At 70.6% G+C, this 113,025-nt stretch carries 112 protein-coding genes and 1 tRNA gene (2 of these 113 only partly in view); 70 read left to right on the top strand and 43 right to left on the bottom strand.

Annotated elements, in window-relative coordinates; genetic code table 11:
• The 4 genes in view from eno to Q1A98_RS16935 are tightly spaced (at most 8 nt apart) and all read left to right on the top strand, a layout consistent with a single transcriptional unit that may run on beyond the window.
• Positions 1-577, top strand: the 3' end of a protein-coding gene (gene eno, locus Q1A98_RS16950; RefSeq protein WP_299575664.1) for a phosphopyruvate hydratase. 710 nt of this gene lie to the left of the window's left edge; only the last 577 of its 1,287 coding nucleotides appear in the window; its start codon lies off the left edge, out of view; the stop codon is at positions 575-577.
• An 8-nt stretch (positions 578-585) separates the two neighbouring features.
• Positions 586-1,251, top strand: coding sequence for a septum formation initiator family protein (locus tag Q1A98_RS16945; RefSeq protein ID WP_299575662.1), 666 nt, complete (start codon positions 586-588; stop codon positions 1,249-1,251).
• Positions 1,248-1,793 carry a DUF501 domain-containing protein gene (locus tag Q1A98_RS16940; RefSeq protein ID WP_299575661.1) on the top strand — a complete coding sequence of 182 codons (546 nt, stop codon included), beginning with the start codon at positions 1,248-1,250 and terminating at the stop codon, positions 1,791-1,793. The genes Q1A98_RS16945 and Q1A98_RS16940 overlap by 4 nt, the downstream gene beginning before the upstream one ends.
• Positions 1,790-2,728, top strand: coding sequence for a Ppx/GppA phosphatase family protein (locus Q1A98_RS16935; RefSeq protein WP_299575659.1), 939 nt, complete (start codon positions 1,790-1,792; stop codon positions 2,726-2,728). Before Q1A98_RS16940 ends, Q1A98_RS16935 begins: the two co-directional genes overlap by 4 nt.
• A 30-nt stretch (positions 2,729-2,758) precedes the next feature.
• Here the strand turns inward: Q1A98_RS16935 and Q1A98_RS16930 are convergent, their stop codons facing one another.
• From Q1A98_RS16930 to Q1A98_RS16910, 5 genes are all read right to left on the bottom strand, one after another.
• On the bottom strand, positions 2,759-3,244 hold the full coding sequence (locus tag Q1A98_RS16930) for a DUF4395 domain-containing protein (protein WP_299575657.1): 486 nt from the start codon (positions 3,242-3,244) through the stop codon (positions 2,759-2,761).
• Positions 3,245-3,298: 54 nt separating this feature from the next.
• Positions 3,299-4,768 (bottom strand): DHA2 family efflux MFS transporter permease subunit, encoded by a 1,470-nt coding sequence (locus tag Q1A98_RS16925; RefSeq protein ID WP_299575655.1) that lies wholly within the window; start codon positions 4,766-4,768, stop codon positions 3,299-3,301.
• Between the two features lie 87 nt (positions 4,769-4,855).
• Positions 4,856-5,149: a hypothetical protein gene (locus Q1A98_RS16920; protein WP_299575653.1), complete on the bottom strand. Its 294-nt coding sequence runs from the start codon at positions 5,147-5,149 to the stop codon at positions 4,856-4,858.
• Positions 5,150-5,175: 26 nt separating this feature from the next.
• Entirely contained in the window at positions 5,176-6,363 is a 1,188-nt protein-coding gene (locus tag Q1A98_RS16915) for an acyl-CoA desaturase (protein WP_299575979.1), read from the bottom strand.
• Between the two features lie 67 nt (positions 6,364-6,430).
• The gene (locus tag Q1A98_RS16910; RefSeq protein WP_299575651.1) at positions 6,431-7,522 is read right to left on the bottom strand and encodes an FAD-binding oxidoreductase; all 1,092 of its coding nucleotides are present in this window, start codon (positions 7,520-7,522) and stop codon (positions 6,431-6,433) included.
• 287 nt (positions 7,523-7,809) lie between these two features.
• Between Q1A98_RS16910 and Q1A98_RS16905 the strand changes: the two genes are divergently transcribed.
• Positions 7,810-8,385 carry a TetR family transcriptional regulator gene (locus Q1A98_RS16905; RefSeq protein WP_299575978.1) on the top strand — a complete coding sequence of 192 codons (576 nt, stop codon included), beginning with the start codon at positions 7,810-7,812 and terminating at the stop codon, positions 8,383-8,385.
• 55 nt (positions 8,386-8,440) lie between these two features.
• Complete coding sequence (locus Q1A98_RS16900) at positions 8,441-9,007, top strand: hypothetical protein (RefSeq protein ID WP_299575649.1); 567 nt, start codon at positions 8,441-8,443, stop codon at positions 9,005-9,007.
• A 12-nt stretch (positions 9,008-9,019) separates the two neighbouring features.
• On the opposite strand, the gene Q1A98_RS16895 is transcribed toward Q1A98_RS16900, so the two are convergent.
• The 3 genes from Q1A98_RS16895 to Q1A98_RS16885 are packed head-to-tail and all read right to left on the bottom strand — an operon-like array spanning position 9,020 to position 10,796.
• A complete protein-coding gene (locus tag Q1A98_RS16895; RefSeq protein ID WP_299575647.1) occupies positions 9,020-9,787 on the bottom strand; it encodes a trypsin-like peptidase domain-containing protein in 768 nt (255 codons plus the stop codon).
• Entirely contained in the window at positions 9,772-10,497 is a 726-nt protein-coding gene (locus Q1A98_RS16890) for an SIMPL domain-containing protein (protein WP_299575645.1), read from the bottom strand. Before Q1A98_RS16890 ends, Q1A98_RS16895 begins: the two co-directional genes overlap by 16 nt.
• Positions 10,494-10,796, bottom strand: a complete 303-nt coding sequence (locus tag Q1A98_RS16885; protein WP_299575643.1) for a hypothetical protein — start codon at positions 10,794-10,796, stop codon at positions 10,494-10,496. The genes Q1A98_RS16890 and Q1A98_RS16885 overlap by 4 nt, the downstream gene beginning before the upstream one ends.
• Positions 10,797-10,845: 49 nt before the next feature.
• Here Q1A98_RS16885 and Q1A98_RS16880 point away from each other — a divergent pair, with 49 nt between their 5' ends.
• The gene (locus Q1A98_RS16880) at positions 10,846-13,677 is read left to right on the top strand and encodes a BTAD domain-containing putative transcriptional regulator (protein ID WP_299575641.1); all 2,832 of its coding nucleotides are present in this window, start codon (positions 10,846-10,848) and stop codon (positions 13,675-13,677) included.
• A 151-nt stretch (positions 13,678-13,828) separates the two neighbouring features.
• Positions 13,829-14,452: a hypothetical protein gene (locus tag Q1A98_RS16875; protein WP_299575639.1), complete on the top strand. Its 624-nt coding sequence runs from the start codon at positions 13,829-13,831 to the stop codon at positions 14,450-14,452.
• Here Q1A98_RS16875 and galK read toward each other — a convergent pair.
• From galK to Q1A98_RS16860, 3 genes are read right to left on the bottom strand one after another with little or no spacing between them, the layout of a single operon-like run.
• Positions 14,439-15,542 (bottom strand): galactokinase, encoded by a 1,104-nt coding sequence (gene galK, locus Q1A98_RS16870; RefSeq protein WP_299575638.1) that lies wholly within the window; start codon positions 15,540-15,542, stop codon positions 14,439-14,441. The two genes, Q1A98_RS16875 and galK, sit on opposite strands and share 14 nt — an antisense overlap.
• Entirely contained in the window at positions 15,539-16,657 is a 1,119-nt protein-coding gene (gene galT / locus Q1A98_RS16865; protein WP_299575636.1) for a galactose-1-phosphate uridylyltransferase, read from the bottom strand. The genes galK and galT overlap by 4 nt, the downstream gene beginning before the upstream one ends.
• A complete protein-coding gene (locus Q1A98_RS16860) occupies positions 16,654-17,442 on the bottom strand; it encodes a DeoR/GlpR family DNA-binding transcription regulator (protein WP_299575635.1) in 789 nt (262 codons plus the stop codon). The genes galT and Q1A98_RS16860 overlap by 4 nt, the downstream gene beginning before the upstream one ends.
• Positions 17,443-17,581: 139 nt before the next feature.
• On the opposite strand from Q1A98_RS16860, the gene Q1A98_RS16855 reads away from it, so the two are divergent.
• From Q1A98_RS16855 to Q1A98_RS16840, 4 genes are all read left to right on the top strand, one after another.
• A complete protein-coding gene (locus tag Q1A98_RS16855; protein WP_299575633.1) occupies positions 17,582-19,285 on the top strand; it encodes a sodium:solute symporter family protein in 1,704 nt (567 codons plus the stop codon).
• Positions 19,286-19,302: 17 nt separating this feature from the next.
• Positions 19,303-19,641 (top strand): hypothetical protein, encoded by a 339-nt coding sequence (locus Q1A98_RS16850; RefSeq protein ID WP_299575632.1) that lies wholly within the window; start codon positions 19,303-19,305, stop codon positions 19,639-19,641.
• Positions 19,642-19,957: 316 nt separating this feature from the next.
• Entirely contained in the window at positions 19,958-20,818 is an 861-nt protein-coding gene (locus Q1A98_RS16845; protein WP_299575630.1) for an NAD(P)-dependent oxidoreductase, read from the top strand.
• Between the two features lie 109 nt (positions 20,819-20,927).
• Positions 20,928-21,281, top strand: a complete 354-nt coding sequence (locus tag Q1A98_RS16840; RefSeq protein ID WP_299575628.1) for a hypothetical protein — start codon at positions 20,928-20,930, stop codon at positions 21,279-21,281.
• Between the two features lie 37 nt (positions 21,282-21,318).
• Here Q1A98_RS16840 and Q1A98_RS16835 read toward each other — a convergent pair whose 3' ends face one another.
• Complete coding sequence (locus Q1A98_RS16835) at positions 21,319-22,323, bottom strand: helix-turn-helix domain-containing protein (RefSeq protein ID WP_299575626.1); 1,005 nt, start codon at positions 22,321-22,323, stop codon at positions 21,319-21,321.
• A 71-nt stretch (positions 22,324-22,394) separates the two neighbouring features.
• On the opposite strand from Q1A98_RS16835, the gene Q1A98_RS16830 reads away from it, so the two are divergent.
• From Q1A98_RS16830 to Q1A98_RS16820, 3 genes are read left to right on the top strand one after another with little or no spacing between them, the layout of a single operon-like run.
• On the top strand, positions 22,395-23,705 hold the full coding sequence (locus tag Q1A98_RS16830; RefSeq protein ID WP_299575624.1) for an MFS transporter: 1,311 nt from the start codon (positions 22,395-22,397) through the stop codon (positions 23,703-23,705).
• Positions 23,706-23,715: 10 nt separating this feature from the next.
• Positions 23,716-24,144, top strand: a complete 429-nt coding sequence (locus tag Q1A98_RS16825; RefSeq protein WP_299575622.1) for an SRPBCC family protein — start codon at positions 23,716-23,718, stop codon at positions 24,142-24,144.
• A 21-nt stretch (positions 24,145-24,165) separates the two neighbouring features.
• Positions 24,166-25,407 carry an MFS transporter gene (locus Q1A98_RS16820; protein WP_299575621.1) on the top strand — a complete coding sequence of 414 codons (1,242 nt, stop codon included), beginning with the start codon at positions 24,166-24,168 and terminating at the stop codon, positions 25,405-25,407.
• 133 nt (positions 25,408-25,540) lie between these two features.
• Here the strand turns inward: Q1A98_RS16820 and Q1A98_RS16815 are convergent.
• Positions 25,541-25,614, bottom strand: a tRNA-Leu gene (locus Q1A98_RS16815).
• A 298-nt stretch (positions 25,615-25,912) separates the two neighbouring features.
• Between Q1A98_RS16815 and Q1A98_RS16810 the strand changes: the two genes are divergently transcribed.
• The 3 genes from Q1A98_RS16810 (at position 25,913) to Q1A98_RS16800 (ending at position 29,790) form a co-directional block, all read left to right on the top strand.
• On the top strand, positions 25,913-27,061 hold the full coding sequence (locus Q1A98_RS16810) for a DUF5995 family protein (RefSeq protein ID WP_299575619.1): 1,149 nt from the start codon (positions 25,913-25,915) through the stop codon (positions 27,059-27,061).
• 145 nt (positions 27,062-27,206) lie between these two features.
• A complete protein-coding gene (locus tag Q1A98_RS16805; protein ID WP_299575618.1) occupies positions 27,207-28,073 on the top strand; it encodes a Bax inhibitor-1/YccA family protein in 867 nt (288 codons plus the stop codon).
• A 223-nt stretch (positions 28,074-28,296) separates the two neighbouring features.
• A complete protein-coding gene (locus Q1A98_RS16800; protein ID WP_299575608.1) occupies positions 28,297-29,790 on the top strand; it encodes an MDR family MFS transporter in 1,494 nt (497 codons plus the stop codon).
• 60 nt (positions 29,791-29,850) lie between these two features.
• On the opposite strand, the gene Q1A98_RS16795 is transcribed toward Q1A98_RS16800, so the two are convergent.
• Positions 29,851-31,071: an acetyl-CoA C-acetyltransferase gene (locus Q1A98_RS16795; RefSeq protein WP_299575607.1), complete on the bottom strand. Its 1,221-nt coding sequence runs from the start codon at positions 31,069-31,071 to the stop codon at positions 29,851-29,853.
• Positions 31,072-31,132: 61 nt separating this feature from the next.
• The gene (locus Q1A98_RS16790) at positions 31,133-32,092 is read right to left on the bottom strand and encodes an SGNH/GDSL hydrolase family protein (protein ID WP_299575977.1); all 960 of its coding nucleotides are present in this window, start codon (positions 32,090-32,092) and stop codon (positions 31,133-31,135) included.
• 150 nt (positions 32,093-32,242) lie between these two features.
• Between Q1A98_RS16790 and Q1A98_RS16785 the strand changes: the two genes are divergently transcribed.
• On the top strand, positions 32,243-33,634 hold the full coding sequence (locus tag Q1A98_RS16785; RefSeq protein ID WP_299575605.1) for a cystathionine beta-synthase: 1,392 nt from the start codon (positions 32,243-32,245) through the stop codon (positions 33,632-33,634).
• 53 nt (positions 33,635-33,687) lie between these two features.
• Positions 33,688-34,860, top strand: a complete 1,173-nt coding sequence (locus Q1A98_RS16780; RefSeq protein WP_299575603.1) for a cystathionine gamma-synthase — start codon at positions 33,688-33,690, stop codon at positions 34,858-34,860.
• A 4-nt stretch (positions 34,861-34,864) separates the two neighbouring features.
• Here the strand turns inward: Q1A98_RS16780 and Q1A98_RS16775 are convergent, their stop codons facing one another.
• Positions 34,865-35,065: a hypothetical protein gene (locus tag Q1A98_RS16775; RefSeq protein ID WP_299575601.1), complete on the bottom strand. Its 201-nt coding sequence runs from the start codon at positions 35,063-35,065 to the stop codon at positions 34,865-34,867.
• Positions 35,066-35,146: 81 nt separating this feature from the next.
• On the opposite strand from Q1A98_RS16775, the gene ilvA reads away from it, so the two are divergent.
• On the top strand, positions 35,147-36,346 hold the full coding sequence (ilvA, locus tag Q1A98_RS16770; RefSeq protein ID WP_299575599.1) for a threonine ammonia-lyase: 1,200 nt from the start codon (positions 35,147-35,149) through the stop codon (positions 36,344-36,346).
• On the opposite strand, the gene Q1A98_RS16765 is transcribed toward ilvA, so the two are convergent.
• From Q1A98_RS16765 to Q1A98_RS16735, 7 genes are all read right to left on the bottom strand, one after another.
• Positions 36,347-37,699, bottom strand: a complete 1,353-nt coding sequence (locus tag Q1A98_RS16765; RefSeq protein ID WP_299575598.1) for a serine hydrolase — start codon at positions 37,697-37,699, stop codon at positions 36,347-36,349.
• A 5-nt stretch (positions 37,700-37,704) separates the two neighbouring features.
• A complete protein-coding gene (locus Q1A98_RS16760) occupies positions 37,705-38,307 on the bottom strand; it encodes a hypothetical protein (RefSeq protein WP_299575596.1) in 603 nt (200 codons plus the stop codon).
• Between the two features lie 145 nt (positions 38,308-38,452).
• Positions 38,453-38,947: a transcription elongation factor GreA gene (gene greA, locus Q1A98_RS16755; protein ID WP_299575594.1), complete on the bottom strand. Its 495-nt coding sequence runs from the start codon at positions 38,945-38,947 to the stop codon at positions 38,453-38,455.
• A gap of 151 nt (positions 38,948-39,098) precedes the next feature.
• On the bottom strand, positions 39,099-39,887 hold the full coding sequence (locus tag Q1A98_RS16750) for a queuosine precursor transporter (RefSeq protein ID WP_299575592.1): 789 nt from the start codon (positions 39,885-39,887) through the stop codon (positions 39,099-39,101).
• Positions 39,888-39,913: 26 nt separating this feature from the next.
• Entirely contained in the window at positions 39,914-40,573 is a 660-nt protein-coding gene (locus Q1A98_RS16745; protein ID WP_299575590.1) for an LppP/LprE family lipoprotein, read from the bottom strand.
• A gap of 1 nt (position 40,574) precedes the next feature.
• The gene (locus tag Q1A98_RS16740) at positions 40,575-41,240 is read right to left on the bottom strand and encodes an LppP/LprE family lipoprotein (protein WP_299575588.1); all 666 of its coding nucleotides are present in this window, start codon (positions 41,238-41,240) and stop codon (positions 40,575-40,577) included.
• A 104-nt stretch (positions 41,241-41,344) separates the two neighbouring features.
• A complete protein-coding gene (locus tag Q1A98_RS16735; protein WP_299575586.1) occupies positions 41,345-41,803 on the bottom strand; it encodes a DUF4307 domain-containing protein in 459 nt (152 codons plus the stop codon).
• A 154-nt stretch (positions 41,804-41,957) separates the two neighbouring features.
• Here Q1A98_RS16735 and mca point away from each other — a divergent pair, with 154 nt between their 5' ends.
• On the top strand, positions 41,958-42,830 hold the full coding sequence (mca, locus tag Q1A98_RS16730) for a mycothiol conjugate amidase Mca (protein ID WP_299575976.1): 873 nt from the start codon (positions 41,958-41,960) through the stop codon (positions 42,828-42,830).
• The gene (locus Q1A98_RS16725) at positions 42,830-43,129 is read left to right on the top strand and encodes a hypothetical protein (RefSeq protein ID WP_299575975.1); all 300 of its coding nucleotides are present in this window, start codon (positions 42,830-42,832) and stop codon (positions 43,127-43,129) included. Before mca ends, Q1A98_RS16725 begins: the two co-directional genes overlap by 1 nt.
• 57 nt (positions 43,130-43,186) lie before the next feature.
• Here Q1A98_RS16725 and praA read toward each other — a convergent pair whose 3' ends face one another.
• Positions 43,187-43,705 (bottom strand): alkane oxidation protein activator PraA, encoded by a 519-nt coding sequence (gene praA / locus Q1A98_RS16720; protein ID WP_299575584.1) that lies wholly within the window; start codon positions 43,703-43,705, stop codon positions 43,187-43,189.
• Positions 43,706-44,077: 372 nt separating this feature from the next.
• Here praA and Q1A98_RS16715 point away from each other — a divergent pair, with 372 nt between their 5' ends.
• Complete coding sequence (locus Q1A98_RS16715; RefSeq protein WP_299575582.1) at positions 44,078-45,172, top strand: 3-deoxy-7-phosphoheptulonate synthase; 1,095 nt, start codon at positions 44,078-44,080, stop codon at positions 45,170-45,172.
• Between the two features lie 58 nt (positions 45,173-45,230).
• Here the strand turns inward: Q1A98_RS16715 and Q1A98_RS16710 are convergent, their stop codons facing one another.
• Positions 45,231-45,863, bottom strand: coding sequence for a hemolysin III family protein (locus Q1A98_RS16710; protein WP_299575974.1), 633 nt, complete (start codon positions 45,861-45,863; stop codon positions 45,231-45,233).
• 197 nt (positions 45,864-46,060) lie between these two features.
• Between Q1A98_RS16710 and Q1A98_RS16705 the strand changes: the two genes are divergently transcribed.
• Positions 46,061-46,843 carry an isoprenyl transferase gene (locus tag Q1A98_RS16705; RefSeq protein WP_299575580.1) on the top strand — a complete coding sequence of 261 codons (783 nt, stop codon included), beginning with the start codon at positions 46,061-46,063 and terminating at the stop codon, positions 46,841-46,843.
• Positions 46,844-46,846: 3 nt separating this feature from the next.
• Here Q1A98_RS16705 and coaA read toward each other — a convergent pair whose 3' ends face one another.
• Positions 46,847-47,779, bottom strand: coding sequence for a type I pantothenate kinase (gene coaA, locus Q1A98_RS16700; RefSeq protein ID WP_299575578.1), 933 nt, complete (start codon positions 47,777-47,779; stop codon positions 46,847-46,849).
• A 107-nt stretch (positions 47,780-47,886) separates the two neighbouring features.
• Between coaA and Q1A98_RS16695 the strand changes: the two genes are divergently transcribed.
• The 3 genes from Q1A98_RS16695 (at position 47,887) to Q1A98_RS16685 (ending at position 51,396) form a co-directional block, all read left to right on the top strand.
• Positions 47,887-49,089, top strand: coding sequence for a DUF885 domain-containing protein (locus tag Q1A98_RS16695; protein WP_299575576.1), 1,203 nt, complete (start codon positions 47,887-47,889; stop codon positions 49,087-49,089).
• A gap of 23 nt (positions 49,090-49,112) precedes the next feature.
• Positions 49,113-50,423, top strand: coding sequence for a serine hydroxymethyltransferase (glyA, locus tag Q1A98_RS16690; protein WP_299575574.1), 1,311 nt, complete (start codon positions 49,113-49,115; stop codon positions 50,421-50,423).
• Between the two features lie 106 nt (positions 50,424-50,529).
• Positions 50,530-51,396, top strand: a complete 867-nt coding sequence (locus Q1A98_RS16685) for an acyl-ACP desaturase (protein WP_299575572.1) — start codon at positions 50,530-50,532, stop codon at positions 51,394-51,396.
• 1 nt (position 51,397) lies between these two features.
• Here Q1A98_RS16685 and Q1A98_RS16680 read toward each other — a convergent pair whose 3' ends face one another.
• Positions 51,398-53,023, bottom strand: coding sequence for an alkaline phosphatase D family protein (locus Q1A98_RS16680; protein ID WP_299575571.1), 1,626 nt, complete (start codon positions 53,021-53,023; stop codon positions 51,398-51,400).
• Between the two features lie 327 nt (positions 53,024-53,350).
• On the opposite strand from Q1A98_RS16680, the gene Q1A98_RS16675 reads away from it, so the two are divergent.
• The 3 genes from Q1A98_RS16675 to Q1A98_RS16665 all read left to right on the top strand — a co-directional run bounded on the left by Q1A98_RS16675 (position 53,351) and on the right by Q1A98_RS16665 (position 56,600).
• Positions 53,351-54,649 (top strand): PhoH family protein, encoded by a 1,299-nt coding sequence (locus Q1A98_RS16675; protein ID WP_299575569.1) that lies wholly within the window; start codon positions 53,351-53,353, stop codon positions 54,647-54,649.
• Between the two features lie 171 nt (positions 54,650-54,820).
• Positions 54,821-55,486: a L,D-transpeptidase family protein gene (locus Q1A98_RS16670; RefSeq protein ID WP_366943473.1), complete on the top strand. Its 666-nt coding sequence runs from the start codon at positions 54,821-54,823 to the stop codon at positions 55,484-55,486.
• A 73-nt stretch (positions 55,487-55,559) separates the two neighbouring features.
• Complete coding sequence (locus Q1A98_RS16665; RefSeq protein ID WP_299575567.1) at positions 55,560-56,600, top strand: hypothetical protein; 1,041 nt, start codon at positions 55,560-55,562, stop codon at positions 56,598-56,600.
• Between the two features lie 94 nt (positions 56,601-56,694).
• Here the strand turns inward: Q1A98_RS16665 and Q1A98_RS16660 are convergent, their stop codons facing one another.
• Positions 56,695-58,107 (bottom strand): class II fumarate hydratase, encoded by a 1,413-nt coding sequence (locus tag Q1A98_RS16660; protein ID WP_299575565.1) that lies wholly within the window; start codon positions 58,105-58,107, stop codon positions 56,695-56,697.
• A 64-nt stretch (positions 58,108-58,171) separates the two neighbouring features.
• Positions 58,172-59,179: a class II fructose-bisphosphatase gene (glpX, locus tag Q1A98_RS16655; RefSeq protein WP_299575563.1), complete on the bottom strand. Its 1,008-nt coding sequence runs from the start codon at positions 59,177-59,179 to the stop codon at positions 58,172-58,174.
• A gap of 98 nt (positions 59,180-59,277) precedes the next feature.
• Between glpX and Q1A98_RS16650 the strand changes: the two genes are divergently transcribed.
• Positions 59,278-59,862, top strand: coding sequence for a DUF4245 domain-containing protein (locus tag Q1A98_RS16650; protein ID WP_299575561.1), 585 nt, complete (start codon positions 59,278-59,280; stop codon positions 59,860-59,862).
• A gap of 27 nt (positions 59,863-59,889) precedes the next feature.
• Here the strand turns inward: Q1A98_RS16650 and Q1A98_RS16645 are convergent, their stop codons facing one another.
• The 3 genes from Q1A98_RS16645 to Q1A98_RS16635 are packed head-to-tail and all read right to left on the bottom strand — an operon-like array spanning position 59,890 to position 62,280.
• Positions 59,890-60,171 carry an exodeoxyribonuclease VII small subunit gene (locus Q1A98_RS16645; protein ID WP_299575559.1) on the bottom strand — a complete coding sequence of 94 codons (282 nt, stop codon included), beginning with the start codon at positions 60,169-60,171 and terminating at the stop codon, positions 59,890-59,892.
• Positions 60,161-61,441 carry an exodeoxyribonuclease VII large subunit gene (xseA, locus tag Q1A98_RS16640; protein ID WP_299575557.1) on the bottom strand — a complete coding sequence of 427 codons (1,281 nt, stop codon included), beginning with the start codon at positions 61,439-61,441 and terminating at the stop codon, positions 60,161-60,163. Before xseA ends, Q1A98_RS16645 begins: the two co-directional genes overlap by 11 nt.
• Complete coding sequence (locus tag Q1A98_RS16635; RefSeq protein WP_299575555.1) at positions 61,438-62,280, bottom strand: lipid droplet-associated protein; 843 nt, start codon at positions 62,278-62,280, stop codon at positions 61,438-61,440. Before Q1A98_RS16635 ends, xseA begins: the two co-directional genes overlap by 4 nt.
• 90 nt (positions 62,281-62,370) lie before the next feature.
• Here Q1A98_RS16635 and Q1A98_RS16630 point away from each other — a divergent pair, with 90 nt between their 5' ends.
• The 9 genes from Q1A98_RS16630 to Q1A98_RS16590 all read left to right on the top strand — a co-directional run bounded on the left by Q1A98_RS16630 (position 62,371) and on the right by Q1A98_RS16590 (position 69,789).
• The gene (locus tag Q1A98_RS16630; RefSeq protein WP_299575553.1) at positions 62,371-63,327 is read left to right on the top strand and encodes a 4-hydroxy-3-methylbut-2-enyl diphosphate reductase; all 957 of its coding nucleotides are present in this window, start codon (positions 62,371-62,373) and stop codon (positions 63,325-63,327) included.
• A 6-nt stretch (positions 63,328-63,333) separates the two neighbouring features.
• The gene (locus tag Q1A98_RS16625; RefSeq protein ID WP_299575551.1) at positions 63,334-64,563 is read left to right on the top strand and encodes a type VII secretion-associated protein; all 1,230 of its coding nucleotides are present in this window, start codon (positions 63,334-63,336) and stop codon (positions 64,561-64,563) included.
• A 208-nt stretch (positions 64,564-64,771) separates the two neighbouring features.
• Positions 64,772-65,215 (top strand): 50S ribosomal protein L13, encoded by a 444-nt coding sequence (gene rplM / locus Q1A98_RS16620; protein ID WP_299575549.1) that lies wholly within the window; start codon positions 64,772-64,774, stop codon positions 65,213-65,215.
• A gap of 59 nt (positions 65,216-65,274) precedes the next feature.
• The gene (gene rpsI / locus Q1A98_RS16615; RefSeq protein WP_299575972.1) at positions 65,275-65,739 is read left to right on the top strand and encodes a 30S ribosomal protein S9; all 465 of its coding nucleotides are present in this window, start codon (positions 65,275-65,277) and stop codon (positions 65,737-65,739) included.
• 124 nt (positions 65,740-65,863) lie between these two features.
• Positions 65,864-67,222: a phosphoglucosamine mutase gene (gene glmM / locus Q1A98_RS16610; RefSeq protein ID WP_299575547.1), complete on the top strand. Its 1,359-nt coding sequence runs from the start codon at positions 65,864-65,866 to the stop codon at positions 67,220-67,222.
• Entirely contained in the window at positions 67,219-67,932 is a 714-nt protein-coding gene (locus tag Q1A98_RS16605) for an HAD-IA family hydrolase (protein WP_299575545.1), read from the top strand. The genes glmM and Q1A98_RS16605 overlap by 4 nt, the downstream gene beginning before the upstream one ends.
• A gap of 111 nt (positions 67,933-68,043) precedes the next feature.
• Complete coding sequence (locus Q1A98_RS16600; protein ID WP_299575543.1) at positions 68,044-68,358, top strand: hypothetical protein; 315 nt, start codon at positions 68,044-68,046, stop codon at positions 68,356-68,358.
• Positions 68,355-69,533: a hypothetical protein gene (locus Q1A98_RS16595; protein WP_299575541.1), complete on the top strand. Its 1,179-nt coding sequence runs from the start codon at positions 68,355-68,357 to the stop codon at positions 69,531-69,533. The genes Q1A98_RS16600 and Q1A98_RS16595 overlap by 4 nt, the downstream gene beginning before the upstream one ends.
• A gap of 19 nt (positions 69,534-69,552) precedes the next feature.
• Positions 69,553-69,789, top strand: coding sequence for a hypothetical protein (locus Q1A98_RS16590; protein WP_299575539.1), 237 nt, complete (start codon positions 69,553-69,555; stop codon positions 69,787-69,789).
• On the opposite strand, the gene Q1A98_RS16585 is transcribed toward Q1A98_RS16590, so the two are convergent.
• Positions 69,767-70,639 (bottom strand): hypothetical protein, encoded by an 873-nt coding sequence (locus tag Q1A98_RS16585; RefSeq protein WP_299575537.1) that lies wholly within the window; start codon positions 70,637-70,639, stop codon positions 69,767-69,769. The genes Q1A98_RS16590 and Q1A98_RS16585 overlap by 23 nt on opposite strands.
• 95 nt (positions 70,640-70,734) lie before the next feature.
• On the opposite strand from Q1A98_RS16585, the gene glmS reads away from it, so the two are divergent.
• The 8 genes from glmS (at position 70,735) to tsaD (ending at position 79,094) form a co-directional block, all read left to right on the top strand.
• Positions 70,735-72,597: a glutamine--fructose-6-phosphate transaminase (isomerizing) gene (gene glmS, locus Q1A98_RS16580; protein ID WP_299575535.1), complete on the top strand. Its 1,863-nt coding sequence runs from the start codon at positions 70,735-70,737 to the stop codon at positions 72,595-72,597.
• Positions 72,598-72,600: 3 nt separating this feature from the next.
• A complete protein-coding gene (locus Q1A98_RS16575) occupies positions 72,601-74,064 on the top strand; it encodes an NAD(P)H-hydrate dehydratase (protein WP_299575533.1) in 1,464 nt (487 codons plus the stop codon).
• Positions 74,061-75,197 (top strand): alanine racemase, encoded by a 1,137-nt coding sequence (gene alr, locus Q1A98_RS16570; protein WP_299575531.1) that lies wholly within the window; start codon positions 74,061-74,063, stop codon positions 75,195-75,197. The genes Q1A98_RS16575 and alr overlap by 4 nt, the downstream gene beginning before the upstream one ends.
• Positions 75,194-76,243 (top strand): alpha/beta hydrolase, encoded by a 1,050-nt coding sequence (locus Q1A98_RS16565; protein ID WP_299575529.1) that lies wholly within the window; start codon positions 75,194-75,196, stop codon positions 76,241-76,243. The genes alr and Q1A98_RS16565 overlap by 4 nt, the downstream gene beginning before the upstream one ends.
• Positions 76,240-76,707 carry a tRNA (adenosine(37)-N6)-threonylcarbamoyltransferase complex ATPase subunit type 1 TsaE gene (gene tsaE, locus Q1A98_RS16560; RefSeq protein ID WP_299575527.1) on the top strand — a complete coding sequence of 156 codons (468 nt, stop codon included), beginning with the start codon at positions 76,240-76,242 and terminating at the stop codon, positions 76,705-76,707. The genes Q1A98_RS16565 and tsaE overlap by 4 nt, the downstream gene beginning before the upstream one ends.
• Positions 76,708-76,924: 217 nt before the next feature.
• Positions 76,925-77,575: a tRNA (adenosine(37)-N6)-threonylcarbamoyltransferase complex dimerization subunit type 1 TsaB gene (gene tsaB, locus Q1A98_RS16555; RefSeq protein WP_299575525.1), complete on the top strand. Its 651-nt coding sequence runs from the start codon at positions 76,925-76,927 to the stop codon at positions 77,573-77,575.
• Positions 77,572-78,063, top strand: coding sequence for a ribosomal protein S18-alanine N-acetyltransferase (gene rimI, locus Q1A98_RS16550; protein ID WP_299575523.1), 492 nt, complete (start codon positions 77,572-77,574; stop codon positions 78,061-78,063). The genes tsaB and rimI overlap by 4 nt, the downstream gene beginning before the upstream one ends.
• Complete coding sequence (gene tsaD, locus Q1A98_RS16545; RefSeq protein WP_299575521.1) at positions 78,060-79,094, top strand: tRNA (adenosine(37)-N6)-threonylcarbamoyltransferase complex transferase subunit TsaD; 1,035 nt, start codon at positions 78,060-78,062, stop codon at positions 79,092-79,094. Before rimI ends, tsaD begins: the two co-directional genes overlap by 4 nt.
• A gap of 6 nt (positions 79,095-79,100) precedes the next feature.
• On the opposite strand, the gene Q1A98_RS16540 is transcribed toward tsaD, so the two are convergent.
• Entirely contained in the window at positions 79,101-79,556 is a 456-nt protein-coding gene (locus tag Q1A98_RS16540) for a MarR family transcriptional regulator (RefSeq protein WP_299575519.1), read from the bottom strand.
• Positions 79,557-79,793: 237 nt separating this feature from the next.
• Here Q1A98_RS16540 and Q1A98_RS16535 point away from each other — a divergent pair, with 237 nt between their 5' ends.
• From Q1A98_RS16535 to groL, 3 genes are all read left to right on the top strand, one after another.
• A complete protein-coding gene (locus tag Q1A98_RS16535) occupies positions 79,794-81,215 on the top strand; it encodes an MFS transporter (protein ID WP_299575971.1) in 1,422 nt (473 codons plus the stop codon).
• A gap of 439 nt (positions 81,216-81,654) precedes the next feature.
• Positions 81,655-81,954 (top strand): co-chaperone GroES, encoded by a 300-nt coding sequence (groES, locus tag Q1A98_RS16530; RefSeq protein WP_253645311.1) that lies wholly within the window; start codon positions 81,655-81,657, stop codon positions 81,952-81,954.
• Between the two features lie 77 nt (positions 81,955-82,031).
• Positions 82,032-83,648, top strand: a complete 1,617-nt coding sequence (gene groL, locus Q1A98_RS16525; RefSeq protein ID WP_299575517.1) for a chaperonin GroEL — start codon at positions 82,032-82,034, stop codon at positions 83,646-83,648.
• Between the two features lie 97 nt (positions 83,649-83,745).
• Here the strand turns inward: groL and Q1A98_RS16520 are convergent, their stop codons facing one another.
• Positions 83,746-84,042 carry a WhiB family transcriptional regulator gene (locus Q1A98_RS16520; RefSeq protein WP_299575515.1) on the bottom strand — a complete coding sequence of 99 codons (297 nt, stop codon included), beginning with the start codon at positions 84,040-84,042 and terminating at the stop codon, positions 83,746-83,748.
• Positions 84,043-84,545: 503 nt separating this feature from the next.
• On the opposite strand from Q1A98_RS16520, the gene Q1A98_RS16515 reads away from it, so the two are divergent.
• The 3 genes from Q1A98_RS16515 to Q1A98_RS16505 all read left to right on the top strand — a co-directional run bounded on the left by Q1A98_RS16515 (position 84,546) and on the right by Q1A98_RS16505 (position 86,975).
• Positions 84,546-85,358, top strand: coding sequence for a hypothetical protein (locus Q1A98_RS16515; protein WP_299575513.1), 813 nt, complete (start codon positions 84,546-84,548; stop codon positions 85,356-85,358).
• Positions 85,359-85,536: 178 nt separating this feature from the next.
• Positions 85,537-86,112 (top strand): sigma-70 family RNA polymerase sigma factor, encoded by a 576-nt coding sequence (locus Q1A98_RS16510; protein WP_299575511.1) that lies wholly within the window; start codon positions 85,537-85,539, stop codon positions 86,110-86,112.
• A complete protein-coding gene (locus Q1A98_RS16505; RefSeq protein WP_299575510.1) occupies positions 86,109-86,975 on the top strand; it encodes an anti-sigma-D factor RsdA in 867 nt (288 codons plus the stop codon). Before Q1A98_RS16510 ends, Q1A98_RS16505 begins: the two co-directional genes overlap by 4 nt.
• A 26-nt stretch (positions 86,976-87,001) precedes the next feature.
• Here the strand turns inward: Q1A98_RS16505 and Q1A98_RS16500 are convergent, their stop codons facing one another.
• Positions 87,002-87,388, bottom strand: a complete 387-nt coding sequence (locus Q1A98_RS16500; RefSeq protein ID WP_299575508.1) for a DUF5319 domain-containing protein — start codon at positions 87,386-87,388, stop codon at positions 87,002-87,004.
• A 205-nt stretch (positions 87,389-87,593) separates the two neighbouring features.
• Here Q1A98_RS16500 and guaB point away from each other — a divergent pair, with 205 nt between their 5' ends.
• On the top strand, positions 87,594-89,147 hold the full coding sequence (gene guaB / locus Q1A98_RS16495; RefSeq protein WP_299575506.1) for an IMP dehydrogenase: 1,554 nt from the start codon (positions 87,594-87,596) through the stop codon (positions 89,145-89,147).
• A 63-nt stretch (positions 89,148-89,210) separates the two neighbouring features.
• Positions 89,211-90,353: a GuaB3 family IMP dehydrogenase-related protein gene (locus tag Q1A98_RS16490; RefSeq protein WP_299575504.1), complete on the top strand. Its 1,143-nt coding sequence runs from the start codon at positions 89,211-89,213 to the stop codon at positions 90,351-90,353.
• 15 nt (positions 90,354-90,368) lie between these two features.
• Here the strand turns inward: Q1A98_RS16490 and Q1A98_RS16485 are convergent, their stop codons facing one another.
• A complete protein-coding gene (locus tag Q1A98_RS16485; protein WP_299575502.1) occupies positions 90,369-90,917 on the bottom strand; it encodes a TetR/AcrR family transcriptional regulator in 549 nt (182 codons plus the stop codon).
• A gap of 84 nt (positions 90,918-91,001) precedes the next feature.
• Between Q1A98_RS16485 and Q1A98_RS16480 the strand changes: the two genes are divergently transcribed.
• From Q1A98_RS16480 to guaA, 3 genes are all read left to right on the top strand, one after another.
• Complete coding sequence (locus tag Q1A98_RS16480) at positions 91,002-91,994, top strand: SDR family NAD(P)-dependent oxidoreductase (protein WP_299575500.1); 993 nt, start codon at positions 91,002-91,004, stop codon at positions 91,992-91,994.
• Positions 91,995-92,081: 87 nt separating this feature from the next.
• Positions 92,082-93,896, top strand: a complete 1,815-nt coding sequence (locus Q1A98_RS16475) for a GMC family oxidoreductase (RefSeq protein ID WP_299575498.1) — start codon at positions 92,082-92,084, stop codon at positions 93,894-93,896.
• 10 nt (positions 93,897-93,906) lie between these two features.
• Positions 93,907-95,487 (top strand): glutamine-hydrolyzing GMP synthase, encoded by a 1,581-nt coding sequence (guaA, locus tag Q1A98_RS16470; protein WP_299575496.1) that lies wholly within the window; start codon positions 93,907-93,909, stop codon positions 95,485-95,487.
• A gap of 207 nt (positions 95,488-95,694) precedes the next feature.
• Here the strand turns inward: guaA and Q1A98_RS16465 are convergent, their stop codons facing one another.
• Together Q1A98_RS16465 and Q1A98_RS16460 are read right to left on the bottom strand one after the other, a co-directional pair.
• Complete coding sequence (locus Q1A98_RS16465) at positions 95,695-95,898, bottom strand: hypothetical protein (protein ID WP_299575494.1); 204 nt, start codon at positions 95,896-95,898, stop codon at positions 95,695-95,697.
• Positions 95,891-97,099: a PspC domain-containing protein gene (locus Q1A98_RS16460; RefSeq protein WP_299575492.1), complete on the bottom strand. Its 1,209-nt coding sequence runs from the start codon at positions 97,097-97,099 to the stop codon at positions 95,891-95,893. Before Q1A98_RS16460 ends, Q1A98_RS16465 begins: the two co-directional genes overlap by 8 nt.
• A gap of 129 nt (positions 97,100-97,228) precedes the next feature.
• Between Q1A98_RS16460 and Q1A98_RS16455 the strand changes: the two genes are divergently transcribed.
• From Q1A98_RS16455 to Q1A98_RS16440, 4 genes are read left to right on the top strand one after another with little or no spacing between them, the layout of a single operon-like run.
• Positions 97,229-98,452 (top strand): ATP-binding protein, encoded by a 1,224-nt coding sequence (locus tag Q1A98_RS16455; protein ID WP_299575491.1) that lies wholly within the window; start codon positions 97,229-97,231, stop codon positions 98,450-98,452.
• Positions 98,449-99,138, top strand: coding sequence for a response regulator transcription factor (locus Q1A98_RS16450; protein WP_299575490.1), 690 nt, complete (start codon positions 98,449-98,451; stop codon positions 99,136-99,138). Before Q1A98_RS16455 ends, Q1A98_RS16450 begins: the two co-directional genes overlap by 4 nt.
• Before the next feature lie 55 nt (positions 99,139-99,193).
• Positions 99,194-99,850, top strand: coding sequence for a HEAT repeat domain-containing protein (locus Q1A98_RS16445; RefSeq protein ID WP_299575489.1), 657 nt, complete (start codon positions 99,194-99,196; stop codon positions 99,848-99,850).
• Positions 99,837-100,841 carry a MerR family transcriptional regulator gene (locus tag Q1A98_RS16440; RefSeq protein WP_299575488.1) on the top strand — a complete coding sequence of 335 codons (1,005 nt, stop codon included), beginning with the start codon at positions 99,837-99,839 and terminating at the stop codon, positions 100,839-100,841. The genes Q1A98_RS16445 and Q1A98_RS16440 overlap by 14 nt, the downstream gene beginning before the upstream one ends.
• Before the next feature lies 1 nt (position 100,842).
• Here Q1A98_RS16440 and Q1A98_RS16435 read toward each other — a convergent pair whose 3' ends face one another.
• Positions 100,843-102,108 carry a serine/threonine-protein kinase gene (locus tag Q1A98_RS16435; protein ID WP_299575487.1) on the bottom strand — a complete coding sequence of 422 codons (1,266 nt, stop codon included), beginning with the start codon at positions 102,106-102,108 and terminating at the stop codon, positions 100,843-100,845.
• A 217-nt stretch (positions 102,109-102,325) separates the two neighbouring features.
• Here Q1A98_RS16435 and Q1A98_RS16430 point away from each other — a divergent pair, with 217 nt between their 5' ends.
• Both Q1A98_RS16430 and Q1A98_RS16425 read left to right on the top strand, forming a co-directional pair.
• Positions 102,326-103,156: a hypothetical protein gene (locus Q1A98_RS16430; protein WP_299575485.1), complete on the top strand. Its 831-nt coding sequence runs from the start codon at positions 102,326-102,328 to the stop codon at positions 103,154-103,156.
• Positions 103,157-103,166: 10 nt separating this feature from the next.
• A complete protein-coding gene (locus Q1A98_RS16425; protein ID WP_299575483.1) occupies positions 103,167-104,741 on the top strand; it encodes a DNA polymerase Y family protein in 1,575 nt (524 codons plus the stop codon).
• 31 nt (positions 104,742-104,772) lie between these two features.
• Here Q1A98_RS16425 and Q1A98_RS16420 read toward each other — a convergent pair whose 3' ends face one another.
• Together Q1A98_RS16420 and Q1A98_RS16415 are read right to left on the bottom strand one after the other, a co-directional pair.
• Complete coding sequence (locus Q1A98_RS16420; protein WP_299575481.1) at positions 104,773-106,056, bottom strand: serpin family protein; 1,284 nt, start codon at positions 106,054-106,056, stop codon at positions 104,773-104,775.
• Positions 106,053-107,108 (bottom strand): alanine racemase, encoded by a 1,056-nt coding sequence (locus Q1A98_RS16415; protein WP_299575479.1) that lies wholly within the window; start codon positions 107,106-107,108, stop codon positions 106,053-106,055. Before Q1A98_RS16415 ends, Q1A98_RS16420 begins: the two co-directional genes overlap by 4 nt.
• 83 nt (positions 107,109-107,191) lie before the next feature.
• Between Q1A98_RS16415 and Q1A98_RS16410 the strand changes: the two genes are divergently transcribed.
• From Q1A98_RS16410 to Q1A98_RS16395, 4 genes are all read left to right on the top strand, one after another.
• Positions 107,192-107,548: a VOC family protein gene (locus tag Q1A98_RS16410; RefSeq protein WP_299575477.1), complete on the top strand. Its 357-nt coding sequence runs from the start codon at positions 107,192-107,194 to the stop codon at positions 107,546-107,548.
• A 37-nt stretch (positions 107,549-107,585) separates the two neighbouring features.
• Positions 107,586-108,014, top strand: a complete 429-nt coding sequence (locus Q1A98_RS16405) for a PPOX class F420-dependent oxidoreductase (protein WP_299575475.1) — start codon at positions 107,586-107,588, stop codon at positions 108,012-108,014.
• Positions 108,015-108,071: 57 nt separating this feature from the next.
• Positions 108,072-111,371 (top strand): error-prone DNA polymerase, encoded by a 3,300-nt coding sequence (locus Q1A98_RS16400; protein WP_299575474.1) that lies wholly within the window; start codon positions 108,072-108,074, stop codon positions 111,369-111,371.
• 193 nt (positions 111,372-111,564) lie between these two features.
• On the top strand, positions 111,565-112,878 hold the full coding sequence (locus tag Q1A98_RS16395; protein WP_299575472.1) for a reverse transcriptase family protein: 1,314 nt from the start codon (positions 111,565-111,567) through the stop codon (positions 112,876-112,878).
• A 121-nt stretch (positions 112,879-112,999) separates the two neighbouring features.
• On the opposite strand, the gene Q1A98_RS16390 is transcribed toward Q1A98_RS16395, so the two are convergent.
• Positions 113,000-113,025, bottom strand: the 3' end of a protein-coding gene (locus Q1A98_RS16390) for a tRNA (cytidine(34)-2'-O)-methyltransferase (protein WP_299575470.1). Its footprint extends 439 nt past the window's final position; only the last 26 of its 465 coding nucleotides appear in the window; its start codon lies off the right edge, out of view; it ends in the stop codon at positions 113,000-113,002.

Below are 113,025 nucleotides of genomic sequence, written 5' to 3'. Positions count from 1 at the left end.
GCTCGCCCTCGACGTCGCGGCCACCGAGTTCTACACCGCCGGAACGGGCTACGCCTTCGAGAAGGAGACCAAGACCGCGGAGGAGATGTCGGCGTTCTACGGCGAACTGGTCGGCGCCTACCCGCTGGTGTCCATCGAGGACCCACTCGACGAGAACGACTGGGACGGATGGGTCGCGCTCACCGACTCGATCGGCGACACGGTGCAGCTCGTCGGTGACGACCTCTTCGTCACCAACCCCGAGCGCCTCGAGCAGGGCATCAACCGCGGGGCGGCCAACGCCCTGCTGGTGAAGGTCAACCAGATCGGCACCCTCACCGAGACCCTCGACGCCGTCGCCCTGGCCCACAACAGCGGCTACAAGACGATGATGAGCCACCGTTCGGGCGAGACCGAGGACACCACCATCGCCGACCTCGCGGTCGCCTGCAGCTGCGGTCAGATCAAGACCGGGGCCCCCGCGCGCAGCGAGCGCGTCGCCAAGTACAACCAGCTCCTGAGGATCGAGGAGCAGCTCGGTGACGCCGCGCGCTACGCCGGCGACCTCGCCTTCCCGCGTTTCTCGTTCGAGGGCTGAGGCTCCCCATGGCGCAACGACGCTCCGCATCGCGGGGACGGGACGGCCGGTCGGCCGGGTCGTCCGCGCGTCGGCGCGTCGAGGACCGCCGCACGGGGCGCCGGCCCGACAGCCGGGCCCCGGAGCGGCGTCGCTCCCCGCGGGTGACCGACGACGCGCTCGGCCCCGATCTCACCGACATCCCCGAGGTCGTCGACGACGCGTCGGCCGATGCGCCCGAGGCGATCGAGACCCGCGAGCGGTCGCGGTCGGTCATCGGCCCGCGCCGTCGGATGCCCGCCTCCTGGGAGGGGCTGACCGTCGGCGGTCTCAGCCCCAAGAGGGCGGTGATCCTCGCGTTGGTCGTCAGCGCCGTCGCGCTGACACTCGCGGTGCCGTTGCGGACCTATTTCGCCCAGCGGTCGGAGGCGGAACAGCTGCGGTCGGCGAACGCGTCGATCAGTCGTGACGTCGCCTCGTTGCAGAAGAAGGTCGACGAGCAGAACGAGCCGTCGTACATCCAGGAACAGGCCCGCAGCCGGCTGCTGATGGTGAAGCCGGGTGAGACGCCGCTCGTCATGCAGTTCCCCGCCCCGCCGGAGAAGTCCGCGGACGAGAAGCGCGCCGAGCGACAGGCGTCGAACCCCTGGTACACCAACCTGCTCGACGCGGTGTCCACGCCGGCGGGGCAGTGACACCGGGTTTCGAGCCGCCCACCTCGGAGGACCTCGCGACCGTCGCGGCGCAGTTGGGTCGCGAACCGCGCGGTGTGCTGGAGATCAGCTATCGCACCCCCGACGGTGTCCCCGCTGTGGTGACGACCGCCCCTCGCCTGCGCGACGGGACGCCGTTCCCCACGCTCTACTACCTCACCGACCCGCGCCTCACCGCGGAGGCGAGTCGCCTCGAGTCGGCCGGGCTGATGCGGGAGATGACGGCGCGCCTGCAGTCCGATCCTGTTCTCGCGCAGGCCTACCGCGCCGCCCACGAGAGCTACCTCGCCGAGCGTGACGCGATTGAGTCGTTGGGCACCGAGTTCACCGGTGGCGGCATGCCCGACCGCGTGAAGTGCCTGCACGTCCTGATGGCGCACTCCCTGGCGAAGGGTCCCGGCGTCAACCCCCTCGGTGACGAGACCGTCGCGGCCGCGGCACGATCGCCGCACCTGCGGGGGACGGCGCTGCCCGCCGACTGGCCCGGTGTCGACGAACCCGACCCGGAAGGGGACACGCCATGACGGTGGTCGGAGCGGTCGACTGCGGCACGAACTCGATCCGGCTGCTCGTCGCGCGTCGCGCGGACGGTGTGCTCACCGACCTGCACCGCGAGATGCGCGTCGTGCGACTCGGGGAGGGCGTCGATGCGACGGGCCGGTTCGCCGAGGGTGCCCTCGCGCGAACCCGTGAGGCACTGGAGGACTACGCCGAGATCATGCGGCAGCACGACGTCGAGGCGCTGCGGATGGTCGCGACGTCGGCCACCCGTGACGCCGAGAACCGCCACGTGTTCTTCGACATGACGCGGGAGGTGCTCGCCGGTGTGGTCGCCGGGTCGGTCGCGGAGGTGATCACCGGCGACGAGGAGGCACGCCTGTCGTTCGCGGGTGCGGTCGGAGAGTTCGACCCCGCCGACGGGCCGTTCGTGGTCACCGACCTGGGTGGCGGCTCGACGGAGGTGGTGCTCGGTGTCGACGGTGAGGTCGTCGCGGCGCGGTCGGTGAACATCGGATGTGTGCGGCTCACCGAGCGCGTGCTGCACTCCGACCCCCCGACGGCCGACGAGGTCACCACCGCGCACGCGGTCGCCCGCGGGGAGCTGCAGGCGGCGTTCGACGCGGTCCCCGTTGAGCAGGGGCGGACCTGGGTCGGGGTGGCCGGGACGATGACGACGCTCGCCGCGCTCGCCGACGGTCTCGAGACCTACGACGCCGACCGCATCCATCGCGCGCGCGTGCCGCTGGAACGGCTGCGCGAGGTGTGCGAGGGGCTCGTCGCGATGACGCGGGATCAGCGCGCGGCGCTCGGCCCGATGCATCCGGGACGCGTGGACGTCATCGGCGGTGGATCGATCGTGACGCTCGAGTTGGCGCGCGAGTTCGCCGATCGCGCGGGGATCGACGCACTGGTGGTCAGCGAGAAGGACATCCTCGACGGGATCGCGCTGAGCGCCTGAGGTGGGTGGGGCCTGATTCCGCGACCGCGATCAGGCGGGCTGGCGCAGGCTGATGTTGTTGCAGGCCTCGCAGACGCTCTCGGGGATGACGCCTCGACGCTGCAGGAAGCCGAAGACGATGCAGCCCAGGCAGATCCCGAAGACGGACTCCAGGAGCGCGGCGACGACGACGAGTCCGACGGTGACCTGCGCGGCGGTGCCGAGGCCGGCGAGGCTGAACACGAACGCCACCGCGGTGATGGTGAGCCCGATGGCCTGCGCGAACCGCTTCGGCGGGCCGGGGACGAGCTTCGTCTTGCCGAGCGCGGGCACGATCACCTTCACCGACAGCTGGCCGAACGGCGACAGCGTCGGCCCCGAGATCACGCGGAGGGCGAAGCCGAGTGCGAGGAGACCGTAGACGATCGGGTTGTCCACGATGATCGCGACGACGGCGAACACGACGACGAGGCCTGCGGTGGAGCGGGCGGCGTACTCGTTGACGGGGTTGGGGAAGCGCAGCGATTCGGGAAGCACCGGACCAGGCTAGTCATCGCGGATCGGGGCGCCAGTGTTGCCCTCACGCTGGGTCTATGTCGCGGCGACGACACCCTCGGCGTCGGATCCCGTCTCGTCGCCATCGGATTGTTCGGCGAGGTGTGCTCGCACCGAGGAGATGGACGGCAGCAGTACGGACGCCACGGCCACCAGGGCGTAGCCGACGACCGGGACCGCGGCGGCCAGCACCAGTGCGTGCAACAGGTCGTCGGGGGTGTATCGCCCGACGTTGTCGAAGAAGACGACACCCACGACCGCGACGCCCACCGCGCCGCCGACCTGCTGGAAGGTGTTGATGACGCCCGAGGCCGCGCCCGAGTCGCGGCCGCCGATGGTGGCGAGAGCGATGTCGAGCAGGGGGACGAGCGTGAGGGCGAGGCCCACACCGGCGACGGCCATCGGGATCACGGTGTCCCACCCGGAGTAGTCACCGCCCTCGCGGTGGAACACCCAGATGGTCGCGGCGGTGCCGCCGGAGATGAAGACGCCCCCGATGAGCGGCAACAACCGGCCCACCCGCGACACCAGCGCCGCTGCCACCCCGGCGGCGACGACCGCGCCGACGCTGAAGGGGAGGGTGAGGAGTCCGGATCCGATGGCGGAGAACCCGAGGCCGGTCTGCACGTACAGCGCGAGGATCAGGAAGAACGAGTTGATGGACCCGGCGAAGAGGAACTGGATGGCGACGCCACCCACGAACCCGCGGTCGGTGAACAGCCGCATCGGCATCATCGCCGAGTCGGCGCCATGTCGTCGTTCGTAGAGGACGAACACCGCGAGGACCACCGGGGAGGCGACCATCAGCACGAACGACCATGCGGGCCAGCCGAGCTGGCGTCCCTCGATGAGGGGATAGACCAGCAGGAGGATGCCGCCGACGGCGAGGACGACACCGATCGGGTCGATGGGTGACGGCCGGTCGACCGTGGTGTTCGGCACGACGACCAGGGCGGCGATCACGATGACGATCCCGACGGGCACGTTGATGTAGAAGATCGACCGCCACTCGCCTCCCAAGGGGTCGGAGGTGACGAGCCAGCCGCCGAGCACCGGACCGATCACCGCGGCCATCGCGGTGACGACACCGATCGCACCGAAGACCGGAGCCCGCTCGGATGGTGCGAACAGCGACTGCACGCTGGCCAGCACCTGCGGGACCATCAACCCTGCGAAGAGCCCCTGGACGACGCGCGACGCGACCAGGACGTCGCCGTTCTGGGCGAGCGAGGCCAGCAGCGACGCGAGGGTGAAGCCGACGATCCCGGCGATGAAGACGCGCTGACGGCCGTAGCGGTCGCCGAGGCGACCCGCGGTGATGAGCACCGAGGCGAACGCCAGGATGTATCCGCCGACGACCCATTCGAGCTGTGAGGGCGAGGCACCCAGGTCGCCACGGATGGAGGGGAGGGCGACGTTGACGATCGTGACGTCCATGAGGTCCATGAACATCGCGAACGTCAGGACGATCATCGCCGGCACACGCAGCCGGTGGGCCGTTGTCATGCAGGGAGGATAGTCGGCGGATCCGACACCCGGCGAGACGACGACGGCGGCCCACACATCGTGTGGGCCGCCGTCGGTCTGTTCCGGTCAGACGCGGTGGTCGTCGACGTCGTCGTCGCGCCGCGCACTGATGTCGAGGTCGTCGAGAAGGGAGTCCCGCCCGGAGCGGGCCTTCGGGAGCCCGGGTGCGTCGTCGGAGTCGAGTTCGGCACGCTTCATGGCGTCCCGCATCTCGAACCCGTCGGTCACCAGATCCCCGATCTCCCGGGTGATGTCGGCGACCGCACCGGTGATGATCGTGGCGATCCGCCCGACGTGGGTGGCGGTGGACTCGACTGCTTCCTGCAGCAGGTCCTTGTTGCGCTCGAACCGCCCGACCATCTGACCTCCCGGGGTCCGCGCCGGCATCACGACGCCTTCGCCGCGTCCTTCTGGCGCTCGACCTTAACACTGAACTCGTCGTCGTCGGACGTCCACGAGTTGGGCAGCGACAGCTTCGCGATCTTCTTCCACGTCGACGCGATCTGGTGCGTGAAACCGCCCGTGTTGTAGGGCAATCCGTACTTCTCACAGATCGCGCGGACCTCGGGGGCGATCTCCGGGTAGCGGTTCGCCGGGATGTCGGGGAACAGGTGGTGCTCGATCTGGTGCGAGAGGTTGCCGCTCATGATGTGGAAGAGCGGGCTGCCCTCGATGTTGGCCGAGCCCAACATCTGCCGCAGGTACCACTGACCCTTGGTCTCGTTCTGGCACTCCTCCGGGGTGAACGTCTGGACGCCCGAGGGGAAGTGACCGCAGAAGATGATCGAGAACGTCCACAGGTTGCGGACCAGGTTGGCGCTGACGTTGCCCGCCAGGGTCAACGGGAACAGCGGACCGGTGAGCGCGGGGAAGACGACGTAGTCCTTGAGGACCTGCTTGCCGGCCTTGCGCCACATGCCCTTCACGAGGCCCTTGACGTCGTACCACTTGCGCTTGCCCGCGACGATGTTCTCGACCTCGAGGTCGTGCAGCATGACGCCCCACTCGAAGAGCACCATCAGCGCGGAGGCGTAGACGAGGTTGCCGAGGTAGTAGGGGTTCCACTGCTGATCACGGTCCATGCGGAGGATGCCGTAGCCGATGTCGCGGTCCTCACCGACGATGTTGGTGAAGGTGTGGTGCATGTAGTTGTGGCTGTGGCGCCACTGGTCGGACGGGCACACGGTGTCCCACTCGAACTCGCGCGAGTTCAGCGAGGGCTCCCGCATCCAGTCGTACTGGCCGTGCATGACGTTGTGGCCGATCTCCATGTTGTCGAGGATCTTCGACACCGACAGCGCGGCCACGCCCGCGATCCAGGCCGGCGGGAACCAGCCGAAGAAGAACATCCCGCGTCCGGCGACCTCGAGGGTCCGCTGCGCCTTGATGATCTTGTAGATGTAGTCGCGGTCGGACTGTCCGAGGTCGCCGACGACGCGGGCGCGCAGGGCGTCGAGGTCACGACCGAGGTTCTCGACCTGCTCGTAGGACAGCGTGATCTGGTTCTCGGCCGTGGTGTCCTGCGCCGACGAGGTGGTGGTCTCGTCGGTCTCGACCGTGGTCGGGAGCGTCATGATGGTCATCGGGTCCTCCTGGGATGTCGCATCGATGGAGCTGGGATGTCTGGGTGGGACGTGCGGGTCAGATGTCGAGCTCGACGTCGCCGACAGGCGCCGAGATGCAGAGCTGGATGTGCTTGTCGCTGTCGGTGTCCAGCTCGCCGGACAGCACGTTGCGCGTGCAGCCCGATTTCTTCGGTGCGGTGCAGGAGAAGCAGATGCCCATGCGGCACCCGAACTCCGGCGAGAGCCCGGCCGACTCGGCCTGCTCCAGCAGCGTGCGGCCGTCGTTGTCGGCCTGCTTCCCCGAACGGGCGAAACGGATCTCGCCGGTCACCGGCTCGTCGGGGTCGGGGACGAACGATGCGGGCGCGGTGAACGCCTCGCTGTGCACGAGGTCGCCGGCGCCGCGCGACTCGTAGAAGTCGCGCACGTCGTCCATCAGGGCGGCGGGTCCACACACGAACACCGGAGCGTCCTCGACGAACGCCGACGAGGTCGTGAGGTGTTCCGGCGTGAAATGACCGGTGCGTCCGGCGTTCCCGTCCCCGCGGGTGTGGACGATCCGCACGTCGACGTTGTCGAGTGCGTCCATCTCCCGGAGTTCGTCGGCGTAGGCGACGTCCTCGGGACCGGCGGCGTAGTGGACGAACAGCACCGGCTCGCGGTACCCCTCGGCGACGAGTGTCCGGGTCATCGAGAGAACAGGTGTAACACCACTGCCACCGCTCACGAACACGGCCGCGTGCGGGCGTCGCGTGGGCAGGACGAAGTCGCCGGTGGCCGGGGTCAGGCCCAGGACGTCACCGACCTTCGCGGTGTCGTAGAGATGTCGCGACACGTGACCGTCGTCGTGCGCGGTGACCGTCAGCTCGATGGTCCCGTCGCGGCCGCTCGCGGCGTTCGCGGGTGAGAAGCACCGCGTCTGTCGGACGCCGTCGATGACGACGCTGAGCTGCACGTACTGGCCTGCGTCGTGACCGGTCCACTGACGGGTGGGGGCCAGGGTCAGGCGGACGGCGCGGTCGGTGGGACGCGACACCGCGACCACGCGTGCCCGCATCTCCTCCCACGTCACCATGGGGTCGACCAGTTCGAGGTACCGGTCGACGGGGTGCGGCGCGAGCGCGGCCTCGATGACCGAGCCGACCATCTTGGGCAAGCGGTCGAACATCGTCGCCTCCTGGGGTGATCGGGAAGTCGGTGGAGGACTCCCGCGACGTTTGAGTGAACAGGTGTGCACTCACAGTGTGCCACCTCGTCGCGGCAGCCGGTCAATAGCGGAACCGTGTAACCGCTGTCACAACAGGTCAGGTGCCTAGACTCGGCTGCGTGTCGCGGACCGGGGATCACGCCTCCGCGCGTCCACGGGGACGCGCGCGGGGACCCGTCGACTCCGCGCGACCGGCGGTCGACGCCTCGGAGTCGCGCTCGGCCCGCAAGAGTCGGACCCGCCAGGCCCTGCTCGACGAGACGCTCGAGCTCGTGGCCGAGCGCAGCTTCGCCAGCCTCAGCCTGCGTGAGGTGGCCAAGGCCGCCGGCATCGTCCCCACCGCCTTCTACCGCCATTTCGCGTCGATGGACGACCTCGGCGTCACGCTCGTCGAGGACGCGATGCGGGTCCTGCGTCGGATGCTGCGAGACGGGCGGCGTGACCTCGCCGCCCGTGCCGCCGTGCCGACGGCCGCCAACTCTTTGGCGATCCTCGTCCGTCAGGTGCGCACCAACGAGGCGCAGTTCCGTTTCCTCGTCCGCGAGCAGCACGGTGGTGTCAGCGAGATCCGGCGCGCGATCGACACCGAGTTGCGGCTGTTCGTCAAGGAACTCGCGATCGACCTCTCCCGCATCCCGGAGATGGCGCGGTGGAAGGCCGACCACCTCGAGCTTGCGGCCGAACTGATCGTGACCGTCATGCTGCAGGCCGTGGCCGACCTGCTGGACTCGCGCGGTCCCGAGGACGACGCCGAGCTCATCGCCCGCACGGAGCGCAAGTTGGTGATGATCATCCTCGGCATGAACTCCTGGCGGACGGACTGATCCCGGACGTCGTCGTGACGCCGTCAGCGCAGCCCCGGGTCCGTAAGATCGCGGCATGACCGAGGAGCCGCCGCGCCCCGCTCGACACCCCGGACCGACGCGACCCGCCGTCATCGTCCTCATCGTGGGGATCGTGGTGTTCCTGCTCGCCGGCGCCGCGATCGTCGGCTACAGCGTGCTGGGCCGCGGTGGATCCGGCGGCGACTTCGACGTCACCCCCGTGACCCCGTCGACGGTCACGGTGACCTCCACCCAGACCGAGGACACCGCGAGTCCTGCCCCCTCGTCGGCTCCGTCGTCGAGCGCCTCGACCACCTCGACACCGACGTCGGCCCCGCGTGCGACCGTCGCGGGGGCCCCGAACGGGTCGACGCCATGCCCCGTGATCTATCCGCCCTACCAGCTGTATCGGGCGTCGTCGGTCGGGTCCTCGGTGACCACGTGTGGTTTCGCCGAACGCGTGCGCAAGGCCTACGCCGACTCCGGACGGCCTGGTCAGTTGCCGCGTCCGGTGGTCGCCACCAGTCCCGAGACCGGTCAACGGATCAGGATGATGTGCGCCGCGCGGTCCGACATCGTGACCTGCACGGGCGGCGACGACGCCGTGGTCTACATCTACTGACCAGGGCCCGCGTCAGCAGTCGTCGGGTGAGGTGTCGGGCGGTGTGTCGCCGGGGCCGCCCTGGTCGGCGCGCGCGAGGAGGGCCGCGAGCCGGGGGAGCAGGGGCGGTGAGTGGGAGATGAAGCTGACGCAGCCGCCCTGACGGAATCCGCCCACGATGCCGACCACCGACCGCCCCGACAGCCACGGCGAGCCGCTGGTCCCGTCGACGAGGCCGCGGCACCGGATGGTCGGGATCCCCTCGACGGTCGCCGTTCGCGCCCGACACCCGACGGGTGAATCCCCCTCACCCGCACCGTATCCGACGACGCGGATCCGCAGACCCGCCCGATAGGGAGCGAGCGACCACCCGCGGCCCGTGACCGACTCCAGGGACCGTCCCTTCCGCGGCTGCAGGCGCAGCACGGCGAAGTCGAGGACGTCGGGCTCGGCCGCGACCGCGGGGTCGAGGTACACCGCGGCGACCTGCCAGACGCCGAACGGACTGCGACCGCGGTCGTAGCCCGGGGAGACCGTGATCAGACCGTGCTCGCCGGTGAGACAGTGCGCCGCGGTCACCATGAGATCGCCATGGGTCGAGTGGACGACGCCTGCGGTGCAGGTGTGGCGCGCGTCGCCGTCGAAGAACACCGGCCCGATGCGCCGGTTCGCCTGCACGTCCTCTGCGTTCGACGTGACCGCGCCACCCACGCACAGCATCAGGGCGGCCAGCAGCACGACGAGAACCACCCGCCGGCGACCCAGCGCGCGGCGGACCTCCGCGGCTACCGCAGCCCCCACTTGACGGTGACCGACACCGAGAGTGTCTGCTGCCCCGGTTCGATCGGCACGGTCGCGGCCTGTGCGCTGCGGTCGGAGGTGAGCGGCTGGTCCTGGCCGGTCACGTTCTCCTGGACCGAGAGGACCCGCGACAGCGACGTGCCGGAGAGCTTCGCGTACTGCTCGGCGCGCGTCTTCGCGTCGCCGAACGCCCGTGACCGCGCGTCGGCGAGCAGGCGGGAGTCGTCGTCGATGCGGAACGCGACACCCGACAACCGCGCGTCGTCCCCGCCGGCGTCGACGGCCGCACCGAGAACGGACGACGCCTTCGACAGGTCGCGGACGGTCACCCGCACCGTGTTCGTCGCCTCGTAACCGGTGATCGACGGTCCGGCCCCCGGCAACGAACCCGCGTACTGGGGTTGCAGGGACACCTGTTCGGTCTGCACGTCCGAGCGCGTGACGCCGGCGCGCTCGACCGCATCGGTCACCGCCTGCACCCGGCCGCCCGCCTGCGCGATCGCGGTCGAGACGTCACCGGCCTGCGTGGACACCCCGACCGTCGCGGTGAGCGTGTCGGGGGTGCCCCGGACCTCGCCGGTCCCTGTCACCGTCACCGCGGGCGGATCGGACGCCGGTGCCGGGCTGTCGGACCCGCAGGCGGTGAGCGCGCCGGTGAGGATCGCCCCCACGGCAACGGTCGCCACCGGTACCCATCGCGATCGCGTCATCGCATCAGTGTCCCCGGTGGACCCGGTGGTGTCGTCCGAACCACTGTGTCCGCCACGCGTGCGGGTACTCCGACGAGGGCTTCCAGGCGATCCACCGCAGCGAGGACAGCGTCGGCGTCCGCGGCGTCGACCGCGGCGAGGACACGGTCCCCGGCGACGGCGATCCGCCCGGCGTGCGGTGATGTGCGACAACCCGTCCCGTCGGCGCCGATGATCGACATCACCGCCGCACGGACCTCGTCGGCCCATCCGGTCCGACGCGGGAACGGCTCTCGGCACGCGGCACGGAGCGACGACATGCCCTGTACATCCGTCGCGTCCGGCTCGTCCGATTTACAGTCCTCGATCATGGCGTTCCTCTCGCTCCGGGTGTTGGGGGCTCTCGGTGCCGCCGTCGACGGCAGGGAGGTGCCGCTCGGGGGCGCGGTCCCGCGTGCGCTGCTGGCCCGTCTCGCCGTCGCGCACGGCGACGTCGTCCCCGACGACGTCCTGATCGACGACCTCTGGCGGGGGGACCCGCCGCCCTCCGCACGGGTGACCGTGCAGGGGTACGTCGCCACGCTGCGCAAGTCGATGGAGCCCGGACGGCGGGCTTCCGAGGTCGACATCCTCCTCCGCAAGGGAATCGGTTACGCGCTCGCCCGCGACCACCACCGCCTGGACGCCGACGACTTCGTCGAGCTCGCCCGCACCGGCCGGAAGCAGCTCGACGCGGGCGACGTGGCCGGCGCCGTCGAGTCGATCGCCACCGCGCTCTCGCTGTGGTCGGGACCGGCCTACGCCGACGTCACCGCGTGGGACTTCGCCGCCGCCGACGCAGATCGGCTCGACGGCATCCGCCTCGACGCGGTGGAGGACCGTCTGATGGCGCTCTCGGCCACCGGCGATCAGTCGACCGTCGTCACCGAGGCCCGGGTCCATGTCGACCGGTGGCCGTTGCGGGAACGGGGCTGGGAGGTGCTGGCCCTCGCGCAGTACCGCGCGGGTCGGCAGGGAGATGCGCTGGCCGCGCTCGACCGCGCGCGGCGCGTGCTGGCTGACGAGCTCGGTGTCGACCCGGGACCCGCATTGGCCCGGCTGCACGAGGCCGTCCTCGCGCAAGACCCCGCGCTCGACGTGACATCGTCCGTGCCCCAAGGGATCGCCGTGCGGGGGTCGGCCGCACCGATCGCGAACATCCCCTCGCCGCTCACCGCGCTGGTCGGCCGCGACGACGACGTCGCGGAGGTGGCCGCTCTCGTCGACGACAACCGTCTCGTGACGGTGGTCGGGCCCGGAGGCATGGGCAAGACGCGTCTTGCGCTCGCCGTCGCGGCGGCCCGCCGCGACGCCGACGGCCCCTGGTGGGTCCCGCTGGCCGACGTCCGTGCTCCCGAGGGCATCCTCGACGTGCTGCGAGCCACGATGGGGCTCACCGTGTCCGGCGGCATCGACGACGTCTGCGCAGCGATCGGCACGCGGCGCACGCTGCTGGTGGCGGACAACTGCGAACATCTCGTCGATGCGGTCGCGGCGGTGGTCGAGAGCATCCTCATGGCATGTCCCCGCGTCGACGTCCTGGCGACGAGCCGGGAGGCGCTCGGCGTCGGTGGTGAGTGCGTGCACGAACTCGGACCGCTCGCCGAGGCCGAGGATCTCTTCACCCGCCGCGCCGGCCGCTGGGCCGCCGACGCCGACCCCGCCGACGTCGCCGCCCTGTGCGACGCGGTGGACCGGATGCCGCTGGCCGTCGAACTGGCTGCGGCGCAGAGCCGATCGCTGTCGGTCCGGCAGATCCGCGAGATGCTCGACGACCGCATCGAACTCCTGCGGGGCGGATCGCGCACCGTGGCGCGTCATGAGAGTGTGCGCGCCGCGATCGACGGGTCGTTCGCCGGTCTGACAGACGACGAGCGTGCCCTGTTCGCCGACCTGTCGGTGTTCGACGGTGGCTTCGACCTCGCTGCGGCGACCGCCGTGACCGGCCGTGCGGACGTGGTGGCCGGTGTCACGGCACTGGTGTCGAAGTCGCTGGTCACCGTGGTCGGGGGAGATCCGCGGCGGTACCGACTTCTGCAACCCATCCGCGCGTACGCCCGCGACGCCCTCGACCCGACCCGGGGTGAGCAGATCGGGGACCGACACGTCGCATGGGTCCGGGAACTGGCCGCCCGCGCGTATCACGTTCTGCGCGGCCCGGACTCGGCCCGGCAGACACGGTCGCTGTCGGCCGAGATGCCGAATGTCCGAGCGGCGCTGTCCCGCTCGACCCGGGACACGCCTGCCCGCCACAGCCTCGACCATCTCGCGATCGCCGGCGACGTGCACTGGTTCTGGTTCCGCAGCGGCCACGTCGCGGAGGGGATGAGGATGCTGGTGCCGGCGCTCGAGGCGGGTGCCGACATCGACGTCGTCGTGCGCATCCGTGCGGTAGCGGGGCTGGTGGTGATGAGCTACCTCGGCTCCGAGCTCGAGACACTGTTCGCCGCGCTCACACGTCTGCGGGAGTTGCTGGTCGAGTCCACATCCGCCGGCGAGGACGACGTGATCGACGACGAGCGGTTGCTGCAGGCGCGGGCGGACGCCGCGGAGACCGTCGGCTTCTTCCTCGCCGGCGCAGGGGCGGTGGACGACGGCCGCGTGCTCGCGACGCGCGCACTCGCGATCTCCCAGCGCATCGGGGCGACGGCGACCGTCGCCGAGGCGTTGATGTCGCTGGGGATGGCCGACTTCCGCGCGGGCGACCACGCCTGCGCCGCTGCCCGCTTCACCGAGGCGCTCGCCGTCGCGCGGGAGGTGGGCTACGACTGGTGCGCGGCATCCACCCTCTGGCTCCACGTCAAGAGCGACATCGAGCAGGGCGTCCTCGACGCCGCGCCGGCGCGGCGGCTCGTGGAGATGGTCGACCACTGCGACCGCGCCGAGGACGTGACGTCGTGGATGGTCGCGGTGTTCACCCTCGCGTACCTGGTGTTCCGACGGGGTGACGCCGAGGGCGCCGGGCAGCTGTTGGGTGTGGTCGAACGCTTCACCGACGCGACCGGGTTCTCCCCCGAGGCCATGGACGTCGTCGAGCTCGCCCGGTACGGACGCGAGATGCGCGACGGCATCGACCCCGTGGTGTTCGCGACGGCCGCAGAGCGCGGACGCGATCTGAGCCGCGCCGACGTCCGCGGGCGGTTCGACGCCGCGGTCGGCTGACGGGTCGCGCGGCGACGGGCGGGACGGGGACACAGGAGACAGGGTCGTCTGTGTGGCTGGGAGGTGACTGGGAACGCCACCCCAGTCGGATCCCGGTGCGGTGGGTGATCGTCGTCGGCGTCCACCACCGACGCCCACACAGGAGCTCGCCATGACCACCCTCGAGACCACCGCCCCGACTGTCACTTCCCGCATCACCGTGCCGACCCGTACCGCCGGCACGCTGCTGACGCTCGGATCCCTGGCCTGGATCGGGATGCTGCCGTTCACCGCCGACTCCTCCGATCACGGCCTCTCCGGGGTGATGGGTGCCCTTGCCGCACTGGCCTTCCAGGCGGGTGTCGTCTGGCTGCTCGCGACGCAGTACCGCACCGCGGCGATGGGTGACGGTCGCGTCGCGCGCGGCTTCCACCGCGCCGAGTTCGTCCTCATGGGCGGCGCGATGGTGTCCACCGTGCTCGACGGTCTCGGCACACTGCACGGCACGCCCGTCTGGGCAGTGTTCGACGCGTGCTGGCCGTTGTCGATGTTCGGCATGCTGGGCATCGGGATCCGCGTCGCGATCGCCGGCCGCTGGACCGGGATCCTCCGCTGGTGGACGCTCGGAGCGCAGAGCTGGTTCGCGCTGGTCCCCGTGGCGATGACCGGAGGGGCGCTCGCGATGGCGCTGCCGAGCGTCCACGTCGTCGTCGGCTACGCGGTCCTCGGAGTCCTGCTGGCCCGCGCCGGCGGCCTGGTCCGCCAGGAGGACGGGAGAGTCGTCAGCGCGGGGTGATCACCTGCGCCCCCGCGCCGGCCCGGGCCACGCGGACCTCCGGAGACGGACGGTCGGCGGCCCGGGCCTCGTCGTGCAGTGCGGCGGTCATCCCGTCGATCGCGTCGGGGGGCATCAGCGCGATGACGCTGCCGCCGAAGCCGCCGCCGGTCATCCGGGCGCCGAGTGCGCCGTGGCGGCGCGCGACCTCGGCGATCCGGTCGATCACCGGTGTCGTGATCGCGAAGTCGTCGCGCATCGACGCATGGGAGCAGTCCATGAGCAGCCCGAACGTCGGCAGGTCGCGGGCACGCAGCGCCTGCACGGCGTCGAGCACACGCCGGTTCTCGGTGACCACGTGCCGCGCGCGCAGACGATCGACGGGATCGACGACCGCGGCGAGGACCTCGTCGAGGTCGTCGTCTGCGACCTCGCGCAGCATCGCCACCCCGAGGTCGCGTGCCGCGCGTTCGCAGGAGTCGCGTCGAGCGGAGTACTCGCCGCCGGCGTGTCCGTGGGTGGTCCGTGAGTCGACGACGACGAGCTCGACGCCGTCGGCGGTCGGATCGAACGGGACCGCCTCGACCGACGTGTCGGCGAAGTCGACAAGCAGGGCGTGACCGTCCCGACCGCACATGGAGGCGACCTGGTCGAGGAGTCCCGTCGGCGCCCCGACGTAGTCGTTCTCGGCGGTCTGCGCTATCCGGGCGGCCTGGATCGGGTCGAGTACGACGCCGGCCGCGGCCGAGATCGCCGTGAGAACGGCACATTCGAGCGCGGCGGAGGACGAGAGCCCCGCGCCGACGGGCACGGTGCTCGTGATCGTCAGGTCGGCCCCCGAGACGGTCACACCCGCTTCGTGGGCCGCCCAGAACACCCCCGCCACGTAGGCTGCCCAGCCGGTCACGTCGCCCGGCTCGATGTCGACCCGGAAGCGCGCCTCCCCGTGTCCCTCGGCGCGCACGGTGACGGCGTCGTAATCGGTGCGACGCAGGGTCACCTCGGTGTGTCGGTCCAGCGCGATGGGGAGGGCGAATCCGTCGTTGTAGTCGGTGTGTTCGCCGATGAGGTTGACGCGCCCCGGTGCGCTCGCGATCACGGTGCCGGTCACGCCTCGCCCGCCGCTCGCAGGCGTTCCGCGACGTCCTCGGGGGTGACGTCGGTGATGAAGGCGTCCATGGCCGATTCCGATCCTGCGAGGAACTTGAGTTTCGTCGCCGAGCGGCGCACCGACATCAACTCGATGTGCAGTGCGCCCTCGGCGTCGACGTCACGGCCCGAGTACTGGTGCACCGCCGCGATGTACGGCAGGGGGGTGTCGTAGAGCCGGTCGAAGCGGCGGAGGACGTCGAGGTAGACCGTCGTCAGCGCGTCGAGTTCGTCGTCGTCGAGGTCGACGAGGTTCGCGACACGCCGCCGCGGGTGGATGTGGACCTCCACCGGCCACCGCGCGGCGAACGGGACGAACGCCACCACCAGTGGGTGGTCGACCACGACGCGCGACCCGACCGACACCTCGGAGGCCACGATGTCCTCGAAGAGGTTGCGTCCGGTGCGATCCCGGTGCTCGTCCGCTCGCGCGATCATCGATCGCGTTCGGGGTGTGAGGTAGGGGTACGCGTAGATCTGGCCGTGCGGGTGGGTCAGCGTCACACCGATCTCCTCCCCACGGTTCTCGAAGCAGAACACCTGCGCCACGCCGGGCAGAGCGAGCAGTGTCGCCGTGCGGGTGCGCCACGCGTCGACGACCAGGCGCGCGTGATCGTGGTCCAGGGAGGCGAACGACGCGGTGTGGTCGCTGGAGAAGCAGATGACCTCACAGCGACCGTGACCCGCGGCGCTCACCAGGTCTGCCGATGCCGGGTCGGGCAGGTCGAACGGCTGGTCGGGCCCGGCCCCGGACAGGCTGGGGAAGCGGTTCTCGAACACCACGACGTCGTAGTCGGGGGCCGGCACCTCGCTGACGGTGCCGTCCGGCGACGGGCACAGCGGACACTGGTCGGCCGGCGGCTTGTACGTCCGGTCCTGACGGAGGGCGGCCACCGCGACCCAGTCGCCGGTCTGGCGGTCGTACCGGATCTGGGAGTGCAGACCAGAGCGGTCGGGGAGGGGTCGGCGATCGGGAACCGGTTGCGGCACATGCCCGTCGAGTGCGAAGAAGTCGATCTCCCGACCGTCCGCGAGGTGCGTCGTCACCGCCGGTGCGCGGAGCTCGGGCGGGGTCACCGAGCCACCTGCGCGATCCGCACGTCGCGGATGTGGCGGGCGAGCACGGCGTGTGCCGTCTCGGACAGACCGTCGTCGACGACGAGGGTGTCGGCGCGATCGATGCCGGCGATGACGTTGGCGCCCACCTCACCGACCTTGGTGTGGTCGGCGACGACCACCAGGGTGCGCCCGATCTCGATCAACCTCCGATTGGTGGCGGCCTCGGCCGTGTTGGGGGTGGTGAGGCCCGCGTCGGTGTCGAGGCCGTGCACACCCAGCAGTGTCAGGTCGACCCGGAAGGACGCGAGAGCGGCGTCGGCGACAGGTCCGACCAGGGCGTCGGACGGGGTCCGCGTCCCGCCGGTCAACATCACGGTGGGCCGCGAACGGCGAGGTGTCGCATCAGGATCGGTGAGTTCGGAGAAGATCGGGATCGAGTTGGTCACCACCGTGAGCGCATCGCGGTCGCGCAGCAGCCGGGCCACCTCGAGCGTGGTGGTGCCCGCACTGATGGCGACCGTCATCCCGTCCTCGACGAGTTCGGCGGCCGTCGCGCCGATGGCCCGTTTCTCGGCCGTCTCCCGCGTGGCCTTGGCCGACGACCGCGGCTCCTCGCCGCGACTGTGCCGGGCCACCGCCCCTCCGTGCACCTTGTGCAGCGCCTCGTCGTCCTGGAGTACGTCCAGGTCGCGGCGCACGGTCATCTCCGACACGTTCAGCTCGCCGGCGAGGTCGGTGACGCGTGCCGTGCCGTCGCGGTCGAGCACGTCGAGGATGCGGCGGCGTCGTTCTGCGGGGAGCACGGCACCTCCTGGGGGACCAATGGGTGAATCGCACAGTATCAAACACCATCTGTGTTGATATCTGTTCGGAAATGTGTGAGGTTGTGTCTCGTCGTGACCCGGGTCACTACGGCAGTGACCCACCCGAAGGAGTTGTCGAATGACGCTTGCCGCGGACTCCGTGCTCCGGCTGAACGCCGGGGCCGTGGACTACGTGTTGATCGCCCTGTACTTCGTGTTCGTCCTCGGCATCGGGTATCTGGCCCGCAGCCAGATCTCGTCGAGCCTCGACTTCTTCCTGTCGGGACGACGACTGCCCGCCTGGGTCACCGGCATCGCGTTCGTCTCGGCGAACCTCGGCGCGGTCGAGATCATGGGCATGTCCGCCAATGGCGCCCAGATCGGGTTGGCGACCATGCACTACTACTGGATCGGCGCCATCCCCGCGATGCTGTTCCTCGGCGTCGTGATGATGCCGTTCTACTACGGCTCGAAGGTCCGCAGTGTCCCCGAGTTCATGCGGCGACGGTTCGGCACCGGAGCGCACCTCGTCAACGCGATCAGCTTCGCGGTCGCGCAGGTCCTCATCGCCGGGGTCAACCTGTACCTCCTGGCGACCATCGTCAACGTGATCCTCGGCTGGAGCCAATGGGTCTCGCTGATCGTCGCCGCCGTCATCGTCCTCACCTACACCGCGCTCGGTGGGTTGTCGGCGGCGATCTACAACGAGGTGCTGCAGTTCTTCGTCATCCTCGCCGCCCTGGTGCCGCTCACCGTCTTCGGTCTCATCAAGGTGGGTGGATGGAACGGGCTGAAGGAGAAGATCGTCGCGACCACGAGCGACAACAAGGTCACCGCCAGCGTCCACGACCAGATCACGTCGTGGCCGGGCAATGCGTTGAGCGGCTTCGACAGTCCCGTGTGGTCGGTGATCGGCATCGTCTTCGGCCTGGGCTTCGTGCTCAGCTTCGGCTACTGGACGACGAATTTCGTCGAGGTCCAGCGCGCCATGGCGTCCAACTCGATGAACGCCTCGCGACGCGCTCCGATCATCGGTGCGATCCCGAAGATGTTCATCCCCTTCGTCGTCGTCATCCCCGGCATGATCTGCGCCGCGGTCATCGGCGACATGATCTCGCTGAAGAGCGGCCCCAACGCCGCGAACGTCACCTACAACGACGCGATGCTGCTGATGATCCGCGACATCCTCCCCAACGGACTGCTCGGCGTCGCGGTCGCGGGCCTGCTCGCGTCCTTCATGGCCGGCATGGCCGCGAACATCTCGGCGTTCAACACCGTGTTCAGCTACGACATCTGGCAGCAGTACATCGTCAAGAACCGTCCGGACGGCTACTACATCACCGTGGGTCGGCTCGCGACGGTCGGTGCGACGGTGCTCGCCATCTTCACCGCACTCATCGCGTCGGGCTACTCGAACCTGATGGACTACCTGCAGACGCTGTTCGGGTTCTTCAACGCGCCGCTGTTCGCGACGTTCCTGCTCGGCATGTTCTGGAAGCGGATGACCGCGACCGCCGGCTGGACCGGTCTGGTGGCCGGAACCCTCTCTGCCGTGGTGGTGTTCATCCTCTCCGAGGTCGGGGTGATCAACCTGCCCGGGCAGGGCATGCCGTTCGTCGCGGCGTCCGCGGCCTTCGTCGTCGACATCCTCGTGAGCGTGGTGGTCACCATGGCCACGCAGCCCAAGCCCGCGAAGGAACTCGTCGGACTGGTCTACTCGGAGACCCCGAAGTCGCACTTCACCGACCCCGCCGACGCCGGCGCCTCCTGGTACTCGCGGCCGGTTCCCCTCGCGGGGGTCGCACTGGTCCTTGTCATCGCCCTCAACATCGTCTTCCACTGAGTCGCAGGAGTTCTCGCATGATCACTGAGCAACCACACCCGACCGCGGGTCGGGGCGCCGCGGTCCTCGCCCGACTGTTCGACATCCGCATCATCGTGGCCGCGCTGATGGGTATCTACGGCATCGTCCTGATCATCGGAGGCGCGGCGCCCGGTGTCCTGGGCATCGAGTCCCACAAACCCTCGGACGCCAACCGTGTCGACCTCGAGGCTGGCACGTCGGCCAACCTCTGGGTCGGCCTGATCCTCGCCGCGGTCGCCGCGCTCTTCGTGGCCTGGGCCCTGCTGCGGCCCTTGCCGATCCGCGAGGTCTCGGACGAGAAGCCGGCCGACGGCGACACGGTCGACGTCGGCTGACCCTGTGGGTCTCGGGCCCGACGGCGCCGAGCGGGCCGACACACCTCGCCGAGCGTGCACTCGATCTCGCCGACCGTGCCGTTGATCCCGTCGACCGTGCGGTCGATGCCGTCGTCGCGGCGTCATCTGCACGCTCGGCGGGATCCGCTGCACGCTCGACGGGATCCACTGCACGCTCGACGGCGCCCGTCGCGTCCGGCGGGAGGGGAAGTTCGTCACGCGCGTCAGTGTTGATGCGACCGTCGCCCGACCCTCATGACAGACGTCACGGGTCGGGCACGGCATTTGTCACCTGACGCGATGGGATGTGGGAACAATGGCGCGAATCGGACTTCTCGGTACCGGGATCATGGGAGCCGGCATGGCGCGCAGCATCATCCGCGCCGGCCACGACCTGACGGTCTGGAATCGCAGCCACGACAAGGCGGCTCCGCTCGCCCAGGACGGCGCGACCGTGGTCACCGATCCGGTGGAGGCCGTCCGCGGTGCCGACGTCGTCGTCACGATGCTCTACGACGTCGACTCCGTCGCCGATGTGTTCGGCACGGTCGCCGACGCGTTCTCCGACGACGCCGTCTGGTTGCAGACGTCGACGGTCGGACTCGACGGGGTGGATCGCCTCGCGCGGCTGGCCCGTGAGCACGGGGTCGCCATGCTCGACGCGCCGGTCCTCGGTACGAAGGAGCCCGCAGAGAAGGGTGCGCTGACCGTCCTCGTCGGTGGGGACGAGGCGCTGCGGGAGCGTGTCGGACCCGTCCTCGAGGCGATCGGTGCCGGGACGGTGTGGGTGGGCTCCGAACTGGGCGACGGCCACAGGCTGAAGCTCGTCGCGAACTCCTGGGTGTTGTCGCTGGTCACGGCGACCGGTCAGGCGATCGGCCTGGCCCAGCGGCTCGGCGTCGACCCACAGCTCTTCCTCGACGCGATCTCCGGCGGGCCCCTCGACGCCGGGTACGCGCAGCTCAAGGGGAAGGCCATGCTCGCGCGGGAGTTCCCGGCGTCGTTCGGCGCCGACGGTGCCCTGAAGGACGCCGGTCTGATCGCCGCGGCGATGGAATCGGTCGGCATGGACGCATCGGTGATGCAGGCCATCCACGATCGCTTCGTGGCGACCGTCGACGCAGGTCACGGGCGTGAGGACATGGCGTCGGTGATCGACGGCTTCGGCCGTCGCTGACGCCGGCAGCCGAAGGACGGGGCGTGCTGTTTCCGCCCGCCGGCGGAATAGTTCAGATCGTCCGGTGTTGGACAGTTGGTCCAGTCGCCCGTGAAGCAAGGAGCAGGCAATGACTGCATCAGTCGGAAGCGGGGCCGAGAAGCGTCGCAGCAAGGTCGCGACGCCGGCCCAGGAACGCCGCGCACACCTGCGCAAGGCACTTCAATGGGGACGCGTCGGGTTCGCCGCGTTCATGTTCGGGTCGGCGGCGCTGGCCCTGGGCATCGCAGGTCTCGCGACCGGGAACACCGTGCCCGGCAGCGTCGCGCTCGTCGTGTGGGTCGTGCTCTACGGCACCGTCGTCTACTCGATCCGGGCCTCGGCCATGGCTCGTGGGGACCGGACCTTGCAGGAGCACATCGCCCGGGTCCAGCGGGGTCGGTACCGGAGCCACTACCCGCAGCACCAGGACTCGTCGTCCTGAGTCAGGTCACGCCGAGCTGAATTCGCGTTCTCGCAGGTCACCCGATTGCGGTGACCTGCGAGAACGCTTTTCGGTAGGTGGTCGGAGACATGCCGATGCCGGACCGCAGGTGATGGCGCAGGTTGTCGGCGCTGCCCAACCCCGATCGCGTCGCGACCTCGTCGACGGTCGCCCCGCCCGCCTCGAGCAGTTCGCGGGCCCGATCGACCCGACGGTTGCGTACCCATTCACCGGGCGACACGCCTGTCTCGTCGCGGAATCGGCGGCTGAAGGTGCGCGTGCTCATGTGCGCGTGCTCCGCCAGACGACGGATGGACAGGTCCTCCACCAGATGCTCGAGGGCCCAGGCACGAGTGGCCGCCGTGCTGTCGTCGGGGCGGTCGACGACGGCGTGGCTGATGAACTGCGCCTGGCCACCCTCCCGGACGGGCGGCACCACGCAGTACCGGGCGACGGTGTTCGCCAGGGCGGCACCGTGATCGAGTCGGACCAGATGCAGACAGAGGTCGATCCCGGCGGACAGTCCGGCGGAGGTGAACGGTCCGGTCGACTCCGGCCCGCCGGTGCCACCGTCGACGAACAGGACGGCCTCGTCGAGTCGGACCTGCGGGAACAGCGTCCGGAACCCATCCGCGGCGCGCCAGTGCGTCGTCGCCGGTAGACCGTCGAGCCGACCGGACGCGGCGAGCACGAACGCGCCGGTGCAGATCGACACCCAGCGAGCCCCCGACGGGACGCTGTCGAGCGCGGCCGACACCTCGGGGTCGAGCGTCCCGTCCTCCCGGGCGCTGGGATACCGCGTGCCGGGCACGACGACCGTGTCGGCGGTCGCGAGCTCGTCGAGACCACCGGCGGGCACCATGCCGTAGCCGGTGGTGGTGGCGACGGGCTGCCCACGCGGCGCGCAGGTGATCACCTCGTAGAGCGGTGATCCGTCCCGATCGCGGGCCTCCCCGAACACCAGCGGGGCGATGGTCGCGTCGAAGCCGACCACGGGGGCGAGGAGCAGGACCACGACGCGGTGGGGTCGACCATCGTTCATGGCACGATCTTCCCGCATTGTGGCGATCGTGCCAATGGCGAGCGCGGCCGCGATGACCGAGAGTTCTTCGCATGCTGTTCACACCGACGCGCCGGATACACCGGGGATGGGTCGTCGCGGCGGTCGCGTTCGTCGCGATCCTGGGCGCCGCGGGCTTCCGAGCCGTGCCCAGCGTGATGATGGACCCGCTGCACATGGAGTTCGGCTGGTCGCACGCCACGGTCGGTGCCGCGATGTCGATCAACATGACCCTCTTCGGTCTGACGGCACCGTTCGCCGCGGCGCTGATGGACCGGTTCGGCGTACGGCCCGTCCTCGCGGTGGCCCTCGCACTCATCGCCGCGGGCACGGGGCTGGGATCGACGATGACCGCCGAGTGGCAACTGCTGCTGTTGTGGGGCGTGCTGGTGGGGCTCGGAACCGGGTCGATCTCCATGGGTTTCGTCGCCACGATCGCGACCCGCTGGTTCGTGGAGCGTCGGGGACTCGTCACCGGCATCCTCACCGCCGCGAGCGCCACCGGGCAGCTGATCTTCCTCCCGGTGGTCGCCACGGCCACCGACCGCTTCGGGTGGCGCGTGGCGTCGCTCATCGTCACCGCCGTGGCCGTGGCCGTCGTCCCGTTGGTGCTCGTGTTCATCCGCGACCGTCCATCCGACGTCGGACTCCGGCCGCTCGGCGCGACCGAGGACGCCCCCGCGACGCCCCTGCCGGCGGGCACCTTCTCCGCTGCGTTCTCGGGTCTGGCGATCGGGGTGCGAACCCGCGCGTTCTGGCTCCTGGCAGCCAGTTTCGCGATCTGCGGGGCGACGACCAACGGACTGATCGGGACCCACTTCATCCCTGCGGCGGGTGATCACGGCATGCCCACCACGGTCGCTGCGGGCCTGCTGGCCACCATCGGGATCTTCGACGTCGCGGGCACGGTGTTCTCGGGTTGGCTGACCGACAGGGTCAGTCCTCGCGTCCTGCTGATGGTCTACTACCTCGGCCGCGGGGTGTCGCTGGTCCTGCTGCCCTCACTGCTGTCGCCGCACGCCGAACCGAGCACATGGGTGTTCATCGTCTTCTACGGCCTCGACTGGGTGGCGACGGTGCCGCCGACGATCTCGATCTGCCGAGAGTGGTTCGGGGAACGGACCCCTGTCGTCTTCGGATGGGTGTTCGCCTCGCACCAGATCGGTGCCGCGGTCGCCGCCTTCGGTGCCGGGTGGATACGGGACGCCGACGGCAGTTACGACCTCGCCTTCCAGGTCGCGGCGGGCTTGTGCGTCGTCGCCGCTGTGTGCTGTGCCGGGATCCGGGGGCCTCGCGCGGTGAACAGTCCCACAACCGCACCGGCGGACGGCGACCCGACGTTGCAACGGTCGTTGTCACGTTAGAGTTGTCGACATGGTGTCCGGAAACGCACAGGTCGATGTCAAGGCCGCCCGCGCCGATGTGCTCGCGGCGATCGCCGACATCGAGACCTTCCCGAGTTGGTCCCCCATCCACAAAGAGGTGAAAATCCTCGAGCGCGACGACGAGGGACGGCCCGCGAAGGCGTGGATGAAGGTGTCGCTCATGGGGATCAGTGACGAGCAGACCCTCTCGTTCGAGTGGTCGGACTCGGGTGTCACCTGGGATCTGATCGAGGGTGGCCAGCAGAAGTCCCAGCACGCCGAGTACAAGCTCACCGACGCCGACGGCGGCGGCACCCACGTCGAGTTCGAGATGAGCCTCGACCCGAAGATCCCGGTTCCCGGCTTCGTCCTGAACAAGGGCAAGAAGGCGATCATCGAGATGGCGACCGACGGTCTGCGCGAGCAGGTCGACGGCTGATCTCCGCTCGCTGAGCGTGCGATGACCGTGGTGCGGAGCCGATCCGTCCGGCCGTCGGTCGTCGTCCTGCTCGTCTCCCTGTACTTCGCGCAGGGCCTGCCCTACGGCTTCTTCACGACGGCGCTGCCCGTCGTCCTGCGGCAGTCGGGGTACTCGTTGGTCGCCATCAGCGCGACGGGCGTCCTCTTCCTGCCGTGGGCGCTGAAGTTCCTCTGGGCGCCGTGGGTCGACCGCGTCGGCACCCGCAAGCGGTGGGTTGTGTCGATGCAGATCGGCACCGCCGCAGTGGCTCTCGCGCTGGCGTGGGTCGACCTCGACGCGTCGATGACGCCGCTGTTCGTGGGCATCGCGCTCGTCAACGTGTTCGCGGCGACACAGGACGTCGCCACCGACGGCATCACGGTCACCGCCCTCGACGCGCACGGTCGCGGCCTCGGGAACGGGATCCAGGTCGGCGCATATCGTCTCGGGATGATCGCCGGCGGAGGCGGTCTGCTCTGGGTGTACTCGTTCGCGAGCTGGCGGGCGCTGTTCGTCGTCATGGCGGTCCTGGTGCTGCTCACGACGATCCCCGCGATGCTGATGCGTCACACCCCGCCGTCCGCCCCCGACGGCGGTCGCGCCGCGTCACCCATCGCGTGGTGGACGCGTCTCACGCGACCCGGGGTCCTCGCGCTGATCGCGGTGGTCGCGGCTTACAAGTTCGGGAACTCGATGGGGTCGGCGGTGCTAGGCCCGTTCCTGTCCGATCAGGGTCTGTCGGTGCGGCAGATCGCGCTGCTGGACGGCGCGGTGTCCTCGGGCGCGGCGCTCGCGGGCGCCGCGCTCGGCGGTCTGCTCGCGTTCCGGCTCGGTCGGCTCACCGCCCTGACCGTGGGCGGTGTCGCGCAGTCGGTCGCGCTGATCGCGTTCGTCGCCGCCGCGGCCGACGTCGGTGGGATCGGGATGATCGTGGTGGCGACGGTGGGGGAGCACGTCTGCGGTGGGATCGCCACGGTCGCGGTGTTCGCGCTCATGATGGATTCCGCCGAGAAGTCCTTCGCGGGAACGGACTACACGCTGCTGGCCTCGGCCGTCGTCGTGACGCAGGGCGTCGCCGGCTTCGCGGCCGGGATCGTCGGGGACGCATTCGGCTACGTGGCGCTCTACTCGTCGGCGACGGTGCTCTCCGCGCTCGGCTGTGTCGTGATGCTCCGCGGCCTCCGCGCCGGATGGGGACCGGCCCGACTCCGCGAGGTGCTCACCCCGCTGCCGGCACACTGACAGGTTCCGTGGCCCCTCGGTCGGAGACCGACAGTGCCCCCCGGTCGGGGACCGGCTTTGTGCCCCTCGGTCGAAGACCGACAGTGCCCCCAGTCGGAGACCGACTTTGTGCCCCTCGGTCGAAGACCGACAGTGCCCCCAGTCGGGCTCGAACCGACACTGGGCGGATTTTAAGTCCGCTGCCTCTGCCAATTGGGCTATGGGGGCGTTGGTTTCACATCACACATCATTTGTTGCGTTAAGCAGCATGGCGTCCGTCGTCGCCGCGGAATCGCCTGCAGGGTCCCATGTTCGCCGACATGGGGGACTGCGGCACGGCGGGGTCCCCGGTGACCCGTCACGAACCGGCCGGTATGAGGTCGACGGGCCGGATGACCTGTGCCACCGTGGGGTCCTGAGGCGGCGTTCGGGGGCGCAGCCATCGGCACCTGTTGACCCTCAGGTGTCGGGGCGCGCAGGATGATGCGTCATCCCTGTACATGTGAACGATGGACGACGGACCACCATGACCCGATTCGATCTGGCGACCGACCTCGACTGCAGCGTCGAGCAGGCGTGGCGTCTCCTGACGGACCCCGCCGTCAAGAACCAATGGTCCCGGGGCCTCACCACCGCCCGGGACGCCGGCGGTGACGGACGGATGGACCGCGCCGGCGCCGTCCGCGAGGTTCTCGTCGACCTGCCGACGCGGCCCCGGGTGCAGGAGGTGGTGACCTGCGCCGACGAGCCGACCCGTTTCGCGTACCGCATCTTCAAGGCCTCGCCGCTGCTGCGGGAGTACTCGTGTGCCATCGACATCCAGCCGACCGACGACGGATGCGCGGTGCACTACACCGTCGACGTCGACTTCGTCCCCACGGTCGGTCCGTTCGTCGAGCCGCCGCTGCGCCGCTCGATCGAGAAATCGCTCAAGGGCCTGTCCGAGCAGTCGCGGCGACTCGCTGCCGACCCTGAACCGTTGCCCTACCGTCGCGCACCCCGTCGACGTCCCGGTGGGGTCGCCGCGCTGCGGCCCCAGATCCAGCGCTACCTCGGTCACCAGCAGATCGTCGCCGAGGAGCTGGCCGAGGCCGCGGACCCGAAGTACTGGTTCGCCCGGATGTGCGCCCTCACGACCGAGGAACTGCTCCGACGTATCGATGAGGGCCGGTACACCGAGCCCGAGTGGATGATGCGCCTGATGGCGGTGCTCCACCGTCGGCACGTGTCGAACCTGCACGCCTACCGGTCGGGTGGGGGCGTGTCCGCCGGGTGGCGTGAGGCGTGGGCCGTCTGCGACGAGAACGACAACCCGCGCTCGTTCCGCCACGTGGCCACCGGGATCATCGCCGCGTCGCGCGTGCACATGGAGGAGGACATGCCCCGGGCACTGGCCGAGGCGTATGCCGCAGTCGCCGACGACGGGCGTGACTACCGGGAGTTCCGCGCCGACTACCTCGACGTGGCGCCGGTGTACGCGGTCGCCGTCGACCGCCTGTGTGCCGAGATCCCCGCGCCGTTCGTGCCGCGCATGCTGCGGGCGTCGGGGCGGGTCCTGCCGGAGATGCGCGACGCCATGACCCGTCTCTTCTACGACGTGGAGACCGATCGGGTCCGCGCGTTCGACAAGGGTTTCGCCCTGGCCTGCGAGGCCGGGGACATCACCGCGCCGTAGCGGGGGCGTCCGACGGCACAGAAGGTCAAGAGCAAGTAAAGTCGGTCGGGAACCCCGACGACGGCTCCGTCGTTGGATCGATGTAGGCCTCTGTCGACGCCCGACCGCCGGTCGGGACAGGCAGAACTTCGAAAGGACCCCAGCGGTGCGAGAGAGCAGCAATCCGGTGATGCGCGGAGTGCTCCGCGACAACTCGAAGGCCGGGGGCTACGCCGGGTTCGGTACCGGTGTCGCCGGCGCCGGTCAGGCGATGTACGGCCAGGCGGGCCAGCCGCAGCAGGTGGACCCGTACGCGCGGCCCAGTCAGCCTGTCGGCACCCGCGCCCTCACCATCGACGACGTCGTCACCAAGACGGCGATGACGCTCGGCGTCCTCATCCTGTCGTCGATCGTCTCCTACTTCCTCGTGCACCAGAACGTGGCGCTGGCTATGCCGCTGCTCCTCGTCGGTGCGCTCGGTGGCTTCGCCCTGGTGATGGTCGCGAGCTTCGGCCGCAAACAGGACAATCCGGCGATCGTGCTCTCGTACGCGGTCCTCGAAGGCCTGTTCGTGGGCGCGGTGTCGTTCGTGTTCGCCAACCTGGCGGTCAGCGGTACGTCCGCCGGGGTGCTCATCGGTCAGGCGATCCTCGGCACGTTCGGTGTGTTCGCCGGCATGCTCGTCGTCTACAAGACCGGCGCCATCCGCGTCACCCCCCGTTTCACCCGCATGCTGTTCGCAGGTCTGATGGGTGTCATCGTCCTGATCCTGGGCAACCTGGTCGTGGGCTTCTTCAACGGTGGCTCGGGCCTCGGCCTCTACGACGGCGGCCCGCTCGCGATCGGCTTCTCGCTGCTGTGCATCGCCCTCGCGGCGTTCAGCTTCCTCGTCGACTTCGACTCGGCCGACCGTCTCATCCGCGCCGGCGCGCCGTCGCGTGCGGCCTGGGGCATCGCCCTCGGCCTGACCGTCACCCTGGTCTGGCTGTACGTCGAGATCCTGCGTCTGCTCAGCTACTTCAACCAGGACTGACCCGGCGCCCGGTGACACCGGGACCCGCCGTACGACGGCCTCGCACCCCCGCGGTGCGAGGCCGTCGTCGTGCTCGGCGACGAAAACCGGTCGATCCGCGTCGGCCACGATTGCTACCGTCACCCGACCGTCGCCGATCGCACCTGTCGATCACGGCGATGAGTTCTGCTGCCGCGTCGGGTCTGTACCCGGTGACGCCACCCGACGCCGAAGGGATCCCCACATGACCGCCGCCGCGACCACGCCCGCCGCGCCGACCCCGGCCGCCCCCGACGATCGCATCTCCCGCGAGCACCTCGTCGTGATCGGTGTGCTGCTCGTCGCCACGTTCGTGGTGATCCTCAACGAGACGGTGATGAGCGTCGCGATCCCCGTGTTGCAGACCGACCTCGGTGTCCCGCCGAGTGTGGGGCAGTGGCTCACCACCGCCTTCATGCTGACCATGGCGGTCGTCATCCCGCTGACGGGCTTCCTCATCGAGCGCCACGGCACCCGGACGCTGTTCGTCGCGGCCATGTCGGCGTTCACGCTCGGGACGGTCATCGCCTTCGCCGCACCGGGGTTCGAGGTGCTGCTCGTCGCGCGGGTCGTGCAGGCCCTCGGCACCGCGATCATGTTGCCGCTCCTGATGACCACGGTCATGACCGTCGTCCCCGAGAACCGGCGTGGGGTCATGATGGGCAACATCTCCGTCGTCATCGCGGTCGCGCCGGCGCTCGGGCCGACCGTGTCCGGTCTCGTCCTCGACAATCTCGGGTGGCGCTGGATCTTCGGCGTGGTCGCCCCGATCGCCGCCGCAGCGCTCGTCACCGGTCTGGTTCTCGTGAAGCCCGTCGGGCCGCGGGTGTCCGCGCCGATCGACCTGCTCTCCGTGCCGCTCGCCGTCCTCGGTTTCGGTGGCCTGGTGTACGGGCTCGTCGGCATCGGCGAGGCCGCCGATCACGGTGCGGCCGTCCCGGTCTGGATCCCGTTCACCGTCGGCGCCTGTGCGCTCGCCGCGTTCGTCGCGCGTCAGCTCCTGCTCGGCCGCACCGACCGCGCGCTGCTGGACCTGCGTGTGTTCTCGTCGTCGACGTTCACGCTGTCGATCGTCGCGATGGTGGTCGCGATGGCGACGATGATGGGCACCTTCATCGTCGTGCCCTACTTCGCGCAGGCCGTGCTCGGCTTCAGCCCGTTCACCACGGGGTTGCTCACCCTGCCCGGCGGACTGGTGATGGGACTGGCCGGACCGGTGATCGGTCGCGTCTACGACCTGCGGGGGCATCGCCCGCTGGTGTTGCCGGGCGCGATCGCCATCACGGCCGGTGTGTGGTCGCTCTCCGTCGTCGACACGTCGACGAGCGTGTGGTGGTTGTTGGGCTCGAACGTCCTGCTCTGCCTGGGCCTCGCGGCGACCTTCACCCCTCTGATGACGCTCGCTCTCGGATCGGTGGCACCGGAGCGGTACTCGCACGGGTCGGCCGCGTTGGGCACCTTCCAGCAGGTCGCCGGTGCGGCGGGCACCGCGTTGTTCGTCACCGTGATGACGGTGGTGTCAGCGGGTGACCACGCGACCCAGGCCGCTGCCTCGGACGCGATCGCCGACGGCGTGCGCACGGTGTTCACGGTCGCGGGATGCCTGGGATTCGTCCTGATCGGGATCGTCTGTCTGCTGCGCGCGCCGAAGCCGGTCGACCCGGCGATCGCCGACGACGTGGCGGTCGCCGCGGTCTGACACCACGACGACGACGGCCGCCGGCGGGATCCCGCCGGCGGCCGTCGTGTGTCGTGCGTGTCAGCTCAGGCGCTCGAGCACCATCGCCATGCCCTGACCGCCACCGACACACATCGACTCGACGCCGAAGGTCTTGTCGTGGGTGGTGAGGTTGTTCAGCAGGGTCGCGGTGATGCGGGCACCGGTCATCCCGAACGGGTGGCCCAGCGCGATCGCGCCGCCGGACACGTTCAGCGAGTCGTGGTCGATGCCGAGCTCGTTCGCCGAACCGAGGACCTGCACGGCGAAGGCCTCGTTGATCTCGAAAAGGTCGATGTCGGAGACGCTCTTGCCCGCGATCGCCAGGGCCTTGCGGATCGCCTCGATCGGGCCGAGCCCCATGATCTCCGGCGAGAGGCCGGTCGCGGCGGTCGACACGATCCGCGCGAGCGGGGTGAGGCCGAGTTCCTTGGCCTTGGTGTCGCTCATGATCACCACGGCGGCGGCACCGTCGTTGAGCGGGCACGCGTTTCCGGCGGTGATGGTGCCGTCGGGACGGAACACCGGCTGCAGCTGCGACACCTTCTCGTAGGTGGTGCCGGCCCGCGGGCCGTCGTCGGTGCTGACCTGCGAGCCGTCGGGCAGGGTGATCGGGGTGATCTCACGCTCGAAGAAGCCCGCCTTGATGGCGTCCTCCGCGCGGTTCTGGCTGAGCACGCCCCAGCGGTCCTGGTCCTCCCGGGAGATGCCGGTGAAGCTCGCGACGTTCTCCGCGGTCTGGCCCATCGGGATGTAGACGTCGGGGATGAGGCCCTGCTCGCGCGGATCGGTCCACGCCGGGGCGCCACCCTGTGCGGCCTTGTCGGTCCGGGCCATGGCCTCGTCGAACACCGGGTTCTTGGTGTCGGGCCAGCCGTCGGCGCTGCCGGAGCCGAAGCTGGAGACGCTCTCCGCGCCGGCCGAGATGAACACGTCGCCCTCGCCGGCCTTGATGGCGTGGAACGCCATCCGGGTGGTCTGCAGCGACGACGAGCAGTAGCGGTTCACGGTGACGCCGGGAACGTGGTCGAGACCGAGCTCCACGGCGACGACGCGGGCGATGTTGAACCCGCCCTGGCCGCCGGGCTGGCCGATCCCGAAGTGGAGGTCGTCGATGTCGGCGGTGTCGAGGGCGGGGACCTTGTCGAGGGCGGCCTGGATCATCTGACGACCCATCTCGTCGGGACGCACCTCACGCAGCGATCCCTTGCCGGCGCGGCCGATCGGCGAGCGGGCGACGGAGACGATGACGGCTTCGGGCATGGATACTCCTCGGTGTCGGCGGGGTGCCGGGTGCACACGTGTCCGCAGGTCGGATCGGACGTTACGCGGTCGGTTCTGTCTGCTCGCGGAGCACCGGCTCGTCGATGTGCCGACGCGGACGGAGGGGGCGACCGACGGCGCGGCCGATCCTCGCCAGGACCCGGTTGTTCTCGGCGAACTCCGAGACCTCCGGCGGATCCGGCAGCGGCGCCGACCCCCACTCACCGATCGAGGCGAGGACCTCCGGCAGCAGGGTCTGCGCGGCGAGCAGGTACCCCGCGGCCGACGGGTGATAGTGGTCGGCGGAGAACATCCGGTCGGGCGCGGCGAGGAATTCGCGCGCCAGCAGGTTTGCCAGGGGGACGGGACGCCCGCCGGCGGCGCGGACCTCGTGGGCCTGCGCCTTCGCCAGCTGAAACCCCCACTGCCGCAGTACGGTTCGCAGCGGTTGGGGGATCGCGGTGACGACGCCGAGGTCGGGACACGTGCCGACGATCACCTTCGCGTCGACCTCGACGAGCCGTCGCACGGCGGCGCCGAGGCGCTTCGCGGACGGACGGATGTGGTTGACGGCGGTGATGTCGTTCGCGCCGATGAGGATGACGGCGATGTCGGGCGGTGGACCCGCGATCAGCATCGCGTCGACCTGACCCGACAGGCCGCGGGAGGTGGCACCGACGATCGCCTTGGTGCTCAGCCGCACACTGCGGCCGGTCTCCCGGGTGAGCATGCGTGTGAGCTGCACACCGGGCGTCTCGTCGGGCGACTCGGCACCGAGACCGGCCGCGGTCGAGTCGCCGAAGACCATCAGGTGCAGGTCGTGCTCGACGCCGGGCCGGATGCGCTCGGGGCCGGTGCCGTCGGGCCGGTACAGCCCGTCGCCGTTCGGGGCGTTGTCGGTGCGGTGCGGGATGACCTCGCGGGCGATGCGCGCCTGACCGTTCAGGAAGGTCCAGGCGGCCCAGCCGGCGCCGGCGCTGCCGGCCGTCGCCACCGCGGTCGTCGCCACGTCGCGTGCGATCCGTCGGCGAGAAGGGGGCACGGCCCCAGGATACGGACACCCGATTGCGGACTCCTCGCCCGTGGGCGTGTCCGGGGCGGTCGATCATCCGCTGCGGGCGGGGGCGCATCGCGCGACCGCCGGGTCGACGTGTCTGGAACGATGGAGTGCATGCGCATCGCTGATCACATCGTCGACCTGGTCGGCGGCACCCCGCTGGTCAAGGTCCACTCCGTCGTCGCCCCGAACTCGGCCACCGTCGCCGCGAAGGTCGAGTACCTCAACCCGGGCGGTTCGTCGAAGGACCGCATCGCGGTGAAGATGGTCGACGCCGCGGAGGCGTCGGGTGAGCTGAAGCCCGGAGGAACCATCGTCGAACCGACCTCGGGCAACACCGGAGTGGGTCTGGCGTTGGTCGCGCAGCAGCGTGGGTACCACTGCATCTTCGTCTGCCCGGACAAGGTCGGCGAGGACAAGCGCAACGTCCTGCGCGCCTACGGGGCCGAGGTCGTCGTCTGCCCGACCGCGGTCGCCCCGGACAACCCCGACAGCTACTACAGCGTCTCCGACCGTCTGGTGAACGAGATCGACGGCGCCTGGAAGCCCAACCAGTACGCCAACCCGGCCGGCCCGCAGAGTCACTACGAGACGACCGGCCCGGAGATCTGGGCCGACACGGACGGGAAGATCACCCATTTCGTCGCGGGTGTGGGCACCGGCGGCACCATCACCGGCACGGGCCGGTACCTCAAGGAGGTGTCCGACGGTCGCGTGAAGATCATCGGCGCCGACCCCGAGGGATCGGTCTACTCCGGTGGCACCGGTCGTCCGTACCTCGTCGAGGGTGTGGGCGAGGACTTCTGGCCCAGCGCCTACGACCCCTCGATCCCGGACGAGATCATCGCCGTCTCCGACGCCGACTCGTTCGAGATGACGCGTCGCCTCGCCCGCGAGGAGGGTCTGCTCGTCGGCGGATCGTGCGGCATGGCGATGGTCGCCGCGCTGCGCGTGGCCGAGCGTGAGGGTCCGGACGCGTTGGTCGTCGTGCTGCTCCCCGACGGCGGTCGCGGCTACATGGGCAAGATCTTCAACGACGCCTGGATGCGCAGCTACGGGTTCCTGAGCACCCCGATGGACGGCAAGGAGGCCGCCGAGCCCACGGTCGGCGACCTGCTGCGCGGCAAGTCCGGTGCACTGCCCGACTTCGTGCACACGCACCCGTCGGAGACGCTGCGCGACGCGATCGAGATCCTCCGCGAGTTCGAGGTGTCGCAGATGCCGGTGGTCGGTGCCGAGCCGCCGATCATGGCGGGCGAGGTGGCCGGTGCGGTCAGCGAGCGCGAACTGCTGAGCGCGGTGTTCGAGGGGCGTGCCAACCTCGCGGACCCGGTCTCGGCCCACATGGGTGACCCCCTGCCGTTGATCGGCGCGGGCGAGCAGGTGTCCGCCGCGCGCAAGGCACTGGGCGAGTCGGATGCGTTGATGGTGGTCGAGGACGGCAAGCCGATCGGTGTCATCACCCGCCACGACCTGCTCACCTTCGTCAGCTCCGGACGGTTCTGATCCCGCTGCGCCCGGCCCCCGGGGGTCGCATCGCCCGGCGATAGGCTGGGTGCATGTCTGAACAGCGCAGTCGGGCCGACGCGAGCCGGTGGCAGGGATTCGGGACGAAGGCGATCCACGCCGGATACGAACCCGACCCGTTGACCGGGGCGGTGAACCCGCCCATCTACGCGAGTTCCACGTTCGCGCAGGACGGCGTCGGCGGGCTGCGTGGTGGATTCGAGTACGCCCGGACCGGCAACCCGACCCGCCAGGCACTCGAGGGCAACCTCGCCGGCATCGAGGGTGGTGCGTTCGGACGGGCGTTCGCCTCGGGCATGGCGGCCACCGACGCGCTCCTGCGCGCGACGCTGCGCCCGGGTGACCACCTCGTCATCCCGAACGACGCGTACGGCGGCACGTTCCGCCTCATCGACAAGGTGTTCACCCAGTGGGGCATCACCTACTCGGTGGCGCCTGTCTCCGACGTCGACGCGGTCCGCGCGGCGATCACCCCGGCGACGAAGCTCGTCTGGGTCGAGACCCCCACCAACCCGCTGCTGAACGTCGGCGACATCGAGGTGCTGGCGGGCGTCGCGCACGACGGTGGGGCGCGGCTCGTCGTCGACAACACCTTCGCCTCGCCGTACCTGCAGCAGCCGTTGGCGCTCGGCGCCGACGTCGTCCTGCACTCGACGACCAAGTACCTCGGCGGTCACTCCGACGTCGTCGGGGGCGCCCTGGTCACCGACGACGAGTCCCTCGACGCGGACCTGGCCTTCCTGCAGAACGGTGCCGGCGCGGTGCCCGGCCCGTTCGACGCGTACCTGACGATGCGGGGTATCAAGACACTCGCGGTGCGCATGGATCGGCACAGCGACAACGCCGAGGCGATCGTCGACTTCCTCGCCGGGCACCCGAAGATCGAGAAGGTGCTCTACCCGGGTGTCGAGTCGCATCCCGGGCACGCGGTCGCGGCTCGGCAGATGCGTCGCTTCGGCGGCATGATCTCGGTGCTGGTGGCCGGGGGGCCCGCTGCGGCGCAGGAGTTCTGCGCACGGACCGAGGTCTTCACGCTCGCCGAGTCGCTGGGCGGCATCGAGTCGCTCATCGAGCACCCGGCCGCGATGACCCATGCCTCGACCGCCGGGTCGCTGCTGGAGGTGCCGGCGAACCTGGTGCGTCTGTCGGTCGGCATCGAGGACGTCGCCGACCTGATCGGTGACCTGGAGAGCGCGCTGGGCTGAGCCGTCAGGCCGCGAGTGCGACGGAGTCGCGCGCCGGTGCGGTCGCGACGACCGTCGCCCGCGGGGCGCCGAAGCCGCGCACGGCCTGCAACAGCAGCAGCAGGTCGTCGCCCTCGACCACGACGCGGTGTCCGCGCCGCAGCAGTGACTGGGCGATGTCGACGTCGATCTCGTCGGTGACGGTGAGGGTCGCTGTGTTCGTCATGCGTCCAGCACACCGGCTGCGTCTAAGGGTTCTCTGGCGTGACGGACAGGACCGGATGGCAGTTCGGCGCTACCGTCGGGCGTGATCATCACACCGGACCGCATCGAGAACGCGATGCAGACCCTTGCCCCGGTGATGCGACGCACACCGATGGTCGCGTCGCGTGCGCTGTCGGACCTGTGCGGCGGCGACGTGTGGCTCAAGTGCGAGAACCTGCAGCGCACCGGATCGTTCAAACCTCGCGGCGCCTACGTGCGGATCGCCGGACTGTCCGCCGAGGAGCGGGCGCGTGGCGTCGTGGCCGCCAGCGCCGGCAACCACGCTCAGGGTGTCGCCTGGTCGGCCACCACACTCGGGATCCCTGCCCGGGTCTACATGCCGACCGGCGCGTCGCTGCCGAAGGTGTCGGCGACCCGCGCGTACGGCGCCGAGGTGGTGCTGTCGGGGGCGATCATCGACGAGAGCCTCGTCGAGGCACGGCGATTCGCCGACGAGACGGGCACGGTCCTCATCCACCCGTTCGACCACGAGGACATCGTCGCCGGCCAGGCCACCGTCGGTGTCGAGATCCTGCAGCAGATGCCCGACGTCGGCACCGTGGTGGTGCCGCTCGGTGGCGGGGGACTGCTCGCGGGGGTCGCCGCGGCGATCAAGGTGTCGCGTCCCGACATCCGCGTGATCGGCGTCCAGGCGGAGGAGGCTGCGGCCTGGCCGGGGTCGCTGGCCGCGGGCAAGCCGGTCCGCGCCGAGTCGATGTCGACCATGGCCGACGGTATCGCGGTGGCCATGCCGGGTGAGGTGACGTTCGCCCACGTGGAGTCGCTCGTCGACGAGATCGTCACGGTCGGTGAGGATCTCATCAGCCGCGCGGTGCTGCTGATGCTGGAACGTGCCAAGCTGCTCGTCGAACCCGCCGGCGCGGTGGCCGTCGCAGCGATCATGCATCCCGATGCGCCGGCCGTCTCGGGGCAGGTGTGCGTCGTGCTCTCCGGCGGCAACGTCGACCCGCTGCTGCTGTCGCACCTGACGACCCACGGCCTGCAGGCGGCGGGCCGGTATCTCACCGTCGCGGTGACCGTCCCCGACAGGCCCGGCGGCCTGGCGCAGCTGCTGGAGACGCTGCGTGACACCGGCGCCAGCGTCGTCGACGTCATCCACTCCCGGGTGTCCGGTGAGCTGCGTCTCGGCGAGGTGCAGGTGACGGTCAGCCTCGAGACCCGCGGGCCCGACCATCAGGCCGACGTCCGATCGGCCTTGGCGGCCGCCGGCTACCTGGACTGATCACCGCTGGGCGAGGTCGAGTGCCCCCCGGATGACCGATTGCATCGCCGCCGGCGCGGAGGCCTCGTCGAACGGCGTCGTCGGGTTCCCGAGCATCGCCGACGCGACGTAGGTCGCCCCGTCGCGCGCGACGACCCGATATGTCAGGGTGAGGACGCCCGGTTCCGAGCCACCCTTGAACCAGACCGTCGGATACTCCACCCGGTCCAGCAGCAGGTTGCCGTCGCTGATCGACAGTGCATCCGCGATGGGACCGCCGGTCGGCCGCTCGGCCTCCCCGGCCAGTCCGGCCATCGCGCGACACATGTCCTGCGGCGACGCGAACCACTCGATGGAGTCGATGTCGCGTGGGTCGGTCCAGTGCTGCCAGTCACCGAACGGTGTCCTGTCGAGTTCGGCCGTCATCGCAGCGCGTTGTGCGGTGGTCGCCGCGAGGTACCGCCGGGCGAGAGACGGGTAGTCGCTGGTCTTGAGGGCGAACAGTTCTCGGGTGGTGAGGAACGGTGTCGTCCGCGACGGGTCGGTGTTGCCGAACCGCGTGAGCATCGCCTGCACGGCGTCCCGACCCATGAGGTGGATCAGGTGGTCGGCTGCGGTGTTGTCGCTGACGGAGATCATCAGGTCCGCAAGGCGCCGATAGGTGACGGGCGTCCCGGCCGGAGCGGTGCGGAGGTCGCCCGACGGCAGGCTCTTCCAGTCGTCGCGCACGGTGACCGTGTCGTCCCACGAGACCCGCCCCGCGGCGACGGCGTCACCGAGTGCGCCGAGGACGTAGAGCTTGAACGCAGATCCCAGCGGCCGTTGAGTGTCTCCGGCGAGCTGGTGGACGGGCACGCACCGACCGCCGTCGACGCGGTCGATCGCGAACGACACCTGCGGGGCGAGCGCGGAGAGCTGCTGGTCGACCGCCGCCCAGGATGTCGGGGCCGCGGGCCGCGGCGCGAACAGCAGGGTGGCCACCTTGCCGTCGCGGTCGAGACCGACGGTCATCGTCAGATCGGCTCCGGCGGGTGTGGTCACGACGGCCGACCGCGCGTACGGCGACGTGGACGGACCGAGTCGCTCGAGCCGCAGATCGGCGAAGGGGGCGAGTCGCCGGTTCGCCCCGTCGGCGGTCCCGCCGAAGTCACGCACGTTGGCATCCGCGAAGTGTGCGCGGAGTTCGCTGTCGGGCAACGGGAGTCGTGCACTGGCGCCGATGAACCACTGCAGCTGCTCGGCGGCCGGTGTGGGGAGGGCCTGCTGGGACGATGATGGGGCACTCGACGGTGCGGCGTCGTCCGGTGCGAACATGGAGCACCCGGCGACGAGTCCGAGAGCGCACAGCGCGATGGCTACACGGGTGAGGGCCATCGTCCTCACTTCTCCTCGACCGTCGGGGTGGTCTTCACCCACAGCCCGGCGACGCTGTCGTCGTGGGCGAACGACACGGTCAGCCACATCGGTCCGTACGTCAGCACGAGGGGGAGGTCGACGACGCGGTAGGGCCCGCGCACACCGACGACCGGCTTGCCCAGCGTCTGAACGGGTCCGCCGTCGCGCTCGAGGCCGGTCCACAGCGTCGCGAGCGCGGACTCGTCGATGCCGTCGAGCATGACCTGCGACCAGTCCGACCGGATGCCCGCGAAATCGTGATCGATGAACTGGCCGGCGATCTGGCGAGTGCGGGCCACGATGCGGTCGGCCGCGAGGTCGTCGGCGTTCGGCGACGTCTTGCCGAAGCGCTGTTGCGCGGCCTGCCGGCTGATGTGCAGGAGTGCGCCGATCTCGGCCCACGTGTGCCCGGCGGCGCGTGCTCGCGCGACGGTCTCACGGCGGGACTCGTCGAGGGCCTCCTGCAGCGCGTCGGTGGCGGCGACCGCGGACATGGGGCGCGGGGCGTCGGCGTCGCCGCCGACCACAGCGGCGATCACCGCGGCTGCCGATCGCAGGCGAGCGGCCAGGTCGTCGTCGGAGGGCATGATGTCAATCTACAGTTGACAGGCATGGGAGAAGGATGGACCCACCGACCGTGTGTGTCAACCCCGGATTGACAGACGCGTGGCCGGAGCGCAGACGACGACAGCCCGCGTCCTGGTCAGGACACGGGCTGTCGGGTGGGGTCGATCAGGAGTGGTACGGCTCCGCACTCACCAGCGTCACCTTGACGACGGCACCCGAGGGCACCGTGTACTCGCGGGTCTCGCCGACCTTGGCGTCGAGAAGGGCCGCGCCCAGCGGCGAACTGGGGGAGTAGGTCTCGAGCTTGCCGTCACCGGAGCTGTCCTCGCGGGTCGCGATGAGGAAGGTCTCCGTGTCGGACTCGTCGCCGTCGTAGTAGACCTTCACCACGGAACCGAGCAGCGCGACACCCGACTGGGTCGGCGCCTCGCCGACCTTGGCGGTGTTGAGCAACTCCTGCAGCTGGCGGATCCGCGCTTCCTGCTGACCCTGCTCCTCGCGCGCGGCGTGATAGCCACCGTTCTCCTTGAGGTCGCCTTCTTCGCGGCGCTCGTTGATCTCGGCGGCGATCACAGGTCGGTTCGCGATGAGTGAGTCCAACTCGTTCTTCAGCCGATCGTGGGACTCCTGGGTCAGCCACGTCACCTGGGTGTCGGTCATCGTCTCGCTCCTCGCCAATTCGTTCGTGCCCGCGTCGGGCCGCAGTGCCTGCTGCGTAGCACCTTCAAATGCAGCAACACGGCCCCTCTCGGAGCCGTGCTTCGGTCGATACTACCCCATGTGTACGAATTGACCGCTGCTTTTGTGCTGGTCACTGCTCCGGCAGGCGTGCCGCGAGGGCCTCCTGATAGGTCGGCTCGGCCTTCTTCAGTCGACCGCACACGGCGTAGGTGATGGGCATGACGGCGACCTCGACGAGGGTCTTCCAGACGAACCCGACAACGGTGTAGTTGACGAAGTCCTGCCACCGCGAGATGCCCAGTGCGGACGCGGCGATCGAACAGAAGACGAGGGTGTCGGCGAACTCCCCGACGATCGTCGAACTGATCAACCGGGCCCACAGGCGACGTTCACCGCTGCGCGCCTTCATCTTCACCATGACGTAGGAGTTGAGGAACTCCCCGACGAGGTAGCCGGACAAGCCGGCGAGGAGGAACTGCGGGACGACGCCTGCGACGGTGCGGAACGCGTCCTGGCCGTCGTAGAAGTCCGCGGCCGGGAGTTCGATGGTGATCCAGAAGCAGAGCGATGCCAGGAGCAGCACCCCGAAACCGGAGAAGATCACGCGGCGCATCGCGCGGAAGCCGTACACCTCGCTGATGACGTCTCCGAGGATGTAGGCCAGGGGGAAGAGGTAGAAGGCGCCGTCGGTGACCAGGCCGTGCATCGAGAGCGGGCCGAGATCGAACGAGAGCGACGGGAAGAGCAGGACGCCCTTCGTGCCGGTGATGTTGCTGATGATCATCACGCCGACGAACAGCGCGACGAGGTAGGGGAAGTACGGACTCGAGAGGGTGGCGAAGGCCGGGCCCACCGGGCGATGCGCCCGCCGATCGTCGTCGGTGTGTGGAACCGGCCGCCCAGACTTGGCGGTGGTCATGAGGGGCGATCATGCCACCCGGGAGGTCAGCTGGGGCTCTGGCACTGGTCGAGGAACTCCTGCGGGAGTGTCCCCTCCATCACGACGCGTGAGCCGTTCCACCGGAACGTGACGTCGGTGCCCCCGCCGGGGTTCGCCGTGCTGGTGTTCTCCCCGTGGAAGTAGCCGTAGTGGACATCGACGTGATCGGGGCCCGATCCGGTGACCCACGCGAGGCTCGCGTTGCACCGGATCCCCGTGCCGAGCCAGCGTCCGTCCGGGCCGAAGAGCAGGAGCTGATCGGACGAGGACGCCGTCCCGTGCTCGGTGGTGAGCTCCGCCCACGAGAGCTGGTTGCAGGAGGTCATGTCCGAGCGGATGGTCCCCCACTTCCAGTCGAATTGCGTCGACGGAGGGGCAATGCGGGAACTGGCCGCCGAGATCTTCTCCGCCGCATCGGGATACGGGCCGCACGGTGTGTCTGCATCGGTGACGGGTGCGGTGGTCGCGGTGGCTGTGTCGGTGTCCTGCGTGCTCGCGTCGTCGGCGGGTGCCGCGGCAGTGGTGTCCGACGGCGCTGCGGTCACCGTACGGATGACCGTGGGTGTGGTCGGAGTCGCGCGGGGTGTGTCGGTGGAACAGCCGGCCACGGTGAACCCGATCAGGCAGGCGATGCCGGCGACGCCGGCGCGGGTGGAGATCCTCATGTCAGCACTGGCCTTTCGTGAACGCGTAGGGGAGTGAGCCGTCCATCACGACCCGGGAACCGTTCCAGCGGAACGTGACGACTGCTCTGCCGACACCACCTTGCGAGCGCTGCTGCTCGGGGTTCGTCGGGTCGAGATAGGAGTACTGGACGGTTATCGCGTCGGGTGCGGTGGCGGCGACGTACTGGCCGTAGCGCGCATCGCAGCGGATGCCCGTGCCCTGGAAGTACCCGTCCTGGTAGATCAGCAGCTGGTGCGGCCGGATGGGGGCCTGCGTCGCGGTACTGGTGAGCTCGACCCAGCTCATCCCCGGGCGCCACGTCCCGCCCGCGTTGTATGCACGCCACGACCCGCGCTCGGGCTGAGTGATGCGGACCATGTCCCGTGATCCGGCGGCGGTGAGCCCGATGTCGGGGGAGCAGCCGCTCCGAGCGGACGTGTCGGCGATCCCGGACGCGGTCGCGCCCGCGGCCGACGTGGACGTGACCGCCGGCGCCGTCGTCGATCCGCTCGCGGTGGAGGTGACCGTGACGGTGGGTGTGGGTGGCGTTGCGCGCGGGGTGTCGCCGGAGCAGCCGGCCAGCAGGGCGGTCGCCGCGGCGACGACCCCTGTGGCGGCGATGTGTCGGGTCGAGATCTGCACCTGCACTCCGATCCTCGCGGTCATGTGACCGGGATCTCGCGCACGGGGAGCAGTTCGTTAGCCGTCAGAAGCGGCTGAGACCCGTCCGTGACCGAAAGTCGTGCGATCGCACGACATGCCGCGGGACGTCAGCCGTTGTCGGCTGTCAGGTACGGCGGGACGGAGGTGGTGCAGCCGAAGACCTCACCGATCGCCGGCGGGCCGGTGGTCTTCACCCGGGAGTCGACGGCGGTCTGCTGCGAGTCACCCGGGGGGATGAGCACCTCGCGACGGCCGTTCTCGTCCCCGTCGCGGGATCGGGCCCGCACGACGCAGGCGACGGCCTTGCTCGGGTCGTTGCGGGTGACCGTGAAGGAGACGTCCACCGTGGAGCTGTCGACGATGGAGTAGCCCGTGCCCTCACCGGACACCGGGGGATCGGCGAAGCGCGAGTACCCGACGTAGGCGATCCCGATCCCGGCCAACACCACGAGCACCGACAACCCGATCAGCCAACGGCGACGCCGCGCGGGGCTGGTGCCCGTCGGGTACCGGCCGGCGGGCGGTGCGCTGCTGCCCGAGGCGGACGGATCGGGGCCGACGGTCATGCACCAGATGTAGCACGCGAACCTGCGGACACCCCGTGCGCGAGGTCCTCGGGGCCACCTGCGGACCGGCACGTCGCCAGACGGTGGGAGAATGGACCGCGTCGAGTTCGAGATCGCGAGAAGTGGAGCTGTGCTGGTGAGTGGCCTTCGGTTGATGGCGGTCCACGCCCACCCCGATGACGAGTCGAGCAAGGGTGCCGCCACGATGGCCAAGTACGCCGCCGAGGGCAACGAGGTGATGGTCGTCACGCTCACCGGAGGCGAACGCGGCGACATCCTCAACCCCGCGATGGACCTGCCGGGGATCAAGGACAACATCGTCGAGGTCCGCCGCGAGGAGATGGCCAAGGCCGCCGCGGCGCTCGGGGTGTCGCACCGGTGGCTCGGGTACATGGATTCCGGTCTGCCGGAGGGCGACCCGCTGCCCCCGCTGCCGGAGGGTTGCTTCGCGCTGGTGCCGCTCGAGGAGTCGACCGGCACGCTGGTCGAGGTGGTCCGGCAGTTCCGGCCGCACGTGATGATCACCTACGACGAGCGTGGCGGGTACCCCCATCCCGACCACATCCGATGCCACGAGGTGTCGATGGCGGCGTTCGAGGCGGCCGGTGACCCTGACCGCTATCCCGAGGCCGGTGAGCCCTGGACGGTCTCGAAGATCTACTACACCCACGGGTTCATCCGAGACCGGATGCTGTTGTTCTCCGAGGAGTTCGAGAAGCACGGCATGGAGAACCCGTTCGCGGAGTGGCTGTCGAACTGGGACCCCAGCCGCGGCGATCTGATGGGTCGGGTGACCACCCAGGTGACCAGCGGCGACTACTTCCCGCAGCGCGACGAGGCGCTGCGCGCGCACGCCACCCAGATCGACCCGAACGGCATGTTCTTCGCCGTGCCGATGGAATGGCAGCAACGACTCTGGCCGACGGACGAGTTCGAACTCGCCCGGACCCGGGTCAAGACCGCCATTCCGGAGACCGACCTGTTCGCCGGGATCGTCGCGGACGAACCCGATGAGGTGACCGCATGATGACCACGGGTGTTCTCGCCTCCGGACCCGTCGTGGACATCCTCGCCCGCGACGCCGACGGCCCCGAGTTCGGCAAGGCGTCGCCGCTCGGCCTGCTGATCGTGCTGGTGCTGCTCGTCGCCACGGTGTTCCTGATCCGGTCGATGAGCCGTCACCTGCGCAAGCTGCCCACCGAGTTCGACCGCGACGACCCCGTCGCCGACCAGGCCGCCGACGAGGGCACCGACGCTCCCGGTGTGCCGGAGGCCGGCACCGCCAACGACGACACGACGGCCGGTCGGCGTCCGCACACCGAGTAGTCGCCAACGTCACACGGCCCCGGCGCATCTGCGCCGGGGCCGTGTGCGTCCGGTGGGTCAGGACAGGGTGAAGGCCGGGTTCGGGTTCACCGACAGGTTGTTGATGGTGCAGTTCCCCGACAGCGACTGGTTCGACGACGACAGCGTGTTCGTCATGTTGTCGAAGGAGCCGGACAGCGTGGCCGGTCCGCAGTTGCTCGACAGCACCGAGAACGCGACGTTCGAGACAGTGCCTGTGGTCGCGCTGGTGGGCGTCAGGGTCCAGGGGAGGTTCTGGATCTTCGGCACGGTGCAGAGGAAGTTGCTGCCGCTGACCTTCGCGTCGGTGATGGTGGCCGCCGACCCGTCGGCGTTCACCGACCCCGAGAACACGATGTTGCAGGTGACGGGCACGTTGAAGGACGCCGGTGTGGTCACCGTGATCGTGCCGGGCGCGGTGAAGGTGGTGTTGGCGGGTGAGATGGTCGCCGCACCGGCGACCCCCGCTCCCAGGGTCACACCGACGACGGCGACAGCGGCGGCCATCGAGCCGACAGCGGTGGTCAGCGAACGCGAACGGGACGAGAGAGTGCGCATGACGGGCGATCCTCCTGGGTGGATTCGTGACGAAGGACCGTGATGTCGGTCACTTCCGAATCGGAACGGTAGGGCGGTTCGCGGGAGAAAACTCGTTCGCCTCAACAACTTGGTGAGAACCCACAGTTCGGTTTCGCGAAAAATGGACATGTCGCCATCTGTTAGCGTGGGTGCGTGATCACCACCGGCTGCGCCTATCGCTGGCGCTTTATCGAGGCTCCGGGTGGAGCCGACGATGGAGCGTCCCGCCGGACGTAGCCGCCACACCTTCCCCGGAGCCCCGAGAGCAGTGACCGATTTGGTCGCTGCTCTTCCTGTCATCAGGGCACCGGATGTGAGACGACGAGTGCCCGCCCCACGAAAGGCACTCTCATGACCGTCATCTCGGACCGATCCCCGGTCACCGACACCCGCGTCGCGCGGATCCGCCCGTTGCCCGGGCCACGAGAACTGCTCGACGAGCTGCCGTTGCCGGCCGGGTCCGCCGCGCGCGTGGCGGCTCACCGTCGCGAGGTCGCCGACGTGCTCGCCGGACGCGACGACCGGTTGCTCGTGGTGGTCGGGCCCTGCTCCGTCCACGACCCCGCCGCCGCGCTCGACTACGCGGATCGACTCGCGGTCCAGGCGCGGGATCTCGCGGACGACCTCCTCGTCGTGATGCGCGTGTACTTCGAGAAGCCCCGCACCACGGTGGGGTGGAAGGGCCTCATCAACGACCCCGGCATGGACGGCAGCCATGACATCGAGCGCGGGCTGCGCACCGCGCGGTCGTTGCTGCTCGACATCGTCGACCGCGGCCTGCCCATCGGATGCGAGTTCCTCGAACCGACGAGTCCGCAGTACATCGCCGACACCGTCGCGTGGGGTGCCATCGGCGCGCGGACAACCGAGTCGCAGGTGCATCGGCAGCTCGCGTCGGGACTGTCGATGCCGATCGGCTTCAAGAACGGCACCGACGGCGACCTGCAGGCGGCGATCGACGGCGTCCGGGCCGCGGCCGGTGCCCACACCTTCTTCGGCGTCGACGAGGACGGTCGTGCCGCCGTGGTCGAGACCGTGGGCAACGAGGACTGCCACGTCATCCTGCGCGGCGGGCGGTCCGGGACGAACGCCGACACCGGATCGGTCGCCGCGGCGAGCGCGGCGTGCGCGACGGCGGGGGTCACCGCTCGGGTCATGGTCGACTGCTCCCACGCGAACTCGGGCAAGGACCACCGCCGACAGCCGGTGGTCGCGGCGGACGTCGCCGCCCAGGTCGCGGGAGGCAGCGCGTCGATCGCGGGCGTGATGCTCGAGAGCTTCCTCGTCGAAGGTGCGCAGTCTCCGTCGGCGCGACCGCTGGTCTACGGGCAGTCGGTGACCGACGCCTGCATGGACTTCGACACGACCGTCGACGTCCTGCGCGACCTCGCCACCGCACGACGATCGGGTCGGGCGCGCCGCGCGGATCGGACCGCCGAGGTGTGACGGCCGTTCCGGTGTGCGTACGTGTCGCTCGGCGACACGTACGCACACCGGAACGCCATCAGGCGGCGTTCGCGACCACCAGCCAGATCGCGACGTAGTGCACCAGCGCGGCGACAACCGTTGCGGCGTGGAAGAACTCGTGGTGACCGAACGTCGTCGGCCAGGGGTTCGGCCAGCGCGTCGCGTAGAGGATCGCGCCGCCGCTGTAGAACACACCGCCGACGGCGAGCAGGACCAGCACGGCGACGCCGACGTGGTCGACGAGGGTCGGCGCGACCACCACTATCGTCCAGCCGAGCAGGATGTACAGGGGGACACCCACCCAGCGGGGTGCGCTCGGCCACGCCGTCTTGAGCGCGACGCCCGCCAGCGCGCCACCCCACACCACGCCCAGCACGATCCACCGCGTCGGCGACGGCAGGCCCAGGACGCAGAACGGTGTGTAACTGCCCGCGATGAACAGGAAGATCATCGAGTGGTCGGCGCGCTTCATCCACGTTCGTGCGGACTGAGTCGTCCACTGCACCCGGTGATACGTGGCGCTGACACCGAACACGCCGCAGACGGTCACGGCGTAGATCGCACACGCCGCGGCCGCGGCGCCGCCGGCGACGACCGCCGACACGGCGACCAGCGCGATGCCCGTCGCGATGGCGACGAACCCGGCGTACAGATGAATCCAGCCACGCATGCGCGGCCGCAGATCGGCGAGCAGATCCGCCACGGTGTCCGACAGCGGTGGCGTCGGTTCGGGGCTGCGATCGGTCGCGCCCGAGGTGAGCGACATCGAGAACCTCCCCAGGTCGATGTGTGGGATCGAACCTACGCTACCGTAGGTTCGGCGCGGGGCGGCGATATCCCGTCGATCCGCGAGTAGTCTCTGCTGGCGTGAAGCTGATCCCCACCGGTGTGCGTGGACCCCTCTACCGGGTCTACGAGGGACGGCTCGTCCAGCTCATGGATGCCGAGCGGCTCCCACGGCACATCGCCATCATCTGCGACGGCAACCGGCGGTGGGCGCGCGAGGCGGGTTTCGAGGACGTCAGTCACGGCCACCGCGTCGGTGCGCAGAAGATCGCGGAGATGCTGCGATGGTGCTCGGATCTGTCCATCGAGCTCGTGACCATCTACCTGCTGTCGACCGAGAACCTCAGCCGGGCGTCGGACGAACTCGACGCACTGATGGAGATCGTCCCCGACATCGTCGACGAGATCGCCGCCCCGAACGAGCGGTGGCGGGTGAAGATCGTCGGCACCCTCGACCAGCTGCCCGAGCGGGTGGCGCAGCGCCTCAAGACCGCCGAGGAGCGCACCGCCGACCGCGCCGGGATGCACGTGAACGTGGCCGTCGGGTACGGCGGTCGCCAGGAGATCGTCGACGCCGTGCGGTCGCTGCTGTCCGACAAGGTCTCCGAGGTCACCGACCCGCACGATCTCGTCGACGCGGTGACCGTCGACGCGATCGACTCCCACCTCTACACCCGCGGCCAGCCCGATCCCGACCTCGTCATCCGGACGTCGGGAGAGCAGCGTCTGTCGGGATTCCTGTTGTGGCAGAGCGCCTATTCGGAGATCTGGTTCACCGACGCCTACTGGCCGGAGTTCCGGCGCGTGGACTTCCTACGTGCCCTGCGTGACTACGCCGCACGCAGTCGGCGCTTCGGTCGCTGACCCTCAGATCTTGCGGAGCCGCACCCGGTTGATGGAGTGGTCGGCGTCCTTGCGCAGCACCAGCGTCGCCCGCGGACGGGTCGGCAGGATGTTCTGGACGAGGTTGGGCAGGTTGATGCCGTGCCAGATGTCGCGGGCCGCCTCGGTCGCGTCGACGTCGTTCAGCGACGCGTAGGCGTGGAAGTGCGAGTTCGGGTTCGCGAAGGCGGTCGAGCGCATCGCGAGGAACCGCTTGACGTACCAGTCCTCGATGTCCTCGATGCGGGCGTCGACGTAGACCGAGAAGTCGAACAGGTCCGACACCATCAGCCGCGGACCGGTCTGCAGCACGTTGAGGCCCTCGAGGATGAGGATGTCGGGCTGTTGCACGTGGTGCCGAACACCTTTGACGATGTCGTAGGACAGGTGCGAGTACACCGGCGCGCTGACGTCGCGTGATCCCGACTTGACCTCGGTGACGAATCGCAGCAGCGCACGACGGTCGTAGGACTCGGGAAAACCCTTGCGGTGCATGATCCCTCGACGTCGGAGCTCACGCGTCGGGTAGAGGAAGCCGTCGGTGGTGACCAGGTCGACACGTGGGTGCGCGTCCCACCGCGACAGCAGCGCCTGCAGGACGCGAGCAGTGGTCGACTTGCCCACGGCCACGCTGCCGGCCACCCCGATCACGAACGGCACCTGCCGCTCGGGGTTGCGTTCGCCGAGGAACGTCGACGTCGCGGCGAACAGTCGCTGACGGGCGGCGACCTGGAGGTGGATCAGACGCGAGAGGGGCAGGTAGACGTCGGCGACCTCCGACAGGTCGATCTGCTCGCCGAGACCGCGGTAGCTGCCGAGCTCCTCCTCGTTCATGGCGAGGGGTACCGACTCGCGCAGCGTGCGCCACTGTCGGCGGTCGAGCTCGATGTACGGGCTCGGCTCGGTCATGCGTGACATGCGACCCCGTTCACGAGGCCGCAGCCGGTCGGGGTGTCACGCGACATGCCGACCAGTGTCACCGATGCCGACGCGCCGGGAAACCCGGGGGTCGATACCGTCGCCGTATGCCCCGCGACGCCCTCGTCACCGAGTACCTCCGCCTCGGCCTCGCGTTCGACCGCCTCGAAGAGGGATTCGTCGACGCGTTCACCGGTGACCCACGCCTGCGCGCGGAGAGCGAGAACGGCCCACGACCCGACCCCGCGACCCTGCGTGACCGCATCCGCGGGCTGCGGACCGACGTCGAGGGGTCGTCGCTGCCGGCGGACCGCAGGGCCTTCGTCGACGCCCACCTGCGGGCGATGGAGTGCTCGGCCCGCCACTTCGCGGGCGAGGAGATCGGCTTCGTCGACGAGGTCCGTGCCTATTTCGAGGTCGACATCGCCCTGGAGGACCCCGACGTCTACCGCGCCGCGCACGCCGATCTCGACGCGCTGCTCCCGGGCGCGGGACCGATCGGTGAGCGCTACCAGGCGCACCGGGCCTCCGACGAGATCCCCGCCGACCGACTCGACGATTGCGTCGCCGCGTTCACCTCGGCGCTGCGCGATCGGGTGCGGGCGACGTATCCGCTGCCCGAGGCCGAGACGGTCGAGATCGAGGTCGTCTCCGACAAGCCGTGGTCGGGCTTCAACTACTACCTCGGCGACTTCCGCTCCCGGGTCGCGATCAACGGTGACCTGACGCAGTACATGTCGTCGCTGCCGCACCTGATCGCCCACGAGGCCTATCCCGGTCATCACACCGAGCACTGCCGCAAGGAGCAGATCCTCGTCGGTGGGGGACAGGACGAGCAGACGATCTTCCTGGTGAACACCCCGCAGTGCCTCATGGCCGAGGGCCTCGCCGACCACGCCCTGCACGCGGCGGTCGGGGACGGGTGGGGCCGATGGGCGCAGGAGATCTACGCCGACCTCGGCCTGCGCTTCGACGGCGAGCGCGCCGAACGCATCTCCCGCGCGACAGGCGGCCTGCTCGCGGTCCGACAGGACGCAGCGCTGCTGCTGCACGACCGCGGTGCCGACGCCGACACCGTCGCCGAGTTCCTCCAACGGTGGCTGCTCGCCACGCCGGCTCGAGCCCGCCAGATGCTGCGGTTCCTCTCGTCGCCGCTGTGGCGCGCGTACATCAGCACCTACGTCGAGGGGTATCGGCTGCTCGGTGCGTGGCTGGACGCCGACCCGCACGGCGACGCCCTGCGCCGATTCGGTCGTCTCCTCGACGAGCCGCTCACGCCTGCCGCACTCAGGGCCGAACTCGCGTCCTGACGGAGTCGCCATAGACTGACCCCATGAGCGCTGACGACCTGACCACCGCCTCGCTGGCCGAGATCGACCCCGACGTCGCCGCCGCGATGAACGGCGAACTGAGCCGCCAGCGCGACACCCTCGAGATGATCGCCTCGGAGAACTTCGTCCCGCGCGCGGTGCTGCAGGCTCAGGGCAGCGTCCTGACCAACAAGTACGCCGAGGGCTACCCCGGTCGGCGGTACTACGGCGGCTGCGAGTACGTCGACGTCGTCGAGGACATCGCACGCGACCGCGCCAAGGAGCTGTTCGACGCCGAGTTCGCGAACGTCCAGCCGCATTCGGGAGCGTCGGCCAACGCCGCCGTCCTCATGACGCTGATGGAGCCGGGCGAGAAGCTGCTCGGCCTCGACCTCGCGCACGGCGGTCACCTGACGCACGGCATGCGCCTCAACTTCTCCGGCAAGCTCTACGAGACCGCCGCGTACGGGGTGAGCAAGGAGGACCACCGCATCGACATGGACGAGGTCCGGTCGATCGCGCTGGCCGAGAAGCCGAAGGTCATCGTGGCCGGCTGGTCGGCGTACCCCCGCACCCTCGACTTCGCGGCGTTCCGCTCCATCGCCGACGAGGTGGGCGCCCACCTCTGGGTCGACATGGCGCACTTCGCCGGGCTGGTCGCGGCCGGCGTGCACCCGTCGCCGGTTCCCTACGCCGACGTCGTCTCCACCACCGTCCACAAGACCCTCGGTGGCCCGCGGTCGGGACTCATCCTGGCCAAGAAGGAGTGGGCCAAGAAGCTCAACTCCTCGGTGTTCCCGGGTCAGCAGGGTGGTCCGCTCATGCACGCCATCGCCGCCAAGGCGGTGACGTTCAAGATCGCCATGAGCGACGAGTTCGTCGCCCGCCAGCAGCGCACCCTCGAGGGTGCCCGCATCCTGGCCGATCGCCTCACCGGCTCCGACGTGGCCTCGTCCGGGGTGTCGGTGCTGACCGGCGGCACCGACGTGCACCTGGTCCTCGTCGACCTGCGCAACAGCGAACTCGACGGTCAGCAGGCCGAGGACCTGCTGCACCAGGTCGGCATCACCGTCAACCGCAACGCCGTCCCGTTCGACCCGCGCCCGCCGATGGTCACCTCGGGACTGCGCATCGGCACGCCCGCGCTGGCCACGCGCGGGTTCGGGGCCGAGCAGTTCACCGAGGTCGCCGACATCATCGCGACCGCCCTGGCGGGTGGGGCCGGCGCCGACGTGTCCGCACTGCGCGGACGGGTGTCGCAGCTGGCCCTCGACTTCCCGCTCTACGAGGGTCTCGAGGAGTGGGGGATGCTCAGCACCCCGGTGCGCGCCTGACCCACCGAGCCCGAGGGTGAGCGACGTCACCCTCTGCCCGTGACTTCGCCCAAGAACCGGCCGGGGGATTCGAGTCGCGGCGCTCCGATGCCTATCCTGGTCACTCGTGACGGACAACGCTGACGACGACCTGATCCTGGTGCTCGAGAAGGCGCTGCCCGAGCTCACCGAGGAGCACGAGCGCGCCGCCATCACCTGGAACCCGCATGACCTCGTCCCGTGGGACGACGGCCGCAACTACGCGTTCCTCGGCGGCAGCGACTGGGAGGAGTCGGACTCGACGGTTCCCGAGGCCACCGGTGTCGCGGTGCTCGCCCTGGTGCTCACCAAGGACAACCTGCCGTCGTTCCACCGCATCCTCGGTGTGAACTTCCCGCCCTTCTCGGAGTGGCGCGCACTGGTCGGTCGCTGGACAGCCGAGGACAACCGTCACTCGATCGCGCTGCGCGACCACCTCATCGTCACCCGCGCCGTCGATCCCGAGTGGCTCGAGGCGCTGCGGCTGTCGCATGTCACGCACGGGTACGAGCAGAACGAGAAGTCGCGGTCGCTGTCGCCGGCGGCCTGCCTCGCGGTGATGGCGGTGCACGAGAACCTGAGCACCTGGTTCGCCTCGCGGTTGGCCGAGGACGTCGAGTCCGAGAGCCTCTCGGGCATCCTGCGCAACGTCGCCACCGACGACGCCGTGCAGGCGTCGACGTTCACGAACTTCCTCAACGCCGCCCTGACCGCGCAGCCGGACGCCACCGTCATCGCCGTCGAGGAGGCCTTCGCGCTGAACCGGCCCATCGGCAGCGACATCGCGGACCTCGCCGACAAGATCCACCTCATCCCCGAGAGCTACACGGGGGCGGAGGCATTCCGCACGGCGGCGACGGCGCTCGTCGACGGTCTGGGCCTGCGGACGCTCGACGGGCTCGGCGCCGACGCCGAGGCGGCTCGCCAGAAGATCCTCGCGCGCACCGAGGCCTGATTCACGCCTGCACGTCCACCTGCGGCCGCCCGTCGGGGATGGTCACCAGTGCGCGTCGATGCAGCCTCTCGGACGGTGATGCGATGGAGTCGGCGACACGGAACTCCGCCTCCCACCGGTCGGGGGACACCCGGTTGAGCACGTAGCCGCGCTGGGCGTTGCCGAACCGCACGTGCGGTGACGCCGCCTTGAGCTGCTGGTCGCTGCTGTCACTGTCGGCCCCGTCCTTACCCGACGCGATCGACGTCCCCGCCAGTTCGACGCCGACGGTGGGGGATTCGCGCGTGTAGGTCGACCGCAGGTCGGACACGACGTTGCGGTGGATGTCGCCGACGATGGACACCAGGTTGCGGGTGCCGCGCTCGCGTGCGCCGTCGAGGATGCGTGCGCGCGATGCCTCGTAGCCGCTCCACCCGTCCATGCTCACCGCGCGGGCCCCGTTCTTCTCCCGCGCCAGGTCGGCGATCGTCGTCTGGTGCGCCAGCACGTTCCACCGCTGACGGCTCGACGCGAATCCGTCGAGAATCCATCGTTCCTGGCGGGCACCCGTGATGGTGCGTCGCGGGTCGGCGGTCTGCGCGTCCTGCGGGGAGTCCGTGTCACCGTTGACCTGATCGCTGCGGTATTGCCGGGTGTCGAGCACGCTGAACCGCACGAGGTCGCCGTAGTCGAATCGTCGGAACGCCTGCACGTCCGCGCCGCGCGGTCGCTGCGTGGCACGGACCGGGGTGTTCTCCCACCACGCCTTGAACGCCTGCGCCCGCCGCGCCAGGAACTGCGGGATCGGGGCGTCGTCCTCGGAGATCGCCCCCGCCCAGTTGTTCTCGACCTCGTGGTCGTCGAAGACGGTGATGAACGGGCTGGTCCGGTGCGCCGCCTGCAGTTGTGGGTCGAGCTTGTAGAGCGCATAGCGCTCCCGGTAGTCGTCCAGTGTCGTCATCTCGGTCAGCGCCGAGGCCGGCAGTGCGGCGGTGTTGCGCCGACCACCGGTTGCGCCGACGCTCTTCTCGTACACGTAGTCGCCGAGGAAGAACACGACATCAGGTGCGGCGGAGGCCATGTCGGCGTAGGCGGGGAAGTACCCATCCGACCACGACTGGCAGGAGGCCCAGGCGAATGTGAGTCCGGCCAGCGGGGCGCCGGGTCGAGGTGCGGTCCGGGTGCGACCGACGTCGGAGAGCTGGCCGTTCGCGCGGAACCGGAAGAAGTACTCGCTGTCGGTTCGCAGTCCCCGGACGTCGGCGTGGACACTGAAACCGTCGGCCGCGGTGGCGATCTCGCTGCCGGAGCGGACCACCCGGGACATGGCCTCGTCGGTCGCCACCTGCCAGTCGACGCGGACGGGCACCACGCCCATCCCGGCGCCGCGGGCCAGCGGTGCCGATGCCAGCCGGGTCCAGAGCACGACGCCGTCGGGGAGTGGGTCACCCGAGGCGACGCCGAGGGTGAACAGATGGTCGCCCGGCGACGCCGGTGCCGCGGCGGAGAAGGAGTCGGCGAACAGGCCGGGGGTCACGGCGAGCGCGCCGGCGACGCCGGTCCACGTGAGGAACCGCCGACGGGACAGCCCTGTGCGCAGTGTCTTGTCCGGGCCGACGGTCACGATCGGGGCGTCTGCGTGCGTCATGGCACCCAGCCGACCAGCCGTGATCGACGGCGAGGTCGAGCGCCGACGACCCCGCGGTGACCATCCGGTGACGGGTCACCACAGGCGTCTCCCGGCCGTCGCCCCCGGTTACCTGTTGTTCACGAACACGCGGTGCGCGGATCGCGTGGCGGGCGCGTCGGCGGGCGTACGTTGACGTCTGACGGGCCGTGGGGAAGCGGTTCGTCCGGGAGGTTCTATTCGTGAGCTGGTCACCCAGCGCGAGGCGGACCGGCCCCGGTCCCGAGGACCGGCCGGTCGGTGTCGACATCCGTCAACGCGGGCGCCGCGTCGACATGAGGAGCCCTCGTGACCACTCGCACCTACGTCCTTGACACCTCCGTGCTGCTGTCCGACCCCTGGGCGGTGTCGCGCTTCGCGGAGCACAGCGTGGTCCTCCCGCTGGTCGTGATCGGGGAACTCGAGGGCAAACGACACCATCACGAACTGGGCTGGTTCGCCCGGGAGTCGTTGCGCATGCTCGACGACCTCCGTCTGGAACACGGCCGCCTCGATCTGCCGGTACCGATCGGCACCGAGGGCGGCACCCTGCAGGTGGAGCTCAACCACACCGACCCCCGCGTGCTGCCCGCCGGATTCCGGACCGAGACCAACGACTCGCGGATCCTGGCCTGCGCGTTGAACCTTCGCGCCGAGGGCAAGGACGTGACGTTGGTGTCCAAGGACATCCCGTTGCGCGTCAAGGCCGGTGCGGTCGGACTCGCCGCCGACGAGTACCGCGCCCAGGACGTCGTCGTCTCCGGATGGTCCGGGATGACCGAGCTCGACGTCGCCGGCTCCAGCATCGACGCGTTGTTCTCCGAGGGGGTCGTCGACATCGACGATGCCCGAGAACTGCCCTGCCACACCGGTGTCCGCCTGCTCGGCGGGTCGTCGAGTGCACTCGGACGTGTCACCCCGGAGAAGCGGGTGCAACTGGTCCGCGGGGAGCGGGAGGCGTTCGGCCTCCGGGGTCGCTCCGCCGAGCAGCGCGTGGCGCTCGACCTCCTGCTCGACGAGTCCGTCGGCATCGTGTCGCTGGGCGGCAAGGCCGGCACCGGCAAGTCGGCACTCGCGCTGTGTGCCGGACTCGAGGCCGTCCTGGAGCGCCGCACCCACCGCAAGGTCGTCGTGTTCCGGCCGCTGTACGCCGTCGGCGGGCAGCAACTGGGCTACCTGCCCGGCAGCGAGGCCGACAAGATGGGCCCCTGGGCGCAGGCCGTGTTCGACACCCTCGAGGGCCTCGCGTCCACCGAGGTGATCGAGGAGGTCCTCTCGCGCGGGATGCTCGAGGTGCTGCCGCTCACGCACATCCGCGGGCGGTCGCTGCACGACTCCTTCGTCATCGTCGACGAGGCCCAGTCGTTGGAGCGCAACGTGCTGCTGACGGTGCTCTCCCGCCTCGGCGCCGGGTCGCGCGTCGTGCTCACCCACGACGTCGCCCAGCGCGACAACCTCCGCGTCGGACGGCACGACGGCGTCGCCGCGGTGATCGAGAAGCTCAAGGGTCATCCGCTCTTCGCGCACATCACCCTCACCCGCAGCGAGCGGTCGCCGATCGCCGCGCTGGTCACGGAGATGCTCGAGGAGTTCGCTCCCGGGGCGTGACACGCGTCACCCACCGGCGTGACCGCGTGTCGGCGCGACACGCCGGTGGTGACGAATCGGCGTCCTGCTTGTGACCGGACGGATATCGCCTGAGGGGGTGTCCGCTCGCATACTTCTCTGGTGCTTGAGAGACGTATGTGGTTGATGAGGCGACTGAGGTCTGCGGTCGCGATGGTGTCGGTACCGGCCGTGGCGGTCGCCGTGGGGATGACGTTGGCCGCCGCGCCGGCGTCGGCTGCTCCCGGTGACACCGTCGCCGGACCCGCGGACTTCCCGACGACCACGCAGATGGTCACCGTGACGGTGAACTCCCGCTCGGACACGACGGGAACGCTGACGGCGTTCGACAAGGTCGACGGAGCGTGGAAGCCCGTCATCGGGCCGGTGAAGGCGTTCGTCGGGTCGCAGGGCATCGGTGCGCCGCGCGACGACGTGCCGCGCACACCCGAGGGGACCTTCGCGTTCGACCAGGCCTTCGGTCGCCAGGCCAACCCGGGCACGAAACTGCCGTACTTCCAGGCCGACAAGCAGGACTGGTGGGACGAGAACCCCAACTCGCCCACCTACAACACCCACGTCCGTCAGGTCGCGAGCCCCGGTGGCGACAGCGAGAACCTCTACGACAGCGGGCCGGTGTACGACTACGCGGTCAACATCGCCCACAACCCGCAGCGGCGGCCCGGCTACGCGTCGGGGATCTTCCTGCACGTGACGGACGGGAACCCCACGCAGGGTTGCGTCGCGGTCGACAAGGCGACGATGGTGCGGGTCCTGCAGTGGCTGGATCCCGGGCGCGATCCGGTCATCCGGATCGGGTTGGCGTCGCAGCAGGCGTGACCGCGGATCGCGGAACCTGTGAATCAGCGTTCTCGATGCGTCACTTCGATATCGGCGATGTAACAATGTGCGCATGAACAGACCCTCCCTGCGCGCCGCCGTACTCAGTGCCGTCGCGGCGGTCGCGCTCGTGCTCGGCCTCGCCACACCGGCGAACGCCGCCCCGGTCGCCCCCGCCGCGGGGTACGGGTTCGCGACCGGTGCCGAGTTCCTGCAGTACTCGCAGGCCGATCTCGACCGGACGCTCGACACGGTAAGGCAGACCAGCGCGGGCTGGATCCGCCTCGGCATCGACCGCAGCCAGATCGAGACGGGCCCGGGGGTCTACAACTGGAGCACCTCCGACCGGGTCATCAACGCGGCCCGGGCGCGTGGTCTGAAGGTGTTGGCGCTCATCGCCTACACGCCGGTCCTGCAGGGTGGGGGTCTCCTGCGGACCGCCCCGCCGGCGAACGTGAACGACTTCGCGACGTTCGCCCAGCGTGCCGTCCAGCGCTACGGCGGCCAGGTGAACAACTGGGAGATCTGGAACGAGCCGAACCTGCCGATCTTCTTCGGCAACATCCCGAACAAGTCGGCGGCGTACTCGCGTCTTCTCAAGGCCACGTACGGCGCGATCAAGCGCGTGCAGCCGAACTCGACGGTGATCGCCGCCGGCCTCAGCCCGATGCAGGGATCCGATTCGCCGGTGGCGTTCGTCAACGACCTCTACCGCTTCGGCGCGAAGGGCTCGTTCGACGCACTCGCCCTGCACCCGTACGTGTTCCCGGGCGGGATCGGTGCCAACCCGAACGGCGCGTGGAGCGACATCGCGGCAGTCCGTGGGCTCATGGTCCGCAACGGGGACGCCGGAAAGAAGGTCTGGTTCACCGAGTTCGGTGCGCCGACCAACGGCCCCCGCAACGGCGGCAACACCCCCGAGCAGCAGCGCGACATCATCGCGTCGCAGCTGGCGGCGTTCGCCCAGATGCCCTTCGCCGGACCGGCGTTCATCTACACGATCCGGGACACCGCCAACGATCCCGGCTCGCTGAACAACCGCGAGACGCGTTTCGGGTCGCTGCTGACGTTCGACTACAAGCTGAAGCCGACGTTCTTCCTGCTCAAGCGCTGACGCCCGCGGGCGCCACGCACCCGCGACATGAAACGACTCCCGCGACTGTGATCACAGTCGCGGGAGTCGTTTCTCGTCGCGGGAGGGGGTTGGCTCAGCGCTCGTGGTCGAGGTTGGCCATCTTCAGCACGTCGAGGCGCTTGTCGAGTTCGGCCTCGGAGAGCTTGTCGCCGATGAGCCCGCGGTCGATCACCGTCTCGCGAATGGTCTTGCCCTCCTTGAGAGCCTGCTTCGCGACGGCCGCCGCCTCCTCGTAACCGATCGCCGAGTTCAGCGGCGTCACGATCGACGGCGAGCTCTCGGCGAGGGTCTTCAGGCGATCGGTGTTGGCCTCGAGTCCGCTGATGCACCGATCGGCGAACAGACGGGACACGTTGGCCAGCAGCTTGAGCGACTCGAGCACGTTGCGCGCCATCATCGGGATGTAGACGTTCAGCTCGAACGCGCCGTTGCCACCGCCCCAGGTGACGGCGGCGTCGTTGCCGATGACCTGCGCCGCGACCTGCGTGACCGCCTCGGGCAGAACGGGGTTCACCTTGCCGGGCATGATCGAGCTGCCTGGTTGCAGGTCGGGGAGGCGGATCTCACCGAGGCCGGTCAGCGGACCCGAACCCATCCAGCGGACGTCGTTGGCGATCTTCGTCAGCGACACCGCGATCGTCTTGAGGACCCCGGACAGCTCGACGAGACCGTCGCGCGCGGCCTGGGCCTCGAAGTTGTCCTTGGCGAGACTGAGCTGCTCGACGCCGGTGCGCGACACCAGGTCTGCGACGACCTTGGTGCCGAACCCCTCGGGAGCGTTCAGGCCGGTGCCGACGGCGGTGCCGCCGATGGGCAGCTCACCCACCCGCAACAAGGACGCCTCGACGCGCTCGATGCCGGCCTCGACCTGGCGCGCGTACCCGCCGAATTCCTGACCGAGCGTGACGGGCACGGCGTCCATGAGGTGAGTGCGACCGGACTTGACGACCTCACGCCACTCCGACGCCTTGCCCGCAAGGGACTCGTGGAGGTGCTGCAGGGCCGGGATCAGGTCCGTCGCAGCGGCTTCCGTCGCCGCGACGTGCGTGGCGGTGGGGAAGGTGTCGTTCGACGACTGCGACATGTTGACGTGGTCGTTCGGGTGCACCTCGACGCCGTTCGACTTCGCGATCGACGCGATGACCTCGTTGGCGTTCATGTTCGAGCTCGTACCCGAACCGGTCTGGAACACGTCGATGGGGAACTGGTCGTCGTGCGCGCCGTCGGCGATCTCGGTGGCGGCGGCGATGATGGCGTCGGCCTTCTCGGCGTCGAGCAGCCCGAGGTCCTTGTTCACCTGCGCGCACGCGGCCTTGAGCAGGCCCATCGCGCGGATCTGGGTGCGCTCGAGCGGGCGGTGTGAGATGGGGAAGTTCTCCACCGCGCGCTGGGTCTGCGCGCGCCACAGCGCGGCCGCGGGGACGCGGACCTCACCCATGGTGTCGTGCTCGATGCGGTACTCGCCGGAAGCAGCCTCATTGCTCATGCAGGCAACCCTAACGGGGGCGTCCGGTGCAGGTGACGTGTGGTCGGCGGTGGCCCGCCGATGCTCACCCGCCGAAGTCGACCGAGGCGAACTCGCGCAGTTTGGTGAGCTTGTGGGTGCCTTCGATGTGGCGGATCGTGCCCGACTTCGAGCGCATGACCAGCGATCGGGTGGTGGCGCCGTTGGAGCGGTAGGTGACACCGCGCAGCATGTCGCCGTTGGTGACGCCCGTCGCGCAGAAGAACATGTTCTCGCCGCTGACCAGGTCGTCGGTCTTCAACACGCGGTCGAGGTCGTGGCCGGCGTCGATGGCCTTCTGCCGCTCGGCGTCGTCCTTGGGCCACAGCCGGCCCTGGATCTCGCCGCCCATGCACTTCATCGCGACGGCGGTGATGATGCCCTCGGGGGTGCCGCCGATGCCGAGCAGCATGTCGACCGAGCTGTACTCGCCGGCCGCGGCGATCGCACCGGCGACGTCACCGTCGGAGATGAGGCGGATCTTCGCGCCCGCGGCGCGGATCTCGCCGATCAGGTCGGCGTGACGAGGGCGGTCGAGCACGACGACGGTCACGTCGCCCACGTCGATGCCCTTCGCCTTCGCGACGGCCTGGACGTTCCACTCGACGGGCTTGGTGATGTCGATCGACCCCGCGGCCTCCGGGCCCACGGCGATCTTCTCCATGTAGAACACGGCCGACGGGTCGAACATGGTGCCGCGCTCGGAGACCGCGATCACGGCGATGGAGTTCGGGCGGCCCTCGGCCATCAGCGTGGTGCCGTCGATCGGGTCGACGGCGACGTCGACCTCGGGGCCCTCGCCGTTGCCGACCTCCTCGCCGTTGTAGAGCATCGGCGCCTCGTCCTTCTCGCCCTCACCGATCACGACGACACCGCGCATCGACACCGTCGAGAGCAGCTGGCGCATGGCGTCGACCGCGGCGCCGTCGCCACCGTTCTTGTCGCCCCGTCCCACCCAGCGTCCGGCGGCCAGGGCCGCGGCCTCGGTGACCCGCACCAACTCCATCGCCAGGTTGCGATCGGGGGCCTGCGGGTTGCGGACGGGCTGCGACATCGATTCCTCCTGGGACGGGCACCGGCGTGCGCCACACAGGCGCGCGGCCGCTCGGGGTCGTCACTGATCCTGTCATGACCGGCGTGGATACTGGTGTGGTGCCCGGCAAACCACGGATCCTCACCGACCACAAGGACATGGTGTGGTCGCTGATCCCGTTGATCGTGATCTGCCTCATCATCGCGGTGGTCTCCGGCAACTGTTCGGTGGGGCTCACGGGCGGCGCGAGCGACGACCGCACCCCCGCCTACGACGTCCGCGGCGGTCTCACCGCCGACGCGCAGACCATGCCGTTCCCGGTCCGCCTGCCGCAGACCCCGGCCGGCTGGAAGCCCAACTCGGGCAGTCGCGCCGGGATCGACGGACGTGTCGTCTCCAACACGGGCTACCTCACCGCCGACGGCGTCTACATGCAGTTGAGCCAGACCGACGCGACCGAGGACGGCCTCGTCGGCTACCTCGACGACAACCGGCCGATCGGGGCCGGCACCACCCAGGTCGGCGGGAAGCAGTGGGTGCAGTACTCCACCTCCGACAGCCGATCGATCTGGGTCGTCGATCTCGGCGACGTGCGGATCGGGCTGTACAGCAAGGGCGGCGAGAAGGACTTCACGACGTTGGCCCAGGCGGTCCTGGCGGCGCCGGTGCTGCCGCGCGGCACCCGTCCCGTCCCTGTCGGCTGACCGACCCACGCCGGTCGTCGACGCCGATCAGTCCTCGGAGTCGTCCTCGCCCTCGAGGTCCCCGTCCTCGCCCTCGAGGTCCCCGTCCTCGTCGTCGGGGACCTCGCCGAGCGCGGTCTCTATACGACGACGCGCACCCTCCAGGTGGTCCTCGCACCGCCGCGCCAACGCCTCTCCGCGCTCCCACAGCGCCAACGAGGCATCGAGGTCGAGACCGCCCTGCTCGAGGGTGCGGACGACCGAGACGAGTTCGTCGCGGGCCTGCTCGTAGCCCAGTTCCTCGATGGGGGTGGGTTCCTCAGCGCTCATCGGTCTTCTTCCGTCTCGAGGGCGCCGCGAGCGGCGCGTCGGGCTGCATCACCGCGGCGCGCATCGCACCGTCGGCGACGCGGACACGCAGCTGGGTTCCGATCGGCATGTCCTCCACCGATCCCACGACGTGCGGCGGATCGTCCCCGGACAGTCGCTGCACCACCGCGTAGCCGCGGGCGAGGGTCTGCGCGGGTCCCAACGTCGCCAGGCGCGCAGCATAGTTCTCGACGCGGTGCTCCTCGAAACCCACGAAGCGGGCGATCTCGCGCCGGGCCGAGACGACGGCCCGCTCCACCTCGGCCACACGGGCGTCGACGAGGCGCACCGGATCGGCGATGACCGGTCGGTTGCGGAGGGCGTCGAGGGCATGTTTCTCGCGGGCGACCCAGTTGCGCAGGGCACCGGCGCTCCGGGCACGCATCTCGGCCAGGCCCGCCAGTTCCGCGGCAACATCGGGGACGATCCGCTTCGCGGCGTCGGTGGGGGTGGCCGCGCGCAGGTCGGCGACCAGGTCGAGAAGCGGGTGGTCGGGTTCGTGGCCGATCGCTGAGACGACCGGCGTGGTCGCGGATGAGACTGCGCGACAAAGTGTCTCGTCGGAGAAGGGAAGGAGGTCCTCCACCGACCCGCCGCCGCGCGCGATGACGATGACGTCGACGCCTCCGTCGGCGTCGAGCTCGGCGAGCGCGCGCAGGATCGCCGGGACGGCCGTCGGACCCTGCACCGGGGTGTTGCGGATCTCCACGTGGACGGCCGGCCACCGACTGCGCGCCACCGACACCACGTCGCGCTCGGCAGCGCCGGCCCGACCCGTGATGAGTCCGACGCCCCGGGGCAGGAAGGGGATCGGGCGTTTGAGGCGCGGGTCGAACAAGCCCTCCGCGTCGAGGAGACGACGGAGTCGTTCGATCCGCGCGAGCAGCTCACCGATCCCGACAGGCCGGATCTCGGTGACGCGCAACGACAACGACGCGCGCCCGGGGTAGAAGGACGGTCGACCGGCCATGACGACGCGGGCGCCCTCGGTGAGCGGCACCTCGGCGCGGTCGAGGACGATCGGCTGGCACGTCACCGTGATCGACATGTCCGCCGACGGGTCCCGCAACTGCAGGAATGCGGTCTTGGTGCCAGGACGTCGACTGATCTGGGTGATCTGCCCCTCGACCCACACCTGACCGAGCCGGTGGATCCAGTCACCGATCTTCGCGTTGAGCGTCCGGACCGGCCACGGGGCGTCGGGACTCGAGGGCCCCGGACCCGGCGTCACTTGGCGCCGGCGGCGGTGATCCGGTTGTCGAGCATCGTCGCGAACGGGGCCCGACCGCGGTGGCTGCGCTCGTACTCCGCGAGCGTCCGCAGGTCGTCGACGTCGATGCTGCGGATCTTCGCGCGCAGCTGCGCCAACGTGAGCGAGTCGTAGTCGAGGTACTCGACGATCTCCGGCGCGTCGGAGGGCGTCGGCGTCGGCGCGGCCTCGACCTCCGACTGCAGCACGGTGTCGGGTGCCGAGCTGTACAGCGCGAACCGCCCCTTGGCGGTCATGGTGTCCTCCGACGACGTGTCGCCCGCGGAGGCGGACGCGGTCGTCGCGGCGGGGGCCTTCTTCGCAGGGGCTTTCTTCGCCGAAGACTTCTTCGTCGGCGCCGTGGCGTCGGGCGCCTTCGTCACCGCGGCCTTCTTCGCCGGGGCCTTGGCGGGCGACTTCTTCGGGGGCGCCTTCGCGACCGGGGTCGTCGCCGCGGCCGCCGGCGTCGGCGGGTCGGCGGGGACCGGTGCGTCCGCCGTGCCGGTGGGCTCGGCGTCGGGGACCGCGGTCAGGGTCGGTGGCTCGTCGGGCTCGTCGTCGACGCGCAGGGCGTCGAGGTCGTCGTCGAACGTCGCCCACGACGGCTGCTCCTGTGCCCGGTGGAACCAATGGTCGAGCGCGTCGTCGCCCTTGATGGCCAGCTCCGCGATGTTCTGCTGCAGCCGCATGGCCACCTGGACGGTGGTGCTCACCGCGGTCATCGGCAGCGTCACAGCAGTGGTGGGCAGCTTCCGCGTCTCCTCGATGGCCGTCACGAGGAGACCGGTCATCACGCGCGCGGCGAAAGGTGGGCGGACCATGGCACAACCTTGCCTCATCGTCACCGACGTCACCAGCGCGGGGACGCCCGGCGCGTCCCCGCGGCCGCGGGCGGCCCGTACCCTGTGGGCATGAGCGATTCCGGCAAACGTGTCCTGCTGGCCGAGCCGCGTGGGTACTGCGCGGGGGTCGATCGCGCGATCGAGACGGTGGAGCGCGCCCTCGAGAAACACGGTGCCCCCGTCTACGTGCGCAAGGAGATCGTCCACAACAAGCACGTCGTGGAGACCCTCACCGAGCGCGGCGTCGTCTTCGTGGAGGAGACCGACGAGGTGCCCGAGGGTGCCCTGGTGGTCTTCTCGGCGCACGGTGTGTCCCCGGCGGTCCACGCGTCGGCCGCCGAGCGTGGCCTGCGCACCATCGACGCGGCCTGCCCGCTGGTCACCAAGGTGCACCAGGAGGCCAAGCGCTTCGCCCGGGACGACTACGAGATCCTGCTGATCGGCCACGAGGGGCACGAGGAGGTCGAGGGCACCGCCGGCGAGGCGCCGGAGCACATCCAGCTCGTCGACGGCCCCGGCAGCGTCGCCTCCCTGGAGGTGCGGGACGAGTCGAAGTTGGTGTGGCTGTCGCAGACGACGCTCTCGGTCGACGAGACCATGGAGACCGTGTCCCGACTGCGCGAGCGGTTCCCGCAGTTGCAGGACCCGCCCAGCGACGACATCTGCTACGCCACCCAGAACCGTCAGGTCGCGGTGAAGGCGATGGCGCCGGACTGCGATCTCGTCATCGTGGTCGGGTCACGGAACTCCTCGAACTCGGTGCGACTCGTGGAGGTGGCCCTGCAGGCCGGCGCTCGTGCGTCCCACCTGGTCGACTACGCGCGCGACATCGACGCGGCGTGGCTCGAGGACGTCACCACCGTCGGCGTCACGTCGGGTGCCTCGGTGCCCGAGGTGCTGGTGCGCGGCGTGCTCGACCGTCTGGCCGAGCACGGCTACGACTCGGTCGAGACCGTCACCACCGCCAACGAGACCCTCACCTTCGCGCTGCCGCGCGAACTGCGCCCCGCCCGCACCGCGGGCTGATCCACGGTGGTCCCCGCGGTCGCCGCACGCGGTGCGACCGTGCTCGACGTCGCCTACGGCCGGTTGGAGAGCTCGGCGGGTACGGGCCTGCGCGTCGGTGCTCTGGTCTCCGCCATCGACGCGGGTTCCGTCGTGGTCGGTGGCCGTCGGCGGCATCCGCGGGACGCATGGGCGTCGGCGGTCGCCGAGGCCGTCGGACGTGACCTGCCCACGAGGGTGATCCTCGCGCACCCGAGCACCTGGGGTCGTCGCCGCGTCGGGGTTCTCCTGGATGCCGTCGAGGCGGTGGTCGGGGGCACCGCGACGGTGACTGCGCAGCCCCGCGCCACGCTGCTGGCCGCGACGAATCTCGAGTCGTCGGTGCTGGCGTGTGTCCTGCTCGAGGCGCACGACGACCGGGTCGACGTGCACCGGCTGCAGCGATCCGCCGACGGCTGGCGCATCGGCCGGACCGTCGTGCTCGACGCCGACTGCACCCCCGACGAGCTCGCCGACCTCGTCGACGACGCGGTCGAGGTGGTCCTCGTCGACGGCGACCGTGCCGATCGAGTCGACACCGTCGTGGACCTCGTCGCCGACGCCACACCCACAGGACGGATCGCCGCCGTCGACCGCGCCCTGCTGCACCGATTCGGTCCGCCGCGCGCCCCGCGGCCGTCACCTCCTCCCTCGCCGAGGCTGGGAAAGCCGGGTCCGGCACGCATCCTCGTCGCGGCAGGAGTGTTCGTGATGGCCGTCGCCGTGGTGGTCGGTCTGGTCGTCTGGCGGGGCGGGGGTGATGACCCCGCTCCGCGTGCGGCGACGGAGACCGCCCAGATCGGGCGGGTGTCCCTCACCGTGCCGCAGGGATGGCGTCGCACGTCGGACCCGCCCGACGCCACCGGGGCGATCGGCTTCACCAGCATCGCCTCCCCGGCGGACGACCGACGGCTCCTGCTCGTCCAGAACGCCGTCCGGGTCGACTCGACCCTCGACTCCGTCGCCACCAGCCTCCGCAACCGGCTGGGTCAGCGCGGTACCGACGCCGTCGCCGAGTTCTCCGCCGACACCACGTTCGCCGGCCGACGCGTCATCAGTTATCGGGAGACGCCCGGGTCCGGCGCGCCGATCCGCTGGTACGTCGTCGTCTCGTCGGCCCTGCAGGCGAGCGTCGGCTGTCAGCCGGGGTCGCAGGGCGAGTCGATCGACGACGCCTGCGCGGCCGCCGTCGGGTCGGTCACGATCGCGCCCCTCTGACCGCATCGGGGCGTTTTGACCCCCTACCTCTGCAGACGTACTCTGGACCGCTGGTGCGTGGCACCCGCGAGCCGGCATGTCCTGGTTCGTCGGGTAACCGGGCCCCGGGTCCCCACTGGTCGCCGGGAATCGCCTCGCCGTCCGCGCCTGACCAGCCCCGATCCTCACCTCGAGGACCGGACCACCCGAACACGGAACGGATACATCTGTGTCTACGTACACACCGAAGGCCGGTGACGTCACGCGCACGTGGCATGTCATCGACGCCAGCGACGTGGTGCTCGGCCGTCTCGCCGTGCAGACCGCGAACCTGCTGCGCGGCAAGCACAAGCCGACCTACGCCCCGCACATGGACGGTGGCGACTTCGTCATCATCATCAACGCCGAGAAGGTCGCGGTCACCAGCAACAAGGCCGAGCGCACCTTCCACTACCGGCACTCCGGCCACCCGGGTGGTCTCACCAAGCGCACCACCGCCGAGCTGCTCGCGACCCGCCCCGAGCGGGTCATCGAGAAGGCCGTGAACGGCATGCTGCCCAAGAACAAGCTGGGGCGCGCCATGATCAGCAAGCTCAAGGTCTACGCCGGCCCCGACCATCCCCACGCCGCGCAGCGCCCGGCCCCCTACGAGATCAAGCAGGTGTCGCAGTGACCGAGCCCCTCGAGAACGCAACCGCCGAGAACGTCGAGGTCGCCACCGACGACTACGTCGTGGACGAGACCACCGGCACCGAGGTGACCGGCGCCGACCTCGCCGAGGCCGTCGCCACCCCGGCCCCGGTCCTCTTCGACCGCCCGATCCAGACCGTCGGCCGCCGCAAGGAGGCCGTCGTCCGTGTCCGCATGGCCCCCGGCAGCGGTGAGTTCACCCTCAACGGCCGGTCGCTGGAGGCGTACTTCCCGAACAAGGTGCACCAGCAGCTCATCAAGGCGCCGCTGGTCACCGTCGAGCGCACCGAGTCGTTCGACATCCACGCCAAGCTCGTCGGCGGCGGCCCCTCGGGCCAGGCCGGCGCGCTGCGTCTGGCCATCGCCCGCGCCCTCATCGAGGCCGCGCCCGACGATCGCCCGGCGCTGAAGAAGGCGGGCTTCCTGACCCGCGACCCGCGTGCTGTCGAGCGCAAGAAGTACGGCCTGAAGAAGGCCCGTAAGGCGTCGCAGTACTCCAAGCGCTGACGCGCCGCACCGGGCGACCGGTGCATCACGACCACACCGAGCAGGTGTCCACGCAACACCGGACACCTGCTCGTGTGCGTTCACGACGAGCCGCATCGCGACGACGACGGGTGGGAGATCAACTGTGGGACGGTATTTCGGCACCGACGGTGTCCGTGGACTGGCGAACGCCGAGCTGGGTCCCGAACTCGCGCTGAGGATCGCGCGGTCGGCAGCGCAGGTGCTCGGCGGTCAGGCCGCCGCGGGCGACGGGTCCCGAGCGGTGGCCGTGGTCGGTCGCGACCCCCGTGCCTCCGGCGAGATGCTGGAGGCGGCGGTCTGCGCGGGACTGACGGCGGCCGGCGTCGACGCGCTGCGTGTGGGCGTGCTGCCGACCCCGGCGGTCGCGCATCTCACCGCCCACCACCGCGCCGCGTTCGGCGTCATGATCTCCGCCTCGCACAATCCCATGCCGGACAACGGGATCAAGCTCTTCGCAGCCGGCGGCCACAAGCTCGCCGACGACGTCGAGGACGCGATCGAGGCCCGCATGGACGGCGAGGGCGAGGTCGTCGAACCACCCACCGGTGACCGTATCGGACGGGTTCTCGACGCCGGCGCGGATGCGGCAGGGGTCTACCTCGCACACCTCGCGGACGTGGCCCCGAGCGCGGCCACGGGGCTGACGGTCGTGGTCGACTGTGCCAACGGCGCCGCGAGCTCCGTTGCGCCGCAGGCATATGAGACCGCCGGTGCCCGGGTCGTCGCGATCAACGCCGACACCGACGGGTACTCGATCAACGACGGGTGCGGCTCGACCCACATCGATGTCGTCGCCGCGGCCGTGCGCGAGCACGGCGCCGATCTCGGCATCGCCCACGACGGTGACGCCGACCGCTGCCTCGCCGTCGATCACACGGGGACACCGGTCGACGGTGACGCGATCCTCGCCGTGCTGGCCCTGGCGATGAAAGACGCGGGAACGCTGCGCGAGGACACGCTCGTCGCGACCGTCATGAGCAATCTCGGACTCCACATCGCCATGCGCGCAGCGGGAGTCACCGTCCGCACGACGGCCGTCGGCGACCGCTACGTCGTCGAGGAGTTGCGATCGGGGGCGTTCTCGCTCGGTGGCGAGCAGTCGGGCCACGTCGTCGTCCCCGACCACGCGACGACCGGTGACGGCATCCTCACCGCACTGCTGCTGATGTCCCGGATGACCACGACGGGACGCAGTCTCGCCGACCTCGCCTCGGTCGTCTCGGCGCTGCCGCAGGTGCTCATCAACGTGCCCGTCGTCGACAAGCGTTCCGTCGCCGAGGCCGACGTCGTCCGAGCGGCCGTCGCCGGGGCGGAGGCCGAGCTCGGCGACGCCGGGCGGGTGCTGTTGCGGCCCTCGGGGACGGAACAACTCGTCCGCGTGATGGTCGAGGCGTCCACGCAGTCCCATGCCCAGCAGGTCGCCGGGCGGATCGCCGAGGTCGTCGGCGGGGTCGGTCGATGACCGCGGGCGCCGCGGGTCCCGCCCTGGAGGCGGTCCTGTTCGACTTCTCCGGCACGCTGTTCCGCTTCACCGAACGAGCGGAGTGGTTCGCCGATCTCCACGACGCGGACGGCGCCCCGATCGACGTCGGTCTGCAGGCCGAGCTGATCCGGCGCATGACCGCCCCGACAGGGATCCCGGCCGACCTCGGACACGACGAGCGCGCAGCGTGGGAGCGGCGAGACCTCGATCCCGAGCTGCACCGACGGGCCTACCTCGCCGTCCTGCGCTCGAGCGGACTCAGCGTGCCCGGGCACGCGGAGTCGTTGTACGAGCGTGTGCTCGACCCACGGTCGTGGGATCCCTACCCCGACACCGTCGAGGTGCTCACGCGACTGCACGCGGACGGCGTCGGCATCGGCATCGTCAGCAACATCGCCTTCGACCTGCGGCGTGTCCTGGCCCGGTTCGACCTCGACGGGCTGGTGGGGGCCTGGGCGCTCTCGCACGAGGTCGGGCGGATCAAGCCCGACGCGGGGATCTTCGCCGCCGCACTCGACGCACTCGGCGTCCCCGCCGATCGGACGCTCATGGTCGGCGACAGCGACGAGGCCGACGGCGGCGCGCGGGCCCTGGGTTGCCGGTTCGCGCTGGTCGCGCCGGATCCCATCCCGGACCGCCCGCACGCACTGCTCGACGCCGTCCGTGCACACGGCCTGCTGAACGGATGACCGGCGCGGCCCGGCGGCCGCTACCCTGACCCGCATCGGAACCGGATCCGTGTCTCCTGCGTCCAACGCAGGAGACACGGTCGCCCGGCCGTGCCGCAGAGGGGAGGCGTGATGAGCGGGCGGATGGAGATCGACACCGACCGGGTGCGGTCACTCGCACGTGTCCTCGCCGACGCTGCCGACGGCCTGTCCGCGGCCGCACGCACCGCCGCGGACGTCCCGCCGCTCGGCCCGTCGCCGACGGCCTGGGCCGACGCCGCGGCGCGACACGACGCGGGACTCGCGGCCGTCGCGGACACGCTCGGTGTCCTCGCCGACCGCGCCGCGACCGTCGCGGACGCGCTCGTCGCCGCGGTCGGGGCCACCCGGGCCCAGGACGCACAGACCGCGCGGTCCATCGCCGACGCATCGGGGGAGCGGTCGTGACCGTGCCGGTCGCGGCATTCGTGGCCGCCCTCACCCCGGTCGCCCGCGAGGTCGGTGTGACGCTCCCGTCCTCGCAGGCGTGGACGGATCGACTCGCCGCGATCGACGGCGTCGACGTCGACGTGCTGGTCGAGGAGTCCCGGCGGCTGCGATCCCTCGCGGATTCCGTGACCGCAGTCGCCGACGCCGTCGGGGCCGTCGCGGACGACCTGCCTGCCGCCTGGCACGGCATCGCCGGACAGAACGCCCACACCGCCGTCGCGGAGATCCACCGCTCCTGCGGGGAGACCGGCCACCGACTACGCGTCGCGGCCGGTGCCACGGCTGCCGCGGCACGCGGTGTCACGGACCTGCGTGCCGCACTGCACTCGACCCTCGCCGTGGTCCCCGGCCCCGTCCTCGCCGGGCGGGCGATCGCCGAACTGACCCGGCTTGACCTGCAGACCAACCGCGCGGTGATCGCGGCCCTGCTGCAGACCGCGGTCACCACAGTCGAGACCGCGTTGGCCGTCACGGAATCCGCGATCACCGAGGTCCTCACCGTCCTCGCCGACTGCAGCGGCCGACTGGCGCAGACGCCCGACCCGGGCGTCGACCGCACCGACGTCGTCCACGATCGGCGACCGACGGTGGCCCTGACAGGCGTCGTGGGAGCACTCGCCGGGGCGGGCGCGGCGACCGCCGCCGCCGTGGGGATGGCGGCTGTCGGGGCCGCCGGGGTCGTCGCGCAGCTCGTCGAGACCGCTCTCGACACACCCGCAGAACCCGACACACCCGCAGAACCCGACACACCCGCAGAACCCGACGAGCCCCGGCCGTCGCCGACCGCGCCCTCCGACACCCCTGTGCCACCACCGGACATCGCGGCGCCCCCGCACCCGCAGGGCGACCCGGGCAAGGATCGAGCGGAGACGCCGAACGCCCCTGCCACCGGGACGCGCCCACAGCTCAACCTCCGATACGACGACGAGGAGCCGGCGGCGCCGGCGCTTCGTGACCCGGCCACGTCGGATCCCGTCCCCGACAGGCCGCCGGCGCCGGTCGACGACGATCGGGAGACACCGGTGGCGCCTCCGGAGAAACACGAGGCGCCCGCCGTCGCCACGCGTCCCGGGCCCGTGGCCACACCGGACCCCGACGACGGCGGGGGGCTGGCGTTGGCGGGGGACCGGTGACGACGACGAGAGTGCGGTCGTGAACCCCGCGGATCAGATCGAGGCGATCGTCGCGCGCGCCGTCGCCACGCTGCGGTCGGTGGAGCGACGGCACCGCGCGGACCAGGACGTCGCGGCGGCCCGGTGGCGCGACCCCGCCGTCGACGACGAGGACGAGACGACGCAGGATCCCGACGAGGACAGCGTCGACGAGAGGAACCGGCCCGTGCTGGGACCAGCGGAGATCGCTGCGCTCAGCGACGCAGCAGGCGGGTGAGCTGGTCGGCGTCGGGGTCCTCGACGGTCTCCGGGTCCACCGTGACGAGCGTGCCGATCTCCTCCGACGGGTCGGCGAACGCCGCGTAGGTCGCGTCGCCCTGGACGCCGCGGCGCCGGCCGGGGTCACCGAGGGTCGCGAGCAGGAAGCCGGTCAGCACGGCGCGGGTGGCGCGCTGGGTCTTCTTCTGGTCGGAGTCGTCGCCGAGACGCTTGCGGATGCTGAAACCCTCGGCCAGCCCGCGGTTCGACGACTTCGGGACCGTGCGCAGGGCGACCTGGTCACCCTGCAGCGAGCGCCGCAGCGCGAGCGCGTTGGACGTGACGCCGTCGAGGTCGTCGGGCGCGGCGAGGACCAGCGCGGGGACGCGGGCGCGGTGTGCCGCCGGCAACACGGCCGGTGACGTCGGGGCCGGGAACAGCGCGGCCAGTGCGCGGGCGCGGTCGGAGTCACCGGCGGCGAGGACCGCGGCGGAGGCGCCCAACCCGTGGCCCGCGACTCCGAGACGCTCGGGGTGGACGGTGATACGGCCCGGACCCAACCGGACCGACGAGATCACCTGCAGGGCGGTGCCCAGGTCGGCGGCCAGGGCCCGGTCGGACGCCAGCGGTCCGCGCTCGGTGTCGGGGACGGCGACGACGATGCCCCAGGACGCGAGATGCTCCAGGGTGCCGATGTACTGCCTGCTGTGGGTCAGCCAGCCGTGCCCAAACGCGATGCCGGGCAGGTCGGACCCGGCCTCGGGGGTGTAGACGATGCCGGGCAGGCCGACGACGGCCATGTCGCCCCGCAGGACGCGGTGCGGACCGCGTCGGGACAACTGGGAGACGAGCTTCTTCACCGAGGCCACGCGTCGACCCTATGACAGGCGACGTGCCGCGGGTCACGCGACGGCGCCGGACACGGTTTCGCGAGCGTATGGGCCGTCGCAGTACCCTGTCACGAATGTGTGGAATCGTCGGATACGTCGGTCGGCGCGATGCGCTGGAGATCGTCGTCGAGGCGCTGCGCCGGATGGAGTACCGCGGCTACGACTCGGCCGGGGTGGCCATCCTCGACGGGCACGGCGGAACCGCCGTCGAGAAGCGGGCCGGACGGCTCGAGAACCTCGACAAGCAGCTCGCGACCGTCGGGCGTGAGGCCTTCGCCGGGACCACCGGCATGGGCCACACCCGCTGGGCGACGCACGGCCGGCCCACCGACCGCAACGCGCACCCGCACACCTCGCGCGACGGCAAGGTCGCGGTGGTGCACAACGGCATCATCGAGAACTACGCGCCGCTGCGCGCCGAGGTCGAGGCGGCCGGCGTCGAGTTCAGTTCCGACACCGACACCGAGGTCGCGGTGCACCTGCTCGACCTCGAGTACACCAAGGGTCCCCACGCCGGTGACTTCATCGCCTCCGCCTACGCCGTCCTCGCCCGGCTGGAGGGCGCGTTCACCCTGGTCTTCACCCACTCCGACCACCCGGACACCATCGTCGCCGCGCGCAGGTCGACGCCGCTGGTCGTGGGCGTCGGCGACGGGGAGATGTTCGTCGGGTCCGACGTCGCCGCCTTCATCGACCACACCCGCGACGCGGTGGAGCTCGGGCACGACGAGGTCGTCGTGATCACCACCGACGGCTACACGATCACCGGGTTCGACGGGTCGCCGCGGACGGGTACGCCGTTCCACATCGACTGGGATCTCGCCGCCGCCGAGAAGGGCGGCCACGACTACTTCATGCTCAAGGAGATCGCCGAGCAGCCGCAGGCCCTCGCCGACACCCTCGTGGGCCACTTCGAGAACGGCCGCGTGATCCTCGACGAGCAGCGGATCACCGACCAGGACCTGCGTGACACCGACAAGGTCTTCGTCGTCGCGTGTGGCACCGCGTATCACGCGGGGTTGCTGGCGAAGTACGCGATCGAGCACTGGACGCGGCTGCCGGTCGAGGTGGAGCTGGCCAGCGAGTTCCGCTACCGCGACCCCGTGCTGGACCGGTCGACGCTGGTGGTGGCGATCTCGCAGTCGGGGGAGACCGCCGACACGCTGGAGGCCGTCCGCCACGCCAAGGAGCAGAAGGCGCGGGTGCTGGCGATCTGCAACACCAACGGCGCGCAGATCCCCCGCGAGTCCGACGCCGTGCTCTACACCCACGCCGGTCCGGAGATCGGTGTCGCGTCGACGAAGTGCTTCCTCGCCCAGATCGCCGCCGCCTACCTCGTGGGTCTCGCGCTGGCCCAGGCCCGCGGGACCAAGTACCCCGACGAGGTCGCACGGGAGTTCCGTGAGCTCGAGCGGATGCCGGAGGCGGTCGAGAAGGTCCTCACCACCGTCGAACCCGTGCGTGAGCTCGCGCGGGGCCTGGCCGACAGCCGCACCGTGCTGTTCCTGGGCCGTCACGTCGGCTACCCGGTCGCCCTCGAGGGCGCGCTGAAGCTGAAGGAACTGGCGTACATGCACGCCGAGGGTTTCGCGGCGGGTGAGCTCAAGCACGGACCGATCGCGCTCATCGAGGACGGCGTACCGGTGATCGTCGTGATGCCGTCCCAGCAGGGCCGCCCGCTGCTGCACTCGAAGATGGTGAGCAACATCCGGGAGATCCAGGCCCGCGGTGCCCGCACCATCGTCATCGCCGAAGAGGGCGACGGTGTCGCCGCCGAGTTCGCCGACCACCTCGTGGAGATCCCCGCGACGACCACCCTCCTGCAACCACTCGTCTCGACGGTGCCGTTGCAGGTCTTCGCCGCCGCGGTGGCACAGGCCCGGGGCTACGACGTCGACAAGCCTCGCAACCTGGCCAAGTCCGTCACGGTCGAGTAGACGATGCGGAGCCACCACACGGTGTCGTCGATCCGCGCCGCCGAGGAGGCGACGGGCTCGCTGCTGACCGACGGGGTGCTGATGCGCCGCGCGTCGGGCGGTCTGGCCGCGGTGCTGCTGAACGAACTCCGCGACCGGTGCGGGGCCGTCTACGGAACCAGGGTCGGGATCGTCGTCGGCTCCGGTGACAACGGCGGCGACGCGTTGCACGCGGGAGCACGGCTGGCCCGGCGCGGCGTGTTCGTCGTCGCGCTCGCCCTCGACCCCGACCGCGTCCACCCCGGCGGGTCCGCGGCCTTCGACGCCGCGGGTGGCCGTTGGGCGACAACGCTTCCCGCCGATCTCGACCTCGTCGTCGACGGTGTGGTGGGACTCGGGGGCACCGGGCCGCTGCGTCCGGCCGCGGCCGCCGTGTTCAGCCGGGTCCGCGCCCCGATCGTCGCCGTCGACCTACCGTCCGGTGTCGACGCCGACACCGGACTCGTCAACGCACCCGCGGTGCACGCCGCGGTCACCGTGACGTTCGGCGCACTGCGTCGCGCACACGTCCTCGCGGCCCCGCAGTGCGGCCGGGTCGAGGTCGTCGACATCGGGATCGACCCGGGCACAGCGGAACTCGTCTCCCTGTCCGACGCCGACATCGCCCAGGAATGGCCTGTCCCGGGGCCGTCGGACGACAAGTACACCCAGGGCGTGGTCGGGGTGATCGCTGGTTCCGACCGCTACCCCGGGGCCGCCGTGCTGTGTAGCAGTGCCGCCGTCGCCGCGACGTCGGGCATGGTCCGCTACGTCGGCTCGGCCGCCGGGCAGGTGGTGGCGCGGCACCCCGAGATCGTCGCCGCACCCGATCTCGCCACCGCCGGTCGCGTGCAGGCGTGGGTCGTCGGGCCGGGCGCCGGGACCGACGACACCGCCGAGGACCTGGTGCAGCGGATCCTCGCCACCGACGTCCCCGTCCTCGTGGACGCCGACGGGTTGACCGTGTTGTCCCGCCACCGCGACTGGCTGGCCGGTCGTTCCGCGCCCACCCTGCTCACCCCGCACGCCGGTGAGTTCGCGCGCCTGGCCGGTCACGAGGTCGGTGCCGATCGGGTCGGTGCCGCCACCGATCTCGCCGCCGACCTCGGCGTCACGGTGCTGCTCAAGGGCCGCATCACTCTCGTCGCGGACGCGGCCGGACCGGTCATCGCCAACGACGCCGGGTCCTCGTGGGCGGCGACAGCCGGTGCGGGGGACGTGTTGTCGGGGATCGCCGGGTCACTCCTGGCGGCCGGCCTCGCCCCTCGCGTCGCCGCGGCGGCCGCGGCTCGGGTGCACGCTCGCGCGGCCCTGCTCGCCGCCCATGGTGTGCCCGGTAGCGACGGAGACGGGCCCGGCGCGCCCATCGGTGCGTCGGACCTGCTGGCCGCGGTGCCGTCCGCGATCCGCGAGATCCGTTCCACCGCAACCGTATCGGGACGCCGGTGACCGCTGCCCTCGACGCCTGCGTCGACCTCTCGGCCATCGCCCACAACGTCGGGGTGGTCGGACGGCGAGCCGGGGCGCCCGTGCTCGCCGTCGTCAAGGCAGACGGCTACGGCCACGGTGCGGTGGAGGTCGCGCGTGCAGCGCTCGACGCCGGAGCCGTCGCCCTCGGTGTCGCCACCGTCGCGGAGGCGCTGGCGGTCCGCGCCGGGGGGATCGCGTCCCCGCTCATCGCCTGGCTGCACACCCCGTCGACCGACTTCGCGCCGGCCGTCGCCGCCGACGTCGAGATCGTCGTCTCCTCGCAGGCTCAACTGGACTCGCTGCTGGACGTGGCCCGCAGCTCGGGGCGTGCGGTGCGGGCAGGGGTCAAGATCGACACCGGTCTGGGTCGCAACGGTGTCGGGATCCACGAGTGGCCCGGCGTCCGCGACGCCCTCGTCCGTGCCGTCGCCGACGGGCTGATCGTGCTCGGGACGGCGATGTGTCACCTCGCCCACGGCGACATCCCCGACCATCCCCTCAACGACGAGCAGGCGGCCCGCCTCGACGCCTGCGTCGTCGAGCTGGCCGCGGCCGGTGCGGCACCCGAGGTCGTCCACATCTCCAACAGTGCTGCGGCGCTGACCCGTCCGGACCTCTCGCGTGACATGGTGCGTGCGGGCATCGCGATCTACGGCTTCTCCCCGCTCGTCGGCGACCACGCCGACCCCGGGCTGGTCCCGGCCATGACGCTCACCGCAGAGGTGTCTGCCGTGAAGAGGGTGTCCGCAGGTCAGGGCGTGTCGTACGGCCACACCTGGGTCGCCCCGCGCGACACCACGCTGGGCCTGCTGCCCGCCGGCTACGCCGACGGTGTCCCACGACTCCTCTCGAACCGGTTGCGCGTGGCCGTGAACGGCAGCATCGTGCCGGGTGTGGGACGGGTGTGCATGGACCAGATGGTCGTCGATCTCGGACCGGTCACCGACGTGCGGCCGGGTGATCGAGCAGTGCTGTTCGGGACCGGCGCCGACGGTGGCCCCACCGCCACCGAATGGGCCGACACCGTCGGCACCATCGACTACGAGATCGTCTCGGGCATCCGCGGTCGCGCGGTGCGGCGCCACGTCGACTCCCGGGTGCTCGGCCGATGAGCCAGGACCGTCAGCGCAGGATCGGGGTCCTGGCCGGCGCGGCCGGCGTCGCGACACTGGGCGCGGTCGCGCTCGGCGGACTCGCGCGGGACCTCACCCGAGGGTCGTCGCGGGAGGACCCGAACGTCGACGTCGACTTCGACGCCGTCTACGACGACCGCGCCAGCATCGTCATCGCCGACGACGGTGTGCCGCTGGCGGTCCGCGAGGTCGGCCCCGCCGAGGCACCGATCTCCGTCGTGTTCGTCCACGGCTTCGCCCTGCGCATGTCGAGCTGGCACTTCCAGCGGGTGCGCCTCCAGCAGGTCTGGGGCGACAACGCCCGCCTGGTCTTCTTCGACCACCGGGGGCACGGTGAGTCCGGGGACGCGCCGGCCGAGACGCTGACCATCCCGCAGGCCGGGGCGGACACCGCCGCGGTGATCCGGGCCGTCGCCCCGCATGGTCCCGTCGTGGTCGTCGGGCACTCGATGGGCGGCATGGCCGTCATGGCTCTCGCCGCGCGGGAGCCGGAGCTGTTCGGTGACAAGGTGATCGCAGCGGGACTCGTGGCGACCGCGGCGCGCGGGATCGCCGACATGGGCGTCGGCCAGGGACTGCGCAACCCGCTGCTGAACGCGGTCCGGTATTCAGTGCGACGCGCACCGAAGACCGTCGCGACCGGTCGTGGGGCGACACGTGCGCTGTTGGCGCCGGTCCTCACCGCGGCGAGCTTCGGGTCGACGTTCCACTCGCCGTCGCTGAGCGCGTTCGCGTCGTCGATGATCCACGAGACCCCCGTCGACACCGTCGTCCCGTTCCTCCGGGCGCTCGAGAACCACGACGAGACAGCCGGTCTCGAGGCGCTACGCCGCATCCCGACGATGGTGGCGTGCGGCTACGAGGACTGCCTCACCCCGCTGGCGCGCTCGGTCGAGCTGCACGGACAGCTCGGTGACTGCGACCTCGTCGGCATCCCCGATTGCGGGCATCTCGTCCTGTTGGAGAGACCCGATGTCGTCTCCGACGCGATCGAGCGGCTCGTCGCCCACAGCGTGCGGCGATGACCGACCTCGGCAACCGACGGCTGCTGCCCACCGTCGCCGACACCGAGGCGCTCGGGGCCGAACTCGGCGCCGGCCTGCACGCGGGTGACCTCGTCGTCCTGGACGGCCCGCTGGGGGCGGGCAAGACCGCGCTGGCCCGGGGGATCGGTGCCGGCCTGGGCGTGGAGGGCCGGATCAGCTCACCCACGTTCATCATGGCCCGCGACCACCGTCCGGGGCGGCCCGGCGGGGTCGGCATGGTGCACGTCGACGCCTACCGGCTCGGGTCGACCGGCGGCGACGTCCTCGCCGACCTCGACGCCCTCGACCTCGACACCGATCTCACCGAACGGGTCGTGGTGGTCGAGTGGGGCGCCGGCGTCGTCGAACGTCTCGCCGACCGCCACCTGCTGGTCCGCCTCCGCCGCGGGCACGACACCGACGAGCGCACCGCCGCCTGGGATTGGATCGACGCCCACGCCTGACCTGACCCGGCCCCTCCCCACCACCCCGTCGACTGGGCGGTTGGACGCGTCGACTGGGCGGTTGGCGAGGTCGACTGGGCGTTCGGACGCGCCGCGTGACCCCTACCGCCCACTCGACGCCGCCAATCGCCCACTCGACGCCGCCAACCGCCCACTCGACGGGTGGGAGACGGCGGGATTCGGGGTCGGGTGCGGGTGCCGACTACCCTGGGTCACCGTGCTCGTCCTGGCCATCGACACCGCGACCCCGGTCCTCGTCGTCGGCGTCGGACGTGTCGACGGGACCGTGAGCACGCTCGCCGAGCGCCGTGTCCCGACCGCCCGCGGGCACGCAGAGGTCCTCAGCGGCCTCGCCCTCGACTGCCTCGCTGAGGCCGACGTCGCGCGAAGCGATCTCGACGCCGTCGTCGTCGGATGCGGACCCGGCCCGTTCACCGGACTGCGGGTCGGGATGGCGAGCGCCGCCGCCTTCGCCGACGCGCTGGATCTCCGTGCGGTGGGTGTCTGCTCGCTCGACGCGATCGTCGCCGGGACCGACGTCGCCCGGCGTGGGACCACGCTCGCCGTCACCGACGCCCGCCGTCGTGAGATCTACTGGGCGCGCTACGTCGACGGCGTCCGGACCGACGGCCCGGCGGTGCAGGCGCCCGCGACGCTCGCCGACGACCTCGACCACCCGGACACCGTGGTCGGTTCCCCTGACCACGCCGGGCTCATCGGCCTGACCGCGGAGCCGGACACCGAGGCGCCCACGGTGGCCGGGCTCATCGCCGCCGCCCGGGACGCCCTTGTCGACGACCACGAGCCGGAGCCTCTCGTCCCGCTGTACCTACGTCGCCCCGACGCCGTCGAACGGGCACGGCCGTGACCACGATCGCACCCCTCACCGTCGACGACGCACCGCGGTGCGCCGAACTCGAGCGCGCCATCTTCGCCGACGAATCACCCTGGCCCGTCGAGGCGTTCGTCGCCGAGATCGGCTCGTCGAGGAACCGGTACGTCGGTGTCCGCGACGACAGGGGCGTTCTCGTGGGGTACGCCGGCATCAGCGTCCTCGGCCGCGTCGGCGGCTACGAGTGCGAGATCCACACCATCGCCCTCGATCCGGACCATCGCGGGTCGGGAGTCGGTCGCGCACTGCTCCGCTCGCTCCTCGACGTCGCCGACGACAGACAGGCGGAGACGTTCCTCGAGGTTCGCACCGACAACGACGCGGCGATCTCGCTGTACGAGTCCGTGGGTTTCGAACGTCTCGGATTACGCAAGGGCTACTACCAGCCGATCGGCGCGGATGCGTACACGATGCGTCGGCCGCCGCTCGGGGCCGGCCCCCGAAGCGAGGGGGTTGCCCGGTGATCGTCATGGGCATCGAGAGTTCCTGCGACGAGACCGGTGTCGGCATCGTCGACCTCGCCGACGACGGCACCGTGACCATGCTGGCCGACGAGGTCGCCTCCAGCGTCGACGAGCACGCCCGCTTCGGTGGGGTGGTGCCGGAGGTTGCCTCACGTGCCCACCTCGAGGCGATCGTGCCGACGATGCGACGCGCCCGTCAGACCGCCGACATCGACCGGCCCGACGCGGTGTGCGTCACCATCGGCCCGGGTCTGGCCGGCGCGCTCCTGGTGGGCGTCTCGGCGGCGAAAGCCTATGCGGCGGCGTGGGATGTACCGCTCTACGCCCTGAACCACCTCGGTGGGCACGTGGCCGTGGACACCCTCGAACACGGCCCGATGCCGCCGTGCGTGGCGCTGCTGGTGTCCGGTGGTCACACCCACCTCCTGCGCGTCGACGATCTCGGGTCGCCGATCGGCGAGCTGGGGACCACCGTCGACGACGCCGCCGGCGAGGCCTTCGACAAGGTGGCGCGCCTCCTCGACCTCGGTTACCCCGGCGGTCCCGCACTCGATGCCGCCGCCCGCGAGGGTGATCCGACTGCGATCGCCTTCCCGCGGGGCATGACCGGCCCGCGGGACGCCCGCTACGACTTCTCGTTCAGCGGGGTGAAGACCGCCGTCGCCCGCTTCGTCGAGAAGTGCACGCGGGCGGGCGATCCGATCCCCGTCGCCGACATCGCCGCGTCGTTCCAGGAGTCCGTCGCCGACGTGCTGACGCTGAAGGCCATGCGGGCCTGCGAGGACCTCGACGTCGACACCCTCGTCCTCGGCGGGGGAGCGACGGCCAACTCCCGGATCCGGTCGTTGGCGCAGGAACGGTGCGCGGCCGCCGGTGTCACCCTGCGCGTCCCCCGACCGCGACTGTGCACCGACAACGGCGTCATGATCGCGACGCTCGGTGCGCACGTCATCGCCGGTGGCACCCCGCCGTCGGCGTTGTCGGTGGCGACCGACCCCGGCATGTCCGTCCAGATCAGTGCGTACCGCTGACCGCGGTCAGTCCGTGAGATCGGTTGCGCCGCACAGGGTGCGACCGTCGGAGTCGACGGCGGTGGCGCGGAGCACGGCCCGGTGGGCGGGCTTGGCCTCCTCGTAGCGCGACAGCCCCTGGGGCGTCAGCGCGGTGAACACCGACCGGCGGTCTGCCGCGCACATCGATCGCTGCGCCAGCCCGTCCTTCTCGAGGCCCGCGACCAACCGCGACAGTGCGCTCTGGCTCAGGTGCACCTGCGCGGCGAGTTCGCTCATGCGCAGTGAATGGTCGTCCGCGGCGGCGAGGAGTTCGAGGACCTCGAACTCGCTGCCGGTGAGTCCGTGCGCCGCCTGCAACGTGCGATCGATCTCGCACGACACCCGGTGATACCGGACGGAGAGCTGCTGCCAGGCGGCGGCGAGTCGGTCGTCGGCGCATGGCGTCGTCGTCATCGTCGACGCGGACACATCTGCGGTCATGGCCGCATCATACCCCTTGTCCCTGCATTTGTTGCAGACAAATTATTTGTAGACACATCCAATGCGTGTGCATATAGTCCCCGCATGACTGTGAGACTCGAGGACATCCGCCCGGGGGAACCCTGGCCGACCGTGGACGCGGTGGACGACACCGCCGCTCGGACGGCGCGGGATCGACACGCGGGGACACGACGAGAAGACACCACGTACGACGGAGCCGGTGCGACGCCGGCGCACATGACGGTCACCACCGCCGGGGGATGGGCCGCCCGCACGTGGATCCTGCTGGTGGTGTTGGCCGGCGTCCTGTTCCTCGACGGCCTCGACGTCTCGATGGTGGGTGTCGCCCTGCCCTCGATCGGTGCCGACCTGTCCATGACGCAGTCGCAGCTGCAGTGGATCGTGTCGGGATACGTCCTGGGGTACGGCGGTTTCCTGCTGCTCGGCGGCCGCGCCAGCGACCTCTTCGGCCGGCGGCGCGTCTTCCTCTGGGCGCTGGCCGTCTTCGCGGCGGCATCGGTCGTCAGTGCCGTGGTGCAGGTCGACGAGGCGATCGTCGCCCTGCGGTTCGTCAAGGGCATCGCCGCGGCGTTCACCGTCCCGGCCGGCCTGTCGATCATCACGACGACGTTCGCCGAGGGGCCGGCCCGCAACAAGGCACTGAGCATCTACACCGTCTGCGGCGCCAGCGGCTTCTCGCTGGGGCTCGTGTTCGGCGGCCTGCTCACCGAGGTCTCATGGCAGGCGACACTGCTGTTCCCCGGGCCGATCGCGGCCGCGCTGCTGCTCGCCGGCATGCGCGTCATCCCGCGGACGCGGCGCACGCCGGTGCGGTTCGCCCAGTTCGACCTCGCCGGTGCCCTGACAAGCACGGGCGCGTTGCTCGCGCTGGTCTACGCGGTGGTCCAGGCCCCGACCTCGGGGTGGGCCAGCACGCAGACGATCGTGCTGTTCGCCGCCGCCGCGGTGCTGTTCGGCGCGTTCGTCGTCGTCGAGCGACGCCACGGCGCACCGCTGCTCCGTCTCGGCATCCTGCGGTCGACGACCCTGGTCCACGCCAACGTCGCGGCGGCCGCGATGTTCGGCGGGTACGTCGCCTTCCAGTTCCTGGTGACCATCTACCTGCAGAACACCCTCGGCTGGTCGCCGATCGCGATGGCGCTCGGTTTCCTGCCCGCCGGGCTCCTGGTCGCCATCAGTGCGACCGGCATGGACCGTGTGCAGGCACGCATCGCGACGCCCGTGCTCATCGCGGTCGGGCTCACGGCGTTCGTCGCCGGGTACCTGCTGTTCCTGCGGACCGAGCCGGGGCAGGGGTACGCCCAGTTCCTGCTGCCCACGATCGTCCTTCTGGGCGTGGGCTTCGCCCTGTGCTTCCCGGCCGTCAACGCGCAGGCGACGTCGGGCGTCGCCGACCACGAACAGGGCCTGGCGTCCGGTCTGGTGAACACGTCGGTGCAGGTGGGTGGGGCCATCATGCTCGCCGTGGTCACCGCGATCGTCACCAGTTCGCGGGCCACGGTCGCGCCCGGTGCCCTGCCCGGCGGCGTCGACACCGCGATCATGGTCATCTCGGGTCTGTCGATCGTCGCGATGGTCTACAGCCTCGTCGTGATCGCACTGAAGCGGCGCCGACGGGAGGTGGTCGAGGCCGCCTGACGCGGCTGCTCCGTACATGCGGGTGCCGGCACTCGGTAGTACTCGAGTGCCGGCGCTCACGTGTATGGACCGGCTGAGCCCGGAACTCCGGGAACGGCCGAGGATTGGCATTGACGACACTTGAGTGCTGGCACTCTCATGCATGAGCCGGCTGAGCCCGCAGCTCTCGGGACCGCCGAGGATTGGCATTGACGACACTTGAGTGCTGGCAGTCTCATGTATGAGCCGGCTGAGCCCGCAGCTCTCGGGACCGCCGAGGATTGGCATTGACGACACTTGAGTGCTGGCACTCTCATGTATAGAGTGCCAATCGGCACCGAGTGCGGTTCCGGCACCCGCGACGACGGGACCGAGCGCGGAGCCACATGCGTGGAACTCATCGACAACCGGGTCAGGCAGGATGCCTGCCCGTGACTGCTGAAAGTGGAGGGCTCACATCGTGGCGAGCGTGAACATCAAGCCGCTCGAGGACAAGATCCTCGTCCAGGCCAACGAGGCCGAGACGACGACCGCCTCCGGCCTGGTCATCCCCGACACGGCCAAGGAGAAGCCCCAGGAGGGCACCGTCATCGCCGTGGGCGAGGGTCGCGTGACCGAGCAGGGCAACCGTGTCCCGGTCGACGTCAAGGAGGGTGACACCGTCATCTACTCCAAGTACGGCGGCACCGAGATCAAGTACGCCGGTGAGGAGTACCTGATCCTGTCGGCGCGCGACGTCCTCGCCGTCGTCGGCAAGTAAGACCCCTGTACGTTCCGCCCCGGTCCTGAACTCAGGCACCGGGGCGGACTTGTTCCCGGACTCCAGGAGACGCATCCATGGCCAAGCAACTCGAATTCTCCGACGACGCCCGACGCTCACTCGAGCGCGGCGTCGACAAGCTCGCCGACGCGGTCAAGGTGACCCTCGGCCCCCGCGGGCGGCACGTCGTGCTCGCGAAGGCGTTCGGCGGACCGACCGTCACCAACGACGGCGTGTCCATCGCCCGCGAGATCGACCTGTCCGACCCGTTCGAGGACCTCGGCGCCCAGCTGGTGAAGTCGGTGGCGACGAAGACCAACGACGTCGCCGGTGACGGCACCACCACCGCGACCGTCCTCGCCCAGGCCATCGTCCGAGCGGGCCTGCGCAACGTCACCGCCGGCGCGAACCCGATCGCCCTCGGCGCCGGGATCGGAAAGGCCGCCGAGGCGCTGTCGGAGGCGCTGCTCGCGGCGGCCACCCCGGTCGTGGGCGCGGAGGCGATCGGCCAGGTCGCGACCGTCTCGTCGCGCGACCCCGAGGTCGGCGAGATGGTCGGCCGCGCGATGGCCACCGTCGGCGCCGACGGTGTCGTCACCGTCGAGGAGGGCTCCGGCCTGTCGACGGAGCTGGAGATCACCGAGGGCGTGCAGTTCGACAAGGGCTTCCTCTCGCCCTACTTCGTCACCGACGTCGACGCGCAGGAGGCCGTGCTGGAGGACGCCCGCGTCCTGCTCTACCGCGACAAGATCAGCTCCCTGCCCGACTTCCTGCCGCTGCTGGAGAAGGTGGCCGAGGCGGGCAAGCCGCTGCTCGTCATCGCCGAGGACGTCGAGGGCGAGCCGCTCTCGACCCTGGTCGTCAACTCGATCCGCAAGACGCTGCGCGTCGTCGCGGTGAAGGCGCCCTACTTCGGCGACCGTCGCAAGGCGTTCCTCGAGGACCTCGCCGTCGTCACCGACGGCACCGTCATCAGCTCCGACATCGGCATCAGCCTCGCCGACGCCGACCTGGACCTGCTGGGCACGGTCCGGCGCGTGGTGGTCACCAAGGACTCGACCACCATCGTCGACGGCGCCGGCACCTCGGACGCCATCGCCGCCCGCTCGGAGCAGCTGCGTCGTGAGATCGAGGCCAGCGATTCCGACTGGGACCGCGAGAAGCTGTCCGAGCGGCTCGCGAAGCTCGCCGGCGGCGTCGCGGTGATCCGCGTGGGTGCGGCCACCGAGACCGCCCTCAAGGAGCGCAAGCACCGTGTCGAAGACGCCGTCGCCGCGGCGAAGGCGGCCGTCGAGGAGGGCGTCATCCCCGGTGGCGGTTCGGCCATCGTGCAGGCGTCGACCACTCTCGACGACCTCGAGGCATCGTTGTCCGGCGACGAGGCGCTCGGCGTCGCGGTGGTGCGGCAGGCGGTGCGAGCGCCGCTGCACTGGATCGCGACGAACGCCGGTGTCGACGGTGCCGTCGTCACCGCGACCGTCGCCGCCGCCGAGCGGGGTCACGGGTTCAACGCCGCCACGCTGGAGTACGGCGACCTGCTCGCGCAGGGTGTCGTGGACCCGGTGAAGGTCACCCGGTCGGCCGTCGTCAACGCCGCATCCGTCGCGCGGATGGTGCTGACCACGGAGAGCGCGGTCGTCGACAAGCCGTCCGACGCCGACGCATCCGGTGGTCACCACGGTCACGCGCACTGACCGACCGCGGACACGTGAAGGGGCACCCGGGAATCCCGGGTGCCCCTTCTGCGTGTCGTGGGTCCCTGGTCGGAGACCAGGGATGTGAGTGGGCCCCTCAGCCGGCCATCCGGCGACCGAGACCGCGCTTCATCAACATGCCGCGCTCGGACTCGGAGAGTCCGCCCCAGATCCCGTACGGCTCGGCGACGGCCAAGGCGTGCTCGCGGCACTGCGCGATCACCGGGCAGGCGTTGCACAGCTCCTTGGCTCGGCGCTCACGGTGCGCCCGGGCGCGGCCACGCTCACCGTCGGGGTGGAAGAACATCGACGAGTCCACCCCGCGGCACAATCCCTTCATCTGCCAGTCCCAGATGTCGGCGTTCGGACCGGGGAGGTGATTCGGCTGAGGCATGGGCTCTCCTTGAGATGCCGGGAGACCGGTGTGCGCCCCGATGAGAGGCGCCCTCGTGCTCCGAAGAAACAAGCGTCGGGGTTCGGGAACCTCGTTGTCCCGCCCGTCGAGATCACGGTAGGACAACGCCGGAAAACGAGTCAACAAAGCACCAGCGCGACCGGAAATGTGCCCAAGCCCGACCGGTGTTAACTCTGCGTTTCTCCGAAACGCGTGCGGAATGCGTCGTTCGGATGACGGACAAATGGGGTCGACCTGCATTCGAAAACATCCCCTGAACAGCGGCCTTGTCGATCGTGGGTCTTCTCCACCGACCGTCCGAGACCGGAAATCGCGACATCACAGGAGGGCACTCACGACACATCCATGACATGACCGCGTGACGCGGAGGTGACGTCGGCGGGTGAAAAAAGATGTGTCGCTCAGGTTAAATTCTGGCTAATTGAGAAGATTGGTTGCCGATGGCACTCGTGTCGCTGCACGAAATCGCATTTGGCGAATTGGTGAATGCACACGTCGATGATCCGACGGAGGTCGTCACGGCGCAGGATCCGGACGACCTGCTGCTCCGGGCGATCGCCCTCGCCGCGCAGGGGAGGTACGCGCGAGCGGCCGCCGATCTGCAGCGCGTCCTGCGGGACGCTCGGAGCACCGACGGGCTGCTCCTCCGGTCCGCGGCACGCTGCGCCGTGGCGTCGCACCGTCGTCAGGCGGGTGGGCATCGACGGGCCCTGGTCGACGACGGGGCCGCCGTCGCGTCGGCCGTAGCCGCGCCGGACGGTGCCGGTCGGCGAGCCGCGCTCGTCGATGCGCTCACCGGGCTCGCCGCCGATCGTCTCGGGGTCGGGGACCTCGCCGGCTCCGACCGCCTGCTCGGCCGTGCCGAGGCGATCGCCGACGACATGAGGCCGGACGTCGACTGGGTCCGTGGTGGTCGTCCTGTTCTCCGCACCGCGTGGGTACGCGCCGAGTGGCATCTCTACTCGGGCCGCGGCACCGAGGCGTACCGGGTCGCCGTGTTTGCCGCCGACCTCGCCGCCGACTGCCCCTCGGCGCGGCACCGGCTCAAGACGGACCTCCTGCTCGCCGCGTGTTCCGCCGCGTCCGGGGACATTGACCGCGCCCGAGACGACGCCACCGACGTCGCGTCCCGTGCGGATGCGTTGGACCAGCGGCCACTGGCGTGGGCGGCATGGGGTCTGCTCATCGATCTGGCCCCTGATCCCGACGAGCGCGCGGCCGCAGGCTCTCGGCACGAGGACCTCGGACGGTGGTTACGGCGTCAGGGCGGCGGGTTCGCCTCGTCGGCCACCTGACGGCCGGGGAGACACGAGTTCGCCGGATTCCGTTCGCGCGTCCGGGAGGAACCCCCGAGGCAGATGGTGACGGTGGCTAAGCTGACCATCACGCCATGGCGTGGATCCCCGTAGCGCAGCTGCGCCGAGCCGACCACAGTCCCCGACCGCGATGTAACGCAGGAACCCCGACGCGACGATGAATCTCACAGGTGACGAGCTCGACCGTGCTGTCGCCGCCGCAGGGCGGGGCGATCGGTCAGCTCTCGCCGACGTACTGGAGACAGTCCGTCCGCTGGTCGTGCGCTATTGCAGGGCCAGGGTGGGGGCAGGCGAACGGCACACGCTGTCCGCCGACGATGTGGCGCAGGAGGTCTGCATGGCCGTGATGACCGCGCTGCCCAGGTATTCCGACCAGGGGCGGCCGTTCATGGCCTTCGTGTACGGCATCGCGGCGCACAAGGTCGCCGACGCGCACCGGGGGGCCGCACGGATCAAGTCCGATCCGGTGGAGACCATCCCCGAGGCGATGGACGTCGACGACGGGCCCGAACAACTGGCCCTGAACTCCGACGCCAGCCGCCGGATGGGCGAACTGCTCGGCCGCCTACCCGAGAAACAGCGCGAGATCCTCGTGTTGCGACTGGTGGTGGGGATGTCCGCCGAGGAGACCGCCGAGGCGGTCGGGAGCACTCCCGGTGCGGTCCGCGTGGCCCAGCACCGGGCCCTGAACAAGCTGAAGAACGAGATGATGAGAGCAGGTGAGGGTCGATGACCGACGACGATCGCACTTCGGCCTTCCCCGGCCGCGACCACGGGTCGATGGACGCCGAACCCCTCGACGTCGCAGCCGTGCGCGCCGACGACGCGCTGCTCGACGCCCTCGCCCGCGACCGACTGCCCGGCGGATGGGAACTCACCGACGCCGACCACCAGCTCGCCTCGATGCTCGCCGGGTGGCGGCACGACGTCGAGGCGCGGCCGATGCCGTTGCACCCGACCGTCGACGAGGTCGAGGCGGAGATCACGCGGATCGACCGTGCCACGACCCATCGGGGGGCCTTCCGCCGCCTGCGTTATGTCGCCGGTGCGGCCGCGGTCGCCGTCGTCGCCTTCGGTGCGGTGACCGTGCTCGCGCAGAACGCCGAGCCCGGCGATCCGCTGTGGAACGTCAAGGAGACGATGTTCGGCTCGGAGGCCAGCGCCACCATCGCCTCGTCGAACGTGCAGTCGAACATGGAGAAGGCCGAGCAGGCCCTCGCCGGCGGTGACAAGCGTGCGGCCGCCGAGTACCTCGTCGCCGCTCAGAAGGACGTCGGCAAGATGTCCGGCACCGACGCCAAGCAGCGGATGCAGGACTGGGCGCAGCGTCTCGCCGAGCAGGTCGGGCCCATCCCGCAGAATCCGCTGACGGCGATCACATCGGTGCCGATCCCGTCGACGCTGCCGTCGATCTCTGTGCCCAGCGAGATCACATCGATCCCGAGCCCGCCCACCACGTCGGTCGACCCACGGATGTTGCTGCGGGCCCCGGTGACGCCGCCGACGACCACTCCGAGGCAGGCACCTCCGCAGACCGGGTCGCCCGCACCGTCGGACTCGGAGACCACGACCACGACGACGACGCCGGCAGGCTGAGACTCGCCGTCGCCGGCGTACGGCGATCAGTCGTCGTCGGTGTGCATCATCGCGTCGGCGTAGCCGCGGCAGTAGTCCCATGTGACGTAGGCGTCCGGCGACGGGTCCACGGCGGGCTCGTGCGGGCGGACCGTTCCCTCGACCAACAGCTGCAACAGGTTGGCGCGCAGCATGTCCCAGTCGTGATAGTGGTCCTGCTGACAGTCGTCGCACACCACGACCAGGCCGCGCACCCCGTGGCGGCCGAGCAGGGCCTCGTAGACGGCGAGGTCGGCGAGATCCTCCTCGACGGCGAGCCGCTCGTCGGGATCCAGGGGTGCGGCGGGTTCCACCGAGTCCAGCGCGGCGCAGGGATCGCTCGGGTCGTCGGCGAACGGGTCCGGCGGGAGGCCGGGCGGGAGGTGGTCACGCACGCTGACAACCGTAGTCAGCGGGGGTGTCCCGGCGCCACTTCCACGCACGCGTGAGCACAGGTGTCGGGCGCCATGCGGGTGGGACCGCCGGGCGCGACGGCCCCGGCCTTATACGATGCGTGCATCCCACCGTGACCGCCGCTGTTCTCCCCGGCGACTGCCGTCGGCCTGCGGACACGCCTCGACAAGGAGAGGGTGCAGATCCATGACCTCCCACCTCGACACGCCACCGATCGCCGACGCGGTGACCCCGCTCGTGCGCACGGGCGGCGACGACCCGAACAAGGTCGCGATGCTCGGGCTCACCTTCGACGACGTCCTGCTGCTCCCCGCCGCGTCCGACGTCATCCCCAGCGAGGTCGACACCTCGTCGCAGGTGACCAAGCAGATCCGCCTGCGGGTCCCGCTGGTCAGTTCCGCGATGGACACCGTCACCGAGTCGCGCATGGCCATCGCGATGGCCCGTGCCGGCGGCATGGGCGTGCTGCACCGCAACCTCTCGATCGACGACCAGGCCGGTCAGGTCGAGACGGTGAAGCGATCCGAGGCGGGCATGGTGACCGACCCGGTGACCTGTCGTCCGACGAACACCCTCGCCGAGGTCGACGCGATGTGCGCACGCTTCCGGATCTCGGGCCTGCCCGTCACCGACGACGACAACAACCTGCTCGGCATCATCACCAACCGCGACATGCGCTTCGAGGTCGACCAGAACCGGCCGGTGGCCGAGGTCATGACCAAGGCGCCGCTGATCACCGCCCAGGAGGGTGTGTCGGCCGAGGCCGCCCTCGGACTCCTGCGTCGCAACAAGCTGGAGAAGCTGCCCATCGTCGACGGCGACGGGCGCCTCACCGGCCTCATCACCGTCAAGGACTTCGTCAAGACCGAGCAGCACCCGGACGCCACGAAGGACTCCGACGGTCGCCTGCTGGTCGGGGCCGCGATCGGCACGGGTGACACCCAGTGGACCCGCGCCATGGCGCTGACCGACGCCGGGGTGGACGTGATCATCGTCGACACCGCGCACGCCCACAATCGCCTCGTCCTGGACATGGTGGCCAAGCTCAAGGCCGAGGTCGGCGATCGCGTGCAGATCGTCGGCGGCAACGTCGCGACGCGCGAGGCCGCGCAGGCCCTCGTCGACGCCGGTGCGGACGCCGTCAAGGTCGGCGTCGGTCCGGGCTCCATCTGCACCACACGCGTCGTCGCCGGCGTCGGTGCCCCGCAGATCACCGCCGTCATGGAGGCGGTCGCGGTGTGCAAGCGCGCCGGCGTCCCGGTGATCGCCGACGGCGGTCTGCAGTTCTCCGGCGACATCGCCAAGGCGCTCGCCGCCGGCGCGTCGACGGTGATGCTCGGATCGCTGCTGGCCGGGACGGCCGAGGCCCCTGGCGAGCTGATCCTGGTGAACGGCAAGCAGTTCAAGAGCTACCGCGGGATGGGGTCGCTGGGCGCGATGCAGGGCCGGGGCGAGAAGAAGTCGTTCTCGAAGGACCGCTACTTCCAGGACGACGTGCTCTCGGAGGAGAAGCTGGTGCCCGAGGGCATCGAGGGGCGGGTCCCCTTCCGTGGGCCGCTGACGCAGGTGATCCACCAGCTGCGCGGCGGGTTGCGCGCGGCGATGGGGTACACGGGGTCGTCGACCATCGAGCACCTGCAGCAGGCGCGCTTCGTGCAGATCACCGCGGCCGGTCTCAAGGAGAGCCACCCGCACGACATCACGATGACCGTCGAGGCCCCCAACTACTATTCGCGGTGACCGTCTCCCCGGTGAAGTCCCCGGGGGCGGTGACGGGGGCGGAATCCGACGAAAGGCGCACCGGTGCGTGACCTGGTGGACATCGGCATGGGCAGAACTGCCCGGCAGACGTTCGAACTCGACGACATCACGATCGTCCCGTCCCGGCGGACCCGGTCGTCGAGCGAGGTGTCGACCGCCTGGCAGCTCGACGCCTACCGCTTCGACACCCCGATCCTGACGCACCCGACCGACGCGGTGGTCTCCCCGGAGACCGCCATCGCGCTCGGTCGGGCCGGTGCGCTCGGTGTGCTCAACGGCGAAGGGCTCTGGTCGCGGCATCGTGACGCCGATGCGCGTCTGGCCGAGGTCGCCGAGATCGCCACGAACGACCCCGATCCTGCCGCCGCCATCGCGCGACTGCAGGAGTTGCACGCCGCCCCGCTCGACGCGGCGCTGCTCGGCGAGGCCGTCGCCCGCATCCGCGACGCCGGCGTCACCACCGCGGTCCGGGTCAGTCCACAGCACGCGCAGGAGCTGACCCCCACCCTGCTGTCGGCGGGAATCGACCTGCTGGTGGTGCACGGCACGATCATCTCGGCCGAGCACGTGAGCAAGAACGACCGCGAACCGCTCAACCTGAAGACCTTCATCGCCGACCTCGACATCCCCGTCGTCGCCGGCGGTGTGCACGACCACCGCACGGCCCTGCATCTCATGCGCACCGGTGCGGCCGGCGTGATCGTCGGGTACGGCTCCACCGAGGGCTCCACGACGACGGGGGAGGTGCTCGGCATCGGTGTGCCCATGGCCACGGCCATCGCCGACGCCGCCGCCGCACGCCGGGAGTACCTCGACGAGACCGGTGGGCGCTACGTCCACGTCATCGCCGACGGCGACATCCACACGTCCGGTGACCTCGCGAAGGCCATCGCATGCGGCGCCGACGCCGCGATGCTCGGTACCCCGCTCGCCGCGGCCGCCGAGGCGCCCGGCCGCGGATGGTTCTGGACGGCCGCCGCCGCCCATCCGTCGCTGCCGCGCGGCGCGCTGATGCAGGTCGCGGTGGAGGGCGAGAACCCCAGCCTCGAATGCGTCCTGCACGGCCCGTCGTCGGTGCCGTTCGGGGACCGCAACGTCGTCGGCGGTCTCCGCCGGTCGATGGCCAAGACCGGCTACTCCGACCTCAAGGAGTTCCAGAAGGTGGGCCTCACCGCGCGGTCCTGACGGATTCGCCGATGGTCAGCCATCGGTGCGCAGCCCGTCGATCACGAACGCAGCGAGACGGTCCACGCGCTCGCGACGACGATCGTCGTCGGGCAGTGACCACACACCGCTGAACAGCAACAGCACGTCGTCGGCGTCGAGGTCGGCCCGGAGCGACCCGTCGCGACGGCCGGCGTCGAGCAGTCGGTCGATCGCGCCGGTCACCGTCGCCCGTGCCGACGGACGCTCGTCGTCGGGCAGAGCGTGGATCACCTCTCCCAGAACCTGTTTCGTGTCGGCGTAGGCGAGGAATCGCCGTGTCCACGCACCCATCGCCTCGGCCGCGGTGGCGCTGTGCGCGAGGAGGTCGTCGGCCTCGCCGAGTCGCTCGATCTCGGATCGGTACACCTCGACCACCAGCGCCTCTCGGCTCGGGAAGTGGCGGTAGAGCGTCGCGATGCTCACGCCGGCCCGGCGGGCGATCGCATCGAGGGGTACAGCGGGGCCGACCTCGGCGAACAACTCCGCCGCCGCCGTGACGAGGGACTCGCGGTTGGCGCGGGCGTCGGACCGAGCAGGGGACATCCCACAACCGTAGTCACCCTTCGTTTCGGTGATACAGTCTCCTTCAAGCGTAGGAACCCTACGTTTGCTGACCGAGGAGATCCCATGACGAACCGCACACAGTCCGGCGCAGCCGCGTTCCCGACCCGATTCGATGCCACCACCAGCGCCGACGAGGTCGCCGACGGTCTCGACCTGACCGGTCGCACCGTCGTCGTCACCGGCGCGTCGTCGGGGATCGGCGTGGAGACCGCCCGCGTCCTCGCCGCGAAGGGCGCACACGTCGTCATGGCGGTGCGGGACGTCGCGGCGGGCGAATCGGTCGCCGACGACATCCGGACCGCGCACCCCGGCGCCCGGATCGAGGTCCGCCACCTCGACCTCGCCGACCTCGGCAGCGTCGACGCATTCCTGGAGACGTGGTCCGGATCACTCCACGTGCTGATCGCCAACGCCGGCATCATGGCGCTGCCCGAGCGCACCCTGACCGCGGACGGCGTCGAGATGCATCTCGCCGTCAACCATCTCGGTCACTTCCGGCTCGTGACGGGCCTGCACGACGCTCTCGTGGCGGCCCACGGCGCACGGGTCGTCGTCGTGACGTCGGCGGCACACCAGATGTGCCCGGTGCTGTTCGATGACCTGGACTTCTCGTTCGTGGAGTACAGCCCGTTCCTCGCCTACGGCCAGTCGAAGAGCGCGACGACGCTGTTCGCCGTCGAGGCCGACCGGCGATGGGCGAGCGAAGGGATCCGGGTGAACGCGGTGATGCCCGGGGGCATCGCGACGGGCCTGCAGCGTCACGTCGACCCCGAGGCGTTGGCGGCGGCACGTCGGTCGGCCGGTGCGCCGGAGGACCTCAAGACGGTGGCGCAGGGTGCGGCGACGACCGTGCTCGCCGCTGTGCACCCCGACCTCGCGGGTCTCGGGGGTGTGTACCTCGAGGACTGCGCGCCGGCGCCCGTCCTCCACGCGCGATCGGAGGCCGATGGCCGGCACGGGGTCGCCCCGTTCGCGCTCGACGCCGCGAACGCCGAACGACTGTGGGAGCTCTCCGAACAGCTCCTGACCCGGTCGTCGGCGAGTGCTGGAATCTGACAACGCGCGTTGTACGATGGGGCGCGCGTCACAGCGACCCGGTCGCAGCCCCGTGACGTGGACCAGCACGGAACGCGAGGTGGCACGGTGTCCGAACCCCTGTCCGGGAATCTCAGTCACGACTACGACGTCCTGATCATCGGATCGGGTTTCGGCGGCAGCGTCAGCGCCCTGCGTCTGGTCGAGAAGGGGTACCGCGTCGCCGTCGTCGAGGCAGGTCGACGGTTCGAGGACGAGGACTTCGCGAAGACCAGCTGGCGTCTCAACAAGTTCCTGTGGGCGCCCAAGCTGCACCTCTTCGGCATTCAACGCATCCACATGCTGCGTGACGTGATGGTGCTCGCCGGCGCCGGCGTGGGCGGAGGGTCGCTCAACTACGCGAACACGCTCTACAAGCCGCCGACCCCGTTCTTCACCGACCCGCAGTGGGGGCACATCACCGACTGGGAGGCCGAGCTCACCCCGCACTACGAGCAGGCGCGTCGGATGCTGGGCGTGGTGTCGAACCCCACGTTCACGCCGTCGGATCGCATCCTCAAGGAGATCGCCGACGACATGGGCGTCGGCGAGACGTTCGGTCCCACGCCGGTCGGGGTGTTCTTCGGCGCGAAGACCGGAGGACAGGGCGCACCGGGGGAGACCGTCCCCGACCCGTACTTCGGTGGCGTCGGCCCCGACCGCGTCGCCTGCACCGAGTGCGGCTCGTGCATGACCGGCTGCCGCGTCGGTGCGAAGAACACCCTGATGAAGAACTACCTCGGCCTGGCCGAGCGCGCCGGTGCCGACATCCTGGACCGCACGACGGTGACCGGCCTGCGCACCAACCGCACCAAGGACACCTGGTGGGTCGAGACCGCCCGCACCGGCGCGTGGACCCGCCTGGGCCGCAAGCCCCGCACGCTCACCGCCGCCCACGTCATCGTCGCGGCGGGTACCTACAACACTCAGCGACTGCTGCACCTGGCCAAGGACGACGGATCGCTGCCGGAGCTGTCGGACACGATCGGCCGGCTCACCCGGACGAACTCCGAGTCGATCCTCGGTGCGATGCGGCACGAGGTCGATCCGTCGGACGACTTCTCCGAGGGCGTGGCCATCACGTCGTCCATCCACCCCGCGCCGGACACCCACATCGAGCCCTGCCGCTACGGCAAGGGATCGAACGCGATGGCGCTGCTGCAGACGCTGCTCACCGACGGTGCCCCCGGGCGTCCGCGCGTGCTCAAGTGGCTCGACGAGCTCCGCAAGAACCCCGGTGCGCTGCGCCGCCTGTTCTGGGTGAAGAACTGGTCGCAACGGACCGTGATCATGCTGGTGATGCAGAACAAGGACAACTCGCTCACCACGTTCGTCCAGAAGATCGGCAAGTACCGTTTCGTCAACAGCCGCCAGGGCCACGGCGAGCCGAACCCGACGTGGATCCCCGCCGGCAACGAGGCCACCCAGCGTGCCGCCGAGAAGCTGAACGGTCTGGCCGGCGGCACGTGGGGCGACGTGTTCAACATGCCGCTGACCGCCCACTACCTGGGCGGGTGCGTCATCGCCGACGACCCGTCGACCGGTGTCATCGACCCGTACCACCGCGTGTGGAACTACCCGACGCTGCACATCACCGACGGTGCGGCCATCAGCGCGAACCTGGGCGTCAATCCGTCGTTGAGCATCAGCGCACAGGCCGAACGGGCGATCGCGCTGTGGCCGAACAAGGGTGAGGCCGATCTGCGGCCCTCGCAGGCGGAGCCCTACCGCCGCCTGGACCCCGTCGCACCCGTCGAGCCGGTGGTCCCCGCCGATGCCCCGGGCGCGCTGCGCCTGCCGATCGTCGCGGTGAACCACGGGTCGTCGCAGTCGCTGTTCCCGCCGGTCGCCGCGGATGCGGGTCGGGCCGACGTCAGCGCCTAGACTCACGCGGGTGACGCACGACGACCCGATCGCCGCAGCCGCCCCCCGACCAGTCCTGGTCGTCGACTTCGGAGCGCAGTACGCGCAGCTGATCGCGCGTCGGGTCCGTGAGGCGCGGATCTACTCCGAGGTGATCCCGCACACCGCCACGATCGAGGAGATCCAGGCCAAAAACCCTGTCGCACTGATCCTGTCGGGTGGTCCGGCCTCGGTCTACGCCGAGGATGCGCCCGGGCTGGACCCGGCGATGCTGACACTCGGTCTGCCGGCGTTCGGAATCTGTTACGGATATCAGGCGATGGCATCGGAGCTCGGTGGTGTCGTCGCCAACACGGGCGGTCGGGAGTTCGGCAGGACGACGTTGTCGGTGACCGGCGAGTCGGTCCTGCACGCGGGACTGCCGGAGACGCAACCGGTCTGGATGAGCCACAACGACGCCGTGCAGCAGCCGCCGGAGGGGTTCACCGTCACGGCATCGACGCCGGGCGCGCCGGTCGCCGCGTTCGAGAACCTGGAGCGGCACATGGCGGGTGTGCAGTACCACCCCGAGGTGATGCACACACCGCACGGCCAGCAGGTGCTCACGCGATTCCTCTACGAGATCGCCGGACTCGAGCCGAGCTGGACCCCCGCGAACATCGCCGAGTCGCTGATCGAGCAGGTTCGCGAGCAGGTCGGCGACGGTCAGGCGATCTGCGGACTGTCGGGCGGCGTCGACTCGGCGGTCGCGGCGGCACTGGTCCAACGTGCGATCGGCGATCGGTTGACCTGCGTCTTCGTCGACCACGGTCTGCTCCGCGCGGGCGAACGCGAGCAGGTGCAGACCGACTTCGTCGCCGCCACCGGTGCGCGTCTGGTCACCGTCGACGCGGAGGAGACGTTCCTGCGCGAGCTGTCGGGGCAGACCGACCCGGAGACCAAGCGAAAGGTCATCGGCCGCGAGTTCATCCGCTCGTTCGAGGGCGCGGTCACCGAGGTGCTCGACGGCAGCGACGGGACGATCGACTTCCTGGTGCAGGGGACGCTGTACCCGGACGTCGTCGAGTCCGGCGGTGGAAGCGGCACCGCCAACATCAAGAGCCACCACAACGTCGGCGGGCTGCCCGAGGACCTCGAGTTCTCCCTCGTCGAGCCGTTGCGCCTGCTGTTCAAGGACGAGGTGCGCGCCGTCGGCCGTGAGCTGGGTCTGCCCGAGGAGATCGTTGCGCGCCAACCGTTCCCGGGCCCCGGTCTAGCGATCCGTATCGTCGGCGAGGTGACCGCCGAGCGTCTGGAGACGCTACGCGCGGCCGACCGGATCGCCCGCGAAGAGCTGACCGCGGCCGGTCTCGACTCCACCATCTGGCAGTGCCCGGTGGTGCTGCTCGCCGACGTGCGCAGCGTGGGCGTCCAGGGTGACGGGCGCACCTACGGGCACCCGATCGTGCTGCGCCCGGTGTCGAGCGAGGACGCGATGACCGCGGACTGGACCCGCGTGCCCTACGAGACGCTGGAACTCATCTCCACCCGCATCACCAACGAGGTCGCCGACGTCAACCGCGTCGTCCTCGACGTCACCAGCAAGCCCCCGGGCACCATCGAGTGGGAGTGACCTCGGCGCTCACCTGATCCCGCCGACCGGGCTAAAACCCCCCGCCGAGCGGGCACTTAATTCACGCGAGCGTGCGGCAGATCGCATCGAGCGTGCACATCAGCTCGCGTAGGTGACAGTTCTGCACGATCGACGGGATCCATTGCACGATCGACGGGATTTTCTGCCCGCTCGGCGAGGGGTTTCTGCCCGCTCGGGGAGATGGGATCAGCGCTTGCGGGAGCGGATGCCGCCGCCGACGATCAGGCTGACACCGACCGCCCCGGCGACACCGACCGCGATCCACGGGAGCACCGAGACATCGTCGAGGGACGGGGCGCCGAGCAGTCCCCACACCGCCACCACGAACGCGATCACGCCGACCACCACCTGACCGAAGTCCACCGGGCCACGAACGCCTCGGTCAGCCACGCCGCACCTCGATGTCCCCGGCGACGGTGGAGGCGTCGACGGTCAGCACGGGACCGGCTGCCCCGTCGTCCCCACCCTGGACGCCTGACGCACAGTCCTGCTTGCCGACGGTCGTGTGACAGACGGCCCGGACGTTCATGTCCCGCGGTACCTCGATGACGACCTGTCCGACACCGGCCTCGACCCGCACGGTGCGATCGCCCGTCAGGGTTACCGACCGGAGGTCGAGCGTCCCCGAGCCGACGGTGACCGTGTACTCCGGCGCGAGGTCACCTTCGCTGAGCGGCTTCCAGTTCCGTTCCCCCACACCGCCGGACGGGAATTGCGGACTCCGGTCGGCCACGCCGAGCACGACGACCACCACCCCGACCAGCACCGCCAGACCGGTCAAACCGGTACGGCGCCCGCGGAGCGCCCCGGCGATCACCCCGACCGCCAGCACCGCGAGCACGGCGCCGGCGATCCGCACCGGTGTGACGGCCGCGACGCCGACCGCCGACCAGAGCGCCACCCCGACAGCCGCGACGAGCAGAGCGACACCGACGACGACCGCCGCGAGCGCCGTGTCGCGCGCCGGACGTGGGGCGGGGGTCTGTGTGGTCGGGGGGTCGGGGAGGTCCCACGCGAACGGGGCCGCTCCCAGCGGATCCCACGCGGGCGGGACGACGCGCTCTGTCGTCGCGTCCGCGTCGGCCGGGGCGCCGGTCGGCGCGGCCGGCTTGGTCAACGACACCGTGGTGACGGTGTCGGCGGACGTCCCGGGCGGGGGTTCCGGTGTCCGGCGGTGCAGCGCCCACACACCGACCACCAGCAACGCGGCGCCGACGAGTCCGCTGGACCCCCACGCGGGGCTCGGCAGTATCGCCAGCGCGATGATCGCCACCACGACGAGACCCACCGTCCCGGGCCGGTGGAGATCCCGCGGCATCCCGTGTCGACCGAGCGGACCACGGCGACGGGGGTTCTCGACGCCGTCGGACGGGAGCGCGAACCAGCACGCGATGTACGCGAGCACGCCGCTGCCGCCGAACGTCGCGGCCACCACCAGCGCGACACGCACCAGGGTCGGGTCGACGTCGTACCGGCGGGCGATGCCACTGCACACGCCGGCGATCATGGCGTCCCCGCCCGAGCGCACGGGCCGGGTGCGCCAGATGTCATGCAGTTCGTCGGTCGTCGGGGGTGCCACTGTCGGACTCATGCACCCATCGTCGGGTGTGGCGACGGCGAGGTGAATCGGGATCAACCCTGATATTCGACCGCGGAGACCGTGTCCGTGTCGGGGTGCTCCCCGATGCCGCACCCGCCCTCGCCGTGCCACGATCGGTGCATGACCACCCGGTACACGCGTGCGGACGCGTCGTCGCCGCGGGGTGGCGGCGCCCCGGCCCGCATCCTGCGGCGCAACGGCGGTCGCGTCGTCGGCGGCGTCGCCGGGGGTGTCGCCGACCACCTCGGCCTGCGCCCGGTCGTCGTGCGCCTGGTGTTCGTCGCCCTCACCGTGTTGGCGGGCGCCGGCGTGATGGCCTACGCGCTCCTGTGGTTCTTCTGCCCACCCGGCCATGACACCGAACCGCCCGCGCCCGGAGAGCGTTCGCAGGCACTGGGTCTCGCGGTCATCGGCGCCGTCGGACTGGTGGTCGTCGGATCGACGGCCTCGGGGACGCCCGCCGGGTATCTCATCCCGATAGCGGTGATCGCGATCGGCGCGGCGGTGGTGTGGCGTGAGGTCGACCTCGGCGACCGACGACGCACCTCGGTCCTCACGTGGGCACGTCTCGTCGGCGGCGCGGCGCTCGTGGTGGTGGGCCTGGTCGTCGTCGTGGTCGCCGGTAACCGGTCGTTCGGAGGCCTGAACTCGACGCTGCTCGCGGTCGCGGCGACGCTCGTCGGCGTCGTCGTGCTGACCATCCCGCTGTGGATGCGCCTGGTGCGCACCATCGACGCCGAACGGTCGGCGCGGATCCGCACCGCCGAACGCGAGGAGATCGCGGCACACCTGCACGATTCGGTGCTGCAGACCCTCGCTCTCATCCAGAAGCGATCCGACAGCCCCGACGAGGTCGCCCGACTGGCCCGCAGCCAGGAACGGGAACTGCGCCGGTGGCTCTTCGACGGACCGCGCGGCCAGGAGACATCGGTGACCGCCGCGCTCGCGACGGTCGCCGCAGAAGTGGAGGACGGCTACGGCATCGAGATCGATCTCGTCACCGTCGGCGAGACCGATCGCCGCTGCGACGCACTCGTGGGCGCCACCCGCGAAGCACTCGTCAACGCGGCCAAACACTCCGGCCAGAGACGTGTCGACGTCTACGCCGAGTTGTCCGACGACGGCGCAGAGGTGTTCGTGCGTGACCGGGGCCGTGGCTTCGACCCGTCCACAGTGGCCGCCGACCGGCAGGGGATCGCCCGGTCGATCCGCGGTCGCATCGAACGGCACGGCGGCACCGTCGACATCCGATCGAGCGCCGAGCGGGGCACGGAGGTGGCGTTGCGCGTCCACTTCGACACCCCCGCACCGGGATCCGACACAGAGGAAGGGACCACACAGTGACGACGAACGCGGGGACCGCGAGCACCGGGACCGCCCGCACTGTCTACCTCGTCGACGATCACGCCGTCTTCCGCTCCGGGGTGCGCGCCGAGTTGTCGCGTGAGGACGGTCTCGAGATCGTCGGCGAGGCAGGCGGTGTCGCCGAGGCGGTCGCCGGGATCGTCGACACCGCACCCGACGTGGTGCTGCTCGACGTGCACATGCCGTCCGGGGGAGGTGTCGCGGTGATCCGCGGGGTGGCCGACACCCGACGCGGCGTCGAGCCGGTATACCTGGCGCTCAGCGTCTCCGACGCCGCCGAGGACGTCATCGCGACCATCCGCGCCGGTGCACGCGGATACGTCACCAAGACCATCGCCGGTCCCGATCTCGCCGACGCCGTGCGACGTGTCGCCGACGGGGACGCCGTGTTCAGCCCGAGGCTGGCCGGTTTCGTGCTCGACTCCTTCACCGGCCGGTCGCCGATGCCCGAGCCGCATCTCGATCCCGACCTCGACTCGCTCACCCCTCGGGAACTCGAGGTGCTGCGATTGCTGGCGCGCGGCTACACCTACCGCGAGATCGCCGAGGAGCTGTTCATCTCGGTGAAGACGGTCGAGACCCACGCGTCCAACGTGCTCCGCAAGACCCAGCAGTCGAACCGCAACGCCCTGACCCGATGGGCCGCGACGCGCCACATCGGGTGAGTTCTTGACCGTGACACAGTGTCAAGGTCTTCGGTGGGAGCCGAGGAGGACGACCATGACACCCACCCTGCCCGTGATCACCGCTCTACAGCACCGCGACCCGTCGGCACGCCTGCGTGCCGCGATGCACCTGGGGGCGAACCCCGATCCGTCGACCCTCGACGCGATCGTCCGACGCTGTGCCGTGGAGCCGGACTTCTTCGTGCGGGACATGCTCACGTGGGCGGTGACCCGGCACCCTGCGTCGGTGACGGTTCCCCGTCTGATCACCGAACTCGACGACGACCTGCCGCAGGCGCGCAGCCAGGCGTTGCACACGCTGACCAAGATCCCCGGGTCGTCCGCGACGCCCGGACTCTGGCCGCGCGTGCTCCATCTCGTCGACGACCCGGACGACGAGGTCGCGACGACCGCCTGGCGCGCAGCGGTGGCGTTGGTGCCGGAGGGTCATGAGCGGGCCCTCGTGGACGCTCTGCTCCGCCACCTCGGTCGCGGCGACCTCGAACGGCAGCGGCGTCTCACCCGCGCCCTTGTCGCCCTGGCCTGGGTAGCCGACGACGCTGTGCGCGGGGCGGTCTCGTCCGCCGACGAGGATGTCGCACGGCATGCCGCGCGGACGGTCCGGGTGCTCGACGATCCCGACGCGGCTCTCGACGACGCCGTCGACGAGGCCCGCCGGGTGGCGGCGATGGGTCCCGATGCGCATCGGTGAGCTGTCGCGGATCAGCGGCATCAGCACGCGCATGTTGCGTCACTACGACGCGATGGGGCTTGTCTCTCCGGAGCGTCGCCCTGGCAACGACTATCGCGACTACACCGACGCGGACATCGAACGGCTGTTCCGTGTGGAGGGGTTGCGCTCCCTCGGTATGCCGTTGCAGGCCATCCGTGACGCGTTGTCGGGGCCGGACACTCCTCCGACGGCGTTGATGGACGAGCTGATGGACCGTTCGCGGGATCGGATCGCGCGTGAGCAGCGGCTCCTCGAGCGGTTGACCGACGTCCGGGCGAGTGGTGCCGGATCCTGGCGGGACGTCGTCGACGTCATCGCACTGCTGCAGGAACTGCAGTCGCCGGACCCGCTGCGGCGCAACCAGGTCGCGTTGTCCACGGACCGCCCCGTGCCGGTCGGGGCAGCGGTCGCGGCCCTGCTCGCCGAGGACGACGTGAACGTGGCGGGTGCCCTGCAGTGGGCGGTGATCCGATCGATCGGCGACGCGGCCGGTCACCTGGCCGCGGCGCTGCGATCGGACGACGCAGTCGCTCGCCGCCGGGCGATCGCGGTCGCCGCGGCCGGTGCACGGTCTGATCCCGCAGCCGTGCTCCCGCTCTTGCGCGAGGCATCGACCCATCCGGACCGCGCCGTCCGCGACCGAGCCGCTGTAGCCCTCGGCGGCCTGGGTGTGGCGGACGTCGTCGAGCAGCTCGTGTCGATGGTGGTCCGCGGCGAGGACGACGTCGTCGCCGCGGAGACACTCGGCCATCTCGCGAGAGATCACGGCGCCGGTGACGTCGTCGTGGCCGTCGTGCGGCAGGAACTCGACGGCGCTTCCGGGAGCGGTGCGCGTGGACGTCTCGTGCAGGCGCTCGGGGAACTGCCCCCGTCGTTGGTGTCGACCGTGCTGGCCGGGCTGGTGGACGACCCGCAGCCGGAGGTGGCCCTCACCGCGCGCCACCTGCTGGTCGTCGGATCCGACGGCTGAGTCAGAGGAACAGCAGGAGGAGCAGCACGACGACGAGGACGACGAGGCCCAGTCCGAGAAGCAGGGCTCGCAGGGGCACGGTGCGATCGGCGGAGTCCGGTGGGGTCGGCGCCCCCGGCCGTATCTGCGCCGCCGCGGAGTGGATCGGTGAACCCGTCGCCTCCGGTTCGGCCCGGGGCGGGGCGGGCTGTGCCGGCGCGGGGTCGGGCGTCGGCCGGGGTGTGGGCGAGGACTGATCGGCGTGGGTCGTCGTCGGACGCACCCGGGCGGCGGGGAGACCGGTCTCGGTGCGGGCCGACACACCGGTGCGGTCGCGGCCGCGGGCCGCGGGACGCCCACCCCAGATGGGCATGCCGCCCTCGCTGCGGGGCAGCGGTGCGGTCAGGACGGTCGCGGGGTTGCCGCCCGGCCCGGCGGCGACACGGGCGAGCATGTCGCGGGCCTGCGCCATGGTGGGGCGACGGGTGGGACTCGGCTCCAGCATGGCCAGCAGCGCGGGGGACAGGTCGCCCGCGCGGGTCGGCGGGGTGATCTCGCCGCGGGCGACCCGGTGCAGGAGCACCAGCGAGTCCTCGTCGACGCCGAACGGCGGTGCGCCCTCGACGGCGGTGTAGACCGTCGCGCCCAGCGAGTACACGTCCGACGCCTCCGTCGGCTCGGCGCCCCGGGCCACCTCCGGTGCGAAGTACGCCGGGGTGCCGGTGATGACGCCGTTCTCCGCGACCTGGACCTCGTCCTTGGCGCGGGAGATGCCGAAGTCGGAGATCTTGACCAGGCCGGCGTCGCGACCGGTGGTGGCGACGAGGATGTTGCCGGGCTTGATGTCGCGGTGGACGATGCCCTCGTCGTGCGCGGCGGCCATCGCCGCGGCCACCTGGGCGCCGATCTGCGCCGAGTGCACGACCGGCAGCGTGCCGGTGGAGTGCAGGATCTGCGCGACGCTGCGGGAGGGCACGTACTCCATCACCAGCCACGGCTCGCCGCCGTCGACCGCGATGTCGTGCATGGCGATCGCGTTGGGGTGGGAGAGACGCGCGGCCATGCGGCCCTCGCGCAGGGCGCGGGTGCGCACGTCGTCGGCGCCCTCGTCGGACAGGCCGTCGGTGGAGACGACCTGCTTCACCGCGACCTCGCGGTCGAGCAGTTGGTCGTTGGCGAGCCACACGGCACCCATGCCGCCACCGCCCAGTTTCGACGTCAGCCGATAGCGTCCGGCGACCAGCGAGCCCGGTCCGGGGACGTGTCGGGGGCGGTGGGGAGATGTCACAGTGAGCAAGGTTAGTGGACTCCTGCCCCAGTGGTTCGCATGTCTGTCCGGTGCCCCGACGTGGCGATTGACGGCTGTCGGACCCCCGCCCTAGCATCGGTTTTCGAAAGCATGTTCGACAACGTCGTGCGTGGTCACACCCCCGGGTGTGGGCACCTTCCCCGCGGCCCGAGAGCTGCCGACCCGTGTGCGGACGCGGGTTGGGCGAGGAGGCGTCATGACGTCGGTGGGATCGCAGGACCCGATGAACCCGGACGGGCACGACCGGGCGGATGTGGCCGACACCGTCGCGCGGTTGCGGGCCCGTCTGGCGACGGTCTCGGCGAAGCGGACGGCATCTGTCGTCCCCGACGATCAGCAGTCGGTAGCGGTGGTGGCCTCCCAGCAGCGGCAGCGGGAGGTGCTGCCCGTGCCGCAGGCGCTCGCCGGGGTGATGCCGGGCGGCGGGATCGCGCGTGGGGCGGTGACGACGGTCGACGGCGCGCGGTCGGTGCTGGTGGCGATGATCGCCTCGGTCACCGCCGCCGGCGGCTACGTCGCGGTGGTCGGACACCCGCACCTGAGCCTGCACGCCGCGGCAGAGATGGGTGCGGACCTGTCGCGCGTCGCGACGGTGCCCGGTCCGTCGACGCCGGGCCGGACAGGGACACCCACGTTCGACCCGGTGGAGGTCGCGGCCGTCCTGTTGGACGGACTGGACCTGGTGATCGTCGGACTCGGCGGGGTCAGCGTGCCACCGTCGCGGTCGCGGGCGGTGACGGCCCGCGCGCGGGCCAAGGGGTCGGCCCTCGTCGTCACCGACGGCCGGTGGCCGGGATCCCGGGCGACGGTGACGGCCCGCGTCGACGACTACCGCCACACCCCGTTCCGGCACCTGGGCCACGGGCGCATCGCGGGGCTGTCGCTGACGGTGCGCGTGAGCGATCGCGGCGCCCCCGGCGTCGACACGCGTGTCGACGTGACCCACCTCGACGGACGGGTGCAGGTGGTCGCCGCGGCCAGGCCCGAGACGCCGTCGCGGACGTCGCCGCTGTCGGTCGCGAACTGAGCCGGCGACGATGACGGCTCGACGCACCCTCGGTGTCTGGTGCCCCGACTGGCCCGCCGCGGCCGCCGCGGCCGACGCCGATCTCTCCCCGGACCGTCCGGTCGCGGTGATCTCGGCCAACCGCGTGGTCACCTGTTCGGCGACGGCCCGCGCCGTCGGTGTCCGACGCGGCATGAAGAAGCGGGAGTCGCAGGCGCGCTGCCCCGACCTGCACGTGGTCGTCGCCGACCCCGGCCGCGACGCCCGCTTCTTCGAGCCGCTCGTGGCGTCGGTGGCCGAGGTGATCCCCACCGTCGAGGTGCTGCGACCGGGGCTCATGGTGTTGCCGGCCGACGGTGCGGCCCGGTACTTCGGCGGGGAGGAGGTGGCCGCGGAGAAGCTCATCGACGTGATCGCCGCGCACGGTGTCGAGTCGCAGACGGGCATCGCCGACGAGCTGTTCACCTGCGCGGCCGCGGCCCGGCACGGTCGAATCGTGCCGCCCGGCGGTGACGCGGAGTTCCTCGCCGCCCTGCCCGTCGGTGAGCTGAACGCCGAGCCGAGCCTCGTCACCGACGACCGCGAGCAACTCGTCGACCTGTTGTGGCGCTTGGGGATCCGCAGCGTCGGCGCGTTCGCGCAACTGTCGCCGACCGACGTCGCCAACCGGTTCGGCACCGACGCCGTGATCGCACACCGGGCCGCCCGGGCCGAACCCGGCCGTCGCCCGTCGGGGCGTATGCAGTCCACCGACGTCGTCATCGAGCACCGGTGCGACCCCCCGATCGACCGTGTGGACGCGGCGGCGTTCGTCGGACGTCGTCTCGCGGACGAGCTGCACCGTGCGCTGATGTCCGCGGCGGTGGCCTGCACCCGACTGACCGTGCACGCCACCACGACCGGTGGCCAGCAGTCGTCGCGGACGTGGCGCTGCGCCGAACCGCTGACCCCGGAGGCCACCGCCGACCGGATCCGCTGGCAGCTCGACGGGTGGCTCACCGGGCGGGCCGGGGAACGACCGGACTCACCGATCGCGACCCTGCGCCTGGAACCGGTGGAACTCGTCGACTCGGGGGCGCTGCAGTTCGGTTTCCGCGGGGCGGGCATCCCCGGTGGCGACGGGGAGGTGGCCGAGCGGGCGCGGCGCGCGCTGGTGCGGGTGCAGGGTCTGCTCGGCGGTGACGCGGTACGGGTGCCGGTGGCCAGCGGGGGACGCGGTGTGGCCGAACGGGTCACGCTGGTGCCCCTCGGCGACGAACTCGTCCCCGCCGCCGACCCGTCCGCGCCCTGGCCCGGTCGCATCCCCGACCCGGCGCCGGCCGTCGTGCTCGACACCCCCGTCACCGTCCTCGACGACGAGGAGGAGCCGGTGCAGGTGACCTCCCGGGGTGGCTTCAGTGCTGAACCGGCCAGCGTGACCTGGGGTTCCCGACGGTGGGTCCTGCGGTGGTGGGCCGGGCCGTGGCCGGCCGACGAACGGTGGTGGGGCGCAGCGGAGGAACAGGTGGGCACCCACGCCCGCGCGCAGGTGCTCCTCGAGGACTCCCGGGCGCTGCTGCTGCGGTACAGCCGACAGCGGTGGACGGTCGAGGGCGTCTACGAGTGAGAGGTCACCACGGGTGGGAGACGGGGCGGGCTCAGGACACCGTGGGGTCGCGCAGGACCCCGACGAGCAACGGCAACGACGTCGACGTGTCGACCACCTGGTAGGCGAACGGGCGATCGGCGGTGAACCCCGGGCCCGCGGCGGACGTGGTCGGGGCGGTCGACGGACCGGTGGTCGACGTGTCGGCGAACCCGGCGGTCCCGCGTTCGGCGACGGTCAGTGCACCCGACACCCCGATGGAGCTGACATCCGCGTCTCGTGCGATCGCGTCGAGTCCCCCCGAGAAGACCGACCGCACACCGAGATCGGCGAGCGCCGGTCGCATGTTCGTCGACATCGAGGTCGTCCACCGCGGCAGGCTCACCGCGACGTCGGATCCGCTCGGCGCCCGGCGCAGCGCGGTGGCGACGTCGGCGAGGACGCCGTCGTCGAGCACGGTGGTCACGTCACCGGGACGGTCGGGGAGCACGATCTGCAGGGCGAGGTCGGCGCCCTCGAAGGGAAGTTCCAGCGCCGACCATCCGTCACCACGGGCGAGGCGCGCCGTCGTGGACCCCCGCATGATCGGTGTCTGCACGGCGCGTCCCGAGTCGGTCGTGAAGGTGCCGTCCTCGGTGTCGTTCGGCAGGAACGGCTGTGTCCACGACGCCGCCAGGAACGCGGTGGCGGCCACGGCGAGCGCGGTGGAGCGGTCGGTCGTGATCGGGGGCCGTGTCTGCTGGCTGCCGGTGTTCACCGTGGCCCACTCGTCGAGCGCGCGGTCGGCCTGCTCGGTCCCGAACGCCAACGGGTAGACGCCCGTGTCGAGGTAGCGGCTCAACTCGTCGAGATACGGACGGCGCGGCGGGTTCCCGGAGCGCAGGAACACACCGGTTCCCTGGTGGTACAGCGGGACCGGCGGCGGGTTGCCGGTGTCGACGGTCCCGGGATCGCCCGCGACGACCGCCAACTGGCCGAGCAGTGCGGCGACCGCGGCCGGACGGTAGGGGCCGACGGCGGCGTCGATCTCGTCGGCCGCGCGGCCCGACGCCCCGGCCCGCACCGTCTGTAGGGCGGTCATCGCGCTGAACGGTGCGACGAGCACGTTGGGGGACCGTCCGGCCGAGCCGCCGGAGCGGGCGAGTGCCACGCCGAGGCGACGGGTGCCGTCGACCACGACGACGCTCGCGTCCCGCACCGAGTCGATGCCGCGTTGGGTGAACGTGACGCTCGGCGCCCGACTGAGCTGCGCGGTGTCCGGAGGCGGTTGCGCCACAGCGCATCCGGACACACCGACCACCACGAGGAATGTCAACGACCGCAGGATGCGCCTCACGCGTTGGCCCCTCGGCCGATGACCGGCCACCGATCGACCGCACGCCCGCCCTCGGTGACCACCAGCTCGTCGACGAGGTTGACGGTGATGCACACGTGGTTCGGCACCACACGGACCTGCGCGCCGAGATCGGGGACGTCCCCGGTCGTCTCGACCGTCGCATGGTGTTCGGAGAGGGCGACGACGCGGGCGCCGGGATGGTCGGGGAGGAGCGCGAAACCGTCGACGTAGGCCGGCCTCTCGGTCCCCAAGACCTTGCTGCCGGCGTCGAGGACGAACCGGTCCCCGGCCCGGCGGACCACCGTCGCCGTCGCGCTCAGCGCGATGTCGTCGACGCCGATCCGACCGAGGTGGAACTGCTGGGCGTCGTTGAACGGGTAGACGCCCGGCCGCACCTCGGTGAGGACGTCACCGGTGGCGGCCTCCACGGTCGGGGTGGATCCGCCGCTGCGGACTCTCGGCTCGATGTCCCGCGCGGCGAGCGCATCGGCCGCGGCAGCGATCGCGTCGCGTTCCTGATGGGCCGCCGCCATACGTGCGTCGGGGGAGTACCCGTGGCCGGGGAAGGTGAACACCCCGACCACCCGCAGGCCGTGGTCGCGGGCGGCCTGCGCGACCTCACCGGCCCTCGTCGGCTCGCCACCGGTGCGGTGGTGGCCGCTGTCGATCTCGACGAGCACCTCGACACGGTCACGGTCGGCGCCGAGTGCCGACGCCATCGCGCCCGCACCCTCGACCGAGTCGACGGCCACCCGCACGGCGGCGGACGCGGCGACGTCGGCGAGTCGGCGGGCCTTGGTTCCGCTCAGGTACAGCGGGTACGCGATGAACAGGTCGTCGAATCCGGCGGCGGCGAACGCCTCCGCCTCACCGATCGTCGCGACGGTCAGGCCGACGGCACCCGCGTCCCGCTGCATCCCGGCGATCTGCGCGCACTTGTGCGTCTTCGCGTGCGGGCGGAGCGACAACCCCGCGGCGCCGGTGGCGTCCGTCATCGCGGCGATGTTGGCTCGCAGCACGGCGAGGTCGACCGCGACGTAGGGGGTGTCCATCGAGCGCAACCCTAGACCGACGGATTGCCGCGGCCCACGACGACGAGTCGTGTGGACACCGCTGCTCGTCGAGAGGACATGCCATGCGACCCACCGGGATCGTCACGAACATCGCCGTACCGGACTCCCCGGGAGCGCGGGAGTTCTACACCGACTTCCTCGGGCTGAGCGACATCACCATGGATCAGGGGTGGGTCGCGCGAGTCGCCACCCCCGACGGTCGGGCCCAGCTCCAGCTGGTGACGCGCGACGCGAGCGCGCCCGAGGACTCGCACATCTCGGTCCACGTCGGCGACGGCGTGGAGGAGGCCTACGCCGACGCGCAGCGTCGCGGGCTGGAGATCGTCCATCCGCTCACCACCGAGGAGTGGGGCGTCCGCCGGTTCTTCGTCCGCGCACCGGACGGGACGGTGGTCAACGTCGTCAGCCACGCCGACTGACCGGAATCGTCAGGCGGGGCCGGGGGTTGAGCACCACATGAGCGACTTCGACCCCCGGGACCTGATCGCGGCGTCCAGTCTCGGTGTCCTGGCCACCATCCGGTCCGACGGTCTGCCGCAGCTGTCGCCGGTCACCGCGGTGTACGACCGCGGGACCGACAGCATCCGCGTCTCGATGACCGAGGGGCGGGCCAAGACAGCGAACCTGCGGCGTGATCCGCGGGCGGCCATCGAGTTCACGTCCGCCGACGGCCGGTCGTGGGCGACGGCGCAGGGGCCGGTCACCCTCGACGGCCCGGGAACCGATCCACACGGCCCCGAGGTCGACGCCCTCGTCGAGTACTACCGGCTCGGCAGCGGCGGCGAGCACCCCGACTGGGAGGAGTACCGCCAGGTCATGGTCGACGACCGGCGCGTGCTCATGACGATGACCGTCGAGCACGTCTACGGGGCCGCACTGGGCTGATCCCTGTGCGATGACCGTTGTTCGAAAACATGTTCGACCACGCGGTATCGTCGGGAGGTGGGCTGGAACGAGGGTCCGCCGACCTGGGCGGAGATGGAGCGGGTCCTCTCGGGCCGTGCTCCCGCCGGCGGCCGTCCCGGGGAGGGGTACCTCGGCGACGGTGGTGACAGCCCCGCCTGGTCGCGCAAACGCGAGCCCTACCAGGCCTCCGACGTCGAGCCGGTCCGCAGCACTGTTCCCTACGCCGAGCTGCACGCCCACACCTCCTACAGCTTCCTCGACGGTGCCAGTTCGCCGGAGGACATGGTCACCGAGGCGCACCGGCTGGGACTCGAGGCGCTTGCCGTCACCGACCACGACGGCCTCTACGGCGTCGTCCGGTTCGCCGAGGCGGCCCGCGAGTGGGGTCTGCCGACGGTGTTCGGTGCGGAACTGTCGCTCGAGCACGACGTCGCCCGCACCGGCGTCCCCGACCCGCAGGGGCATCACCTGCTGGTGCTCGCCCGCGGGCAGGAGGGGTACCGCACGCTGTCCCGACGGATCGCCGTCGCGCAGATGGCGGCGGGGGAGAAGGGATTGGTCCGCCACGACGTCGACGCTCTCGCCGACGCGGCGGACGGCAACCTGCTGATCCTCACCGGATGTCGCAAGGGTGCCGTGCGCGCCGCCCTCGACGCCGAGGGTCGATCCGGCGCCGTGCGCGAACTGCGGTCGCTGCTCGACCGGTTCGGCCGCGACAACGTCGTCGTCGAACTCACGGCGCAGTCGATGCCGACCGACGACGAGCGCAACGCGGTCCTCGCCGACGTCGCCGCCGCGCACCGGGTCGCGACGGTCGCCACCACCGGCGCCCATTTCGCGGCGCCCGACCGTCGACGCCTCGCGATGGCGATGGCCGCGGTGCGCGCCCGGTCCACCCTCGACGAGATCGCCGGGTGGCTCGGCCCGCTCGGTGGGGCGCACCTGCGCAGCGGTGACGAGATGGCGCGACTGCTCTCGGCCCACCCCGAGGCCATCGACACCGCGGCGAAGCTCGGCCGCGACTGCGCCTTCGAGCTGCGGCTCATCGCCCCGGAACTGCCCCCGTTCGACGTGCCCGACGGCCACACCGAGAACACCTGGCTGCGGGAGTTGACGATGCGCGGTGCGCTCGACCGCTACGGCACCCCGACGTCACACCCGAAGGCGTACAGCCAGATCGAGCACGAACTCGCCGTCATCGCCACCCTCAACTTCCCCGGCTACTTCCTCGTCGTCCATGACATCGTCGACTTCTGCAAGCGCAGTTCCATCCTGTGTCAGGGCCGGGGGAGTGCCGCGAACTCCGCGGTCTGTTACGCCCTGGGCATCACCAACGTCGACCCGGTGCGCAACGCCCTGCTCTTCGAACGGTTCCTGTCACCGGAGCGCGACGGTCCACCCGACATCGACGTCGACATCGAGTCCGACCGCCGCGAGGAGGCCATCCAGCACGTCTACTCCCGGTACGGACGCGAGTACAGCGCCCAGGTGGCCAACGTCATCACCTACCGCGGGCGGTCGTCGGTGCGGGACATGGCCCGTGCGCTGGGGTATTCGTTGGGACAGCAGGACGCGTGGAGCTCCCAGGTCAGCCGGTTCGGGCGCACCGTCGACGAGAAGCGCAACCCCGAACACGACATCCCCGCCGAGGTGATCGAGCTCGCCGAGCAGATCGAGGACCTTCCGCGGCACATGGGGATCCACTCCGGCGGCATGGTGATCTGCGACCGCCCCATCGCCGACGTCTGCCCCACCGAGTGGGCCCGGATGCCGGGACGCAGTGTGCTGCAGTGGGACAAGGACGACTGCGCCGCGATCGGACTGGTCAAGTTCGACCTCCTCGGGCTCGGCATGCTGTCGGCGCTGCACTATGCGATCGACCTCGTCGCCGAGCACAAGGACCTCCACGTCGACCTCGCCCGCATCGACCTCGGTGAGTCGGCGGTGTACGAGATGCTCTGCGCCGCCGACTCGGTCGGGGTGTTCCAGGTGGAGTCGCGCGCACAGATGGCGACGCTGCCCCGGCTGAAGCCGCGGGAGTTCTACGACCTCGTCGTCGAGGTCGCGCTGATCCGCCCCGGACCGATCCAGGGTGGGTCGGTGCACCCGTATGTCCGGCGGCGCAACGGACTCGAGCCGGTCCTGTTCGAGCACCCGTCGATGCGCGGTGCGCTCGAACGCACCCTGGGTGTGCCGCTGTTCCAGGAACAGCTGATGCAGCTCGCGGTCGACGTCGCCGGGTTCGACGCCGCCGAGGCCGACCAGCTGCGTCGCGCGATGGGCAGCAAGCGGTCGCCGGAGAAGATGGAACGTCTCAAGCAGCGGTTCTACGACGGGATGCGCATCACGCACGGCATCACCGGAGACGTCGCCGACCGCGTCTTCGAGAAGATGGCCGCGTTCGCCAACTTCGGCTTCCCGGAGAGCCATTCGCAGAGTTTCGCCGCGCTGGTCTACTACTCGTCCTGGTTCAAGCTGCACCACCCAGCGGCGTTCTGCGCCGCGCTGTTACGGGCGCAGCCGATGGGTTTCTACTCGCCGCAGTCGCTGGTGGCCGATGCCCGCCGGCACGGGGTGCGGGTGCACGGTCCCGACATCAACATCTCGCTGGCGTACGCGAACCTGGAGAACGAGGGCCTCGAGGTGCGGATGGCGCTGGGCTCGGTGCGGCACATCGGTGACGACGTCGCGCAGCTCATCGTCGACCGGCGGGAGGCCGGCGGCCCGTATCGCAGCCCGGCCGACCTCGCCCGACGCACCCGACTCACCGAGCGGCAACTCGAGGCGTTGGCCACCGCGGGCGCGTTCGACTGCTTCGGCGGCAGTCGGCGACAGGCGTTGTGGGACGCCGGGGCCGCGGCGCTCGAACGCGACGACCAGCTGGAGCTGGTGGCGGCGTCGCAGGCGCCGGTGTTGCCCGGACTCGGCGACGTCGAACTGGCCGCCGCAGACGCCTGGGCGACCGGCGTCACGCCGAACTCGTATCCCACTCAGTTCCTCCGACCCCGGCTCGACGCGATGGGCGTCGTGCCCGCGGACGGGTTGTTGTCGGTGCCGGACGGGTCGCGTGTGGTGGTCGGGGGAGCGGTCACCCACCGACAGCGGCCGGCGACCGCCTCCGGCGTCACGTTCATCAACCTCGAGGACGAGACCGGCATGGTGAACGTCGTCTGCTCGGTCGGGCTGTGGAAGCGCTACCGCCGCCTCGCCTCGAGCGCGTCGGCGCTGATCATCCGCGGCACCGTCCAGAACGCCGAGGGGGCGGTCACCGTCGTCGCCGAACACCTCGAACGCATGGACCTCCGCGTCGGGACACGATCGCGCGACTGGCGGTAGCGACCGTGGCACCATCGGTCGCGATGGACGGCGGTCGAGGAGAGAGTGGGTTCGCAGAACCCGTCCCAGGGGCAACCCCTGGGTGCACGCCACAGTTGGTCCCTGCGTCCGACGCCGTACAGCACGCTGCGCGTGCCTCGCGGCGCCGCGATGAGAAGTTCCCGGTCACCTCGCCCACCGTCCGTCACCTGCCATGACCCCTCGTCACTTCTCCGCAGACGAGGCCGACGCGGTGGCCGCACGGTTCGCGGCGGCGTTCACCGCATGGACGTGGCCCGAGGTGCAGAGGGCACTGCTGGCCGCGGGTGTGGACGTCGAGACAGCAACCGCGGTGGGTGAGCGTCTGTTCACACCGGAGGATGCGCTGTTCGTCCTCGGCGTCGATCCAGCCGATGCACGAGAGGTCGTCCGGCGCGCGCTCGGCCCGCACATGACCCCCGACCCCGACCTCACGTCACTGATGGGGGGCACACCCGAACTGCAGGGACCGACGTCGACAGGTTTGGTGCCCGATGACCTCCCCGACATCTACGACGTGGAGCAGCTCGCCCACTGGCTGAACGTCACCGTCCCGGAACTGGAGTGGTTCGCCGACGACGGAGGCTGGCTGCGCATCGCGCGACAACCGCTGCGCCACTACCGGATCCACCGTCGGGAGAAGCGTGACGGGCATCGCGTCATCGAGGCACCCAAGCCGCGGATGCGCGAGACCCAACGCCGGTTGCTGCGTCGGCTGATCGAGCGGATCCCACCGCATCCGGCCGCCCACGGGTTCGTGCGCGGATCGTCGACCGCCGATTTCGCCGCGCCCCATGCCGATCGGCCCGTGGTGCTCCGCGTCGACCTCCGCCACTGCTTCGAGTCGATCGGTGTGGCGCGGGTCCGCGGCGTCTTCACCGGCACCGGGTACCGGCCGTCCATCGCCCGCATCCTCGCCGACCTGTGCACGACCGCGACCCCACCGTCGGAGCTCCACGGCCTCGACCCCGTCCACGCGGGACTGCTGAGGTCCCGGCATCTCCCGCAGGGCGCGCCGACCTCGCCGCATCTCGCGAACCTGGTCCTGCGACGGCTCGATCGTCGCCTCGACGGATACGCACGACACAACGCTCTGCGCTACACGCGGTACGGCGACGATCTCGCGTTCTCCGGCGAGCGCATCGACGGTGAGCGCGTGCTCTGGACCGTCGGACAGATCGTCGACGCCGAGGGGTTCCGCGTCCACCCGGACAAGACGCGGGTGATGCACGCCCACCAACGGCAAGCCCTGGCCGGTCTGGTGGTCAACGATCGCCCTCGCGTCGCACGTTCCGAGTACGACGCGCTCCGCGCCCTTCTCCACAACGCCGCGCGTACCGGGGCCGCCGCCCAGAACCGCGACGGACTGCCAGAGTTCCGTGCCCACGTCTACGGCCGAATCGCGTGGGTCGGCGCCACGAGTCCGGTGCGACGGGCCCGGCTCCGCGCGATGGCGTCCGAGGTCGACTGGGGACCCGAATCGACCTGATCCATGCGTTTCGCCTTCCCAACCGGGGTTCGCCCGCCGGATGTTCCGGGCGAACCCGCCACCGGGTGGCGCAGAGCCCAGATCGCGGGCGAACCCATCACCTCGCGGGCGACGCGAACCGTCACACCGCGCCGTCGAAGCCGTTCT

The sequence above is a fragment of the uncultured Williamsia sp. genome (assembly GCF_947494875.1).
GTDB lineage: Bacteria > Actinomycetota > Actinomycetes > Mycobacteriales > Mycobacteriaceae > Williamsia_A.
Note: the sequence above shows the minus strand (reverse complement) of the source record. Positions and strands in the feature narration are given on the sequence as shown.

Excerpts from the sequence above, each read along its gene's own strand:
- Q1A98_RS16945 (WP_299575662.1), top strand. The coding sequence starts at position 586 with ATGGCGCAACGACGCTCCGCATCGCGGGGACGGGACGGCCGGTCGGCC.
- Q1A98_RS16935 (WP_299575659.1), top strand. The coding sequence starts at position 1,790 with ATGACGGTGGTCGGAGCGGTCGACTGCGGCACGAACTCGATCCGGCTG.
- Q1A98_RS16925 (WP_299575655.1), bottom strand. The coding sequence starts at position 4,768 with ATGACAACGGCCCACCGGCTGCGTGTGCCGGCGATGATCGTCCTGACG.
- Q1A98_RS16920 (WP_299575653.1), bottom strand. The coding sequence starts at position 5,149 with ATGGTCGGGCGGTTCGAGCGCAACAAGGACCTGCTGCAGGAAGCAGTC.
- Q1A98_RS16915 (WP_299575979.1), bottom strand. The coding sequence starts at position 6,363 with ATGACGCTCCCGACCACGGTCGAGACCGACGAGACCACCACCTCGTCG.
- Q1A98_RS16910 (WP_299575651.1), bottom strand. The coding sequence starts at position 7,522 with ATGTTCGACCGCTTGCCCAAGATGGTCGGCTCGGTCATCGAGGCCGCG.
- Q1A98_RS16900 (WP_299575649.1), top strand. The coding sequence starts at position 8,441 with ATGACCGAGGAGCCGCCGCGCCCCGCTCGACACCCCGGACCGACGCGA.
- Q1A98_RS16890 (WP_299575645.1), bottom strand. The coding sequence starts at position 10,497 with ATGACGCGATCGCGATGGGTACCGGTGGCGACCGTTGCCGTGGGGGCG.
- Q1A98_RS16885 (WP_299575643.1), bottom strand. The coding sequence starts at position 10,796 with ATGTCGTCGCTCCGTGCCGCGTGCCGAGAGCCGTTCCCGCGTCGGACC.
- Q1A98_RS16880 (WP_299575641.1), top strand. The coding sequence starts at position 10,846 with ATGGCGTTCCTCTCGCTCCGGGTGTTGGGGGCTCTCGGTGCCGCCGTC.
- Q1A98_RS16875 (WP_299575639.1), top strand. The coding sequence starts at position 13,829 with ATGACCACCCTCGAGACCACCGCCCCGACTGTCACTTCCCGCATCACC.
- Q1A98_RS16855 (WP_299575633.1), top strand. The coding sequence starts at position 17,582 with ATGACGCTTGCCGCGGACTCCGTGCTCCGGCTGAACGCCGGGGCCGTG.
- Q1A98_RS16850 (WP_299575632.1), top strand. The coding sequence starts at position 19,303 with ATGATCACTGAGCAACCACACCCGACCGCGGGTCGGGGCGCCGCGGTC.
- Q1A98_RS16845 (WP_299575630.1), top strand. The coding sequence starts at position 19,958 with ATGGCGCGAATCGGACTTCTCGGTACCGGGATCATGGGAGCCGGCATG.
- Q1A98_RS16840 (WP_299575628.1), top strand. The coding sequence starts at position 20,928 with ATGACTGCATCAGTCGGAAGCGGGGCCGAGAAGCGTCGCAGCAAGGTC.
- Q1A98_RS16835 (WP_299575626.1), bottom strand. The coding sequence starts at position 22,323 with ATGAACGATGGTCGACCCCACCGCGTCGTGGTCCTGCTCCTCGCCCCC.
- Q1A98_RS16830 (WP_299575624.1), top strand. The coding sequence starts at position 22,395 with ATGCTGTTCACACCGACGCGCCGGATACACCGGGGATGGGTCGTCGCG.
- Q1A98_RS16825 (WP_299575622.1), top strand. The coding sequence starts at position 23,716 with ATGGTGTCCGGAAACGCACAGGTCGATGTCAAGGCCGCCCGCGCCGAT.
- Q1A98_RS16820 (WP_299575621.1), top strand. The coding sequence starts at position 24,166 with ATGACCGTGGTGCGGAGCCGATCCGTCCGGCCGTCGGTCGTCGTCCTG.
- Q1A98_RS16810 (WP_299575619.1), top strand. The coding sequence starts at position 25,913 with ATGACCCGATTCGATCTGGCGACCGACCTCGACTGCAGCGTCGAGCAG.
- Q1A98_RS16800 (WP_299575608.1), top strand. The coding sequence starts at position 28,297 with ATGACCGCCGCCGCGACCACGCCCGCCGCGCCGACCCCGGCCGCCCCC.
- Q1A98_RS16795 (WP_299575607.1), bottom strand. The coding sequence starts at position 31,071 with ATGCCCGAAGCCGTCATCGTCTCCGTCGCCCGCTCGCCGATCGGCCGC.
- Q1A98_RS16785 (WP_299575605.1), top strand. The coding sequence starts at position 32,243 with ATGCGCATCGCTGATCACATCGTCGACCTGGTCGGCGGCACCCCGCTG.
- Q1A98_RS16780 (WP_299575603.1), top strand. The coding sequence starts at position 33,688 with ATGTCTGAACAGCGCAGTCGGGCCGACGCGAGCCGGTGGCAGGGATTC.
- Q1A98_RS16775 (WP_299575601.1), bottom strand. The coding sequence starts at position 35,065 with ATGACGAACACAGCGACCCTCACCGTCACCGACGAGATCGACGTCGAC.
- Q1A98_RS16765 (WP_299575598.1), bottom strand. The coding sequence starts at position 37,699 with ATGGCCCTCACCCGTGTAGCCATCGCGCTGTGCGCTCTCGGACTCGTC.
- Q1A98_RS16760 (WP_299575596.1), bottom strand. The coding sequence starts at position 38,307 with ATGCCCTCCGACGACGACCTGGCCGCTCGCCTGCGATCGGCAGCCGCG.
- greA (WP_299575594.1), bottom strand. The coding sequence starts at position 38,947 with ATGACCGACACCCAGGTGACGTGGCTGACCCAGGAGTCCCACGATCGG.
- Q1A98_RS16750 (WP_299575592.1), bottom strand. The coding sequence starts at position 39,887 with ATGACCACCGCCAAGTCTGGGCGGCCGGTTCCACACACCGACGACGAT.
- Q1A98_RS16745 (WP_299575590.1), bottom strand. The coding sequence starts at position 40,573 with ATGAGGATCTCCACCCGCGCCGGCGTCGCCGGCATCGCCTGCCTGATC.
- Q1A98_RS16740 (WP_299575588.1), bottom strand. The coding sequence starts at position 41,240 with ATGACCGCGAGGATCGGAGTGCAGGTGCAGATCTCGACCCGACACATC.
- Q1A98_RS16735 (WP_299575586.1), bottom strand. The coding sequence starts at position 41,803 with ATGACCGTCGGCCCCGATCCGTCCGCCTCGGGCAGCAGCGCACCGCCC.
- mca (WP_299575976.1), top strand. The coding sequence starts at position 41,958 with ATGGCGGTCCACGCCCACCCCGATGACGAGTCGAGCAAGGGTGCCGCC.
- Q1A98_RS16725 (WP_299575975.1), top strand. The coding sequence starts at position 42,830 with ATGACCACGGGTGTTCTCGCCTCCGGACCCGTCGTGGACATCCTCGCC.
- praA (WP_299575584.1), bottom strand. The coding sequence starts at position 43,705 with ATGCGCACTCTCTCGTCCCGTTCGCGTTCGCTGACCACCGCTGTCGGC.
- Q1A98_RS16715 (WP_299575582.1), top strand. The coding sequence starts at position 44,078 with ATGACCGTCATCTCGGACCGATCCCCGGTCACCGACACCCGCGTCGCG.
- Q1A98_RS16710 (WP_299575974.1), bottom strand. The coding sequence starts at position 45,863 with ATGCGTGGCTGGATTCATCTGTACGCCGGGTTCGTCGCCATCGCGACG.
- coaA (WP_299575578.1), bottom strand. The coding sequence starts at position 47,779 with ATGTCACGCATGACCGAGCCGAGCCCGTACATCGAGCTCGACCGCCGA.
- Q1A98_RS16695 (WP_299575576.1), top strand. The coding sequence starts at position 47,887 with ATGCCCCGCGACGCCCTCGTCACCGAGTACCTCCGCCTCGGCCTCGCG.
- glyA (WP_299575574.1), top strand. The coding sequence starts at position 49,113 with ATGAGCGCTGACGACCTGACCACCGCCTCGCTGGCCGAGATCGACCCC.
- Q1A98_RS16680 (WP_299575571.1), bottom strand. The coding sequence starts at position 53,023 with ATGACGCACGCAGACGCCCCGATCGTGACCGTCGGCCCGGACAAGACA.
- Q1A98_RS16670 (WP_366943473.1), top strand. The coding sequence starts at position 54,821 with ATGGTGTCGGTACCGGCCGTGGCGGTCGCCGTGGGGATGACGTTGGCC.
- Q1A98_RS16665 (WP_299575567.1), top strand. The coding sequence starts at position 55,560 with ATGAACAGACCCTCCCTGCGCGCCGCCGTACTCAGTGCCGTCGCGGCG.
- Q1A98_RS16660 (WP_299575565.1), bottom strand. The coding sequence starts at position 58,107 with ATGAGCAATGAGGCTGCTTCCGGCGAGTACCGCATCGAGCACGACACC.
- glpX (WP_299575563.1), bottom strand. The coding sequence starts at position 59,179 with ATGTCGCAGCCCGTCCGCAACCCGCAGGCCCCCGATCGCAACCTGGCG.
- Q1A98_RS16645 (WP_299575559.1), bottom strand. The coding sequence starts at position 60,171 with ATGAGCGCTGAGGAACCCACCCCCATCGAGGAACTGGGCTACGAGCAG.
- Q1A98_RS16635 (WP_299575555.1), bottom strand. The coding sequence starts at position 62,280 with ATGGTCCGCCCACCTTTCGCCGCGCGCGTGATGACCGGTCTCCTCGTG.
- Q1A98_RS16630 (WP_299575553.1), top strand. The coding sequence starts at position 62,371 with ATGAGCGATTCCGGCAAACGTGTCCTGCTGGCCGAGCCGCGTGGGTAC.
- Q1A98_RS16605 (WP_299575545.1), top strand. The coding sequence starts at position 67,219 with ATGACCGCGGGCGCCGCGGGTCCCGCCCTGGAGGCGGTCCTGTTCGAC.
- Q1A98_RS16600 (WP_299575543.1), top strand. The coding sequence starts at position 68,044 with ATGAGCGGGCGGATGGAGATCGACACCGACCGGGTGCGGTCACTCGCA.
- glmS (WP_299575535.1), top strand. The coding sequence starts at position 70,735 with ATGTGTGGAATCGTCGGATACGTCGGTCGGCGCGATGCGCTGGAGATC.
- Q1A98_RS16575 (WP_299575533.1), top strand. The coding sequence starts at position 72,601 with ATGCGGAGCCACCACACGGTGTCGTCGATCCGCGCCGCCGAGGAGGCG.
- Q1A98_RS16565 (WP_299575529.1), top strand. The coding sequence starts at position 75,194 with ATGAGCCAGGACCGTCAGCGCAGGATCGGGGTCCTGGCCGGCGCGGCC.
- tsaE (WP_299575527.1), top strand. The coding sequence starts at position 76,240 with ATGACCGACCTCGGCAACCGACGGCTGCTGCCCACCGTCGCCGACACC.
- Q1A98_RS16540 (WP_299575519.1), bottom strand. The coding sequence starts at position 79,556 with ATGACCGCAGATGTGTCCGCGTCGACGATGACGACGACGCCATGCGCC.
- Q1A98_RS16535 (WP_299575971.1), top strand. The coding sequence starts at position 79,794 with ATGACGGTCACCACCGCCGGGGGATGGGCCGCCCGCACGTGGATCCTG.
- groL (WP_299575517.1), top strand. The coding sequence starts at position 82,032 with ATGGCCAAGCAACTCGAATTCTCCGACGACGCCCGACGCTCACTCGAG.
- Q1A98_RS16520 (WP_299575515.1), bottom strand. The coding sequence starts at position 84,042 with ATGCCTCAGCCGAATCACCTCCCCGGTCCGAACGCCGACATCTGGGAC.
- Q1A98_RS16510 (WP_299575511.1), top strand. The coding sequence starts at position 85,537 with ATGAATCTCACAGGTGACGAGCTCGACCGTGCTGTCGCCGCCGCAGGG.
- Q1A98_RS16505 (WP_299575510.1), top strand. The coding sequence starts at position 86,109 with ATGACCGACGACGATCGCACTTCGGCCTTCCCCGGCCGCGACCACGGG.
- guaB (WP_299575506.1), top strand. The coding sequence starts at position 87,594 with ATGACCTCCCACCTCGACACGCCACCGATCGCCGACGCGGTGACCCCG.
- Q1A98_RS16485 (WP_299575502.1), bottom strand. The coding sequence starts at position 90,917 with ATGTCCCCTGCTCGGTCCGACGCCCGCGCCAACCGCGAGTCCCTCGTC.
- Q1A98_RS16480 (WP_299575500.1), top strand. The coding sequence starts at position 91,002 with ATGACGAACCGCACACAGTCCGGCGCAGCCGCGTTCCCGACCCGATTC.
- Q1A98_RS16460 (WP_299575492.1), bottom strand. The coding sequence starts at position 97,099 with ATGAGTCCGACAGTGGCACCCCCGACGACCGACGAACTGCATGACATC.
- Q1A98_RS16455 (WP_299575491.1), top strand. The coding sequence starts at position 97,229 with ATGACCACCCGGTACACGCGTGCGGACGCGTCGTCGCCGCGGGGTGGC.
- Q1A98_RS16445 (WP_299575489.1), top strand. The coding sequence starts at position 99,194 with ATGACACCCACCCTGCCCGTGATCACCGCTCTACAGCACCGCGACCCG.
- Q1A98_RS16440 (WP_299575488.1), top strand. The coding sequence starts at position 99,837 with ATGCGCATCGGTGAGCTGTCGCGGATCAGCGGCATCAGCACGCGCATG.
- Q1A98_RS16430 (WP_299575485.1), top strand. The coding sequence starts at position 102,326 with ATGACGTCGGTGGGATCGCAGGACCCGATGAACCCGGACGGGCACGAC.
- Q1A98_RS16425 (WP_299575483.1), top strand. The coding sequence starts at position 103,167 with ATGACGGCTCGACGCACCCTCGGTGTCTGGTGCCCCGACTGGCCCGCC.
- Q1A98_RS16415 (WP_299575479.1), bottom strand. The coding sequence starts at position 107,108 with ATGGACACCCCCTACGTCGCGGTCGACCTCGCCGTGCTGCGAGCCAAC.
- Q1A98_RS16410 (WP_299575477.1), top strand. The coding sequence starts at position 107,192 with ATGCGACCCACCGGGATCGTCACGAACATCGCCGTACCGGACTCCCCG.
- Q1A98_RS16405 (WP_299575475.1), top strand. The coding sequence starts at position 107,586 with ATGAGCGACTTCGACCCCCGGGACCTGATCGCGGCGTCCAGTCTCGGT.
- Q1A98_RS16395 (WP_299575472.1), top strand. The coding sequence starts at position 111,565 with ATGACCCCTCGTCACTTCTCCGCAGACGAGGCCGACGCGGTGGCCGCA.